Annotated in this window: 77 protein-coding genes and 2 pseudogenes; 34 read left to right on the top strand and 45 right to left on the bottom strand. The window is 72.1% G+C overall.

The features are described from left to right. Nucleotides 1–90: 90 nt before the first annotated feature. A complete protein-coding gene (locus ACFWBD_RS28435) occupies nucleotides 91–1,128 on the bottom strand; it encodes a sugar ABC transporter substrate-binding protein (RefSeq protein WP_385672596.1) in 1,038 nt (345 codons plus the stop codon). Between the two features lie 239 nt (nucleotides 1,129–1,367). Between ACFWBD_RS28435 and ACFWBD_RS28430 the strand changes: the two genes are divergently transcribed. Then, on the top strand, nucleotides 1,368–2,405 hold the full coding sequence (locus tag ACFWBD_RS28430; RefSeq protein WP_385672593.1) for a response regulator transcription factor: 1,038 nt from the start codon (nucleotides 1,368–1,370) through the stop codon (nucleotides 2,403–2,405). Between the two features lie 172 nt (nucleotides 2,406–2,577). Further along, nucleotides 2,578–3,351, top strand: a complete 774-nt coding sequence (locus ACFWBD_RS28425; RefSeq protein WP_385672591.1) for an SDR family NAD(P)-dependent oxidoreductase — start codon at nucleotides 2,578–2,580, stop codon at nucleotides 3,349–3,351. A 41-nt stretch (nucleotides 3,352–3,392) separates the two neighbouring features. On the opposite strand, the gene ACFWBD_RS28420 is transcribed toward ACFWBD_RS28425, so the two are convergent. Beyond that, entirely contained in the window at nucleotides 3,393–4,136 is a 744-nt protein-coding gene (locus ACFWBD_RS28420) for a GntR family transcriptional regulator (RefSeq protein ID WP_385672588.1), read from the bottom strand. A gap of 245 nt (nucleotides 4,137–4,381) precedes the next feature. Here ACFWBD_RS28420 and ACFWBD_RS28415 point away from each other — a divergent pair, with 245 nt between their 5' ends. After that, on the top strand, nucleotides 4,382–5,335 hold the full coding sequence (locus ACFWBD_RS28415) for an alpha/beta fold hydrolase (RefSeq protein WP_385672585.1): 954 nt from the start codon (nucleotides 4,382–4,384) through the stop codon (nucleotides 5,333–5,335). Here ACFWBD_RS28415 and ACFWBD_RS28410 read toward each other — a convergent pair. Genes ACFWBD_RS28410 through ACFWBD_RS28390 form a run of 5 tightly spaced genes read right to left on the bottom strand, consistent with a single transcriptional unit; the run spans nucleotide 5,294 to nucleotide 10,252 of the window. Further along, nucleotides 5,294–5,836: a carboxymuconolactone decarboxylase family protein gene (locus ACFWBD_RS28410; protein WP_385672582.1), complete on the bottom strand. Its 543-nt coding sequence runs from the start codon at nucleotides 5,834–5,836 to the stop codon at nucleotides 5,294–5,296. The genes ACFWBD_RS28415 and ACFWBD_RS28410 overlap by 42 nt on opposite strands. Before the next feature lie 28 nt (nucleotides 5,837–5,864). Continuing rightward, on the bottom strand, nucleotides 5,865–7,331 hold the full coding sequence (locus ACFWBD_RS28405; protein ID WP_385672580.1) for a carboxylesterase/lipase family protein: 1,467 nt from the start codon (nucleotides 7,329–7,331) through the stop codon (nucleotides 5,865–5,867). After that, the gene (locus ACFWBD_RS28400; protein ID WP_385672577.1) at nucleotides 7,328–8,548 is read right to left on the bottom strand and encodes an amidohydrolase family protein; all 1,221 of its coding nucleotides are present in this window, start codon (nucleotides 8,546–8,548) and stop codon (nucleotides 7,328–7,330) included. Before ACFWBD_RS28400 ends, ACFWBD_RS28405 begins: the two co-directional genes overlap by 4 nt. Then, on the bottom strand, nucleotides 8,545–9,363 hold the full coding sequence (locus ACFWBD_RS28395; RefSeq protein ID WP_385672574.1) for a fumarylacetoacetate hydrolase family protein: 819 nt from the start codon (nucleotides 9,361–9,363) through the stop codon (nucleotides 8,545–8,547). The genes ACFWBD_RS28400 and ACFWBD_RS28395 overlap by 4 nt, the downstream gene beginning before the upstream one ends. A 4-nt stretch (nucleotides 9,364–9,367) precedes the next feature. Then, nucleotides 9,368–10,252: a fumarylacetoacetate hydrolase family protein gene (locus tag ACFWBD_RS28390; protein ID WP_385672571.1), complete on the bottom strand. Its 885-nt coding sequence runs from the start codon at nucleotides 10,250–10,252 to the stop codon at nucleotides 9,368–9,370. Nucleotides 10,253–10,357: 105 nt separating this feature from the next. On the opposite strand from ACFWBD_RS28390, the gene ACFWBD_RS28385 reads away from it, so the two are divergent. Together ACFWBD_RS28385 and ACFWBD_RS28380 are read left to right on the top strand one after the other, a co-directional pair. Beyond that, nucleotides 10,358–11,098 carry an SDR family NAD(P)-dependent oxidoreductase gene (locus tag ACFWBD_RS28385; RefSeq protein ID WP_385672569.1) on the top strand — a complete coding sequence of 247 codons (741 nt, stop codon included), beginning with the start codon at nucleotides 10,358–10,360 and terminating at the stop codon, nucleotides 11,096–11,098. Nucleotides 11,099–11,240: 142 nt separating this feature from the next. Further along, a complete protein-coding gene (locus ACFWBD_RS28380; RefSeq protein ID WP_385672566.1) occupies nucleotides 11,241–12,029 on the top strand; it encodes an SDR family NAD(P)-dependent oxidoreductase in 789 nt (262 codons plus the stop codon). Nucleotides 12,030–12,125: 96 nt separating this feature from the next. On the opposite strand, the gene ACFWBD_RS28375 is transcribed toward ACFWBD_RS28380, so the two are convergent. The 9 genes from ACFWBD_RS28375 to ACFWBD_RS28335 all read right to left on the bottom strand — a co-directional run bounded on the left by ACFWBD_RS28375 (nucleotide 12,126) and on the right by ACFWBD_RS28335 (nucleotide 21,261). Further along, complete coding sequence (locus ACFWBD_RS28375) at nucleotides 12,126–14,105, bottom strand: hypothetical protein (RefSeq protein WP_385672563.1); 1,980 nt, start codon at nucleotides 14,103–14,105, stop codon at nucleotides 12,126–12,128. Between the two features lie 103 nt (nucleotides 14,106–14,208). Continuing rightward, a complete protein-coding gene (locus ACFWBD_RS28370; protein ID WP_385672559.1) occupies nucleotides 14,209–14,628 on the bottom strand; it encodes a VOC family protein in 420 nt (139 codons plus the stop codon). Then, complete coding sequence (locus ACFWBD_RS28365; protein WP_385672556.1) at nucleotides 14,625–15,431, bottom strand: ABC transporter ATP-binding protein; 807 nt, start codon at nucleotides 15,429–15,431, stop codon at nucleotides 14,625–14,627. The genes ACFWBD_RS28370 and ACFWBD_RS28365 overlap by 4 nt, the downstream gene beginning before the upstream one ends. Beyond that, nucleotides 15,428–16,243 carry an ABC transporter permease gene (locus tag ACFWBD_RS28360; RefSeq protein WP_385672553.1) on the bottom strand — a complete coding sequence of 272 codons (816 nt, stop codon included), beginning with the start codon at nucleotides 16,241–16,243 and terminating at the stop codon, nucleotides 15,428–15,430. Before ACFWBD_RS28360 ends, ACFWBD_RS28365 begins: the two co-directional genes overlap by 4 nt. Before the next feature lie 4 nt (nucleotides 16,244–16,247). Next, a complete protein-coding gene (locus ACFWBD_RS28355; protein WP_385672550.1) occupies nucleotides 16,248–17,015 on the bottom strand; it encodes an ABC transporter permease in 768 nt (255 codons plus the stop codon). Nucleotides 17,016–17,021: 6 nt separating this feature from the next. Further along, entirely contained in the window at nucleotides 17,022–18,029 is a 1,008-nt protein-coding gene (locus ACFWBD_RS28350) for an ABC transporter substrate-binding protein (RefSeq protein ID WP_385672547.1), read from the bottom strand. A gap of 33 nt (nucleotides 18,030–18,062) precedes the next feature. Beyond that, nucleotides 18,063–19,430, bottom strand: a complete 1,368-nt coding sequence (locus ACFWBD_RS28345) for an FAD-binding oxidoreductase (protein WP_385672544.1) — start codon at nucleotides 19,428–19,430, stop codon at nucleotides 18,063–18,065. Nucleotides 19,431–19,529: 99 nt separating this feature from the next. Beyond that, on the bottom strand, nucleotides 19,530–20,444 hold the full coding sequence (locus ACFWBD_RS28340; RefSeq protein ID WP_385672541.1) for an amidohydrolase family protein: 915 nt from the start codon (nucleotides 20,442–20,444) through the stop codon (nucleotides 19,530–19,532). Beyond that, complete coding sequence (locus tag ACFWBD_RS28335; protein WP_385672538.1) at nucleotides 20,437–21,261, bottom strand: SDR family NAD(P)-dependent oxidoreductase; 825 nt, start codon at nucleotides 21,259–21,261, stop codon at nucleotides 20,437–20,439. Before ACFWBD_RS28335 ends, ACFWBD_RS28340 begins: the two co-directional genes overlap by 8 nt. A 160-nt stretch (nucleotides 21,262–21,421) precedes the next feature. Between ACFWBD_RS28335 and ACFWBD_RS28330 the strand changes: the two genes are divergently transcribed. From ACFWBD_RS28330 to ACFWBD_RS28315, 4 genes and pseudogenes are all read left to right on the top strand, one after another. Next, nucleotides 21,422–22,759: a hypothetical protein gene (locus ACFWBD_RS28330; protein ID WP_385672535.1), complete on the top strand. Its 1,338-nt coding sequence runs from the start codon at nucleotides 21,422–21,424 to the stop codon at nucleotides 22,757–22,759. Beyond that, complete coding sequence (locus ACFWBD_RS28325) at nucleotides 22,756–23,322, top strand: carboxymuconolactone decarboxylase family protein (RefSeq protein ID WP_385672532.1); 567 nt, start codon at nucleotides 22,756–22,758, stop codon at nucleotides 23,320–23,322. Before ACFWBD_RS28330 ends, ACFWBD_RS28325 begins: the two co-directional genes overlap by 4 nt. Nucleotides 23,323–23,537: 215 nt before the next feature. After that, nucleotides 23,538–24,197, top strand: a complete 660-nt coding sequence (locus tag ACFWBD_RS28320; protein WP_385672529.1) for a YceI family protein — start codon at nucleotides 23,538–23,540, stop codon at nucleotides 24,195–24,197. Nucleotides 24,198–24,531: 334 nt separating this feature from the next. Next, nucleotides 24,532–24,845: pseudogene (locus ACFWBD_RS28315) on the top strand (SDR family NAD(P)-dependent oxidoreductase); the annotation flags it as partial. Here the strand turns inward: ACFWBD_RS28315 and ACFWBD_RS28310 are convergent. Together ACFWBD_RS28310 and ACFWBD_RS28305 are read right to left on the bottom strand one after the other, a co-directional pair. Next, the gene (locus ACFWBD_RS28310) at nucleotides 24,808–25,554 is read right to left on the bottom strand and encodes a DinB family protein (protein WP_385672525.1); all 747 of its coding nucleotides are present in this window, start codon (nucleotides 25,552–25,554) and stop codon (nucleotides 24,808–24,810) included. The pseudogene ACFWBD_RS28315 and the gene ACFWBD_RS28310 overlap by 38 nt on opposite strands. Nucleotides 25,555–26,247: 693 nt before the next feature. Continuing rightward, nucleotides 26,248–26,376, bottom strand: coding sequence for a hypothetical protein (locus ACFWBD_RS28305; protein WP_385672617.1), 129 nt, complete (start codon nucleotides 26,374–26,376; stop codon nucleotides 26,248–26,250). Nucleotides 26,377–26,421: 45 nt separating this feature from the next. On the opposite strand from ACFWBD_RS28305, the gene ACFWBD_RS28300 reads away from it, so the two are divergent. Next, nucleotides 26,422–26,916: a MarR family winged helix-turn-helix transcriptional regulator gene (locus ACFWBD_RS28300; protein WP_385672522.1), complete on the top strand. Its 495-nt coding sequence runs from the start codon at nucleotides 26,422–26,424 to the stop codon at nucleotides 26,914–26,916. 94 nt (nucleotides 26,917–27,010) lie between these two features. Here ACFWBD_RS28300 and ACFWBD_RS28295 read toward each other — a convergent pair whose 3' ends face one another. Both ACFWBD_RS28295 and ACFWBD_RS28290 read right to left on the bottom strand, forming a co-directional pair. Continuing rightward, a complete protein-coding gene (locus ACFWBD_RS28295; protein ID WP_385672519.1) occupies nucleotides 27,011–28,528 on the bottom strand; it encodes a glycoside hydrolase family 43 protein in 1,518 nt (505 codons plus the stop codon). A gap of 548 nt (nucleotides 28,529–29,076) precedes the next feature. Further along, a complete protein-coding gene (locus ACFWBD_RS28290; protein WP_385672516.1) occupies nucleotides 29,077–29,847 on the bottom strand; it encodes a response regulator in 771 nt (256 codons plus the stop codon). A gap of 109 nt (nucleotides 29,848–29,956) precedes the next feature. Here ACFWBD_RS28290 and ACFWBD_RS28285 point away from each other — a divergent pair, with 109 nt between their 5' ends. Then, the gene (locus ACFWBD_RS28285; RefSeq protein ID WP_385672513.1) at nucleotides 29,957–31,564 is read left to right on the top strand and encodes an ATP-binding protein; all 1,608 of its coding nucleotides are present in this window, start codon (nucleotides 29,957–29,959) and stop codon (nucleotides 31,562–31,564) included. Beyond that, nucleotides 31,561–32,766, top strand: coding sequence for a PP2C family protein-serine/threonine phosphatase (locus ACFWBD_RS28280; RefSeq protein WP_385672510.1), 1,206 nt, complete (start codon nucleotides 31,561–31,563; stop codon nucleotides 32,764–32,766). Before ACFWBD_RS28285 ends, ACFWBD_RS28280 begins: the two co-directional genes overlap by 4 nt. A 2-nt stretch (nucleotides 32,767–32,768) precedes the next feature. Here the strand turns inward: ACFWBD_RS28280 and ACFWBD_RS28275 are convergent, their stop codons facing one another. The 3 genes from ACFWBD_RS28275 to ACFWBD_RS28265 all read right to left on the bottom strand — a co-directional run bounded on the left by ACFWBD_RS28275 (nucleotide 32,769) and on the right by ACFWBD_RS28265 (nucleotide 35,795). After that, on the bottom strand, nucleotides 32,769–33,371 hold the full coding sequence (locus tag ACFWBD_RS28275) for a dihydrofolate reductase family protein (protein WP_385672507.1): 603 nt from the start codon (nucleotides 33,369–33,371) through the stop codon (nucleotides 32,769–32,771). Continuing rightward, a complete protein-coding gene (locus ACFWBD_RS28270) occupies nucleotides 33,368–34,357 on the bottom strand; it encodes a metalloregulator ArsR/SmtB family transcription factor (protein ID WP_385672614.1) in 990 nt (329 codons plus the stop codon). The genes ACFWBD_RS28275 and ACFWBD_RS28270 overlap by 4 nt, the downstream gene beginning before the upstream one ends. A gap of 625 nt (nucleotides 34,358–34,982) precedes the next feature. After that, a complete protein-coding gene (locus ACFWBD_RS28265) occupies nucleotides 34,983–35,795 on the bottom strand; it encodes a VOC family protein (RefSeq protein ID WP_385672504.1) in 813 nt (270 codons plus the stop codon). A gap of 214 nt (nucleotides 35,796–36,009) precedes the next feature. Between ACFWBD_RS28265 and ACFWBD_RS28260 the strand changes: the two genes are divergently transcribed. Beyond that, on the top strand, nucleotides 36,010–38,172 hold the full coding sequence (locus tag ACFWBD_RS28260; protein ID WP_385672500.1) for a SpoIIE family protein phosphatase: 2,163 nt from the start codon (nucleotides 36,010–36,012) through the stop codon (nucleotides 38,170–38,172). A 202-nt stretch (nucleotides 38,173–38,374) separates the two neighbouring features. Here the strand turns inward: ACFWBD_RS28260 and ACFWBD_RS28255 are convergent, their stop codons facing one another. Both ACFWBD_RS28255 and ACFWBD_RS28250 read right to left on the bottom strand, forming a co-directional pair. Further along, complete coding sequence (locus tag ACFWBD_RS28255; RefSeq protein WP_385672497.1) at nucleotides 38,375–39,559, bottom strand: type III polyketide synthase; 1,185 nt, start codon at nucleotides 39,557–39,559, stop codon at nucleotides 38,375–38,377. Between the two features lie 511 nt (nucleotides 39,560–40,070). After that, on the bottom strand, nucleotides 40,071–40,523 hold the full coding sequence (locus ACFWBD_RS28250) for an NUDIX hydrolase (RefSeq protein ID WP_385672494.1): 453 nt from the start codon (nucleotides 40,521–40,523) through the stop codon (nucleotides 40,071–40,073). A 756-nt stretch (nucleotides 40,524–41,279) separates the two neighbouring features. Between ACFWBD_RS28250 and ACFWBD_RS28245 the strand changes: the two genes are divergently transcribed. From ACFWBD_RS28245 to ACFWBD_RS28235, 3 genes are all read left to right on the top strand, one after another. Then, nucleotides 41,280–41,447: a hydrophobic protein gene (locus ACFWBD_RS28245; RefSeq protein ID WP_385672492.1), complete on the top strand. Its 168-nt coding sequence runs from the start codon at nucleotides 41,280–41,282 to the stop codon at nucleotides 41,445–41,447. A 93-nt stretch (nucleotides 41,448–41,540) separates the two neighbouring features. Further along, on the top strand, nucleotides 41,541–42,068 hold the full coding sequence (locus tag ACFWBD_RS28240; RefSeq protein ID WP_385672489.1) for a hypothetical protein: 528 nt from the start codon (nucleotides 41,541–41,543) through the stop codon (nucleotides 42,066–42,068). A gap of 240 nt (nucleotides 42,069–42,308) precedes the next feature. Then, a complete protein-coding gene (locus tag ACFWBD_RS28235) occupies nucleotides 42,309–42,584 on the top strand; it encodes a hypothetical protein (protein ID WP_385672486.1) in 276 nt (91 codons plus the stop codon). A 566-nt stretch (nucleotides 42,585–43,150) separates the two neighbouring features. On the opposite strand, the gene ACFWBD_RS28230 is transcribed toward ACFWBD_RS28235, so the two are convergent. Continuing rightward, nucleotides 43,151–43,627, bottom strand: coding sequence for a MarR family winged helix-turn-helix transcriptional regulator (locus tag ACFWBD_RS28230; protein ID WP_033532175.1), 477 nt, complete (start codon nucleotides 43,625–43,627; stop codon nucleotides 43,151–43,153). Nucleotides 43,628–43,714: 87 nt separating this feature from the next. Between ACFWBD_RS28230 and ACFWBD_RS28225 the strand changes: the two genes are divergently transcribed. Further along, the gene (locus ACFWBD_RS28225; protein WP_385672482.1) at nucleotides 43,715–44,605 is read left to right on the top strand and encodes an alpha/beta fold hydrolase; all 891 of its coding nucleotides are present in this window, start codon (nucleotides 43,715–43,717) and stop codon (nucleotides 44,603–44,605) included. A 492-nt stretch (nucleotides 44,606–45,097) separates the two neighbouring features. Then, a pseudogene (locus ACFWBD_RS28220) lies at nucleotides 45,098–46,394 on the top strand (MFS transporter); the annotation flags it as partial. A gap of 64 nt (nucleotides 46,395–46,458) precedes the next feature. Here the strand turns inward: ACFWBD_RS28220 and ACFWBD_RS28215 are convergent. The 4 genes from ACFWBD_RS28215 to lnt all read right to left on the bottom strand — a co-directional run bounded on the left by ACFWBD_RS28215 (nucleotide 46,459) and on the right by lnt (nucleotide 51,447). After that, complete coding sequence (locus ACFWBD_RS28215) at nucleotides 46,459–48,387, bottom strand: helix-turn-helix domain-containing protein (protein ID WP_385672479.1); 1,929 nt, start codon at nucleotides 48,385–48,387, stop codon at nucleotides 46,459–46,461. 85 nt (nucleotides 48,388–48,472) lie between these two features. Further along, complete coding sequence (locus ACFWBD_RS28210) at nucleotides 48,473–49,276, bottom strand: 3-hydroxybutyrate dehydrogenase (RefSeq protein WP_385672476.1); 804 nt, start codon at nucleotides 49,274–49,276, stop codon at nucleotides 48,473–48,475. Between the two features lie 54 nt (nucleotides 49,277–49,330). Further along, nucleotides 49,331–49,810 (bottom strand): NUDIX domain-containing protein, encoded by a 480-nt coding sequence (locus tag ACFWBD_RS28205; protein WP_385672473.1) that lies wholly within the window; start codon nucleotides 49,808–49,810, stop codon nucleotides 49,331–49,333. Nucleotides 49,811–49,836: 26 nt separating this feature from the next. Next, nucleotides 49,837–51,447 (bottom strand): apolipoprotein N-acyltransferase, encoded by a 1,611-nt coding sequence (lnt, locus tag ACFWBD_RS28200; protein ID WP_385672470.1) that lies wholly within the window; start codon nucleotides 51,445–51,447, stop codon nucleotides 49,837–49,839. Between the two features lie 218 nt (nucleotides 51,448–51,665). On the opposite strand from lnt, the gene ACFWBD_RS28195 reads away from it, so the two are divergent. Continuing rightward, complete coding sequence (locus ACFWBD_RS28195; protein ID WP_385672467.1) at nucleotides 51,666–52,748, top strand: O-antigen ligase family protein; 1,083 nt, start codon at nucleotides 51,666–51,668, stop codon at nucleotides 52,746–52,748. 26 nt (nucleotides 52,749–52,774) lie between these two features. Here the strand turns inward: ACFWBD_RS28195 and ACFWBD_RS28190 are convergent, their stop codons facing one another. Both ACFWBD_RS28190 and ACFWBD_RS28185 read right to left on the bottom strand, forming a co-directional pair. Further along, the gene (locus ACFWBD_RS28190) at nucleotides 52,775–53,350 is read right to left on the bottom strand and encodes a hypothetical protein (RefSeq protein WP_385672464.1); all 576 of its coding nucleotides are present in this window, start codon (nucleotides 53,348–53,350) and stop codon (nucleotides 52,775–52,777) included. A gap of 104 nt (nucleotides 53,351–53,454) precedes the next feature. Further along, complete coding sequence (locus ACFWBD_RS28185; RefSeq protein ID WP_385672461.1) at nucleotides 53,455–54,240, bottom strand: glutamate racemase; 786 nt, start codon at nucleotides 54,238–54,240, stop codon at nucleotides 53,455–53,457. Nucleotides 54,241–54,309: 69 nt separating this feature from the next. Between ACFWBD_RS28185 and ACFWBD_RS28180 the strand changes: the two genes are divergently transcribed. After that, nucleotides 54,310–55,473 carry a glycosyltransferase gene (locus tag ACFWBD_RS28180; protein ID WP_385672611.1) on the top strand — a complete coding sequence of 388 codons (1,164 nt, stop codon included), beginning with the start codon at nucleotides 54,310–54,312 and terminating at the stop codon, nucleotides 55,471–55,473. A gap of 49 nt (nucleotides 55,474–55,522) precedes the next feature. On the opposite strand, the gene ACFWBD_RS28175 is transcribed toward ACFWBD_RS28180, so the two are convergent. Continuing rightward, entirely contained in the window at nucleotides 55,523–56,830 is a 1,308-nt protein-coding gene (locus tag ACFWBD_RS28175; RefSeq protein ID WP_385672608.1) for a TerD family protein, read from the bottom strand. Nucleotides 56,831–57,128: 298 nt separating this feature from the next. On the opposite strand from ACFWBD_RS28175, the gene ACFWBD_RS28170 reads away from it, so the two are divergent. The 4 genes from ACFWBD_RS28170 (at nucleotide 57,129) to ACFWBD_RS28155 (ending at nucleotide 61,773) form a co-directional block, all read left to right on the top strand. Then, a complete protein-coding gene (locus tag ACFWBD_RS28170) occupies nucleotides 57,129–57,566 on the top strand; it encodes a DUF6643 family protein (RefSeq protein WP_385672457.1) in 438 nt (145 codons plus the stop codon). A 39-nt stretch (nucleotides 57,567–57,605) separates the two neighbouring features. After that, complete coding sequence (locus ACFWBD_RS28165) at nucleotides 57,606–58,430, top strand: MOSC domain-containing protein (protein ID WP_385672454.1); 825 nt, start codon at nucleotides 57,606–57,608, stop codon at nucleotides 58,428–58,430. Nucleotides 58,431–58,612: 182 nt separating this feature from the next. Continuing rightward, nucleotides 58,613–59,218, top strand: coding sequence for a hypothetical protein (locus ACFWBD_RS28160; RefSeq protein ID WP_385672451.1), 606 nt, complete (start codon nucleotides 58,613–58,615; stop codon nucleotides 59,216–59,218). A 107-nt stretch (nucleotides 59,219–59,325) separates the two neighbouring features. Continuing rightward, nucleotides 59,326–61,773: a right-handed parallel beta-helix repeat-containing protein gene (locus tag ACFWBD_RS28155; RefSeq protein ID WP_385672448.1), complete on the top strand. Its 2,448-nt coding sequence runs from the start codon at nucleotides 59,326–59,328 to the stop codon at nucleotides 61,771–61,773. A gap of 40 nt (nucleotides 61,774–61,813) precedes the next feature. Here the strand turns inward: ACFWBD_RS28155 and ACFWBD_RS28150 are convergent, their stop codons facing one another. Further along, nucleotides 61,814–64,084 (bottom strand): hypothetical protein, encoded by a 2,271-nt coding sequence (locus ACFWBD_RS28150; protein ID WP_385672605.1) that lies wholly within the window; start codon nucleotides 64,082–64,084, stop codon nucleotides 61,814–61,816. A gap of 400 nt (nucleotides 64,085–64,484) precedes the next feature. On the opposite strand from ACFWBD_RS28150, the gene ACFWBD_RS28145 reads away from it, so the two are divergent. Further along, nucleotides 64,485–65,315, top strand: a complete 831-nt coding sequence (locus tag ACFWBD_RS28145) for a DeoR/GlpR family DNA-binding transcription regulator (RefSeq protein WP_385672445.1) — start codon at nucleotides 64,485–64,487, stop codon at nucleotides 65,313–65,315. A 55-nt stretch (nucleotides 65,316–65,370) separates the two neighbouring features. Beyond that, a complete protein-coding gene (locus ACFWBD_RS28140; protein WP_385672442.1) occupies nucleotides 65,371–65,841 on the top strand; it encodes an SRPBCC family protein in 471 nt (156 codons plus the stop codon). A 37-nt stretch (nucleotides 65,842–65,878) separates the two neighbouring features. On the opposite strand, the gene ACFWBD_RS28135 is transcribed toward ACFWBD_RS28140, so the two are convergent. Next, nucleotides 65,879–67,003 carry a PLP-dependent cysteine synthase family protein gene (locus ACFWBD_RS28135; protein WP_385672439.1) on the bottom strand — a complete coding sequence of 375 codons (1,125 nt, stop codon included), beginning with the start codon at nucleotides 67,001–67,003 and terminating at the stop codon, nucleotides 65,879–65,881. Nucleotides 67,004–67,398: 395 nt separating this feature from the next. Between ACFWBD_RS28135 and ACFWBD_RS28130 the strand changes: the two genes are divergently transcribed. Continuing rightward, on the top strand, nucleotides 67,399–67,722 hold the full coding sequence (locus ACFWBD_RS28130) for a hypothetical protein (RefSeq protein WP_385672436.1): 324 nt from the start codon (nucleotides 67,399–67,401) through the stop codon (nucleotides 67,720–67,722). Between the two features lie 212 nt (nucleotides 67,723–67,934). Then, a complete protein-coding gene (locus tag ACFWBD_RS28125) occupies nucleotides 67,935–68,471 on the top strand; it encodes an ATP-binding protein (protein ID WP_385672433.1) in 537 nt (178 codons plus the stop codon). Nucleotides 68,472–68,573: 102 nt separating this feature from the next. On the opposite strand, the gene ACFWBD_RS28120 is transcribed toward ACFWBD_RS28125, so the two are convergent. The 3 genes from ACFWBD_RS28120 to ACFWBD_RS28110 are packed head-to-tail and all read right to left on the bottom strand — an operon-like array spanning nucleotide 68,574 to nucleotide 72,180. Further along, nucleotides 68,574–71,135: an ABC transporter permease gene (locus ACFWBD_RS28120; RefSeq protein WP_385672430.1), complete on the bottom strand. Its 2,562-nt coding sequence runs from the start codon at nucleotides 71,133–71,135 to the stop codon at nucleotides 68,574–68,576. Then, nucleotides 71,132–71,890 carry an ABC transporter ATP-binding protein gene (locus tag ACFWBD_RS28115; RefSeq protein ID WP_385672428.1) on the bottom strand — a complete coding sequence of 253 codons (759 nt, stop codon included), beginning with the start codon at nucleotides 71,888–71,890 and terminating at the stop codon, nucleotides 71,132–71,134. The genes ACFWBD_RS28120 and ACFWBD_RS28115 overlap by 4 nt, the downstream gene beginning before the upstream one ends. Continuing rightward, the gene (locus ACFWBD_RS28110) at nucleotides 71,887–72,180 is read right to left on the bottom strand and encodes an SHOCT domain-containing protein (protein WP_385672425.1); all 294 of its coding nucleotides are present in this window, start codon (nucleotides 72,178–72,180) and stop codon (nucleotides 71,887–71,889) included. The genes ACFWBD_RS28115 and ACFWBD_RS28110 overlap by 4 nt, the downstream gene beginning before the upstream one ends. 172 nt (nucleotides 72,181–72,352) lie before the next feature. Here ACFWBD_RS28110 and ACFWBD_RS28105 point away from each other — a divergent pair, with 172 nt between their 5' ends. From ACFWBD_RS28105 to ACFWBD_RS28095, 3 genes are read left to right on the top strand one after another with little or no spacing between them, the layout of a single operon-like run. Beyond that, the gene (locus tag ACFWBD_RS28105) at nucleotides 72,353–72,934 is read left to right on the top strand and encodes a TetR/AcrR family transcriptional regulator (protein WP_385672422.1); all 582 of its coding nucleotides are present in this window, start codon (nucleotides 72,353–72,355) and stop codon (nucleotides 72,932–72,934) included. Between the two features lie 8 nt (nucleotides 72,935–72,942). Continuing rightward, entirely contained in the window at nucleotides 72,943–73,527 is a 585-nt protein-coding gene (locus ACFWBD_RS28100; RefSeq protein ID WP_385672419.1) for a DUF4865 family protein, read from the top strand. After that, entirely contained in the window at nucleotides 73,524–74,432 is a 909-nt protein-coding gene (locus tag ACFWBD_RS28095; RefSeq protein ID WP_385672602.1) for a phosphotriesterase, read from the top strand. Before ACFWBD_RS28100 ends, ACFWBD_RS28095 begins: the two co-directional genes overlap by 4 nt. Before the next feature lie 24 nt (nucleotides 74,433–74,456). Here ACFWBD_RS28095 and ACFWBD_RS28090 read toward each other — a convergent pair whose 3' ends face one another. The 3 genes from ACFWBD_RS28090 to ACFWBD_RS28080 are packed head-to-tail and all read right to left on the bottom strand — an operon-like array spanning nucleotide 74,457 to nucleotide 76,325. Next, on the bottom strand, nucleotides 74,457–74,879 hold the full coding sequence (locus tag ACFWBD_RS28090) for a PPOX class F420-dependent oxidoreductase (protein WP_385672416.1): 423 nt from the start codon (nucleotides 74,877–74,879) through the stop codon (nucleotides 74,457–74,459). Nucleotides 74,880–74,915: 36 nt separating this feature from the next. Further along, nucleotides 74,916–75,800: an NAD(P)-dependent oxidoreductase gene (locus ACFWBD_RS28085; protein ID WP_385672413.1), complete on the bottom strand. Its 885-nt coding sequence runs from the start codon at nucleotides 75,798–75,800 to the stop codon at nucleotides 74,916–74,918. A 9-nt stretch (nucleotides 75,801–75,809) separates the two neighbouring features. Next, nucleotides 75,810–76,325 carry an SRPBCC domain-containing protein gene (locus ACFWBD_RS28080; RefSeq protein WP_385672410.1) on the bottom strand — a complete coding sequence of 172 codons (516 nt, stop codon included), beginning with the start codon at nucleotides 76,323–76,325 and terminating at the stop codon, nucleotides 75,810–75,812. Between the two features lie 140 nt (nucleotides 76,326–76,465). On the opposite strand from ACFWBD_RS28080, the gene ACFWBD_RS28075 reads away from it, so the two are divergent. Next, nucleotides 76,466–77,437 carry a LysR family transcriptional regulator gene (locus ACFWBD_RS28075; RefSeq protein ID WP_385672407.1) on the top strand — a complete coding sequence of 324 codons (972 nt, stop codon included), beginning with the start codon at nucleotides 76,466–76,468 and terminating at the stop codon, nucleotides 77,435–77,437. A gap of 131 nt (nucleotides 77,438–77,568) precedes the next feature. Here ACFWBD_RS28075 and ACFWBD_RS28070 read toward each other — a convergent pair whose 3' ends face one another. Together ACFWBD_RS28070 and ACFWBD_RS28065 are read right to left on the bottom strand one after the other, a co-directional pair. Further along, nucleotides 77,569–78,813, bottom strand: a complete 1,245-nt coding sequence (locus tag ACFWBD_RS28070) for an ROK family protein (protein WP_385672404.1) — start codon at nucleotides 78,811–78,813, stop codon at nucleotides 77,569–77,571. A 27-nt stretch (nucleotides 78,814–78,840) separates the two neighbouring features. Continuing rightward, nucleotides 78,841–79,503, bottom strand: coding sequence for an alpha-ketoglutarate-dependent dioxygenase AlkB family protein (locus ACFWBD_RS28065; protein ID WP_385672401.1), 663 nt, complete (start codon nucleotides 79,501–79,503; stop codon nucleotides 78,841–78,843). Between the two features lie 77 nt (nucleotides 79,504–79,580). On the opposite strand from ACFWBD_RS28065, the gene ACFWBD_RS28060 reads away from it, so the two are divergent. Beyond that, entirely contained in the window at nucleotides 79,581–80,720 is a 1,140-nt protein-coding gene (locus ACFWBD_RS28060; protein WP_385672599.1) for a methyltransferase, read from the top strand. On the opposite strand, the gene ACFWBD_RS28055 is transcribed toward ACFWBD_RS28060, so the two are convergent. Together ACFWBD_RS28055 and ACFWBD_RS28050 are read right to left on the bottom strand one after the other, a co-directional pair. Further along, nucleotides 80,707–81,549 carry a ketose-bisphosphate aldolase gene (locus ACFWBD_RS28055; protein WP_385672398.1) on the bottom strand — a complete coding sequence of 281 codons (843 nt, stop codon included), beginning with the start codon at nucleotides 81,547–81,549 and terminating at the stop codon, nucleotides 80,707–80,709. The two genes, ACFWBD_RS28060 and ACFWBD_RS28055, sit on opposite strands and share 14 nt — an antisense overlap. 26 nt (nucleotides 81,550–81,575) lie before the next feature. Continuing rightward, nucleotides 81,576–82,457, bottom strand: coding sequence for an SIS domain-containing protein (locus ACFWBD_RS28050; protein ID WP_385672395.1), 882 nt, complete (start codon nucleotides 82,455–82,457; stop codon nucleotides 81,576–81,578). 94 nt (nucleotides 82,458–82,551) lie between these two features. On the opposite strand from ACFWBD_RS28050, the gene ACFWBD_RS28045 reads away from it, so the two are divergent. Further along, complete coding sequence (locus tag ACFWBD_RS28045) at nucleotides 82,552–83,331, top strand: DeoR/GlpR family DNA-binding transcription regulator (protein WP_385672392.1); 780 nt, start codon at nucleotides 82,552–82,554, stop codon at nucleotides 83,329–83,331. Nucleotides 83,332–83,518 lie beyond the last annotated feature (187 nt).

Below are 83,518 nucleotides of genomic sequence, written 5' to 3'. Positions count from 1 at the left end.
TCAACACCCGGCAGCAGCGGCGCTATCCGTTCCCACGCCACATCCGTCAGCTCACCACGACCCACCACAAGATCAATTATCAGACAGAACCTAGGAGTTCTGGGCGAGCAGGTCGTCGATGCGCGCGGTGTCGCCGGGTCCGACGAGCGTGATGGGCACCTGGACGCTGGGGTCCGCCTTCCCCGCGGCGACCGCGAGGGGCACGTCGACGACGGCGTTCGCGATGTCCCGCGGCGCGAGGGCGGCCGACGCCCGGTAGAAGGTGCCCTGCTTGATCGCCAGGAGGGAGGGGGCCGCGCCGTCCTGGCCGCCGACGAATGTCCTGGCGTCGGTGGTCTTGCGGCCCGTCTGCTGGAGCGCCTTGAAACCGCCGTACGCGGCGGCGTCCGTGACCCCGAGGATGATGTTGAGGTCGGGGTGCTTCGCCAGCAGCGCCCGGGACTTGGACAGCCCGGTGTCGGGGTCGATGGCCTGCTCCTGGGCGACCACGTCGACGCCGGGCGCGGCCTTGGTGAAGGCGTCGATCATGCCCTTGGTGCGCTCGCGGCCCAGTTGGATCGTGTTGTCCGTGAGGAACGCGATCTTGCCCTTGCCGCCGAGCCGCTCGTCGGCCCACCTGGCCGCCGCCTCCCCGAGGAGGGTGCCGCCTTCGAGGAAGCTGAACTGGATGTCCGCGCTCTGGTGTTCCAGCGATCCGCCGTACGTCACCCAGATCAGCCCCGCGTCCATGGCGGCCTCGGCGATCGACTCGGCGGCCTCGAAGACCATCGGGAACGACACGATGGCCGGGACCTTCTGGGCGACCCAGGTGTTCAGGTTGGTGGCCTGGGTGTCGGCACTGCTCGCGTCACTCGTGGTCAGCAGGGAGACGTCGTGTTTCCTGGCGGCGGCGGAGGACAGGTTGACCAGCGTCGAGTAGAGCGGGAGCTGGGTGAAGGGGTAGTCCAGGCCGATCCTGGTGAGGGTCCGCGCTCCCGTCGCCGAGGCGCCCGCGGCCTGCGCGGAGCTCGCGCCGTCGTCCGGTGCCGCACAGCCGGCGGCGCCCAGCAGGGTGGCGGCGAGGGTTCCCCCGGACAGGGCGAGGAACTGCCGGCGTGAGGCCTGGGAAGGAGACGGGAATCTGTTCATGCGGCGCTCTCCGAGGAATGTGGCCCGGTCCTGCTGACATCGGGCGTCCGGCTGTGCCGAACAGGAAAGACCCGGGCGCCCCGGCCCGCCATCCGTACAAATACCGACCGTTCGACGGGCCGCGTGGTGGCAGCCGACAGCCGGTCACGAAATCGGTGGACGTCTTGTCCGGCCGCCGGAAGACCCATATCGTTAGGGACCAAACGACATTCCCGGTCGTGGGTTCCCGGAGGCCCCGCATGATCAGCCACCAGCAGCTCGCGGCGGCCACCCGCATCGGCATGCTCACCCGCGAACGCGACACCGCCTCGGCCTGCACCCAGGCCCTGCACGAACTCGGCCACGCCCTCCCGCTGGACGCGGCGACCCTGCTGGCCATCGACCCGATCACCGGCGCCCATGTGCAGATCGCGGGCATCGGCTACCCGGCCGGGACGTCCGAGTCGCTGGCCGCCGAGTTCGCCTCGACCCCCTGGTACGCCAACGTGGTCCGGCAGACCCTGCCCCAGTCCATCACCGAGGACGTCGAGGACATGTCGTCCGGCGGGCAGCGCTTCCGCAACGGCTGGTTCTACGCCGAGCGGGTCCGCCCCGCCGGCTTCCGGGACGCGCTGACCGGCGCCCTGCGCCACCAGGGGCGCCTGGTCGGTCTGGTCAACCTGTCCGCCGAGGGGCCGGGCACCTACGACACGGAGGCGCGCCGGCTGCTGGCCTCTATCCTGCCCGCCCTCGGCGCCCTCGCCGACCCGACGTCGCACAGCGGTGACGTCCACGACCTGCCGGCCGGAGCGGGCGCGAACCTGGTCACGGCCGACGGCGTCATCGACCTCCCGGGCCGCGAGGCCGCCCGGGTGCTGGCGGACCCCGCGTTCCGCCGCCTGGTCGGGGAGTTCACCGCTTCGGGAGGTCTGCGGCTGCGGGCGCTGTGGCCGGTGGGGCGCGACTGGCACCGCGTCGTGCTGCGCCGGTGCACGACGGGGTCGCCGATCGCCCGGCAGTCGGTTCTGGTGACCGGTACGCCCACCGAGCTGCCGTACGGTCTGAGTCCGCGCGAACTGGAGGTGCTCACCCGCGCCGCCCGCGGCCAGACCAACCAGGCCATCACACAGGCCCTGTTCCTGTCCCCGCGGACCGTGCACAGCCATGTCGAGCACCTGCTCCGCAAGACCGGCAGCGCCTCCCGCGCCGAGGCCACGGCGCTCGCCCTGCGGGACGGCCTGCTGAGGCCCACGACCGAGGACCTGGAGCACTTCGTCGAGCGGCTCCCGGCCGCCTGAGGGCCGGTCTTTCGCACACAGCGGGTGCGCGACACACCCGTACTGTCGACAGAAATGCCTTTTGTGCGCCCCCAACCCCTTGACCAGGTCCTAGTGTCGACACTAGGAAGGAGGGGTGCGCCGCGTCGCGGTCGCGTACGACTGCCGAGCCCGCCTCGCGAAAGGGGTCCATGTGACCGCCAGACTCTCCGGGAAAGTCGCCCTCGTCACCGGCGCGGGCGCCGGGATCGGCCAGGGCTGCGCACTGCTCTTCGCCGAACAGGGCGCGACCGTCGTCGGCTGCGACATCGACCCGGCCGCGGCCGAACGGACCCGCGAGGCGGCCGCCGACCGGGGGCTGGCCTTCGAGGTCCTCGCCCCGCTCGACATGACCGTTCCCGCCGACGCCCGTCGCTTCGCCGACGAGGCGGGCGAGCGCCACGGCCGGATCGACGTCCTGGTGACGGCGGGGGCCATCGCCCCGCACATGGCCACGGCCGCCGAGATGGACTTCGCCGCACAGTGGTCGCCGACCCTGCGCGGCGAGGTGGACGTGGTCTTCCTGCCCGTACAGGCCGTGTGGCCGCACATGGTGGCCGCGGGGGGCGGCTCGATCGTCAACTTCGCCTCGGTGAACGCCTTCCGGGGCAGCGGGACCTTCGGGATGGTCGCGCACTGCGCGGGCAAGTCGGCCGTGCTCGGCCTGACCCGTCAACTCGCCGTCGAGGGCGGCCCCTCGGGCATCCGCGCCAACACCATCTCGCCCGGCATGGTACGGACGCCCGCGACCGAGTCCGCCGGGGCCCACGACGGCGCGGCCCGGGAGGCGCTGCTGGCCCGGATCCCGCTGGGCCGGGTCGGAACGCCCGAGGACATCGCCTGGTGCGCGGTGTACCTCGCGTCGGCGGAGTCGGCCTGGGTGACCGGCGGCGACTTCCCCGTCGACGGCGGAGTACTGGCCAAGTGAACCGTTCCCGGCGGGTGTTGCAGCAGGCGTTGCAGCGGGCGTTACGAGGCGGCGCGGCGACCGCGTGCGGGCTTGCGTCCGCGTGTCGCGTCGTCCTGCTCCAACTGCTCCTCCACGGCCCGCTGCGCGCGTACGGTCGCCCCCGCGATCAGGGCGGAGGCCAGCTCGCCGTCCCGCTCCTCGCAGGCCTGGAGCAGCCGCTCCTGGTCGTCGACGCTGTGCGCGAGCCGGCCGGCCCGGGTCAGGCTCAGGTGCCGCAGCATCAGCGTGCGCAGGGCCAGCGAGTCCAGGATCTGCTTCAGCGTGGGGTTGCCGACTATCTCGGTCATCCGCTCCTGGAGCAGCACGTGGTTCCAGAAGTACCCGTCCACGTCACCGTCGTCGGCCAGCTTCCGCATCCGCTCGACCCGGGTGCGCAGCTCGGCCAGTTCCTCGTCGTCGGCCCGCGCCACCAGCAGGCCCGCGAGCATCGACAGGAGGTTCTTGCGCACCTGGTAGATGTCCCGGATGTCCTGCGAGGACGGCGCGGCCACCCTGGGACGGCGGCGCGCCTTCATCTCGACCAGGCCCTCCTGTTCGAGGAGCATCAGCGCCTCGCGGACCGGCGTACGGCTGGTCTCGAACCGGCGTGACAGATCGACGCTGTTGAGGTCCTGACCCGGCTCCAGCCGGCCTTCGATGATGCCCGCGCCGACCCATTCGGCGATCTGCGCGACCAGCGGTTCACGCCGGTCCCGCAGACGCAGGAGGCGCTCCAGCACGAGGTGCGTGTCCTGATCGGTCATGCGGCACTTCTCCCTGCCTGTCCGGGCTCACAGCCGACGCAACGGTGTCGACACTATCTCACCCCAGGAGGGTCTAAGCCGGAGATCCCCCGCTTGCTGTCGACAGACAGGGTCAATACCGCGGTTCGACCCAGAAGTGAACAGAAACGTCGGCAAAAAAGCCGCCAGGAAAGACACCAGAAAAGTTGACGAAATAGTCGGCGGAAAGTCGGCGCCGACCCGACTCACCGGAGAAACGAGGAGACATGAAGCGAGTCCGCACGAGTCCACCGGCCCTGACCAGACGTTCCGTGGTGGGCGGCGCGCTGGCGGCCGTCACGGCCACGGGCGTCACCCAGGGTACGGCCGAGGCCGGCGCCGCCTGGGCCGGGGAGCCGTGGGAGCCGGTGCCGGTTCCCGGCCACGTGCCGGTGACCGAGTACCAGGTGCCGGTGTCCGGGGGCGGCAGCCTGTGGTGCTGGGACACCGGGGGCGACGGGGAACCCGTGGTGCTGCTGCACCCCGGCTCGGGCAGCGGCGAGAGCTGGCCGTACCAGCAGCCGGCGCTGACCGCGGCGGGTTTCCGCGTCGTCGGGTACTCACGGCGGGGCGCGTACGGGTCGGTGGCCGGCGCCAAGGCCGACGCAGACACCGCCTCCGGCGATCTGGACACGCTCGCCGATCTGTTGGGTCTGGGCCGCTTCCATCTCTCCGGTTCGGCGGCCGGCGGCCCCGTGGCGATCGACTACGCCCTGTCGTACGGGGACCGGCTGCGCAGCCTCACCGTCTCCGGGAGCGTCATGGGCGTCCAGGACGCGGAGTACGCGGCGCTTACCGCCGCGCTCCAGCCCGACCCGTTCGGCGACATGCCCGTCGACTTCAAGGAGCTCGGCCCCTCGTACCGGGGCGGCGACCGGGACGGCGTCGCGGCCTGGCTGGAGATCCACGCACGCGCCAGGACCTCCGACGCCTTCGCGCAGTCCCTCACCCACACGATCACCTGGTCGGCGCTGGAGACCCTCACCCTGCCCGTGCAACTCGTCACCGGGGACGCGGACCTGTACAGCCCGCCGTCCCTCATGCGCCTCAACGCCGGTCATCTGCGGGACGTCGAGACGCATGTCGTCCGCGAGGCGGGCCACAACCCGCACTGGGAGCAGCCGGCCGCGTGGAACCGGCTACTGGTCGACTTCCTCCGACGGCACCGCGGTCGCCGCTAGGGGCCGCTCCTGGACGTCGAGCGCGACCAGGAAGCGGGACACCATGTTGTACGCGGCCACGGTCGCCGTCAGTTCGACCAGTTCGGCGTCGGTGAAGTGGTCGCGGAGGGCGTCGAACGACTCGGCGGGAACCTGGACGTCGCGGGTCATCGCATCGGTGTAAGCGATGACCCGCCGTCGGCGCTCGTCGAAGTCCGGTCTCTCGCGGCGCAGTTCGGCCAGGTCGGCGTCGCTCAGCCCGGCCCTGCGCGCCTCCGGCTCGTGTGCCGTCCACTCGTACCCGGCGCGGTTGAGCACGGCGATCCGCAGAATCACCAACTCCCGTATGTCGCACGGGAGTCGCAGACGTCCCCGGATCGCGCCGAGCAGGGTGTTCCAGCCGTCGGCGAGCTGCGGGCTGTGCAACAGCATCCGGTCGAGGGGACGCAGCGCGCCACCCCTTCGGGCGCGGACGCGATGGGCGATCTCACCGGTGCCGTCGGTGTCGGGCAGCCTGGCCACGCGGGGTCCTTTCGAGAGGGTGCGAGGGCTACAGAGGCCGAGGGCAGCGGGCCAACAGCCGCATGGCGTCCAGCCGTTCGACGGCGCCCGCCCGCACGGAGTCCCCGAAGACCATCGCCTCGGCGCCGGTGAAGACCGGCCACTCGGGCAGCGCTCCCCCGTTCGGGTCGCCCGTCACGACGAAGCGGGCCCAGGCGTCCGCCATGGTGTGCGCCAGCTCGCGGTCGGTCCGGGTCCACGGCCAGGCCCTGCAGTCCAAGGTGTCGAGGACGTAGGGGAGTTCGGCGGTGTGATGGACGCCGTACGCCGGCAGTCCGTCCCGCGGTGGCGCCAGGTCCAGGCCGTCCGGCAGCGGAGGCGTCCGGGTGAAGCGGTACATCCAGGTCGGCGCCGTCCTCCGGTGTGCCACGGCCCACCGCCACACCGGGTAGGTGAAGCGGCTCTCGCCGGTGAACAGCCGTGCGGTGCCCCGGGCTTCCGTCATGTCCCGTACGGGATACAGCTCGTCCGTGCCGGGCTCCACCGGGAGCCTGCGCAGGATGTCGGGGGTGGCGTACACCGAGCCCTCGTCGGCGTTGCTGCCGACCAGCAGCGGCACTCGGTGCTGCCGGCCGGCGTCGAAGACCTCGTCGCTCGGCCGGGTCAGGATCCGTCCGTCGACGACGGGGCCGAAGTGGCCCCGGAGCACGAGTTCCGCTCCGTCGAGCCGCCGCAGTCCTTCGATGTTCCGGTCGCCGAACGCCGCCGCCCAGCGCAGCCCCTGCTTCTGGGCGGCGGCCTGGTCCGCGAGCGGCCCCTCGGCGCGTCCGACACCGGAGGCGCTCTGCCCCACGGCCGCGTGGAACAGGGGCCGGGCTGGTTGCGAGGCCATGAGATGGCAGAGGTGGGCTGCTCCGGCCGAGTTCCCCGTGAGGGTCACCCGGTCAGGGTCGCCGCCGAAGCCCGCGATGTTCTCCCTGACCCAGGTCAGGGCGGCGACGATGTCCAGCAGTCCGTAGTTCCCGGACGCGCCCAGGTCGTCCTCGGCGGCCAGTTCGGGGTGGGCGAGGAAGCCGAGCGCGCCGAGCCGGTGGTTCAGGGTCACGACGACGAGACCCCGGCCGGCCATCGCGCGGCCGTCGTGGATCTCCTGGCCGCCGTGGCCGTAGCGGTTGCCGCCGCCGTGGATCCAGACCATGACCGGCAGTCCGGCGGCGCGTGCCGGGTCGGGTGTCCACACGTTGAGGTAGAGGCAGTCCTCGCTCATCACCAGCGCCCGCCGGTCGGCGAAGTTCGTGTGGTACATGATCGAGTCGCGGGGCGGCTGCGGCTGGAGGGGCGCGGGTCCGAAGGTGTAGGCCCGCCGTTCGCCGTCCCAGCGGGCGACGGGCCGGGGCGGCCGCCAGCGCAGACCGCCGACGGGGGGCTCGGCGAACGGGATGCCCCGGAACACCGCCACGCCGCCCTTGTCCCACTCCCCCACGAGCCGCCCGGCGGCCGTACGGGCCCCGATCACGCCGGGGCCTTGTGCAGCTTGCCGTCCTTCATGATCGCCCGTAGCCGGTCGCGGTCCTGGAGGATGCCGATCTCCGCCAGCGGATCACCGTCGACGAGGACGAGGTCGGCGAGGAACCCGGGTCGTATCAGGCCGAGTTCGTTCGCCATCCCCATGATCTGCCCGCCGTACCGGGTCGCCGCGCGCAACGTCTCGGCGGGGGTGAGGCCGAACCAGTCGACGAACAGTTCGAGGTCGCGGAGGTTGCGGCCGACCGGGTTCCACGCGAAGCCGTAGTCGCCGCCGGGGACGACGCGGATGCCGCGCCGGACCAGTTCCGGCACGACCTCGCGGACGGCCTCGGCGGTGGCCTCGACCTCCATGCCCGGCTCGGGTTCGCGGCCGGCCTCGTGCAGATTGGCGTGGATGATGCCCGGGGTCGGGGCGACGAAGACCCGGTCGCGGGCCGCTTCGAGGAGGTCGAGGGCCTCCTCGTCGGCGAAGGTGCAGTGGTAGACGGCGCGGATGCCGTGCCGTACGGCCATCTTGACCGACTCGGCGGCGTGCGCGTGCGCGGTGAGCCACACGCCGTGCTTCTCCGCGGCCCGCGCGGCGGCGGCGACCTCCTCCCCGGTGAACTGCACGATCCGGGACGTTCCCTGAACGACGGCGCTCTCCCCGGAGAGCGACAACTTCACGATGTCGAGGCCTAGTTCGGCCATGTCGGTGACGAACCGGGCCACCGAGTCCGGGTCGGAGGCCCGTCCCTCCACTCCCGGGAAGTCGTAGACGCCGGGTTCGACCATGCCCGCGCTGCCCTCCCAGGACGCGGCCTTCAGTCGCGGTCCGGGCATCCAGCCCTCGGCGAAGGCCTTGCGGGCGGCGATCTCCGTAGCCGGGAGCCGGTTGCCGCCGGAGTAGGCGCTGGTGATGCCGTGGTCGAGCAGCACCCGTCCGGCGTGCGCCACGAGCAGCGCCTTCTCCTCGGCGGGCTCGTCCCGGCGCGGGGAACGGTGCTCGACGGTGGAGCCGAAGCCCAGGTGGGCGTGGGCGTCGACCAGCCCGGGGAGCAGGGTGCCGCCCCCTCCGTCGATCACGCGGGCTGCCGCCCGCCGGTCGCGTGGGAGCCGGTCGGCGACCGCCGTGATGCGGTTGCCCTCGACGAGGACCTCGGCCGGGAACGGGTCCCGTCCGGTGCCGTCGAAGACCTGGACGTCGGTGAAGAGCGTGGGGTTCATGGCGTGGCCCTCCGGAAGCGGTGCCGCATCTCGCCGACTCCCGCGATACGGCTGACGAGTTCGTCGTCGGGTGTCAGGAAGCGCTGCGGTACGCGGCGGTTGCCGACGCCCGCCGGGGTGCCGGTGAAGATGAGGTCACCGGGCAGCAGGGTGCAGAACTCGCTCAGGTGCGCCACCAGTTGCGGGACCGGGAAGATCATGTTTGCCGTGCGGTCGTGCTGGACGGTCTCCCCGTTGAGTTCGCAGGTCAGTTCCAGGTCGTCGCGGTCGCCGATCGCGTCGAGGCTCACCAGCGCGGGGCCCACCGGCCCGAACCCCCGGTGCGACTTGGCGAGCGAGAACTGTGCTGGGCGGCCCGCGAGTTGGGCGATCCGCTCCGACAGGTCCTGGCCGACGGTGAGCGCCACGACCGGCTCCCAGCCCTTCTCGACCGGAACCCGGCGGGCCTCGCGGCCGATGACGGCGACCAGTTCCAGTTCCCAGTCGACATGGCCGGCCGGCAGGTCCACGGTCGTGCGCGGGCCGGTGAGGCAGGACGGGAACTTGGTGAAGACCAGCGGCGCCTCGGGCTCCTCGTATCCCGCCTCCGCGGTGTGCGGGCGGTAGTTGAGGGCGACGGCGAAGATCTGGCGGGGAGCGGGGACGGCGGCTTCCAGTTCGGCCGCTTCGTAGGGGCGCCCCCCTGTGGCGTCCCGGGACCAGTCGAGCAGGTCGTCCCAGCGCGCGAAGAGGTCATGGGCGTACTCGGCGGGGACGTCGACGGCTCCGCTGTCGGTCAACAGCACGGGCTGTCCGGCGAGTTGTGCGATTCTCATCGGTTCACACCCAGTGTTCGGCCGGCGGTTCCTCGGCGCCGTACGCGTCGGACCAGGTCACGACCCGGTTGCGCAGGACGCCCAGGCCCTCGATCTCCGCCTCGACGACGTCGCCGGGCCTGAGGTAGTTCGCGAAGGGGTCCTCGGTGCTCGCGGCGACACCCGCGACGGTGCCCGTGGTGAGGAGATCTCCCGCGCTGTAGACCTGCGGGGAGTGGTAGGCGACCAGTTGCGGGATGGACACCGACATCCGGGCGGTGCTGGACTTCTGGCGGACGTCTCCGTTGACCCGCAGTTCCATGTCGAGGTCGTGCGGGTCGTCGATCTCGTCCGCGGTCACGATGTACGGGCCGATCGGGCAGAAGGTCTCGATGGCCTTGGAGAAGGAGAAGACCCCCGACTCCATCTCCCTGCGCTGGATGTCACGGGCGGTGATGTCGTTGAAGACCAGATAGCCGGCGATGTGCTCGGCGGCCTGCTCGGCGGAGAAGAAGCGGCCCGGCTTCCCTATGACGACGGCGAGTTCGAGCTCGTAGTCGAGCTCCCGGGTGAGGTTCGCCGGGTACACGATCGGCTCTTCGGGTCCGATGATCGCGTCGACGTTCTGGAAGAACACGATGCCCTTGTTCACGGGGTGCGACCAGTCCACCCGGACCAGGTCCTCGTGGTGTTCGCGGAAGTTGCCGGCCGTGTGGAAGAACTTCCTGGGCTCGATCGGCGCCCGCAGCCGGACGTCGGCCAGGGCGAACGTCCGCCCCGTCTCGCCCACTTGACCCTCGCGCTCGAAGAACACCCGGGTGGAGGGCACGTCAAGGCCTACGACGGTATCGCCGTCGAGCCGCCCCACCAGAGCCTCCTGCGGCCCCGCGTCGAACGTCACCAGTTTCATCAGACCTCCCTAACTGTCGACACTCACCCTGCCCAGCGGGGCAATATCCGTCAAGAGTCGTGCGAAGTGTGGACACAAATCGTGGGCGTGGCTTACCGTCCGGGCATGCGGACAACGTGGGACTTCGCGGGTACCCGCGCCCTGGTCGCCGGTGGCGGCGGCATCGGCGCGGCGGTGGCCCGGGCGCTTGCCGAGGCGTACGCGGACGTGGTCGTGCTCGACGTGGACAAGGACCGGCTCGACGACACCGTCCGGGAGGGAGTGACCGGCGTCGTCGCCGACCTCGCCTCTCCCGCCGCCTGCCGTACGGCCGTCACGGAGGCGGTCCGGCTCCTGGGCGGACTCGACGTGTTCGTGCACGCCGTCGGCGTCAACGACCGCAGACCCGTGCTGGAGACCCCCGACGAGGTGTGGGAGCGGCTGCTCGCCGTCAACCTCTCCAGCGCGTTCTGGCTGGGCCGGGCCGCGGGGGCCGTGATGGTGCCGAAGGGCTACGGGCGCGTCGTGTACCTGTCCTCCGTCTCCGGGCTGCTCGCCCACCGGGACCACGCGCCGTACGCGGCGACCAAGGGCGGGGTGAACCAGCTGATGCGGGTGATGGCGCGCGAGTGGGCGGCCGACGGGGTCACCGTCAACGCGGTCGCACCCGGCTACACCGAGACCGACCTGACGCGCGGCTACCTGGCGAAGCCGGGCATGCGCGCGTCGATGGAGTCGCTGGTGCCCGCCGGACGCCTCGGCCGGCCCGAGGACCTGACCGGGCCCGTCCTCTTCCTCGCGTCCGCCGAATCCGCGTTCGTCACCGGGCAGGTGCTGTACGCGGACGGCGGCCGGACCCTCGTATGACCCCCGGCCCGAGCCACGACCCCAGCCCCGCCTCCAGCCCCGCACCGATCCCGATCCCGATCCCGATCCCGATCCCGATCCCGATCCCGATCCCGATCCCGATCCCGATCGCAGCGAACGGGCCTTCACGAACGGAGACCGTATGACTCTGACACCCGTCCTCGGGCGTTTCACCGGCAAGACCGTCCTCGTCACCGGCGCGGGCACCGGGTTCGGCGCCGAGATCGCCGTACGGGCCGCGCGCGAGGGTGCCGACGTCGCCGTGCACTACCGAAGCTCGCGGGCCGGCGCGGAGGCGACGGCCGAGCGGATCACGGCACTCGGCCGCAAGGCCCTCCTCGTCCAGGCGGACATCGCCGGACACGACCGGATCGAGCGCCTCGCCGACGAGGTGTGGGCGCACTTCGGCCGGCTCGACGTGGCGGTCAACAACGTGGGGGACGTGGCGCGCGAGCAGATGTCGTGGCGGGACCTCACCGAGGAGTCCGTCGACCACGTCCTCGCCGTGGACGTCAAGGGCACCCTGTTGTGCACGCACGAGTTCGGGGCGCGGATGCTGGAACAGGACGGCGGGGGCGCCATCGTCAACATCGGTTCGACGGTGGTGGTCCGGGGCAGCGCGCGGGCGCCGCAGTACGCGGCGGCCAAGTACGGCATCATCGGGCTGACCAAGTCCTATGCGCACGCCTTCGCGCCGAAGGTGCGGGTGAACGTGTTCGCGCCCGGGTTCATCGAGACGACTGCCACGCTGGGGCGGCAGGACTGGCGGAGCGGACGTGGGGACGCGCTGCGCGCGGCCACTCCGATGGGACGGATCCCGGGGCCGGAGGAGCTGGCGGGGGCGGCCCTCTTCCTCGCGACCGAGGACGCGCAGCACATCACGGGCGGCTTCCTGGTCGCGGACGGCGGCTTCAACATGATCGGCGCGTGACGCCCGGCACCCGCACCCGCCCCACCGCCGCCGCCGCACACACTCCGGCCCCCGGGAACCGGTTCGCATCCACCCGGGGGCCGGTTCATGCGCCGGTCACGCCACCGTCAGCGTCAGTGCTCCCGTGTACGAGCCGCCCGCCCTGAGCTCGGTGGCCGTGCCGTCGACCGTCAGGGTCACCGTCCTGCCGGACGGCGCCGTGACGGCGGCGTCGGACGCGAGGGTCAGGGCGCTCAGGTACGAGGTCCCGGTGACCGTCCACGTGGAGCCGCTGCCCAGCGTCACGAGGACGCCGTTGTTGACGACCGCGCTCGGGGTGTTGGTGACCTCGCTGATCTCCCGGTACTCGGCCGCGGTGATGGTGGAGACGGCGTGCTCGGCCGTGCTCGCGGACAGGGTGCCCTCCACCGCGGACCGGGTGAACGTGAGGTTCAGGTTCTGGCCCTGGAGGCTCCCGGTGCCGCCGCCCCGCACCGAGTTGTAGAAGTCTCCCGTCAGCTCGATGTCGGTGAAGGACGCCTTGGCGTCGGTGGACCGGGCGCTGGTGGTCACCCAGCTCGACGACCTGGCCGGCGACCCGGTGGGCTCGGTGTAGGTGCCGGTCGTCTCGGTCTTCCACGGTTTGCCCGACACCGACACGCTGCTCGGCCGGTCGGTGTCCATCAGCTGGAAGATCACGCCGTTGCCCGCGTGGATCCCGGCGCCCTCGGAGCCGTCCACGGTGACGCTGCCCGCGACGGCCTTGCACATGAACGCGGTCTCGCCGGTGTTCACCTGGGTGCCGCCGTCGATCGTGACGGACCCGGCCGCGTACCAGAGCACCATGAAGCGGCCCGCGCCGACGACGCTCGACCTCACCGGAAGCCTGTTCAGCTCGGTTGCCGTGAGGCCCAGTTCCAGTGACTCGTTGAGGGCGGCGACCGCCTCCTTGGTGCTGTCGCCGTAGTGGGCCGTGGCGCCCCAGTGGATGAGGGCGTAGTCGCCCACGTCGAAGGTGCAGCCGAGGAAGTGCTCGGTGACGTTGCCGATGGCGTACGAGCCGTAGCCCTGGCCCCCGGTGTTGGCGATCGTGCTGTTGATGGCGGTGAGGGTGCAGTAGCTGCCGCCGTCGACGGACAGGGCACCCCATTTCTCCGAGGAGATCGTGGAGTTGATGTACGAGGCCCGCGTGCCGGCGCCGAGCAGGTTGGTGGTGCGTACGTTGCCGGACAGGCCGAGCATCCACGGCACGGTGATCATGTAGCGGGTGTCGCCGGTTCCCGCCGTGGGGTACTCGTCGGGGACGGTGCCGTCGTCGCAGTGCAGGGTGGAGTTCTTGACGACGACGTTGGCGGTGGCGTCGGCGATGACCGCGGTGCGGACCACGCCCTCGTTCTTGATGGTGGCTCCGTCCAGCACCAGGGTGGTGCCGGCGCCGGTGCCGACGACGGAGGCTCCGTAGCCGATGAAGTCGCAGCGGCCGTTCCCGGAGAAGGCGATCCGGGGCCGGGTGAGGGTGTAGGCACCGCCGCCGGTGACGTACACGCCGTTGTAGGCCTCGCCGTCGGACAGCAGCCGGATGCCGCTCGCCGAGGTGTCGGTGACGGTGCCGCCCAGGACACCCGAGGGCACGGACCTGGCCTCGTCGACACCGTCGGCGTCCACGTACAGGGCGTGCCGGAAGGGGAAGGTGAGGTCGCTGTAGGCGATTTCGTCCGCCGCGGCGACGGCCAGGACGACCGTGCCGCGGTAGGTGCCCGCGGCGATCGCGACAGCCACGCCGCCGTAGCCGTCGGTGAGTTCGCCGAGGGCGCTGCCCGTCTCGACTCCGTTGACCGTCAGCGTGAGGCTGTAGCCGCCGGGGACGGCGATGACGCCGCCCTCGGCGATGGTGAGGACGTTGGCGGTGGTGGTCGCCGTCAGTTCCAGGGTCTCGCCGGCGGCCACCGTGATGCGCTTGCCCGCCTTGGCCGTCGCCGCGTGGGCGGCGGCCGGGGCGGTCAGGGTGGGGGCCATGGCGGCGGCCACGGCCACGAGGAGTGCGCGGGGGCGGGCCCGGTAGGTGATCTCGGGGCCTGTCGTGCTGGTCCGTGTCACAGTGGACTCCCTTGTTCTCAGTGGGTTTTGGGCAGGCCCGGCCGGCGGGGGGCGTCAGCCGGGTGCTGGGGTGAGGGTGTGGAGCGGCCGGCCACGGCCGGCGTCAGGCCATGCGGTCGATCAGCTCGATGAGATTCCCGTACGGGTCGGCCACGAACGCCATCCGGGCGCCGGGCCGCGGCGCGGGGCGCGGGCTCATCCGGATGCCCGCGCCCGCGGCGACGAGTCGCGCGAACTCCGCGTCGACCTCGTCGGGGGTGTCCACGGCGAGGCAGAGGTGGCCGTAGCCGAGCCGGCCCGCCGCCTGGATCGGACCGTCCGCCATCAGTCCGGGTTCGGCGCCGGAGCGGTGCAGCAACTCGATCCGGTAGTTGTTGGCATGACGGAGCATCACGCCCCGCAGTCCGGTGCCGGGCACGGAGAACGTGCGCTCCACGGTCAGACGCAGCGCAGCGCCGTACCAGGCGACACCGGCCTCCAGATCGGGGACGGAGATGCCGAGGTGGTCGAAGCGCGCGGTCACTGGCGGGCCGCCTGTGGGCCGATCGGGACCTTCTCACCCCGGATCAGCGCCAGCACCCGGGTGCGCAGCTCGGCGAACCGGGGATCTGCGCGGGTCGTCAGCTGGTCGCGGTCGGCGCCGAGCGGAACGGCGAGGGTGTCCAGGACGGCCGTCGGCCTTCCGCCGAGCACGATGACACGGTCACCGAGGTAGACGGCCTCGTCGATGTCGTGGGTGACCACGACCACGGTGATGCCCAGTTGCCTGCGAAGTCGCAGCGTCAGGTCCTCCAGGTCGAAGCGGGACTGCGCGTCGACCGATCCGAACGGCTCGTCCATGAGCAGCACCGGAGCGTCGTACGCCAGTCCCCTCGCGATGGCGACCCGCTGCTGCATCCCACCGGAGAGCTGCCAGGGGTACTTGTCGCCGACGTCGGGGAGGCCCACGGCGTCCAGGCACTCGAGGGCGCGCCGTCTGCGCACGGCCTTCTTCACGCCCCGCCCCTGGAGCGGGAAGGCGACGTTGTCCCATACGCGCAGCCACGGCAGCAGCGAACCCCGGTAGTCCTGGGAGACCACCGCGATGTCGGCGTGCGGCTCGGTCAACCGCTGCTGTCCGTACCGCACTTCACCGGAGGTGGGGCGGGCCAGCCCGGCCAGGCAGCGAAGGAGCGTGGTCTTGCCGGCGCCGGACGGGCCGACCACGCACACCGCCTCCTCCGGGTCCACCCGCAGGGACAGGCCTTCGAGGACCCGGTGCGACTGCGGCCCCGTACCGAAGCTCAGGCAGAGGTCCTCGACGTGCAGGCTCGATCCGCGTGTCATACGACGACTCCGTTGCTCTTGACGCTCTCGTTGGGGATCGGCCGCGGGGCACGGACCCGGGGCGCGCGCTCGTGGTACCAGCCCAGGAGGCGGTGCTCGACGAGCAGGAGCAGCACGCTCAGGACGTAGCCGAGGATCCCGATCAGAATGGTTCCGGCCCAGGTCTCGGCGACATGGAAGCTGGATCCGCTCTGCAGGATGAAGTTGCCCAGTCCGACGGGCGATCCGTAGATCTCGCTGACCACCATGAGGACGACGGCGACGGAGAGGGCGACCCGGATGCCCGCGAGGATCTGCGGCAGCGCCCCCGGCAGGACGACCCGGCGCAGTCTCAGCGTCCAGGGGATGCGGTAGCCGCGGGCGGTCTCGCGCACGGCCGGGCTGATGTCCCGTACCCCGCTGACCGTGTTGAGGAGGATCGGCCACACCGATCCCAGGAAGATGAGGAAGATCTTCGGTCCGGAGCCGATGCCCAGGGTGAGGATGATGACGGGCACGAAGCCCACGGTGGGGGTGGCGCGGGCGAAGTCGAGCAGCGGCCCGGTCGCGAGCCTCAGGACGCGAATCTCTCCGATGACGAGCCCGGCGCCCACCCCCGCCACGGTGGCGAGGGCCAGCCCGGCCATGATGTTGCGCAGACTGAACAGCAGGTCCTCGACGAGGGAGCCGTGCAGCAGCTCGCGCCACAGTGCGCCGAGGACCTCGGTCAGCGGGGGGAAGTAGAAGCTGGCGCTGTCCTCGGTCGACACCAGCAGGATCAGGAACACCAGGGCGGGCAGCCACAGTTGGCGCAGGATCGGTTTCCAGGGCACGCGGCTACTCCTCTCCCGCCCGGGCCGGCGGGCGCCAGCGCAACAGGCGGTGCTCGGCGAACTGCGCGAGCAGCGTGATCGTGTACCCGATGGCTCCGGCGGTGAGGATGTACGCGTAGGCCCGCGCGGACGCGCCCGCCTGCTGCGACTCCATGATCATGTGGCCGATGCCGGGGAGCGTGGTGAGCACCTCGACACCGATGGACACCAGGACCGAGGTCGTCGCCGCCAGTCGCAGACCCGTCATGATCGAGGGCGCCGCGGCCGGCAGGACGACCCGGCGCATGCGCAGCAGCCGCGGGATGCGGTAGCCGTGTGCCATCTCCCGTACGGCCTGGGACACGCCGCGCGCTCCGTACTGTGCCTGGAGCAGCACCGGGAAGACACAGGCGATGAAGACGACCGTCGCCTTCATGCCGGGGGTGGAGCCGAGGACCAGCAGGAACACCGGCAGCAGGGCGATCACCGGGAAGGAGCGCAGGACCTCCACGAGCAGTCGGGAGGACTCCTCGGCCGCCTCGTACACCCCGGTCACCAGGCCGACCGGGATGCCCACGGCGACCGCCGCGACGAGGCCCACGACCGCGCCGCGCAGGGTCTGGGCCACGGCCTGCCAGAAGGCGCCGTCGGCGAGGAGGTCCGCGAGCGCGACGGTCACGGCGCGCGGCCCCGGGAGCGCGGTCGCACTCACCACCCCGGTGGCGGCGATGAGCGCCCACAGCACCGACACGGCCGCGAAGGCGCCGAGTTGCAGCAGTCGGACCTTGACCATCGCCGCCTACTCCCCGGCCGTGGTCGGCGCCTGGTCCCAGTAGAGCGCCTCGTCCTTCGGCTCGTTGTCGAGCAGGTCGAACTCGTGCATCTTCGCGATGACCGTGCGCATGACCGTGCTGTCGAGGGCCTTGTCGTAGTGGTTGATGTCGTGCGCGTCGATGAAGGCGGCGGGCACCTGGGTGTACTTCTTGTCGATCGCCTTGACCGCCGCGGGGTGTGCGTTGGCGTAGGTGATGGCCTTGGCGACCGCGTCGATGAACTTCTTCGCCGTCTCGCCGTTGGACGACAGGTACTTCTGGCTGGAGAACAGCAGGCCCTGGACCATGCCCGGCACGTCGTTCATGCCGTTGCCTATGGAGCGCAGTCCGCTGTCGAGTCCGGCGAAGTAGAAGGGACCGAAGGAGAAGACGGCGTCGGTCTTGCCGGAGGTGGCGGCGTCGGTGAGCGAGGTGGTGGGCAGCGCGACGAACTTGACCTTCCCGGGGTCGCCGCCGGCCTTCTGCACCAGGTACTCGCAGATGAACTGGATGGTGCCGCCGAGGGCGGAGATGCCGACGGTCTTCCCCTCCAGGTCGGCGAAGGACCCGATCGGGCTGTCCTTCTTCACCAGCAGACCGTCGGTGGGGTCGGTCTGCGTCGTCGCCGACTGGAGTCCGGTCACGATCCTGATGGGCATGTCCTGGGCGGCGCCCTTGAGGAAGCCGGAGCTGTCCGTCATCGCGAACTGCGCCTCGCCGTTGAGGACGGACGGCGCGTTCTGCGAGGTGTCCTGGGCGCCGGCCTTGATGGTGACATCGAGTCCCGCGTCCTTGAAGTAGCCCTGCTGCTCGGCGATGTAGAGGGGTTCGAAGATCGCGCCGTTGGAGCGCAGGACGGTGATCTCCACCTTGCCGTCGGAGGTGGTGGCGGTGGCGGACTCGCCGCCGCAGCCGGTGGCGGTGAGGGATCCGGTGACGGCGAGGGCGGTCAGGACGATGAGGGTACGGCGCCGCGGATTTCTCGAAGTCTCCATGAAACGGCTCTCCTTGAGCTTCCTGAGTACGAACTAGTGCGTCCGCGCGTGTCCCGCTGCGGCGTAGGCGGTCGTGGATTCCTGGGGGGCCATATAGGCGTGGAAGAGACCTCGCGGGTCGTAGGCGGCCCGGATCTCCTCCAGCCGTGCGGAGTTGGCCGGGCTGAGTCCGTGGTCGAAGCGGTCGGCGAGGTTGTTGTCGGAGAACTGGAGGCCCTTCGACAGGTGCTGGAGGCCGGCGAGCCGACCGTGCGCCCAGCGCTCGTGGGCGAGGTCCTCGGCGGGGTCGGTCCAGCCGGCGTTGGGCGAGAGGTAGACCTTGGCCTGGCTGGACCAGCAGGCGTCGGCGCGCTCGGGATGACGGCTCCACAGCATCCACAGCACATGGCTGGTGGTGTCCGGGACGGAGTCGAACAGCGGCCGGGCGGCGTCGAGGACCTTCTCCACCGGTTCGTCGGTCCAGATCCCGTCGAGCGCCCAGCGCATACCGGCCGGGGTCATGTGGTCGGCGTGGTCGTAGAGCTCCGCCATGGTGGTCTCCCGGGCGACCACCGCGCGGATCGCCCGGTCACGGAAGGGGGCGTCCTCCAGCGGGGCGAGGAGATCGTCGTCCGTCTCGCAGAAGGCGGTGGCGGTGACGGAGGCCGTCTGCCGGTCGAGTCCGGGCGAGAAGCCGATCTTCGCCGAGAACTCGACGGCCGGCGAGAGGCGTTCGAGCATGTCGTACGACCAGGCCAGCACCTCGTCGCGCAGGTCGAGCGGGTAGCTGTGCACGGTCCGCAGAATGCGGCGCGGCAGGTCGTGCAGGGCGAGGTGGAAGCGGGTGACGACGCCGAAGAAGCCGGGGCCGCTGCCTCGGGCCGCCCACATGAGGTCGGGGTGGGTGGCGTCGGTGGCGTGTACGAGGGTGCCGTCGGCGAGGACCACGTCGATCGCCACGATGCTCAGACAGGCCGGGCCGAGGCGGCGCGAGTTCCAGCCGTAGCCGCCGCCCAGGACGAAACCGCCGATGCCGACGGTGGAGGCGTGTCCGGTGGGGAAGAACAGACCGTGTGGAGCGAGCTGTTCGAGGAGGGCGGGTCCCTTGGCCGAGGGCTGTACGGCGGCTGTCCGCGCCACGGGGTCGACCTCGATGTGCCGCAGGCGCGAGAGGTCGAGCAGCATGCCGCCGCCGCGCACCCCGTTGCCCACCCAGCTGTGCCCGCCGGAGCGGATGCCGATGGCCAGCCCTTCGCTGCGGGCGAGCCGTACGGCGGCCACGACGTCCTGCTCGCTGTCGGCGAGCACGATGACGTCCGGGTACCGGTCGGGCTTGCGTTCGTTCCAGACGGCGTCGAGGCGGGCGCGTTCGTATGCCTCGTCGCCTCGCCGGAGCACATTGTGCCGGGACAGCTGAACCATGACCGTTCTCCTCACGCGGGGCTCGCATCGGGACCCTACTGTCGACACTTTGCCCCTTCAAGAGATCTGACAGCGAAATACCTGCCATCTCTGCCGACACTAGTGAGCTCTTGGGAAGTCGAAGAGGTCGGCCGGGTTGTCCACCATCAGCCGCTGGAGGTGCGCGGGGTCGGGGGCGATGCTCTCGACCAGGTCGACGAGCAGGCCGTCGTCGGGGGCGTCCGAGGCGATGTTGACGTGCGGGTAGTCGGTCCCCCACACGACGCGCTCCGGGGCGTACGCCACCAGGGAGGCGGCCAGCGCGACCGCGTCGGCGTAGGGCGGTCCCTGCCGGGAGATCCGGTCGACACCGCTGACCTTGACCCACACCCGCCCGCTGTCGAGCAGCGCGCGCAGGCTGCGCAGGGCGGGCCCGTCGTGCCCATCGGCGAGGTCCACCCGGCCGATGTGGTCGATCACCGTCCTGCCGGGCAGGGCGCGGACGAGCCCTTCGAGGGCGGCGATCTCCTCGCCCCGGACATGGAGCTGGACCGCCCAGTCGAGTCCGTCGACGCGTTCGAGCACGGCGTCGATCTCGGCGCGGGTGGGCGGAGTGCGCAGATGGGGCAGGAAATTGAGCCGGAAGGCCCGCACACCGGCCCGGTGCAGTTCCTCGACCTCACCCCGTGCCGTCGCCTCGCCGATCAGGGCGACTCCGCGCAGCCGGCCGTCGCCGGATCTCAGCGCGTCCAGCAGGACGGAGTGGTCGTGGCCGTGACAGGACGACTGGACGATCACCGCCCGGGTGAGCCCCAAGTGGGTATGCAGTGAGCGGACTTGTTCCTTCGGGGCGTCCCGGGGCGTGAAGGTGCGGTCCGGCGCGTAGGGGAAGACGTCGGCGGGGCCGAGGACATGGCAGTGGGCGTCACAGCTGTCCGGCGGAAGCACCAGGGACGGGGTGCGCGGGGCGGGGTGCGGGGGCGGGCAACCGGGCGAGGGCACCCATCGCGTCGCCCGGACGGCGGGTTCAGTCACAGCGCGCCGTCATTCCGCCGTCGACGACGATCTCCGTGCCGGTGACGAAACGGGCCTCGTCGGAGGCGAGGAAGAGCGCCGCGTACGCCGTGTCGCGGCCGTCGCCCATGAAGCCGAGCGGAATCCGGGCCTGCCGCTGGGCCAGCAGTTTCGCCACGTCGCCGCCCGCGCGCTGCCCGGCCAGCCGGGCCTCCACCATCGGGGTGTGCAACTGCCCCGGCACGACGGTGTTCACCCGGATGCCGTCCGGCGCGTACTCCACGGCGCTGACCCGGGACAGCTGGATGACCGCGGCCTTGGCGGCCGCGTAGCCCACCTGCGGGGCGCCGGTCCAGCGCAGCCCGGAGGCCGAAGCGGTGTTGACGATGGCGCCTCCCCCGCCGCGCCGCATGATCGGCACGACGTGTTTGCAGGCCAGGAACGCGCTGGTGAGATTGGTGCGCAACTGGCTCTCCCAGTCCTCCAGACCGAGGTCGACCGCGCCTCCGGGCCGGGAGCCGCCGACATTGTTGACGAGGACGTCGATCCGCCCCGCGAGGCTCTCGCACCGGGCGAAGTAGTCCCGGACGGCGGCCGGTTCGGTGACGTCCAGCACCGCCGTGTGCGCGCTGCCGCCCTCGTCGCGGATCTGCCGCGCGGTGACCTCCAGGGCCTCCTCGTCCCGGTCGGCCAGGTGGACGGTAGCCCCCTCCCGGGCGAAGACCACTGCGGTGGCGCGGCCGTTGCCCCAGCCGGGGCCGACGCTTCCTGCGCCGCCGATGACGGCGATGCGGCCCGCCAGGCGGCCGAGCCGTCGGTCGGGCACGTCTTGGGTCACGGGGTCTCCCTCGGTCGGTGGGCGGGACTGTCGACAGTTCTAGCCATGTGTCGACAGAAAGTAAACATCCAGGGCTCCAGATGGCAGCGGAGGCAGACCTATTGCCAATAGTGTCGACACAGGGCTTGGATGGAGGGGAACAACCTCACCGAGGAGGCCCATGGACAAGCCGCCCGTGTTCACACCGGACGAGATCGCCCGATTCCGGGCCGAGTTGGCGGCGCGCCGCGCACCCGGCGCGTACGAGCCCGGACGCTGGTCGGTCAGTCCGCTCAACCGGCGCACCGAGGTGACCGGCACACTGCCGCCGGCGGTCAGGCTGCGGGACGCCACACTGCGCTCGGTCGAGACGCTGCCCGGCGTCGTGGCTCCTGCGAAGGCGAAGACGGCGTTCCTGCGGCGGCTCGTCGCCTGCGGGGTGCCGGAGGTCGTCACGGCGGGCCTCGGCGGGCGGGACGCCACCGCGCTGAAGGCCGAGGTGGGGCTGGTCAAGGGGGAGAACCCGGATTGCCGGGTGGTGTGCCCGCTGATGCGCTCGCGCGAGGACATCGACCGGGCGGCCGCGGCGGGGTACGACGCCGTCCAGGTCTGGGTGCAGGGCTTCGGCGAGACCTCACTGATCTACCAGGCCCCGGTGTACGGCCGGGCCTGGCGCGGCGAGCAGTGGCGCGGTCCCGACACCGCACGCGACCGGTCCGCCGTACTGGCCCGCGCGGCGCGGCTGGTCGCGTACGCGCGCGACCGCGGCCTCGCCGTGATCGTGCCGCTGCTGATGGTCTCGTACGCCACCGAGGAGACCCACGAGGAGTCCGTCGCCGTCCTCGCCGGGGCCGGGGCGGATGAACTCACCCTGTTCGACGGGCCGGGCGCGATGAGCCCCGAGGCGTTCGCGCATCTCGTCCGGCTCACGAAGGCCCACGCGCCCCAGGTGGAGGTCGGGCTGCACCCGCACAACACCTTCGGCCTCGCGGTGGGTTGCGCGGTGGCCGCGGTCCGGGCCGGCGCCACCGCCGTGGAGCTTTCGGTCAACGGCTACTGCGGCGGCCCCGGCAACGCCGACCTGGCGGCGACCGCGCTGGCGTTCGAGGCGCTGTACGGCGTCCGCACCGGCATCAGGACCGAGGCCCTGACCGAACTGGCGCGCGTCGGAGCGGACCTGACCAACTATCACCCGGCCTGGAACCATCCGGTGACCGGCACCCACGCCTTCTGCTGGGGCGGCATGGACCTGATCACCCAGGAGACGGAGATCGACCCGCTCCTCCACAACTGCCTCGAGCCGGCCGCCGTCGGCAACGCCCGCAAGATCCCCTTCACCCCGGACAGCGGGCCGTACACCCTGGCCGACAAGCTGACGGCCCTGGGCGTCGGCCCGACCCCGGCCCAGGTGGACGAAGTGCTCACCCGGGCCCGGGAACTGATGGCACGTGAGGGCCGGCTCCTGACGGACGGCGAGCTGGCCGGGCTGGCGGAGTCGGTCGCGGAGGAGGCGCGTTGAGCACCCGGCTGCGACCGCTCGCCCCGGCCGAACTCGACTCGGTGCAGCGCGCGTTGTACGCGGAGATCACCGGCGGACCGCGGGCGGCCGGGCCGCAGCACTTCGCGCTCACCGACGACGACGGTTGCCTGCGGGGACCGTTCAACGCGATGCTGCTGAGCCCTGGAGTGGGACGCGCGCTCCAGGACCTGGGAGCCGCGGTCCGCTATCGCTCCGGGCTCGGTCCACGACTGCGGGAGACCGCGATCCTCGTGGTCGCCCAGGCCTGGGACAGCGCCTCCGAACGTGACGCGCACGAACCGGTCGGCGCCGCCGCCGGACTGACGGACGACGAACTGCTGGCCCTGCGCGAGGGACGTGACCCCGGTCTGGTCGATCCCGTCGAGCGGGCCGCCTGGACCTTCACCCGCACGATCATCGACAGGTCCGGAGCACTCGACGAGCGCGCGTACGAGACGGCCCGCGCCGCCCTGGGCGAACGCGCCCTCTTCGAACTGTCCACGCTGGTGGGCTACTACAGCACCCTGGCCCTCCAGCTACGGCTCTTCGACGTCCCGGCCTGACGGCGGCTTCCCCGGATTTCATCGACCAGGTCCGAATACGGAACCGCCCGCCGAAGTCCGTGCATTTGCTTGGCCATGGAGTGACGAGCGTGTGTGGGTATTGCATCGGCCGGACATTCGGTGACGGCGTATCAGCCTTTCGGTACTGATTCGATCCACCGCCGCTCCCGAGGAGGGCTTGCGGCGATATCTGCCGTGCAGTAACTACGTGATCCATGAACCTGTTCACCCGCGGCGCATCCCCACGACGCCCGGCTCCCCCCACAGCTCCGCGACGCCCCGCCGACTCGTCCTCCCGTCCGGCCGCCGGCCTGCCGAATCCCGCCCTCGCGGCGCTGACCGGCGACTGGATGATCGACCCTGCGCACAGCCGTATCGGCTTCTCCGTCCGGCACGCCCTGGTGACCACCGTGCGCGGGGCTTTCACCGAGTACCAGAGCCGGCTCTACTTCGACGGCCGCAACCCGGCCCGTTCACGCGCCGAGATCCTGTTGTCCACCGCGAGCGTCGACACCGGCGTGGAGCAACGCGACGCGCATTTGACCGGCCGCGACTTCCTGGACGCCGCGACCTATCCGCGTATGCGTTTCGCCAGTACCGCAGTAGAACTCGCGGGCCCCGACGTCTACCGCATGACCGGCGACCTCACCATCAAGGAGACCACTCGTCCGGTGGCCCTTGAACTCACCTACATAGGACATGTCACCGACCCGTTCGGCTATGAACGGGCCGGTTTCGACGGCACCACCACCATCGACCGTTCCGCATGGGGCCTGACGTACAACGCGCGACTGGCCGAGGGCGGCGCCATGGTGAGTGAGAAGGTTCGTCTCCAGTTCGACATCGCCGCCATTCGCACCACCCCCGGGGGCTGACCCGCGCGCGGTGCGGTCGGCGCAGGGCCCCCTTGGCGGCGTCGGCGAAGAATCCACGGGCGAAGAAGGTGAACACCAGCACCAGCGGGACGACCGCCCGCAGCACGCCGGCCATGACCATGCTGTAGTCGGCGGAGTGTCCGGCGTACAGCTCCCCTGGCCGTGCGTCCGGCCGGCCCGGCAGGTTACCGGGGCAGGCGCGTGAGCGGTCCGCGTGCGGGCCGCCGACCTCGGTGTGTTCACCGCCCCCGGCGCGGGCGCCTGGCACCGCTCGACCGGCTCCAGCGGTCCTCGATGACCCTCCGCATGCGCTTCTGCGTGCGGGGTACATCCAGACGTCCTGTCCGTGCTCGCCTGGCTGCACCCGGCCGGTTTCGGCTCCTACGCGGCGCCAAGGCCGCCGCGTGGGCGCTGACCGACGCGACCCGGGAGGAGCCGGCACCCCGCGGCATCACCGTGTCCGCGCTGCGCGTCGGCACATGGACACCGACATGGCCGCCGCCGTTCCCGCCGAGCAGAAGACCCGACCCCGCCGATGTCGCCGCCCAGGCGCTCGCCGGCCTCGAGAAGGGCCTGCCCGAGATCCTCGCCGACGAGACCACCCGGTACGTCAAGCAGCAGCAGGCCGCGGCGCCGAGCGCGGCATAGGGCAGTCTCGGGCCCGCCACAGGTCGCGGAGCAAGGCGATCTCCGCCATGTGGTGGATGAATTCGAGGTTGGCCGACGCCAGCACGCCGAGGTACGGGTAGTCGGAGTCGTTGCTGTACGGGTACCGCGAGAACCCGACCGTGTCGAGCTGCTCGTCGGTGACGCCGGCGACGCCGTCCCGCCAGCGGTCGATCACGGCCCAGAACCGCTCCAGCGTCAGGGCGGCGGAGGGCGTGAAGTCGACCATCAGCTTCGGGTCCTGCCGCCGTTCACCGAAGGTCCACTCCCATGCGCCCGCGAACTCGAAGTGCAGGTGTCCCAGCCGCCACGCGATGGTCGTGATCGGCGTCGCGTCGGGCGCCGGGGCGCCGGTGTGGGCGAGGACCTGCTCGACCCGCTCGACGCTCACGCTCCAGTCCTCGGCGATCTTGGCGACGGTCATGCCGTCGGCTGCCTGCCGGGCCACCTCGCCGTACTCGTTCGCCGGGATGTCCGCGGCGCCCAGATCGAGCACCCACTCGCCCGGCCCGAACGCCCTGGGCGTCGCCGCTTCGCCCCGGCGCCGGAGCGACCAGCAGCCGGGCACCGGCTCCCACAGGAACTCCTCGTCGCCCAGCCCCGTCAGCCGTACCTGGGCCATCTCCCGTGCCTGGTCGAACTGGTCGAGCAGTGGACCCAGACGGTCGGGCCGCGCGCCCTCGGTCTCCATGCGTGGCTCCCCTCACGGTCGCGCCTCGTCACGCACTGCGCTCAGGCGGAAGTTAACGGCTCACCCCACGGGGCGCCACCGAATTCCCGGCCCCCCCCTAAGCCGCAGATGGTGCAGCGGGCTACACCAGGGTTCGAGGGGGGGCCGGTCCCTCGTGGCGGCGGGCGGGCGACGGGATCGTGGTCGTCGGAGATCGCAGGAGACCCACGCACCCCCGGCCCGAGGGAAACTCCCGTGAAGTCGCTGCTCGCACCGTGAAGTCGTTCGTCGCCGACCTGCTGCTCTGGTCGGGCTTCGCGGGCGGACCGCCGACAGGGAAGACAGTCATGAGCAACGCCAAGAACACGGCCTGCGGGCCGCCACCGAACTGTTCGGCGACAAGGACCCCTCCGCCGTGGACCGCTGGGTCGCCGCCGACCGCGCTCTGGTGACGGAGTTCGCGGAGAAGGTGCTCGTCTGCGCCGACCACTCGGTCCTGACCGACTACCAACATCCGGGTCGGCCCCGAGTTCGGCTACGACGCCCAGCCGCCCGCCGGCCGCCGCCTGGCCCGCCGGCTCGACCGGAACCCCCCGGACGGCAACCTGCTCGTCCTGGAGACCGGCGCCGGTTTCCAGACCCCGGCGAGGGGTCGAAGTCCTCGCGCAGACGGCCGCCCGCCTTGGCCCGGCCGATGAGCCGCACCATGCCCTGCTACGCCTCGTTGCGGCGCTCTTCCGTCGCCTTGGCGGTGGGGAAGGTCGTGGTCAGCACGAAACCGCCCGGGCGTCGGCGGGCCGCCGACCACGGTCTCGGCGCCTCCCGCGACCGCCGTACAGGCATGATCGGTACGGTGGTGGCCTCGACGGCGGAAGGGGCGGCGCGGACTTGGACGGGCAGACAGACATCAGGACGGCGAAGGAAGCCGCCGACCATGGACTCATCCTGGCGTTCGGACGGCTGCAGGGGGCGGCCAACCGACTGGAGTACATCCTCGGGCGGGCGCTCGAGGAGGAGTGCGGCATCAGCCATCTGACGTTCGAGGTGCTGCTGATCCTCGGGCGGGCCGGCGAGCCCGGGCTCTCGATGCGGACCATCGCCCAGGAGCAGGTCCTCACCACGGGCGGGGCGACCCGGCTGGTGGACCGCATGGTGGCCGCGGGGCTCGTGACGCGGGTGGAATCCCCCGCCGACCGGCGCGGGAAGCTGGTCCGGCTTACCCCGCTGGGCGAGGAGACGACGATCCGCGCGTCCGTGGTCCACGTGGAGAACATCGAGCGGTACTTCGTGCGGCCCCTGCCGGAGGCGGACCGTGAGCGGTTCGCGGAGGATCTCCGCATCCTCAGCCACACGGCGCGGGACCTCCTCCCCCGGCTGCCCTGACCCGCACCCCGGCACCCGTCGTGAGGTGACGACGGGTGCCCCGTCGACGCCGCTCGTGTCCCGCGACGCGGCGAGCAGCTGACGACGAGGCGGGTCAGCGATCGACCGGCTCGTACGCGAACCAGTCGAAGTGGACGGAGCCGCCGCCGGCGAACATGCCGATCACCCGACCGGTGAAGCCGCCGGCGACCTCCGTGGAGAGGTACCGACCGTCCAGCGAGGCCAGCTCGACGAAGGTGCCGTCCGGCTCCTCGATGCCGAGCGTGACGGTGTCCGGCCCGGTGCGGGCGTCGTGCACGGCGTGCACGGCGGCCACCTCGACACGGAGGACCACAGGTCCGGGCGGCGTCGACCGGGACGCGACCACCGTGCTCAGCGGCCCGATGCGGGCGCTCACTCGTACCTCACCGGACGAGGTCTCGATGTCGTAGTGATGCTGTTCGTCGAGGCGGACCGCGAGGCCACCGCGACCGTCCGCCGCGTCGACCAGGGCTCGCACCCGGCATGAACCGTGCTGCTGCCGCCGTCCGAGGAAGGTCGCATCGGTCTCGTCGAGCGATCCGCCGCGGGCCCGCAGCGTGAGCCAGCCGGGCCTTTCCTCGGTGGTGCACACCTCCGGCGGCCGGTGCCGCAACGAGACCCAGAACGGGGCGAGTTCACTGAGCTCGAAGTCGTCCCGGGCCGGCACGGCGGCCGTCGGCCGCAGCGGCCAGGGGGGTGCGGGCATCGAGGTCGACAGTTCGCCGACGACCGGCCAGCCGTCCACCCAGTCGACCGGCACCAGGAACGTCTCCCGGCCCAGCACATGCCACCCCGGGGTGCCGCCACCCGGCCGCACGCCGAGCAGCACCATCCACCACGAGTCGTCGGGTGCCTGCACCAGGTCCGCATGGCCGGTGTTCTGGACGGGGTGGTCGGTGCCCCGGTGGGTCAGGATCGGGTTGGCCGGGCACGGCTCGAACGGGCCTGTGGGTGTGCGGCCACGGGCGATCGAGACGCTGTGGCAGCGCTCGGTGCCGCCTTCGGCGATGAGCAGGTACCAGTAGTCGCCGATCCGGTAGAGATGCGGTGCTTCCGGAGCCTTGGCGCCGGGGCTGCCGGACCAGAGCCGGCGCTGCGGGCCGAGCGTCTCCCCGGTACGGGGATCGATGCGGACCTGTCCGACCCCGGCGGTGGTGCACCAGCAGTTTCCGTCCTCGTCCCAGGCGAGGTCCGGGTCGATGCCGTGCACTCCGGGCAGCCGGACGGGATCGGACCAGGGGCCGGCCGGGTCGGTGGCCGTGAACAGCAGATTGCCGTCCCCACTCACATTCGTGACGATCAGCCAGAAGCGGCCGTCGTGGTGGCGGAGGGTGGGGGCGTAGATGCCGCCCGAGGACGGGGTGTCGAGCGGCAGGCGCAGCTGGCTCGGCCGGTCGAGCGCGTTCCCCGTCTGCGTCCAGTGCACCAGGTCCCGGCTGTGGAAGACGGGCACCCCGGGGAAGTACTCGAAGCTGGAGCAGGCCAGGTAGTAGTCCTCGCCGACCCGGCAGACGGACGGATCGGAATGGAAGCCCGGGATCACCGGGTTGTCGACGGTCTCGGCCTTCTCGGGCTTGCTCGACACCCTCATCGAGTCCTCTCACTGGTGTGACGCGCCGGAGGCACCGGCGAGCTGGACGACCATGAACGAGTAGGCGCGGCACACTGCCTGCTGTCAATTTCTCCGCCGCGTGCCGAAAGTTTCCGTCGCCTCGAGGGCGTCGGCAGGTGGTCGAGCTGCTCGTCATCGGCGTCGGAACGGCCGTGGCGCCCCGCCCGGTTCCGCGCCGTCATGGCAGCCGGCCGGCGCCGGGAGCAGCGGTGTCGCGATACGGCTCAGACGTCCCGGTACAGGTCCCGGATCTCGGGGAACTGCTGGAAGCCGGCCGACCTGCAGGCGGCGACGGCGCCGACATTCGAGCTCGGGGTGATCCTGGAGCAGTGCGCCCACCGGCGCGTCCACGGACACCTTGCCCGCTGTCAGCACCCCCGCGCTCCGGCTAGGTCACGTCCTCGAGGAGCCGCCGCGCCGGCTCCTTCGGGTGCGGCCGCCCGGCGCGGTGGTGTGTGATCGGAGGCGTGGCGATGGTGCTGGGCAAGCCGGGAGTCGACGGTTTCCGGTCGGCCGGCGTTCGCGCTTCAGGGGCGGGGCCGGGCGGCGGTGTCGAGGTAGAAGGCGTCGATGCTCTGGACGGCCCGCTCGAACTCGTCCAGGTTGACGGGCTTGGTCACGTAGGCGTTGGCGTGGCTGCTGTACGCGTCGGTCACGTCACCGGGGGCGGTGGACGTCGTGAGGACGACCACGGGGATGGTCTGAAGGTCTTCATCGGCCTTCAGGACCTTCAGCAGCTCGCGGCCGTTCATGCGCGGCATGTTCAGGTCGAGGACGATGAGGTCGGGCCGCGGGTTGCCCGGGGTGCGCAGGTGTTCCAGCGCGGCGACTCCGTCGGTGACCTGGACCAGGTTGCGGGCTCCGCGCTCGGAGAGGGCTTCCTCGATGAGCATCGCGTCGGCGGCGTCGTCCTCGACGAGCAGGACGTCGAACGGGCGGGCGGGGGTGGTCATCATCGGATGCTCCGTGGGTGTCTCGTCAGAGTGGTGATATAGCCCCGGCCAGCGGCGCCGGGCGCCTTGACGGGTCATGCCGCAGGCGGCGCCGAGCTGCGGGTAGCCCGCTCCCGCGCGGGCGGCAGCCACGGCTGCTTCCCGCTGGAGCCGTTCAGCGGCCTGCTGGAGTTGATCCAGCACGTGGAGCAGGGCCAGAGCCTGTGCAGGGCCGTCAGGTGCCGGGTGCGGGGGGCCTTGCAGCAGCCGGTGGGCGAGGCGCTGGGCAAGGTTGCCGACCGCGGCGTCCGCGATGACGGCCGTCTCCTGCGGAGTTGTCCGCAGGCCGAAGTTCTTGCCTGGCATACCTGGCACTCTATGGTCCGGGGGCAGTTCGCGACAACAAGCGTTGTCGCCGTCTAGAGTGTGCCGACCGTTGCCTTCGGGCAAATGTTCGCAGCGAGGAGTCCACGCAATGACCGGCAGTGAGAGACCACCGCGTACGCGGTGGCTTTCCACGTGGACGACCCGGCGATGGCTTCGCGTGGGGGCGGCCGCGTCCTTGGCGGTTCTGGCTCTCCTCGGTGCCACCGGAGCATGGGTCCTGGCACGGACCGAGTCGATCAGCAGGAATCTCGTGGACGTGCGGTCTCCCGCGCTGACCACGTCGATCCGGCTGGAATCGGCCCTGCTCGACCAGGAGACCGGAATCCGCGGCTACGGGATCACCGGCACAGTGGAGTTCCTCACTCCCTATCAGGAGGGCCTCGCCGAGCAGAAGACCGGCGTCGCGCAACTCGCCGAGCTGCTGGCCGGTGACCGGGCCCGCCTGGCCGACCTGAAGGCCGTGCAGGATGCCGTGGCCACGTGGCAGGAGAGGATCGCGCGGCCGATCGCCGCCGCGCCGGCCGGCTCGCCCTCACCGCTGGCCGCCGAACGGGCGGCGGAGGGCAAGAAGGCCTTCGACGATGTACGTGCCGCCCTGAGCGGACAGCAGGATCGGCTGCGCGCGGACCGCGTCCGGGCGAGGGACGACCTGATGGCCACGATGGCCCTGCGCAACGTGGTGTTCGGCGCCGCCGCGATCCTCGTCCTCGTCCTCACCGCTTTCGTCTTCGAAGGACTGCGCCGCGGTATCACCCGGCCGCTGGACCGGCTCGGCGCGGACGCCCGCACCATCGCCGACGGCGACTTCGACCATCCCATCACCCCGACCGGCCCCGCCGACCTGCGGCGCCTCAGCGGTGAGATCGAGTTCATGCGCCGCCGTCTCGTACGCGAACTGGCCTTCAGCGAAGAGGCACGGCAGCGTCTCGACGCGCAGGCCGCGGACCTTCAGCGCTCCAACGCGGAGCTGGAGCAGTTCGCGTACGTGGCCTCCCACGACCTCCAGGAGCCGCTGCGCAAGGTCTCCAGCTTCACCCAGCTCCTCCAGCGGCGCTACGGAGGGCAACTCGACGCCCGGGCCGACCAGTACATCGACTTCGCGGTCGACGGGGCGAACCGCATGCAGGTCCTCATCAGCGACCTGCTCGACTTCTCCCGGGTCGGACGGATGCACAACACCCACCAGAGCGTCGACCTGGACACGGTGCTGGAGCGGACCCTGTCCGCGCTGAGCGTCGGCATCGAGGAAGCGGGAGCGACGGTCACCCACGATCCGCTGCCCACCCTGGTCGCCGACCCCACCCAGATGGGCATGCTCTGGCAGAACCTGATCGGCAACGCCGTCAAGTTCCGCAGGCCCGGCGAAGCGCCGCAGATCCATGTCACGTCGGCCCGGGAAGGCGAGCTGTGGCGGTTCACCGTCACCGACAACGGCATAGGCATCGCACCGGAATACGCCGACAAGGTCTTCGTGATCTTCCAACGGCTGCACACCAAGGACACCTACTCCGGCAGCGGCATCGGCCTCGCGATGTGCAAGAAGATCGTCGAATTCCACGGCGGCAGCATCAGCGTCGACACCGCCTACCAGGGCGGCACACGCATCGCCTTCACCCTCGCACCCGAGCCGCCGGTGAACCCCGGCCCGTCCACCCTCCCCGAAGCCGACCGCTCCGGCACCGAGCAGACACGATGACCGCAGCCATGACGGCCGGCCCCGACACGGCGTCCGACGAGCCGATGTACCGCATCCTTCTGATCGAGGACGACAAGGGCGACGCCCTGCTCGTCGAGGAGCTCCTGCACGACACGGGGCTGCGGTTCGAGCTGACGACCCGCACCACTCTGGCCGAGGCCCGCACCGAACTGACCGGCGCCCCGATCGACTGCGTCCTCCTCGACCTGCACCTGCCCGACGTGTCGGGCATCGACGCGGTCGCCGCCGTGCGGGGCCTGGCCCCGCACACCGCGGTCATCGTCCTGACCGGGCTGTCCGAGGCCCAGGCGGGCACCGACGCCATGGCCGCGGGAGCCCAGGACTACCTCGTCAAGGGCAAGGTCGAAGCGGACCTGCTGCTGCGGACGGTTCGCTACGCCGTCTACCGCAGCCAGACCGAGCGCGCGAGCGCCGAAGCCCAGGCCACCCGGTTGCGGACGGAGGAGAACGCCCGCCTGGAACGCGGCCTGCTGCCCCAGCCGATGCTCGACACGTCCACCGTGCGAGTGACCTCCCGCTATCTGCCCGGCGCCGCGATGGCCCTGCTGGGCGGGGACTTCCTCGACGTGGTGGAGGGAGACGACGGACTGCTGCACGCCGTGGTCGGCGACGTGAGCGGACACGGCCCCGACGCCGCCGCACTCGGCGTCTGTCTGCGCATCGCCTGGCGTTCCCTCGTACTCGGCGGGCACCGCGGCGAGGACCTGCTGCATCTGATGGAACGCATCCTGATCGCCGAACGCGGCAGCCAGCAGCTGTTCGCCACCTGCACCCTCCTCACCCTCGACCAGGACGCCGCCACCGCCACCCTCCACCTCGCCGGCCATCACGAGCCCCTCCTCACCACGGCCGAGGGAACCCGGGAAGTGGCCGCCGCACACGGCATCGCCCTGGGCATCGTCCCCGGACTGCGCAGCTGGCCCTCCACCGTCGTACCGCTCCCGGCCGCGGGGGCCCTGACCCTCTACACCGACGGCCTCACCGAGGGCCACAACGGGGCGACGAGCGAACGGCTGGGCGTCGAGGGACTGCTCGCGTTGATCGGAAACCTGCCGTCGGCGGACCCGGCCACCCATGTCGACCTCCTCATCAAGGAGACCCACGAGCTGAACGCCGGACGCCACTCCGACGACCTCGCCGTGCTCCGCCTCGACTGGGGCAACCGCCCGACCCACCCCTGAACTCAGCGGACCCGGTCGTAGACGAGGGCCAGAGTGCCGTGCTCGCCCGCGGTCTGGCTGACGAGCGTCCACCGCCCCGCGGGCAGGCCGTCGTCGAAGAGGCGCGGCCCGCCGCCGAGGAAGACCGGAAAGATCGTGAGCGCCAGCCGGTCGACCTGGCCGGCCACCAGCAACGCCTTGACGACGCTCGCGCTGGAGAGCACGAGAATGTCGCCGCCTTCGGTGGCCTTGAGGTCCGCGACGACCTCGGCGGTCGGCCTGTCGACGATCGTCGTGCGCTCCCACGGCGCCTCGTCGAGGGTGGAGGAGAGGACCACCTTGTCGGTGTCGACGAGCCACTTCGCGAAGCCCTCGTCGCGCGGATCGGCACCCTCCAGGCCGATGACGGTGGGCCAGAAACCGAGAAACCCCTCGGCGTTGACCCGCCCGAGCAGGGCCGTCGTCGCCGGCCCCCAGAGGCTGGTCAGGTGGTCGCGGGCGACATCGGTCACGGCGTACGGCATCACCCAGCCCATGTCCACGGGGTTGTCCGGCGCGGCATAGCGGCCGTCCAGGGAGAGGGCCATGTTGGTGACGACCCGACGGCCGGCGATCTGCTCTGTCATTTCGCGCTCCCTGTATCGGTGGTGCCCGTGGTGCCGGTGGTGCCGGTGGTGCCGGTGGTGTCGGCCGTGTCGGTGGTGTCGGCCGTGTCGGTGGTGTCGGCCGTGTCGGTGGTGTCGGTGGTATCTGCGCTGTCCGCGCGATCGGTGTCGGTGTCGGTGTCGGTGTCGTGCGAGTCCGCGGTGAAGGTCGCCGCGAGTTTGTCGAGGCTCTGGCCGAAACCGATCTCGACGCCTGCGACGAAGTCCGCGGACTCGACGGTGCTGTCGGTCATGCGCCAGTGGACGCCGAGGTCCGTGCCCGTGCCGGTGGGCCGCAGGTCCATGTCGACGTGGGCGGTGAAAGCGGGGCGGCCGTCGGGAAGCAGCGGGGAGAGGCGGTAGGCGAGGCGTTCGCCGGGGCGTACGTCGTCGACGACTCCCTCCGCGCGCCCGGCGACCGCGTCGGAGCCGTCGGTGTCCTCGGCATCGCGGTACACCTGGACGATCCGCCCACCGGGCCGTGCCTCGAAGACGAGTTCGCGGACGCGGAGGTCCTCGGGGGTCCACCAGTGCGCGAGCAGATCGGCCTCCGTCAGGTGGCGCCAGACGAGCTCGGGGCGCTCCGTCAGTGACCGGTGGAACCTGAAGGAGCGGCCGTCGGCCCACCCCGGCTCCTGCGCGGCGAGCCGCTCCGCGTGGAGGCTGAGCCCGTAGCGGTCGTGAGTCTCGTGCGGGCCGCCGGCCCGGTCCGCGGTGTCGGCGAGTCGGCCGAGCACGCCCGCCAGGTCCCGGAGGGGACCGGGCCGGAGGGCGTAGATACGGCGCTGACCGGTGCGCTGCGAGGTCACGACGCCGGCGCGCTCCAGGGTCTGGAGGTGCTTGGTCGTCTGCGGCTGACGAGCGTCCGCGAGCTGAGCGAGCACGCCGACCGGGCGGGGCCGCTCGGCCAGCAGGCCCACGAGCCGCCAGCGGACCGGGTCGGCCAGTGCGGCGAGGAGTGCGTCCATGGCCACGAGTATTCCTCATCACGAATATTCGCGTCAAGGAATATTACGGGGAAGCCATCCGGCCCGACGGCGACTCAGCCGGTGCCGTCCAGCAGCCGTCGCAAGCTCCGGCGAGGTCAGCGGATCCGGCAGCACGAAGCCTCCCGCCTCGCCGGAGGGCCGGGACAGCCGGTGCAGGACCGAGGGTTCGAACGGCCCGAGAGCTTCCACGGACCAGCGCGCTCCGCCAGGATCGGCCCCCGGAGATCCGCGACGCCCACCGACACCCACCGAGAGGTCCTTCCCATGGCTCCCGCACGCCGCAGTCCCGCCCTGTCCGGAAGCGGGACGACCACGGTTCGTCTCATCCCGGAGGCTCCCGAGTGGCTCCACGACTCCACATGACCCACGACCTTCTCCTCGCGCCCTGTCACGCGGCCTGGCCCGCCGGGGAACGTGGCGTGGGCGAGCACATCGCGCCCGCCTGCCCGGCCGGGCCGGAGAAGCTCACCGGGCAGTTCCCGGACGACCGGGCGACCGGGCGCTGTTCAGGAGATGCGGGACGGTACGGCGAAGGCTGGCACAAGGGCCGTTACGACTGCCGCTACCGACCCTGTGAGCGGGAGCCCCCTCTGAGCGGGAGCGCTCAGCTCGGGGAGGACGGGGTGAGCACCACGAAGTCGGCGCCGGACTGATCGAGGCAGACGGCGAGCCGCCCGACGCCCTCCGCGTCCGTCGGTCCCATCTGCACGCTGCCACCGTTCCCGGCGACCGCGGCGACCGCGGCGTCGCAGTCGGCGACGGCGAACACCGGGTGCCAGTACGCCCGGCCGCCCGCCAGGGCGAGGTCCTCCTCGTGGAGTTGCATCAGGCCGCCCTGCATACGTTCCTGGGGAAGCCCGGCCGGGGTGATGAGGGTGTACGCGCCCCCGCCGCCCGGCATTTCCATGTCGCTGTACCGCCAGCCGAAGACCGCGCCGTAGAACTCCCGCGCGGCCGCGGCGTCGCTCGTGTAGAGCTCGGTCCAGGACAGCGAACCCGGCACGTCGGCCAGCTCGAAGCCCGCGTTCTTCCCTGGCTGCCAGACCGCGAACTGGCCGCCCGACGGATCGGTGTACTGCGCCATCCGCCCCCACTCGCCGAGGTCTCTCGGGGGCACCCGGACCGCGCCGCCCGCGCCCTCCACCGCCTGGGTGGCGGCATCCGCGTCGCTGACGCAGTAGTAGATCATCCAGGCCGAGCGAGCGCCCTCCTCGGACAGCTTGCCCAGGCCGGCGACGGTCTTGCCGTCCTTCTGGAACATCCCGCCCTCCATGTCCCCGCCCCCGCCGTCGCCCCCGCCCATGGATTCGTAGTCCCAGCCGAGCACCGAGCCGTAGAACGCCGCGGCGGCCCGGACATCGGGCGCACCGAGGTCGAGCCAGCAGGGGGCGCCGGGAGAGAGGTCGGTCGTGATCACGGCTGTTCCCTTCGCAGGTCCTGGGTCAGTTCAGCCTGACACCGGCCACCGACAATCGCCCGTCGGGCGCAGGGTGGGGCCGCGCGATCAGCTGGTGTGGGCGAGGCGCCTCCCGGTGTTATTCAATGAGGTGTGCGGTCAGGGATCTCGGGGCCCGTCGCACGGGTCCGAGTAACGACCCCGGCGCTGCGCCGGGGATTGCCGAGAGAGCCGCATGGACTCCACGCCCTCGTCCTCGTCCTCATCGCCGTTCGACCTGGTCAGCAGCGCCTTGGGGCGCTACATCCCGCGCGGCGGATCGGCAACGGCCGCCGGTCCTTCCCCCGCGCAGGGCGACCGCACCACCCGCCGACGCGTACCCGACGAACCGGCGGCGGACCGTCACGACCAGATTCTCGGCGTGGTCAACCTGGACAGGGATCTGAGACTCACCCGCTGCAATCTGGACGCCGCCGTGTTCGCGGGTCTGGACGCCGTGGCCGGGAGTCCTTTCGCCGATCTCCTGCCCCCCGGGGACGTACCGACGGTCACCCGGCGGTTGCGGCAGGTCCTGGAGATCGGGGAGGCGCACGTCGCCCGGATCCAGCGGCTGCGGCGCGGCGACGGGTCGGAGCTGGTGGTCTCGATGAGCATCCTGCCCGCCGCGGCGCCTTCGGAGGGCTTGACCGTCTCCCTGATCGCCATGGCCAGGAGACTGCACCTGTACGCCGCCGAGACCGCGATCGGCACCTCGCTGGACATCGGCGAGACCGCGCAGTCGCTGGCGGAGTCCCTGCTGGCCTGGGGAGACGTGGCCGCCGTCGACCTCGACTTCGCCGTGTGGACGGGCGAGGGCGTCACCGAGCAGACGCAGGGGCGCATCCGGCTACGGCGGGCGGCCCTGGTGCCGGACCGGGTGTGGCCGGAGGGTTACCTGACTCCGGGCGACGATCTTCCGAGCGACGCGAGTCGCCTGCTGGCGCAGGCGGTACGGCGCGACGATGCCCCGCAGGCCATCGTCATACCGGACCGGGAGGCGGTCGAGCGGCTGCTCGGCAGTCCGCGAGTGATCCGTGCCCTGGTGCCCGGGGACCGGTCGGCGAGTGTGGCGTGCATACCGCTGGTCCTGGACGGCGCGCCGCCCGTCGTGCTGGGCGTGGCGGAGGTCTGGCGGCGGGCGGACTACCCGTTCCGCGACAGCGAGTTGTTCGACCTGCAGGAACTGGTGGCCAGGACCGCCCATCACGTCGACCTGGCCCGTCAGCACCAGCGCGAGCACACCCAGGTGCTGGCGCTGCAGCGCCGGCTGCTGCCCAGGACAGGCGGCCACACCCTGGAGATCGCCAGCGTCTACCAGCCCGCCACCCCCGACAGCGCGGGCGTCGGCGGCGACTGGGTGAACAGCTTTCCGCTGCCGGACGGCCGTACCGCACTGGTGGTCGGCGATGTCGTCGGGCACGGCCTGGGAGCGGCGGCGACCATGGGCCAGCTGAGCATGGAGGCGCGCGCGCTGCTGTCCGCGGGGCTGGCTCCCGACGAGGTGCTGGAGCACCTGGACGAGACCGTGACGCTGCTGGACGACGCGGAGTCCGGGCTGGCGGCCGGCTACAGCGCCCTCGGCTCCACCTGCTGCATCGCCCTCTACGACCCGGTCAGCCACCACGTGGCGCTCTCCAGCGCCGGCCACCTCCCTCCGGTCCTGGTGCTTCCGGACGGCCGGGCGGGCCCGCTCGCGGTCAGCCCTCACCCCGGCCTGGGCGCCGAGTTCGCGCTGCGGGAGCCGTTCGAGGTGTACACGTTCGGCGCGCCCCCGGGCTCCCTGCTCGCCCTCTACACCGACGGCCTGGTGGAGGATCCGGCCCTGTCGATCGACGAGGGGATCAGCAGGCTGGCTGATGCCTTGTCCACGGTGCACCCCTGGGACGCCCTGCAGCAGGCGGCACGGCACGTCGTCTCCGTGCTGGCGCCGGTGCGTCAGCGCGACGACGTGACCTTGCTGCTCGTGCGCATGATCGGCTACCGCAAGGGGGACACCGCGACCTGGCGGCTGCCCGCCCGCGACGACGCGCCCGCCCGTGCCCGCGCGCACGTCTCCGCGCTGCTGCGCCAATGGCAGACCAGGGGCGACACCCGGGACGACCTACCGCTGCTGGTCAGCGAACTGGTCACGAACGCGGTGCGCTTCGCCGCCGGACCCATCACAGTACGACTGATCAGGGCCGGTCACAGCCTGCTGTGCGAGGTGGGCGACACCGGCAACGGCAGGCCGCGTCTGAGCCGGGGCGGCCTCCTCGACGACGGCGGGCGCGGCCTGCACGTCGTGCACAGGCTCACCACCCGGTGGGGGGTGCGGTGGACGGACACCGGCAAGGTGGTCTGGGCGGAAGTCGCGAGGTGAAGCGGCTGCCGGACGGGGCGCGGCCGGCGTACGCGGGTGTGCCGAGGGCAGGGGGCGTGCGCGTCAGCCGCCGCCACCGATGCCACCGATGCCACCGACGGTGCGGAGGCGCGGACGGCGCGGACGGCGCCCCGAGCGGTACCGGGGGCGTGACCGGTGATGCGGGCGGCCCGTTTGCCCGTACGAGTGGCGCGGGCTCGTACTACAGCCACTCCCCTTCGAGGGCCGTGGCGGTGAGGCCCGGTGCCGCCGCGTACAGGACGGCGCGACTGCCCGGCTTCTGCCCGGCGTCGTGCGCGCGCCTCATGATGTCGAAGACGGCGGCGCCTCCGCGGTTGCCGCTGGTGTAGCTGTCCCGGCTGTAGTCCAGCAGCCCCGACGGCCACGCGTCGGGCATCGTCTGCTCCATGTACTCCAGCACCCGGGTCCCGCCGGGGTGCGCGAGCAGCACGTCGGGGTGCCAGGAGTCGGGGGCGTCCTGGTAACGGAGGCGCAGCCACTCCCACATCGCGGTGACCGTCTCCTGTACGGCGCGCGGCCCGCGCCGGTCCATCACGAAGTGGGTGCCGTCCGCCCGCGTCTCCAGGCGGTGCAGGTCCTGGGTGCCGGGCAGGGTGTGGTGCCAGGCGGCGTCCAGCCGCAGCACCGACTCGGGCCTCGGGCGGCCCGTGACCACCGCGGCGACCGCCGTGTCCGCGAACAGCAACCGGACGATCAGGGACTCGAGGGTGTCGTCCGCGGGCTGGTAGGTCGTGCTCAGCGCCTCCGCGATCACGACCAGGACCACCCGGTCGGGGTCCGCGGCCACGAGATCCGCCGCCAGGGCGAGGGAGCGGGTCCCCGCGACACAGGCCCACTGCGTGGCCGGCAGCAGCATCACGTCGTTGCGGAGCGGAAGCTTGTCGGCCAGGGCGATGTCCAGACCCGGCAACGCCGGGGTGGTGGAGTGACTGGTGATCAGGCAGTCGACGTCCGCGGCGTCCAGCCCGGCGATCTGAAGGGCCCCGCGCGCCGCACGCTCCCCGTAGGACTGCACGGCCTCCCAGGCGGGGGCGGTGCGTTCCTGGACGGTCTGCGGCGCGGGTATCGCCTCGAGGGCGGCGATCACACGGTCCACGTCCTGCGGGGTGAACCCGCCCCGTGCCAGCGCCTCTTGGGCGGGTCCGGTGCCGACGGCCCCCAGGCCGCCGCCGTTGCCGGGTGCGACGGCGGCCTCCAGCGGCACCATCCACCCGCGGGTCTCGATGCCCGTACCGGCCGCGATGCCGTCGATCCGCGGCGCCCACGCCGCCTGCGGGTGCCGGTCGCGCACCTCCGCCGCGATCTGGCTGGTCTCCACGGCGTGCTCACCGTGTATCACTGCGGGAGGACAGAGGTAAGCGGCCATGATGGGCACCTTTCCAGGGGAACTCGGAGGAACGTCACGAGGGCTGCGTCATGGGCCACTTAGGAACTTCGCGCCCATGCCGACGGGCTCCGCTCCGGGAGCCGCTGTCCCGACCGAGCATGGAGGCTAAAGGGACATTTACGCTGTGACCAAGACAACTTGGGCGGCCCTCAAAGGGCGTGATACGGCACACACCGCCGGAACAGGGGCCCTCGGACCGGTTCCCCGGATCGCGCCTGCCCCACCGTCAGCCAGGTTGCTCACCCGGTCCTGGCGCGCACCACCGGCGGGCTGGTGTCGGCGCCCGCCGTACCGGTCCGCGCAAAGGCCACCCGGCCGATGACGGGTCCGCCTCACCGCATCGGACACCCCTTGGGCATCCCGTCGAGAAAAGCGGGCAGCACGGAGGGCGACCATCGCCGGGCAGGGCAACCGAACCAGCTGAGCGTTTCTACGGTCCCTGACCAACTCAGAACGCCGGCACCGCTTCTGGCCGGCCGGGCGCCCTCCATCAGGGCGCGGTCGCACCCCGCACGAGTGGGTGACACACCGGCTGGGTGCCCTCAGGAAGGTCGTCCGGATGAACCCAGCGAGCCTCCAGGATCTCCCGTGGGTCGATACGCAACTCACCGCCGAGCAGGCGCGCTTCAAAGGCGACTTCCAGGCGGGTACGGTACCCGCTGTTCAGCAGCACCAGGCGACCCGCTTCCACGTCCAGGTTGGTTTCCTCTTTGATCTCCCGCACCACGGTCCGCCGAAAGTCCTCACCTTTGCGTGCGAAGCCGCTCGGCAGTCCCCACTGCCGCCCCGGGGGCCACATCCGATGTCGGAGCAGCAAGACCCGCCCCTGCTCGTCACGCACGACACCGGTCACGCCCACCACGAATTTCGCGTTCAGCAGCCACATCAACCGGCTCTGCACCGGACGCAAAGCACGCCACACACAGACAAGAAGTCGCCTCACGGAGCCTCCGGGAGAATGCGGGGAAATGGCCGCGATCGCTACACCGCAGCGGACACTACCCCGGCCCCTGGGGGCCTTGGTCGGCCAGGGCCGCTCGCACGGTGCCCAGGAGGGCCGGCCGCGATACGGCCGGGTCGCGCGTCGACACCATCACCCTGCTGACCTTCCGCACCGAGTGTCCCTGGCAGGGCAACAGGCGCCGGCAGTCTCCCGGATCGACGACAGCGTGCTCCCGCTCCTCGCCACACACCCTCGTGCGCCCTCACACCTGACAACTTCACGCTCGCCATCTGATGCTCACGAACCACTGCCCCCACAAGGCGACCCGCTCGACGCATCGCCTCCGTCACAGCCGGTGCACCACGTCGAGCAGGCCCTCTCTTCGATCCACACCGCCTCGCAGACACCGTCGGCGTCGAACCCGCCCGCCTCTCCCACCACACCCACGGCGACCGCCTCCAGCCCCTCACCGCCGACCGCCGACACCCCTCCGTCAGGAGCGGCTGCCGGTCGTACCGAAGACGAATACGGTGTCTGACGAGGCCTCGAGCCGTGGGCACTCGCGCACAGCACCCGACGTCGCTTCTGGGCCACAACCCGCCTGATTCGCCGACGCGTTGACAGGCGGGGCCAGCGGGCGTTGACTGACGGGCACGGTGTATGGCAACGGTCCCGGGCTTTCCGGACCGGCCCACCACTCTCAGTTCGCCGGGACCCCGCGGATCGCAGAGACCAATGCGAACCGGAGGTTCGCCCGTGCTCTTGTGGATCGTGCTTTTCGTGCTGGTCCTGGTCGTTTTCGGGCTCGGCTTCACCCTTCACATCCTCTGGTACGTCGCGGTGGCCCTGTTGATCCTCTGGGTGATCGGTTTCCTGATGCGGGGACGGTTGAGCGGACGAAGCACCGGTAGGAGTCATCGCTGAAGCGGACCGGGCGAAGCGGGGCCGACAGCCCCGCCATGCCGAAGAAGCCGCGCTGCAGGCCATAACCGAGCTGTGAGGCCAAGGAGGCAGGAGATGGCGCGTGGACACCTACGCACCAAGACATTACAGAGCGCGTTTGAGAAGTCGAAGGGCAAGCCACTGGAGATCGGCGGGAAGACGGTCCATCTCGCCTACGACGTTCCCCTGGAGTGGCCGTCCAAGCGGGCGACTCTGTCCTTCACGTCCTTCACCGACAGCCCTGTACAGGGAGTCTGCCTTGCGATGCCGGAGGGAGAACTGACGATCAACGGCCTCCGCACCCCGACTGCGTGTCTGTGGGCCGACGCGGCCCCGGCCGCGGTGGGGATCCAATTCCTGCGGTTTCCCAACTCGTCGGCTGCGCTGCGGGTGTGGAACTGCTGGCGCGGCACGACCGGCGACACGCTGGCCTGGACCGAGAATGCCGGCCTGGTCGTACAGGCCGCAGACGACGGGATGTACCGGTTCGCATGCAGTGACGGCGTCGGGCCGGCTGACTTCACCGACCTCACGTTCGACCTGAGGATCGAGACGGCGATTCAGGACACCAGGGACGTCACGGGCCTCGCTGGAAGGGAATGACCGTGGAAGAGAACAGGTGGGGATACCGGCAGAACGCCTCGTACCAGCCGGGAGTCGACCTGACCGGATTCGGGGTCGAGGCCACCGACGGAAGTATCGGAATGCGGGAAGCAGCCGTCTGTGCGACGCAGGGCGCGCTGACCTCGCACGGTATCTGCAACCTGCGGTCAGGACTATGCTGTTGAGTGAAACCCCAGACCCCGGTATCGACGCTGTGTCCAGCTCCCGGGGAGGCCCACTGTGTTCGTTCTGCTTCTCATCCTGATCGTGCCCCTGTTCGGCCTCGGTTTCCTTCACCCGTTCTGGTGGCTGGCCGCCGCGTTGCTCGTCTTCGCCGCTGTCCGCCACGGCCGCGATCGTGGCGGCGGCCTGGGGGGCGGCGGCAACGGGCCGGTGGAGTACCGGGACTACGAGGAGCGGCGGGATCGTCAGGAACGCTGGGACCGCCGCTACAGCCGCCGGAACCGGGCGCGTTGGGGGCGCGAGGACCGTCGGGATCGCGAACGCCGCAGGTGACCCGTGAAGTGGCCCGGCAACCAGGAGGGTTGCGGGGCCGCTTCCGCCGGACCGGACCCATTCAGCCAGTCGAGAGGTACGCCATGCAACGCACCCCCTGCCCAGGACGCTAACTGCGACGACGGTCCGGGCGATCGCCGACCGACCGGTATCCGGCTGGGGTCGGGCCCGAGAGGCGCTCGTCGCAATGGCGAGCGAGCATCGTTTCAACCGAGGGTGGTACTACAGGGGCGCCGAGATGGTGCGTCTCGCCTTGGCAGTCAGTGAGGCCGAGGGCACCGACCTGGTACCCGAAGCGTTCCTGCGGGAGCTGCCGGGCAGAGGGGACGCGGTCCGTGTGATCCTCCTGCGCGCTGGGCTGCTGGCCGAGGCGTCGGAGCCTCTGCGGTTCTACCCGGCCGATCAGCCCAGCACGCCTTACATCACCGTACCGGCACCCCGGCCGCCGCTCACGCCGCGCCAGTGCCGGGACTGCCATGCGTGGATCCCCGGTGGCTGGCGAGGGTTCCGCTGCAGCCCCTGCAAGCACTGGCGCGAGAAGTACGTCCGAAGCCGTCGGCTGACCGCTAGCGCAGTTCCTGTCCCGCCGCCCAGCCCGGAGCGTCGAGGTTGATGGGCGAGTCGCCAACGAATTGGGCGAGCTGCGTTTCCAGCTCGGCGAGTTCGGCGGCGCCCAGACGCACTTCCCAGCGGGCCCGCACCTCGTCGAAGATCGCCGTGCTCTCGGTGATCAGCCCGATCCCGTGATCGGTGATCCGGATGTTCTTGCGGCGGATGTCGGCGGGGTCGGTCTCGGTGGTGACGTACCCGCGTTCGACGAGCGCGGCGATCGTCTTCGCTGCGGCCTGCTTGGTGATGGCGAGTCTGCGGGCCAAGTCCGAGGCGCTGTCGGCGCCGGCTCGGATGGCCCGGATCGCGTACTCGTGCGACGGCCGGGCGTCGGGGTATCCCCGGGTCGCCAGCTCCCGGACCACTTCGTCCACCAGATTGCGATAGCTGCCCAGGAGCAGCAGGGCGAGATCGGCGCCGGATCGTGAGGACATGACCACAGTCTAGATCCCCCCTTGACATAGACAACCAAGTTGACCAACACTGGGGTCAACCTGGTTGTCTATCTTGGGAGTCATCGCATGACCAGCTCTTTCGTGACCGCCTCGCCCTCCGTGGCGGGCGTCACGCACCACACCGCCGAGGTCAACGGCACCACGTTGCACTACGTCTCGGCGGGCGACACCGGCTCCCCGATCCTGCTGGTGCACGGGTGGCCGGAGTCCTGGTGGGCCTTCCGCGACGTCATCCCGCTGCTCGCCGCCACCCACCGGGTGTTCGCCGTCGACCTGCGCGGCTTCGGCGACTCCGGCATCGCCGACGGCGACCACGACTTGGCCACCATGACGGAGGACCTGCACCGGCTGGTCGCCCACCTCGGCGTCGGGCCCGTGCACGTGACCTGCCAGGACATCAGCGGCGGGCCGGTCTTCGCGTTCGCGGCCACGCACCCCGGCGACGTCCTCAGCTTCACCGGCGTCGAGACCACCCTTCCGGGGTACGGCTGGGAGATGCTGGCCGACGTGAGGAACGGCGGCTCCTGGCACGTGGGATTCCTGGCCGCCCCGGGAATTCCGGAGCTGTTCCTGGCCGGCCGCGAGCGAGTGATGCTCGACTGGGCCGTCTCGGTGATGACGATGGTGCCGGGCGGGGTCACCGAGGCTGACCTCGACGAGTTCGCCCGCACCTACGCGCGGCCGGGCGGCTGGCGCGGCACCGAGGGGCTCTACCGTTCCTCCCTGACCGGCGGCGACCGGATGCGGGCACTGGCCGAGTCGCGGCCGCTGACCGTTCCCGTGCTCGCCGTCGACGGCATCAACGCCCCCTTCACCGAGCGGACGATGCGCCAGGTCGCCGGCGACGTCACCGCGGTCACGATCCCGGACGTCGGGCATTTCGTCGCGCAGGAGGCGCCCGCCGCCTTCGCCACCGCGGTCGGCGACTTCGTCGACCGCGTCGACCGGAGCCGCTGAACGGCCGAGTCCCTGCACCGCCACCCTCCGTGCCCTCTCCGGCCTGCCGCTGACGCGGCCTCGAGCCGGGGCAGCGCCGTTGCCTCCCGGATTCGTGCTGCCGAGGTGGGCAACTCCCGCGCCGACACCTTCTCCGTACCCAGGCGGCCCACGCCGTCCAGATCAACTGCCTAGCGTTGATTTTTCGCTGAAAGCTACGGACGGTCCGACGGCCAGGTGGGGCCGAAAGAACCTGGAACAACCGTCCCCGACCCACCCCGCCCTGGGGCCAGATCACGTTGCCCGAGTGGGGCCAGAACTACCTGCTCAAAACTCCCCCATGAGTCGCTCTGTGATCGGCGCAGGTGACCCATCTCGAAGGATCTGGCCTCCGTCTCAAGTGACCTGGTCTGATTCGCCTCTGGTCTCAGGCGATCGGGTTCAGCGGCAGAGCTCCATGATGGCGTCGTCGAAGTCGGGGAACTCTCGCGTGGCCTGCTCAATCACGACAGCCTGTACGGCTCGGCCGCCGCCCTCGTCTTCAACAAGCTGTTCTTTCCGGGCTCCGACCCGCTCGTCGGCACGCTCCTGTCGTTCCTGACCTACGCCGTCGGTTTCGCCGCGCGGCCGCTCGGCGCGCTGGTCTTCGGGCACTACGGGGACCGACTCGGGCGCAAGAAGGTGCTGGTGCTGAGTCTGCTGCTGATGGGCGGGGCGACCTTCGCGATCGGGCTGCTGCCGACGCATGCGACCGTCGGGAGCGCCGCCCCCGTCCTGTTGACCGTGCTGCGGCTGGTCCAGGGCTTCGCCCTCGGCGGTGAGTGGGGCGGAGCCGTTCTGCTGGTGTCCGAGCACGGGGACGCGCGACGACGCGGCTTCTGGGCCTCGTGGCCGCAGACGGGCGCGCCCGCGGGGCAGTTGCTCGCGACCGGTGTGCTGTCCCTGCTCACGGCCGTGCTCTCGGACGCCGCCTTCGCCTCCTGGGGCCGGCGGATCCCCTTCCTGGCTGGTGGTCGTCGGTCTGTGGATACGTCTGTCCGTCGATGAATCCCCGGTGTTCCAGCAGGCGTTGGCGCAGGCCGAGGCCCGCAAGGCGGTGCGGTCGGCGGAGGCGGAGACCGAGCCGCTGCCGCTGGTGTCGGTGCTGCGGCACCACTGGCGTGACGTGCTCGTCGCGATGGGCGCGCGGATGGCGGAGAACATCTCGTACTACGTCATCACCGCGTTCATCCTCGTGTACGCGACCACCTCGGCCGGCGTCTCCAAACAGACCGCGCTCAACGCCGTACTCATCGCCTCCGCCGTGCACTTCGCGGTGATCCCGGCCTGGGGTGCGCTGTCCGACCGGGTCGGGCGACGCCCGGTGTACCTGCTGGGCGCGGTCGGGATCGGGCTCTGGATGTTCCCGTTCTTCTCGCTCGTCGACACCGGCACCTTCGGCAGCCTCGTGCTCGCCGTGACGGTGGGTCTGGTGCTGCACGGGGCGATGTACGCGCCCCAGGCCGCCTTCTTCTCCGAGATGTTCGCGACCCGGATGCGCTACTCCGGCGCGTCCATCGGCGCCCAGTTCGCCTCGGTCGCGGCGGGTGCGCCGGCGCCGCTGATCGCCACCGCGTTGCTGGCCGAATACGGCAGCTCCACCCCGATCGCCCTCTACGTGATCGCCGCGGCCCTGTTGACGGTCGTCGCCGTGGGGGTCGCCGAGGAGACCCGCCACCGTGACCTGAGCGACGGTGACCTGGCCGGCGCCCACCCCGGCGTGGGCGCGGAGCACCCGCAGACCGAGGCCACGGCCGCGCGCACCGTCTGATCCCTGGCCTCGCGCCCGCCGCACAGCCGCCTCCGTACGCCGTCCGCGCGTGTACGGAGGTCGGTCAGTGCGGTGCCGGAGTCGCCAACCGGTGCAGTATCAGTGCCAGTTGGATCTCCAGTGCGCGGGCCGGACTCTGCCAGTCGTCGCCCAGGAGGCGGCCGACGCGTTCGAGTCGCTGGGCCACCGTGTTGACGTGGACGTGGAGTTCGTCCTTGGTGCGGGCCGGGCTCGCGCCCGAGGCGAAGTACGCGTCCAGGGTGCGCAGCAGGTCGGTGCCGCGTCGTTCGTCGTAGGCGACGACGCGGCCGATGGCGCGGTCCACGAAGCCCGCCACGTCCCGGTCGCCGGCGAGGAGCAGTCCCAGGAAGCCGAAGTCCTCGGCGGCCGCCCCTTCGCCGGAACGGCCCAGCAGCCGCAGGGCGTCGAGACAGCGGCGGCCCTCCGCGTACGCGGCGACCACCGTGTCCGGATCGGCGGCGAGGCCCCGCACCGGTGCGGACGCGCCGACGGTGACCGCTTCGTGGACGGCGGTGCCCAGGTGCAGCGCGGTACTGCGGGCCAACTCCGTCGCGGTGTCCCCGGGTTCGAGCGGCAACAGCAGGACGGTGCCGCCGTCGCGGGCGGCGGCCAGGCCGTGCCGGGTGGCGGCGAGGTGGGAGGCGGCGGACCACAGGCGACGGCGCGCGGCCGCCTCCTGGTCGGCGTCGGGTGCGGCGGCGTCGAGGCGGGCCGCGAGCACCACGTGGGTCGCGTCGAGGTCGGCGTGCAGTCGGGCGGCGCGCTCCCGCAGCAGGCGCGGGTCACGGTCGCGGGCCTCGATCAGGTCGTCGAGGAGTTCGCCGCGCACGCGCTGTTCGGCCTCGGCGGCGGACCGTCTGGCCAGCAGCAGCAGGGAGGTGACCATCGCGGCCCGCTCCAGGGTGCGCTGGTCGACGGGGTCGAGGCCCGGGTGGCCGCGGAGCACCAGGGCGCCGAGCAGTTCCCCGCCTGCCGAGACCGCCGCGATCCAGTCCTGCTGATGGCGTACGGCGTGACCCTCCGTGCGGGAGGCCTCCACCGCGGCGGCCGGTGCGGTCTCCAGGAACTCCACGGTGCCGTCGAGCACTTGGGAGACCGCGGCGGCCACGTCGTGGACCCCGCCGCCGCGCAGGACCAGTTCGGCCAGCCGGTCGTGCACGTCGGAGGCGCGCTCGATGACCGCGCTGCGGTCCTGGATGATCTCGTTGGCGCGCTCCAGACCGGCCAGGGCCGAGCGCGTCTCGGTGAGCAGGTTGGCGGTGTCGATGGCGGCCGCGGCGAGCGCGGCGAAGGACCCCAGCAGGGCGATCTGCTCCCGTTCGAAGACCCGGGCGCGTCGGTCCGCGGCGAACAGCACCCCGATGACATGGGGTCCCAGCGTCAGCGGCACCCCGAGGATCGCGACCAGTCCCTCGTCGCGTACGCCCGCGTCGATGGTCGTCGTGTGCCGGAAACGGTCGTCGCGGAAGTAGTCGTCGGTGACGTAGGGGCGGGCCGTCTGGGCGACCAGGCCGCCGAGCCCCTCCCCCATTCCGAGCCGCAGCTGCTGGAAGCGGGCGGCGACCGACCCCTCGGTGACCCGCATGTACGTGTCGCCCCTGGCCGGGTCGTGCAGGCTGAGGTAGGCGATGTCGGTGCCGAGCAGCGAGCGGGCCCGTTGCACGATCGCCTGGAGTACGGCGTCCACGTCGCGCGGGCCCGCGAGGTCGTGCGCCGTCTCGAAGAGGGCGGACAGCTCGGCCTCCCGTCGGCGTCGGCCCTCCAGTTCGGAGCGGACCCGCAGGGCGAGCAGCTTGGCGTGTTCGAGTGCCGCGATCCGCTCGCCGGACGCTCCCTCGGCGCGGGCGAGCAGCACGGGCCGGTCGTACGCCTCGGCGGCCGCGCCCCGGGCGAGCAGCTCGAGGAACGGCGCGTCGGCCTCGTACCTGGGACCGGGGGCTGCCATGGCGCCCTTCAGGTGATCGCGGGACATGCTCACAGGATTCCTCATCGCCGGGCCGCCCCGTCAGCCCTGTGGACAACTCCGCCGAGGCGGGACGGCAGGGTGCTCGGTGCGCTCAGTGCGCGGTCCAGCCACCGTCGAGGACCAGCGAGGTGCCCGTCATGAAGGACGCCTGCGGGCCGCAGAGGTATGCGACGGCCTCGGCGACCTCCTCCGGTTCGATGAGCCGTTTGACGGCGCTGTCCCGCAGCAGCACGTCGGCCAGTACCCGTTCTTCGGGCACGCCGTGCGTCCGCGCCTGGTCGGCGAGCTGCCGCTGCACGAGCGGGGTGCGCACATAGGCGGGATTGACGCAGTTGGAGGTCACACCGTGGGGCGCGCCTTCGAGGGCGGCGGTCTTGGAGAGGCCCTCGAGTCCGTGTTTGGCGGCGACGTACGCCGACTTGTAGGCGGAGGCGCGCAGTCCGTGCACGGAGGACACGTTGACGATACGGCCCCAGCCCTGCCCGTACATGTGGGGCAGGGCGCCGCGGATGAGCCGGAACGGCGCCTCCAGCATCACGGTGAGCACCGTGTGGAAGACGTCCGGCGGGAACTCCTCCAGCGGGGCCACCCGTTGCAGCCCGGCGTTGTTGACCAGGACGTCGGTCCCGGCGGCGGCGAGTTCGGCGGCGTCCAGGTCGGTGAGGTCCAGTACGTACGGTTCGACCGAACCGGGCAGACCGGCCGCGCTCCCGGCGAGCGTCTCCAGGCCTGCCGCGTCCCGGTCGACGGCGCGGACCTTGGCCCCGGTGGCCGCGAGCCGCAGCGCACAGGCCCGTCCGATGCCGCCGGCCGCGCCGGTGACGAGGGCGGTGCGACCGCCGAGGTCGAGCGAGGGGATGGCGAAACCGGGTGCGGCGACCTGGGGCGAAGTCATGCGACGAGCCTAGGCAGAGCCGGGCCCCCGCCCCATGTGGTCACCGCCCATGCTTCACGCGGAGGGCGTGGTCTCGAACCATGTGGGTTCGTCGGTGAGCGCCTGCTTGATGCGGAACAGCTGCCGGTCCTGCATCGGCGGCAGCGCGTCCAGCGCGAACCAGCCGACCTCGACGGACTCGTCGTCGTTGACCCGCGCCTCGCCGCCCACGGCCCGGCAGCGGAACGTGACGTCCATGAACTGACACTCGTCGCCGTTGGGGAACTCCATCCGGCTCCCGGCGCGGATCAGGACGACACGCTCGGGGACGCAGTGCACGCCCGCCTCCTCGTACACCTCACGCACCGCGCAGTCCGCGGGCTGCTCGCCCGGGTCCGGGATGCCGGAGATCACGCACCACTGGTGGTTGTCCGCGCGCTGGCCGAGCAGCACCCGCCCCTCGTCGTCGAAGACGACGGCGCTGACGCCGGGAAGCCAGAGCAGTTGGTGACCCGCGGTGGCCCGGATCTCGGTGATGAAGTCAGGAGTAGGCATGCGGCGACCCTATCCGGGCCGCCTGTTCAGCCGGTGGCGCTCCGTCGGGCCCGCACACCGGCGCCGATCGCCCATCCCAGGCCGCCCACGGCGACGAGCACCAGGGCGATCTCGGGCAGGATGCCGAGCTTCGTCGCCGGCGTCTCGGAGGAGCGCAGGGGCACCTTCTGCACCAGGGAGTCCGCGACGAACATGCCGGTCTTCTGGGTGATCTTCCCGTCCGGCATGATGATCGCGCTGACGCCGCTGGTCACGGGCACCGTGACGGTACGGCTGTGCTCGACGGCGCGGACCCGCGACATGGCCAGCTGCTGGTAGGTCATCTCGCTGCGGTCGAAGGTGGCGTTGTTGCTGGGCACGGAGATCAGCTGGGCGCCGTGGGTGACCGTGTCGCGCACGGCCCAGTCGAAGGCCGCCTCGTAGCAGGTGGCGAGGCCGACCTCGGTGCCGTCCATGTCGAACACGCCCGGCTTGCTGCCCCGGCTGAAGTCCTGGCCGACCATCGAGGTCCAGTTCTCGTTGATGGCGCCGATGAACGAGCGCAGCGGGAGGTACTCGCCGAACGGCTGGACCTGCCGCTTGTCGTACGTCTGGGTGGGTCCCTCGACCGGGTCCCACAGGATCTGCTCGTTGTAGAGCTTGCCGTCCCGCTCGACCACGCCACCGACCGAGATGGGGGCGTTGATCGCCTTGGCCGCCTTGTCGATGACGGCGGCGGCGTCGGCGTAGGCGAAGGGGTCGATGTCGGAGGAGTTCTCGGGCCACAGCACGAAGTCGGGCTGGGCGACCTTGCCCGCCTTGACCTCGGCGGCCAGGCGCTCCGTCTCACGCGCGTGGTAGTCGAGCACGGCGCGGCGCTGGGCGTTGAACTCCAGGCCTAGCCGGGGGACGTTGCCCTGGATGAGGGCGACCGTCGCGGTGCCGTCCTCCGCCTTGTCGCTGACCAGCGAGCGGGCGGCCACCGCGCCGACGACCGGGAGGGCCACGCTGAGCAGGGCCAGGGCGGCCGCCGACCGCCGGACCTCACCCGAACGCCGCCGCTCCAGGACGAGGCGCACGACCTCGTACAGGCCGAAGCCGCACAGGACGACGGCGAAGCCGAGCACGGGGGTGCCGCCGACCGCGGCGAGGGACAGGAAGACGCCGTCCGCCTGACCGAAGGCGATCTTGCCCCAGGGGAAGCCGCGGAAGGGCACACGCGCGCGTGCCGCCTCGCCGGCGATCCAGAGCGCCGCCGCCCACAGCGGCCAGGCCGGCAGCTTCGACACGGCCGCGACGCCCACGCCGACCAGCGCGACGAAGACCGCCTCGATGACCACCAGGGCGAGCCAGGGCCCGGGACCGACCTCGACGCCGGTCCACACCAGGAGCGGCAGCAGGAAACCCAGCCCGAACAGGTAGCCGAGACCGAGCGCGGCCTTCCAGCTGCGCCCGCGCAGCACCCAGCCGAGGACGGCGAAGGCCGGCAGCGCCAGCCACCACAGGGTGCGCGGCGGGAAACTGACGTAGAGCAGCACTCCGGAGAGCGCCGCTGCGGCGGCCGGGACGAGGCGCAGGAGCCGCGCGCCGCGCGAAGGCCGCGCGGCCTGGGGCTCCAGCTGGTCCGGCTGGCCCACGGAAGTTGCGGTGACGGTCACTCCGGGAGTGTACGGCGCGTGACCTTTTGGCCGACAGCGCAGTCCGAGGGGCCGCCTCCGCTTACCGCCCAACCCGGCGCAACTCATCCACAAACCGCACATCAGCCGTTACGGTGTGCCAGTGCCCCAGTCGCGCGCGGGCGACCGGGGTCCGTCACGGTTCAGGGCCGTCACGGTCGGGGGCGACCGGGTTCGGGGGACGGGTGGGTTCCACGGGGATGACGTCTGCGGCCGACGCGGACGCGGACGGGGAAAGACGAAACGTTTCCGACGCGGCGGGCGTGGTCGTGCTCGGGGCCTGCGCCATCTGGTCCCTGGTCACCGCCGCCGTGCACGGCGGACGCCCCGAGGGTGTCCTGCTCGCGGTGCTGGCGGTGGCCGCGGGCTATGCGGCGGGGCGGATCCTCGGAGTGCTGCTGCCGGTCGCCGCGCCCTGTGCCGGGGCGCTGGCCGGGCTCGCCCTGTCGGTGGTCCGGCCCCGGCTCGCTCCGGGCCCCGAGATCGTCGCGCCGCTGGGCCACGCCGGTGCCACCGCCGCGGTACTGACCCTGTCGGCCGGTGCCGCGTGCTGCGCCGCCTGGGCGACGGCCGTGCCGGTGCTACGGCTCGGGCTGTGGCTGCTCGCCGCAGGCATCACGGTCGCCGGGGCCCTCCTGGGTTCGACCACGGCCGTGGTGACGTCTTGCGCTGTGCTGCTGTGCTCCCTGGCCGCCGGCCGGCCGCGCCACCGGGGACCGGCTCTCGCGGCCCTGGCGGTGACCGCCGCCCTGGTGACGGGCCTGACCTGGGCGCTCGCCGGGAACGCGCTGTCCGGTGGCCGCGCCGGCGCGCTGACGGACCGGCTGACTCCGCACCGGGTCGATCTGTGGCGCGACGCCCTGGGCATGGCGCGCCGGGAGGCCGGCCTCGGCGTGGGTCCCGGGCGCTTCGGGGAGCTGAGCGGTACGGCGGCGCAGTCGGCGCTGTCCGACGGCAAACCGCACTCGGCGCCGCTGCAACTGGCGGCGGAGCAGGGTGTCGTCGGTGTGCTGTTGCTCGCCGCGGCCTTCTGCTGGGTGCTGTTCACCCTGTGGCGCGCGCCGCGCCCCACTCCGGTCGTCCTGACCGCGGGTGTCGCGCTCACGGCCGTGGCCGCCGTCGCCGCGATCGGCAACGCGCTGAGCTTCACCACGGTGTCGGTCGGCGCGGGGCTGCTGGCCGGCCTGGCCACGGCCCGACCGCTCGCCGAGGAGCCCACGGTGCCCGAGGCCCGGCCGGAGCTCTACCGGGACCTGCACCAGGGGGACCGCCCGGCCGCCTGACCCCGGGCGCGTACCCGGTACGGGCTTCAGGGCGTGGCGCCCGGGGTGCCCGGCCGCAGCCGGTCCCTGATGGCGCGCACCGCCGACTCCGCGTCGTCCACGGTGATCGTGAACGTGTGACCGTCCCAGAGCCGCAGCAGCACGCCCTCGCCACGGCGGACGACGACGGCCGTACCCTTCTCCGGCCGCCAGCGGTAGCCCCAGCCGCCCCAGTGGCGCGGGGTGACGAGCGGTACGAAGTCGGCCGCGGCGACATGGGCCAGCGGGATGCGACGGCGCGGCAGCCCGATGTGGCCGCAGCGCACTTCGAGCGATTCCTTGTCGAGCTTCAGGTCGACGTGGACGAAGGCGAGGGTGCCGAAGAGAACCAGCAGCCCGGCGGCGATACAGCCGACGACGGACATGGCGAGCGGAGCGGTGCCGGACGTCCACGCGGATTCGACGGCGAGCTCGATGCCCAGCGCCATGCAGGCGGCGCCGACGAGCGCCAGCACCCACTGGAACCGGTTGGTGGCGCGCCCGGTCCAGACGTCGGGATGCGGGGCATCGGCATGCGGGACGTCGGGAAGCGGGAGGCTCTCGTCGTGGGGGTGGTCCCTCATATTCATGAGGTTACTCAGGTTTCGCTGCGCCGGTAGCACGTTGCGCAGGGTGACTGCTCCGCCCGGGCGGCGAGCGGCCCCGAAGAGCCGGTCCCGCCCGTCGGTCACCGGGCGGGGCTGACGGCCTCCAGCAGTCGGCCTTCCGCGTAGGCCAGGGCGGGCGCCGGGAGATTGCCCGGACGGCCGCTGAGGAGAACCGTCACGGTGCCGAGCGCCGCCGCCTCGGGTGCGGGGCGCGCGCCGATGCGGCGCAGCGCCTGCGCGGCCACGGCGCCGGCCGAGCCGTGCAGGACGAGCGGCGGCCGCCCGGGGCGCTGCAGGGCGGCACGGATGCGGTCGGCGACCAGTTCGTAATGGGTACAGCCCAGGACGACGGTCGTTACTTCCTCCGGGGTGAGGGCGGCGGCCGCGGTGACCGCGGCGTCGATCGCCGGCTCGTCCGCGTGCTCGACCGCCTCCGCCAGTCCCCAGCACGGCACTTCGGCGACCGTGACGTCACCGGCGAAGTCCTGGATGAGGTTGCGCTGGTAGGGGCTGCCGGTGGTGGCGGGCGTGGCCCAGATCGCGACGGGGCCGCCGCCGGCCGCGGCCGGCTTGATCGCCGGGACGGTGCCGATCACCGGGATGCCGGGTTCCAGGAGGGACCGCAGGGCGGGCAGGGCGTGCACGGTCGCCGTGTTGCAGCCGACGATGAGGGCCTCGGGCCGGTGCGCGGCGGCGGCCGCGGCGACGGCCACGGCTCGCTCGGTGAGATCCTGCGGAGTGCGCGGTCCCCAGGGCATGCCGTCGGGGTCGAGGGAGAGCACGAGATCGGCGTCGGGTCGCAGGCGCCGTACCGCGACGGTCGCCGCCAGCAGGCCGATTCCGGAGTCCATGAGCGCGATCTTCACCCGGCCACCATAGACGATGTGCTCTTGCGGCCCGGTGGCGTGGGGCAGACTGCGCGCGTGAGCGCCATCGTGTGGATCGCCGCCGTGAGTCTGGCCTCCTGGCTGTGGCTGCTGCTCTGTCAGGGCTTCTTCTGGCGCACGGACATCGGGCTGCCGGCCCGGGAGGAGCCGCGGGAGTGGCCGTCCGTCTGCGTCGTCGTCCCCGCGCGCGACGAGGCGGCGGTACTGTCCGCGAGCCTGCCCTCCCTGCTCGCGCAGGACTACCCGGGGCGGGCGGAGATCTTCCTCGTCGACGACGGCAGCTCCGACGGCACGGGAGAACTGGCGGGCGCGCTCGCCCGCAGGCACGGCGGGCTCCCGCTGACCGTGGACTCGCCGGGCGAACCTCCCGCGGGCTGGACCGGAAAGCTGTGGGCGGTGCGTCACGGCATCGGGCTGGCACGTGCGCGTGAGCCCGAGTACCTCCTTCTTACGGACGCCGACATCGCGCACGGGCCCGACAGTCTGCGGGAGCTGGTGGCGGCGGCGCGCACCGGCGGGTTCGACGCCGTCTCCCTGATGGCACGGCTGCGGGTGGAGAGCCGGTGGGAGCGGCTGGTGGTGCCCGCCTTCGTCTACTTCTTCGCGCAGCTCTACCCCTTCCGGCGGATCGGCCGGCGCGGGGCGCGGACGGCGGCCGCGGCGGGCGGTTGCGTCCTGCTGCGCACCGACGCGGCCGAACGGGCGCGGATCCCGGACGCCATCCGGCATGCCGTCATCGACGACGTGGCGCTCGCGCGGGCCGTGAAGGGTGCGGGCGGCCACATCTGGCTGGGTTTGGCCGACCGTGTGGACAGCGTGCGCCCGTACCCGAGGCTGCACGACCTGTGGCGGATGGTCTCGCGCAGCGCCTACGCGCAGCTGCGGCACAGTCCGCTCCTGCTGACCGGCACGGTGCTCGGCCTCGCGCTGGTGTATCTGGTGCCTCCGCTCGCCCTGCTCGGCGGGCTCGCCGCCGGCAGTACGGCCACCTCGGTGTTCGGCGGTCTGGCCTGGCTGGTGATGACGGGGACGTACGTCCCGATACTGCGCTATTACCGTCAGCCGCTGCTGCTCGCTCCCCTGCTGCCGTTCACCGCGTTCCTCTATCTGCTGATGACGGTCGACTCCGCGGTCCAGCACTACCGGGGGCGCGGCGCGGCCTGGAAGGGCCGCACCTACGCCCGTCCGGACGCCGTCGCCGACGAGGGCTGAGCCGTCGTACAGGGCACCCTGTGTACAGGGGCCCCGACCGCACGGGCCGCTATTTGCGGCCCGGCGTCCAGTTCATGCCCCACCCATAGGTGTGGTCGACGGTCCGCTGCGGGCTCACCCCGCGCTCGGGCACCAGGTAGCGGGCCTCGCGCTGGACGACGAGGTCGCCCCCGTTGTTGGTGATCAGCGCGAGCGCGCACACGGTCGAGGGGACGGTGCACTCGTCCAGGGAGAAGTCGATCGCGGCGCCGAACTGAGGTTGCAGCGTGACCGTGGCGTGCAGGTCGGCGAAGGAACGGGCGCCCTCGTAGATGGTCACGAAGACGAGGATGCGCCGGACGTCGTTCTTGTGGTCGAGGTTCACGGTGAGGTTCTCACCGCTCGTCACGGCACCGGTACGGTCGTCGCCGTCGAGGTGGATGTACGGCGGTTGGTGCAGGGCCCCGAAGGCGTTGCCGAGGGCCTGGACCACGCCCTTGCGGCCGTCGGCGAGCTCGAACAGGGCGCACAGGTCGAGGTCGAGGTCGTTGTGCATGGCGACCGCGCGGCCGCGCTTGCTGCCCCACCCGGAGAACTGCTTGCGCACCTCCCAGTTCAGGTTCACGCGCAGGGTGCCCGAGGTGCCGCCCTGCTTGCTCAGGGACACCGACGGGGCGGCCTTGGTCAGCGTCACCTTGGTCAGCCGGACGGGTGCGACGGGCGGTGCCGGCGGCGGAGGCGGCGGGGCCTGGTGGACGGGCGGGGGCACCGTGGCCGGAAAGGCGGGCATGGTCGGCTGCCGGGACGGCGGAGGCGGCGGAGCCTGATGGGCCGACGGGGCCGGGGCAGCCGCCTGCTGCGGCTCGTCCACGGCGATCCCGAAGTCGGTGGCCAGGCCTTCGAGACCGCTGCCGTAGCCCTGCCCGACGGCCCGGAACTTCCAGGCGCCCTGGCGGCGGTAGAACTCCCCCAGCACGAAGGCCGTCTCCACCGTCGCGCCGGCGCTGTCGAACCGCGCCACGACGGTGCCCTGCGCCGCGTCCCGTACCTCGATGTAGAGGTCCGGCACCCGGCCGAACGAGCCGCCGTCCGACGAGGCCGCCAGGACGATGGTCTCGATCGCGGGCTCCACGCGCGCGAGGTCGACGAGAAGGCTGTCGGTCACCCGGCCCCCCGCTTCGCGCTTGCCCTCGTGGCGGACGGCTCCGGAGGAGTGGGCCGGCTGGTTGTAGAAGACGAAGTCCGCGTCGGAACGGACCTTTCCGCCCACCAGCAGCAGTGCCGACGCGTCCGCGTCCGGAACACCCGTTCCCGAGCGCCAGCCCAGTTCGACCCGCAGCGCCGTGGTCGGCACCGGAGCATTGGACCCCTTCGACATTGACATGTACGCCCCCATCGCGTGTCAGTGCACCGGGCCGCGCGCCTCGGCACCCTCGGGTTGTCTTTCCGGCCAACCTATTCCGCGGGACGGCGAACTCCCATCGGGAGCGCAGGATCAGCCCTGACCGACCGGCGGTAACCCGCTCGGAACTCGGCCTTTACACGATCGGAAGGACTCCCGCCGTCCTTTTTTCCCAAGTTCGCTCACATTGGGGGTCCAAGGTCACTGCGGACACGGAAATCAACCCTCTTATCGGTCTCCCCAACCAGCACATCGTGGGCTTAACTTATGTGCCATGACCTCCCCCCGCTCCACCTATGGCGGCGGCTACTACGCCTCCTTCCCGGACACTCCGATCTACGACTCACTCGTGGCCGAGCGGGGCACCCCGCAGATCGCCCCGATCCGGGTCCCCGCCGCGTACGACATGGGCGGCAGCAACCTGCCCGCGCTGCCGTCGGCGCTGCCCGCTCTCCCGGCGGGCCCCTCGCAGTCCTACGGCTCGCAGTCCTACGGCTACCCGCAGGCGCAGCAGCCCGCGCCGTTGCAGCAGGCTCCGGCGGCGTACATCCCGCCGCAGCCCGCGCCGCGCGGCTACCCCGGACCCCAGGCGCAGCAGCAGCCGCGTCCGGCGGGCCCCGGCACGGGCTACGACGCCATGCGCCCGGCCGCTCCCCGGCCCGCCGCTCCCCAGTACCAGGACCCGTACAACCAGCAGTACCGGGGTTACTGAGCCCAGGGGGTTGTCGGTGCCACCTGGCAGGATGACCCCATGGGGCATGTGGAGCTGCTGTCGTTGCACGTACATCCGGTCAAGGCGTTCCGGGGCCAGACACCGCGGGAGGCCGTCGTGGAGCCCTGGGGGCTGGCCGGAGACCGACGGTGGGCGCTGATCGACGACGGGGGAAAGGTCGTCACACAACGCCAGCAGCCGCGCCTCGCGCTCGCCGCCGCCGAGCTGCTGCCCGGCGGCGGTGTCCGACTGTCCGCGCCCGGTCTGGAGCCGCTGACCGTGCCGGTGCCCGAACCGGTGGGCACGGTGTCGATGGAGATCTTCCGTGACAAGGTGGAGGGGGTCCTCGCCGACGACACCGCGCACGCCTGGTGCAGCGCCCACCTCGGCGCCGACGTGCGGCTGGTGCACATGGACGACCCCGCGACCCGCCGGCCCGTCGACCCCGGGTACGCGCGGCCCGGCGAGACCGTCTCCTTCGCCGACGGATATCCGCTGCTGGCCACCACGACCGCTTCCCTCGACGCCCTCAACTCGCTGCTCGCCCGGGGCGAGCACGCCGGGGAGGGGCCGCTGCCGATGAACCGCTTCCGGCCGAACCTGGTCCTGGCGGGCACCGAACCGTGGGCGGAGGACGGCTGGTCGCGGCTCGCCGTCGGCGAGGTCGAGTTCCGGATCGCGAAGCCGTGCGGCCGATGCGTCGTGACCACCACCGACCAGGGCACCGGGACACGCGGCAAGGAACCCCTCTACACCCTGGGCCGGCATCGACGCCTCGGCGGCAAGCTGGTCTTCGGACAGAACCTGGTGCCTCTCGGTCACGGCACGATCAGAGTCGGTGATCCTGTGCGCGTCATCGCATAGTTCCGGCCCAGGTCGGAACCCGGGCGGTCCGTGGGAACCCCCGCCCGGCTCCAAAGCGTTGGGATGGGGTGAGAAGTTCATGAGAGGTCCCGGGCTCTGGTGATTTCGCTCTCTCTTTCCCCGGGCTCGCGCGTGAACGGCTCCAACGGGGGTTATCACGGAGCGGGAAGGGGGTGCGGGCGGTGCGAGCGATCGGCGGAATCTGGCGCTGGCGACACAACCCACTGCGCCGTAGGACGGATCTGGTCGAGGCGTGGGTGGCCTTGTCGGCTTTGCTGCTGATCCTCCTCGTCGCGCCCGTGGTGGGTTCCCTCGCCGGCGCCGTGACGCAGGATGTCCTCCAGCGGTCGGTCCACGAGCAGCGGCAGTCCCGCCACGAGGTCACGGCCACCGTGGTGCGGAAAGCCGACGGTTCGCCGCTGGAGGTGGACCCGGAGACGGCCACCGGCCGGGAGGCCCGCACCCGGGTCGTCGCGGACTGGACGGCACCGGACGGCACGGCACAGCACGGCATGGTCCTGGCGGGTCTCAAGACCCCGCACAGCGGCGACCACTTCGAGATATGGACGGACGGGCACGGTGCTCTGGTGGCCCGTCCGCTGGACTCCGCCACGGCGACGACGCACGCCGTGCTGGCCGGCTTCGGCGCGGCCCTGCTCACCGCGGGCGCCGTCGAGGGCGGTCGGAGGCTGATCGTCTGGCGCATGGTCCGTCGCCGCCACGCCCGCTGGGACCAGGCATGGGACCGGGCGGGCCCGGACTGGGGCCGCACCGGCACCGGCAGTTGACGGCCTTCCGTCTCTGGTCAACCCACCACCCGCGCGCACGCTACGGTGGTCCGGCCGAACCATTCGGCATCAACCCGCGTACCACGAGGTGGGGGCACAGCAACGCCATGGCACAGGGCACGGTCCAGGTGACGCACACCGGCACATCGAGGTGGCGGCGCCGCACGGGTGAGTACGCGTCGCTCGCCGCCGCCCTGGAGGCCGCGGCCGAGGGCGACGTCCTCACCATCGCTCCCGGAACCTACCGGGAGAACCTGGTCGTGGAGCGGTCGGTGACGCTGCGCGGTCCCGAGGGCTCCCCCGGTTCCGTGCGCCTCGCGCCCGTGGACGGGGTGCCGTTGACCGTGCGCGCCTCGGCGGTGGTACAGGACCTGCACGTGGAGGGCCAGGACGCGGCCGCGCCCGCGGTGCTCGTCGAGGACGGCACCCCGGAGCTGCTGGACCTGCGGATCGTCACGCGGTCCGCGGCGGGCATCGAGGTGCGGGGCAGTGCCCGCCCGACGGTCCGGCGGTGCACCGTCGACAACCCGGCGGGCATCGGCATCGCCGTGGTCGACGGCGGCGGCGGTGTCTTCGAGGAGTGCGAGGTCGTCTCGGCGGGGCAGGCCGGCGTCTCGGTGCGCGGCGGCGCCCACCCCCGGCTGGAGCGCTGCCGGGTGCACCACACGTCGGGCGCGGGTCTGAGCGCTACCGGCGACAACTCCTCCCTGGAAGCGGTGGGCTGCGAGGTCTACGAGGTCAGGGGCAGCGGTGTCCAGATCACCGCCCGGGCCACCGCTCACCTCACCGACTGCGATGTGCACCGCACGACCTCCGACGGCGTCACGCTCGACACGGACGCCGTGCTCACCCTGGCCGACTGCCGTATCCACGACATCCCGGAGAACGCGGTCGATCTGCGCTCCCGTTCCGTACTGACGCTGACCCGCACGACGGTGCGTCAGTTCGGTCGCAATGGGCTGTCGGTCTGGGACCCGGGCACCCGCGTGGACGCCAACCAGTGCGAGATCTTCGACAGCACCGGCGACTACCCGGCCGTCTGGGTCAGCGACGGCGCCACCGCGGTCCTCGACTCCTGCCGGGTGCACGACGTGCCCGACGCCCTGTTCGTCCTCGACCGGGGCTCCCGCGCGGACGTCGTGGACAGCGACCTGTCCCAGGTGCGCAACACGGCCGTGTCGGTGAGCGACGGCGCGACGGCCCAGCTCGACGACTGCCGGATCCGGGACGCGGCGACCGGCGCGTGGTTCCGCGACCACGGCAGCGGCGGCACCCTCAACAACTGCACCGTGGACAGCACGCAGACCGGCGTGATCGTCACCAAGGGCGCCGACCCCACCGTCGAGCGCTGCACCGTCGACTCCCCCGCCGAGGCCGGGTTCTACGTGTCGGCCGGCGGCCGCGGCACCTTCCTGAACTGCCGGGTGACGAACAGCGGCGGCTATGGCTTCCACGTGATAGACGGCAGTCGTACGACGCTGCGCAAATGCCGTACGGAGCGCTGCGCGCGCGGCGGGTACGAGTTCGCCGACGCCGGGGCGGACGGGGGATCGGGCTCCGGTCCCGTGGTCGAGGACTGCACCAGCGACGAGAGCGCGGGCGTGCGGACACCCGGGGCCGCGGCGGCGCCGGAGACGGTGGTGCAGACGACCGCGCAGTCGCCGGGCCTGCTGGGCGTGGTCCCCGAGCAGCGGGTCACCGCGCCGGAGCCGCAGCGGGCCGCCGGTGAACCGGAGCCGTCGGTGCGGAGCTCGAAGGACGTGCTCGGCGAGCTGGACACGCTGGTGGGCCTGGAGAGCGTCAAGCGCGAGGTGCGGGCCCTCATCGACATGATCGAGGTGGGCCGGCGCCGTCAGCAGGCCGGACTCAAGGCCGCGTCCGTCAAGCGCCATCTGGTCTTCACCGGCTCCCCCGGCACCGGCAAGACGACGGTCGCCCGCCTCTACGGCGAGATCCTCGCCGCCCTGGCCGTGCTGGAGAAGGGGCATCTCGTCGAGGTGTCCCGCGTCGACCTGGTCGGCGAACACATCGGCTCGACGGCGATCCGCACCCAGGAGGCCTTCCAACGGGCGCACGGCGGTGTGCTGTTCATCGACGAGGCGTACGCGCTGTCGCCGGAGGACGCCGGCCGCGACTTCGGCAAGGAGGCCATCGACACCCTGGTGAAGCTGATGGAGGACCAGCGGGACTCGGTGGTGGTGATCGTGGCGGGTTACACGGCGGAGATGGAGCGCTTCCTCTCGGTCAACCCCGGTGTGGCGTCCCGTTTCTCACGGACCATCACCTTCGGTGACTACGGCCCCGACGAGCTGTTGCGGATCGTGGAGCAGCAGGCCGAGGAGCACGAGTACCGGCTCGCTCCGGGTACCGCGGACGCCCTGCGGAAGTACTTCACGGAGCTCCCCAAGGGACCCGCCTTCGGCAACGGGCGTACCGCGCGCCAGACGTTCGAGGCGATGGTGGAGCGGCACGCCGGCCGGGTCGCCCAGGTGGCCGAGCCGAACAAGGACGACCTGACGCTGCTGTACGCGGAGGACCTGCCCGAGCTGCCCTGATCGGATCCGCTCGGATCCGCTCGGATCCGCTCAGGTGCGCTCAGGTGCGCTGCACGGGCAGCTCCGGTCGCAGCCGTCCCAGCAGCATCTCGCGCTCCTGCGCGAACGCCGGGTCGGCCTGGTAGTCGGAGTGGCCCAGGATGGGCGCGGGCAGCGGGTGTTCCTCGTCGCGGCCGTACGCCAGAGGGTCCGCGAGGGGCTCGCGGTCCACCTGGGGGCCACAGTCGTCGCCGGCCAGCCGGACCGGGCCGCCGATGGGGTCGGTGAGCCGGTAGAGGTTGCGCCAGCAGGCGATGTCCTCGTGCAGGGCGGCGAGCGCGGCCGGACCGAAGTGGGCCGGGAACCAGCGGCCGTAGAGGCGCTCGATCGGGGAGCCGTAGGTGAGCAGGGCGACCCGTTTGCGGTCGGAGGGTTTCAGCTGCCAGGCCGCCGCGGCCGCGAGGACGCTGCCCTGGGAGTGACCGGAGATCACCAGACGTCCGCCGGTGGCGCGCGTCCAACTCGCCATCCGCCAGGTCAGGTCGGGGACCGCGCGCTCGGCGTAGCAGGGCGGGGCGAAGGGGTGCGCGGCGCGCGGCCAGAAGGTGCCGACGTCCCAGAGGATGCCGATCGTGCGCCGCGCGGAGGCGTCCTTGTAGGCGCGCCGGCCCCAGGTGACGAAGAGTACGAAGCCGAGGCCGATGAGCCAGGAGCCCATCGCCTGTGCGGTCTGGGCGGCGCCCTGGACGAAGGGCTGGGCGCCGTCCCCTGCGCGGACCGGGGTCTTCCCGGTGGCGAAGGCGCCGACCAGCGCGCCCGCGCCCAGGAGCAGGGTCGCGGTGGAGACCACGGCGACGAGGAGCGGGCCGCGGTCGGTGAGGGTGGCCATCGCGCGGGCACGGGCGATGCGACGGGTGCGGGCCGGGTCCCCGGGTCCGACCCCGTACTCGCGGCCCACCGCGTCCTGCTCGGCCCGGGTGAGCAGCCAGGTCTGCCGGCCGAGCAGTCCGCACAGCGCCAGCAGGACGACGAGCAGCACGGGGATCGCGGACGCCTGCCAGGTCAAGAGCACGGGCGGCCCGTCGAGGAAGGTCCCGGTGCCGTCCAGCCAGTCCGACACACGCTGCGACACGCCACCGGACATCACCCCGCCGAGCGCGCAGGCCAGCATCGCGACAGCGGGCCCACCGAGCCCGCGCAGGGCGCAGCGCTCCTGCTGGACGAGCTGGACCCGCTCGACGGCAGTGGCCCCGTTCGCGTCCGCGGACGTGGAGCGCTCGCGAGGGCAGTGGTGCAGAAGGCGGGCGACGGCCGCGAGGGCGATCACCAGGACGCCCTGGGCGACGGCGAGGCCGCCGAACGTCGCGTCGCCGGGGAGCCGGCCCTCGGAGTGCCAGCCGGGGCGCTCCCACCCGGCGTACACGAGGGTGAGGGCGAGCAGGACGAGGGCGGCCGACGGCAGCCGGTGGACGAGGTGCGCGTCGACGCGGCGGTCGAGGCGGTGCTCGCTGCGGCCCCGGCGGCACACCACCCACACCGTGGCCAGCGCGCCCGCCACCAGGGACGCCTCCAGCAACCGGCCGAGCCCGTCGAGGAGGGCGGGGCCGCCGGGTCGGCGGTCCTGGCGTACGGCCGCCGTACCGACCGCCGCGGCCACCGTCAGCAGTCCCGCCGCGGTGTGCGCCGCGCGGAGGCGGGCCACCAGCCGGCGCCCGTACCAGAAGCCGGGCCGGCCGAGCGCGGTGTGATCGGGGCCGTTCTCGGGTTCGGGCGCGCGGTCGAGGGGTTGCTGGGACTCGTACGCCCGCCAGGTGCGGTGGGACAGGTACCAGAGGAGGCCGACGAGGGCGGTGGGGACCAGGGCGGCGAGGGCGAGCCGTCGGCCGGGCAGGCTCCACCAGCCGCCGTCGGAGAGCGCCGGCGAGAGGAAGCCCAGCCAGGAGTGACGCTCGGCGCACGCGGTCGTGCCCGCGCACTGCCAGGCGGTCAGGTCGAGGGCGACCTCGCAGGCCGCGGCGACGAGCAGCACCGTCAGGCTCAGCGCCGCGAGCCGCACGAGCAGTCCGTACAGACGCACGGCGCGGACGCCCTCCCGTGCGGCGGGCCGCATCCAGTGGGCGAGGTTGACGACCATGAACGGCAGCAGCAGGAGCCACAGGGCACGGGTGCCGTTGCCCGAGGTGAGGTTGGACCACACATAGGCCTCGGGAACCGGGGCGTCGCGGCCGCGGTCGTCGGCGGGGCCGGTGTCCGCGGTGACGTCGTCGGCGCGCCGGAAGACGGCCGCCGTGTCGTCACCGGTGATCCGCACCGTGCGCGGGTCGCTGAGCATCTTCTCGGGCGTGGCGCCACCCACGCCGTGGACCAGGAGTTCCAGGGCCGTTCTGGCCGCTGAGGTTCTGTCCCCTGAGGTTCTGTCCCCTGAGGTTCTGTCCGCTGAGGCACGTTCCACTGTTCGCACTTCCCCCGTGACACGCCTTCGACATGCGTCCGTGCGGACATAAGGATCGCCACTTCAAAGGCTTGATACACCTCCCGTCACGGAACCTCCCCGGACCGGGTGGGGAACACCCATGCCTCGTACGAGTGGCATGCACGCGTCGGGGTGGTGGACCGTCTGTGAGCGGGCCGTGCGAGGATGGGACGCCCCGCACCGGAATCGGCGAGAATGGCCTCGTCGGAGCAGGTGAGCGGGCCTGTCGGACGGGCTGAGGGAAAGGACCGGAGCGTACGTGAGTGAGAATCAGAACCTCCTCGCGGAGCAGCGCCGCGCCCTGATCCTGGACGAGGTACGCCGCCGGGGCGGCGTACGGGTCAACGAGCTGACCCGCAAGCTCGGCGTGTCGGACATGACGGTGCGCCGCGACCTCGACGCGCTGGCACGACAGGGTGTCCTGGAGAAGGTGCACGGCGGCGCGGTGCCGGTCGTGGAGGCGAGCACCCACGAGCCGGGCTTCGAGGCGAAGTCGGGCCTGGAGCTGACCGCCAAGGAGGACATCGCGAAGGCCGCGGCGGAACTCGTCGCCCCGGGCAGCGCGATCGCGCTGTCGGGCGGTACGACGACGTACGCGCTGGCGCATCACCTGGTGGACGTGCCGGATCTGACCGTGGTGACCAACTCGGTGCGCGTGGCCGACGTCTTCCACGTGGCGCAGCGCACCTCGGGTCCCCGGCAGGGCGCGGCCACGGTCGTGCTGACCGGCGGGGTGCGCACACCGTCCGACTCTCTGGTGGGTCCGGTCGCCGACCAGGCCATCGCGGCGCTCCACTTCGACGTGCTGTTCCTCGGTGTGCACGGGATATCGGCCGAGGCCGGTCTGTCGACGCCGAACCTCGCGGAGGCCGAGACCAACCGGCGTCTGGTGCAGTCGGCGCGCCGGGTGGTGGTGGTCGCCGACCACACCAAGTGGGGTGTGGTGGGCCTGAGTTCGTTCGCGGCGCTGGAGCAGGTCGACACTCTGGTGACGGACGCGGGGCTGCCGGAGGCGGCGCGCGTGGAGGTCTCCGAGCAGCTGCGGCGGCTGGTGGTGGCCGGCGAGCCCGGTGAGGGTACAGACATCTGAAGGGCCTGCGGCTAGGGTGACGCACCCGTTTCCTCGCCATGAGGAGGTCGCGCGCATGGCTCACCGGTTGCGTCCCGAAGGGCTCGCCTTCGTCGAGACCGCTCCTGTACGGCTGGTTTTCGCCCGGGAGGTGTCCGCTCCCCCCGAGCGGGTCTTCCGCGCGCTCGCCGAGGACGTGTCGGGCTGGGCGGAGTGGTTCCCTGCCGTGACGTCCGTCCAGCCCCTGGACGACGGCGCGGGGCGCGACGTACGGCTCAGGGGCGGCACGCGTTTCCGGGAGACGGTCCTCCTGGCGAAGGATCCGGAGGTGTACGCCTACCGCGTGGACGTGACCAACGCGCCGGGCGTGCGGGCGCTGGTCGAGGAGTGGCGGCTGTCGCCGGCCGGGGCGGGGACGCGGGTGCAGTGGACGTTCGCCGCCGACGGGAACGGCGCGTTCCGTGCGGTTCTGCGGCTGGCCCGGGCGGGTCTGGGGCGGTCGTTCCGGGGCGCGGTGACGAAGCTGGACCGCCGGCTCACCCCGTAGAGGGCCCCGGCCCGCCCCCTCGGGCAGCGCGTGGAAGTCAGGCCGGCCACGCGCCCGTGGCCAGCAGCGACTCGATCACGGCGGTGTACGGCGCGATGTCCAGACCCTGCTCGGCGAGCCAGGCGTCGGAGTAGTACTTGTCGAGGTAACGGTCGCCCGGGTCGCACAGCAGGGTGACCACGCTGCCGCGCTGTCCGTCGGCCACCATCTCGGCGACGATCTTCAGCGCGCTCCACAGTCCGGTGCCCGTCGAGCCGCCCGCCTTGCGGCCGATGGCCCGTTCCAGGGCGCGTACGGCGGCGACGCTGGCCGCGTCCGGGACCTTCATCATCCGGTCGACGGCGCCGGGCACGAAGCTGGGCTCCATGCGCGGCCGCCCGATGCCCTCGATGCGTGAGCCGCAGTCGCAGGTGACGTCCGGATCGCCGGTGGTCCAGCCCTCGAAGAAGCACGAGTTCTCCGGGTCGGCGACGCAGATGCGGGTGTTTCGCCGCGTGTAGTGGACGTACCGGGCGAGGGTCGCGGAGGTGCCGCCGGTGCCGGCCGTGGCCACGATCCAGGCGGGCTCCGGGAACCGCTCCCACTCCAGTTGGCGGAAGATGGATTCGGCGATGTTGTTGTTCCCGCGCCAGTCCGTGGCCCGTTCGGCGTAGGTGAACTGGTCCATGTAGTGACCGTCGCTGTCCGCCGCGAGGCGGGCGGACTCCTCGTACATCGTGCGGGAGTCGTCGACGAAGTGGCACCGGCCGCCGTGGAACTCGATCAGGCGGATCTTCTCGGCGCTCGTCGTGCGCGGCATGACCGCGATGAAGGGCACGCCGATCAGCTTGGCGAAGTACGCCTCGGAGACGGCCGTCGAACCGCTGGACGCCTCGATCACCGGGCGGTCCGGCCGGATCCAGCCATTGCACAGGCCGTAGAGGAAGAGCGAGCGGGCGAGTCGGTGCTTGAGGCTGCCGGTGGGGTGGGTCGACTCGTCCTTGAGATACAGGTCGATGCCCCACTTCTCGGGGAGCGGGAAGCGCAGCAGATGGGTGTCGGCCGAGCGGTTGGCGTCGGCCTGGACCTTGCGGACGGCTTCTTTCAGCCAGTCGCGGTAGGCGGTGTCGCTGCGGTCGACGTCGAGGGTGGCGCCGGTTCTGCCGGTCTGGGGGGTGGTCACGGCGGGCTCCTTCAGGCTTCGCGCCGACGGTGGTCCGCGCGGCCGACGCACCGATCATAAGCACCAGCCGCACGCTTCTCACCTGCATAAACACACCTTTGAGAGCCTCAAAGGCGGCCCTGGGGGCGGCTTTGGGCGCGCGGGGGCGCATTCCCGCGAATGCTCCGGACGGGTAGCGCCGAGGCGTCGTGCGCACTGGTGCTCGACGCCGGGCGCGGGCAGACTGCACCGGGTCGGGCGATGGTCCGGGCGGGGTGATGACGCCGGCCCGGACGCGGGTCCCGGACGGGGGCGCACACTGGATCGAGGACGAGTTCGATCAGGACGCGGGCTGGATCACGACCCACGCGGGTGCACGGTTCGGCTCGCCCAGGCACACAAGGGGGCGGGGAGTCATGGCGGAGCCGGAGTTCACGGCCACGGGCGTGCGCATCGGCAAGCGGCTGCGTTCGCTCACCCGAGCCGGCCAGGTCCGGATCAGCGACGGCAGGCTGGAACTGCTGACCAGCTACGGCAGCGAGATCGACAGCGCGCCCGTGCAGGCGGTCCGTGCCTCCAGGCCGTGGTTCGCGCCGGAGGACCGCGCGCTGGCCGACCTCAACGGCAAGCGGTATCAGCTGACCCTCGGCGACCACGACCCGGCGCCGGGCGAACCGGGGCCGCCCGCGGCGCGCCGCTTCATCGAGGCCGTGCGCAGGGCGGCGGGGCGCGGCGGCTGAGCCTGCGCCGATGAGCCGGACGGGTGGCCGGGCCGACGCGAGTTGCGGCATTGCGGCCCCTGCGCCACTCTGGTCTCACGTCACTCTGGGTTTACCGGCGATAACGCTGCGAACCAGCCCGCCGGCCACGACAGCAGGCGGCCGCCTTGCGCAGACGCTCTGCTCGATCCGAATCCCGTGTTCTTCCGGACCTAAGTCGGGGAGTCGCAGCCGTGATCACCAACCCGAACAGGCACTGCACGGTCGAGCTTCAGGCCCTGCCGTCGCGGATCGGTCAGGTCCGCAGAATCGTATCGGCGCAGTTGCGCTACTGGCATATGGATCCGCTCATAGACCGCGCCGCACTCGGTGTGACGGAGCTGTTGACCAACGTCCACCTGCACGCGCAGCCCGACAAGCTGTGCGTCGTGGAGATGGAGCTGCTGCTCGACCGGCTCACCGTCTCCGTGCGCGACCACGACCCGCGCCTGCCGGTCGTGGGGGTGGTCGACGAACAGGCGCTCGCCACCTGTGGGCGCGGTCTGGCCATGGTGGCGGCGGTGAGCGAGAGCTGGGGCGCCCGGCCGGAAGGCGAGTCCGGCAAGGTCGTGTGGTTCACGCTGCCGGCCCCCGTGGCCACGCGCGAGCTGTCGGCGCGTCCGCCGCGTCGTACGCCCCGGGAGCAGGCCCCGCCGCGGTTCACGGAGGTCGTCTCGGTCGACGATCTGCGGCCCGCACATGCCCCCGCCCGGTCGGCCGTCGTCGGCTGACCGGGCGGTGACGCCACCCTCGGGGCGCACCTGTCCCTCGGGGCGTACGTCTCCTTGGGCCACGGCGCATCGCACCTGGGGTGTACGCCGTCCGGACGTACGTCACTCCGTGGCGATGGCCCGCAGCACGTCCAGGCGTGCCGCGCGCCGGGCCGGGCGCAGCCCGGCGAGGGCTCCGGCGGCGACGCCCACCAGGGCCACCACGGCGAGTCGCGCGGGCGACAGCGCGAAGGCGAAGGCGCTGTCGCTCGCCCCGTCGGAGGCCCGGACCAGCACCCAGCCGAGGAAGGCGCCGAGGGCCAGGCCGCCCGCCGTGCCGAACGCTGCTACCAGGACCGACTCCCAGCGGACCATGGCCCGCAGCTGGGACCGGGTCTGGCCGACCGCCCGGAGCAGGCCGAGTTCGCGGGTGCGCTCGTGGATCGCCAGGGTCAGCGTGTTGGCGATGCCCAGCAGGGCGATGAGGACCGCGAGGGCGAGCAGGGCGTAGACCAGGGTGAGCATCATGTCGATGCCGCCGGCCGAGGACTGCGCGTACTCGTCGCGGGTCTGCACCTCGGGGTTGCCGTAGAGCGCCGCGACCTTCTCCACGGCGGCCTTGCCCTCGGTTGTGCTCACGCCGTCCGCGAAGGAGACCGCGAGCAGCGTGTCGGCGTCCTGGGTGCGGTGCGGGGCCCAGGCCGCGCGGGTGATGACGTAGTCGCCGGCCAGTTCGGAACGGCCGTAGAGCGCGCGTACGGTGAACGTCTTCTCGTCGCCGTCGGCGAAGGCGAGCCGGGCGGTGTCACCGGTGGTCAGGTGCCGGCGGTCCGCCTCCTGCCGGGTGATCGCGATGCCGTCGGGCCCGAGGGCGCCCAGGTCGCCCCGGACGGTGCCGAGGTCGAAGGTACGGCGCAGTGCGACCGGGTCGGTGACGGTCAACGCCCGCCCCTTCCCGTCGACTTCCGCGACTCCGCGGCCGAGTCCGACGGCCGTGTCCACCTCGGCGAGCCTGCCGAGGGCCGGGGCGAGGTTCGGGCTGAGTCCGCTGCCGCCCGCGCCGAAGGAGGGGGTGCTGACGGCCACGTCGCCCGCGAAGGAGCGGGAGACGGTCTGGTCCATGGTCGCCTTGAGGGAGGCCCCGAACACGGTGAAGAGGGAGACCACGGCGACGCCGGTCATCAGGGCGCCGGCGGTGGCCGCCGTCCGCTTCGGACTGCGCAGGGCGTTGCGGCGGGCGAGGCCACCGGTGACGCCCCGCAGCCCGTGCAGCGGGCTGCCGAGAACGCGTACGGCCGTGCCGGCGGCGACCGGGCCGAGAACGACGAAGGCGATCAGGGCCAGGACGGCTCCGCCTCCGGACAGCCACACGGACGGAGCGACCAGGACTCCGGTGAGGGCCGCCGCGACGGCGAGGACGAGCAGGCCCGTGCCGGCGACGGCGCGCGGGCGGGAGGCGTCGGCGGAGTCCACGGCCGTCTCGCGCAGCGCTGCCAGCGGGGCGGTGCGGCCGGCGCGCACGGCGGGCAGCAGCGCCGACCCCAGACAGACCAGGACGCCGACCACGAGGGGGAGGGCCAGCGACACGGCGCTGATCACCAGGTCGCCCTCGGGGAAGGGGAATCCGATGGCGGGGAACAGCGCCTGGAGACCGGCGGCGATACCGATGCCGCCCGCGAGTCCGGCGGCCGAGGCGGTGACGGCGACCGCGGCGGCCTCGACGAGCGTGGCCTCGGTGACCTGCCGGCGGGAGGCGCCCAGGGCGCGCAGCAGTGCGTTCTCACGGGCGCGTTGGGCCACGACGATCGCGAAGGTGTTGTGGATGGAGAAGGTCGCGACCAGCAGGGCCACACCGGAGAACACCAGGAGGAACGTCGTGAAGATCGTCAGGAACTGGCTTGCGATCATGTCGGTGTTCTCCTGCGCCGACGCCTGACCGGTGATGGCCTCGACGCCCCTGGGCAGCACGGGAGTCAGCCGGTCGACGAGCTCCGACTGGCTCACTCCCGGGTCGGCGCGCACGACGATGCCCGTCGCCCGGCCGGGCGTGGCGGTGAGGTGTTTCTCGGCGTCGGCGCGGGTCATGCCGGTGAAGGTCACCTGGGCCATGCCGTCCTCGCCGCCGAAGGTCGCGAGTCCGACGATCGTCACGCGCACGGGGTCGGGGGTGCGCAGCGTGGTGGTGTCGCCGATCTCCAGGCCGCCTTTCCCGGCGGTGGCCCGGTTGACGACGACCTCGCCGGACCGGGCCGGTGCGCGGCCCTGCGCGAGCCGGTAGGGGTTGAGCTTCGCGTCGGTGATCCAGTTGCCGGCGAGGGTGGGCGGGCCCTGGCCGCCGATCGGTTTGCCGTCGCTCCCGACGAGTTGCCCCGCGCCCTGGATGTCGGGGGCGACGGCCGCGACGCCGGGGACGGCCGCGACGGTGTCGACGAGGTCCGTGGGGACGGGCTGTCGCACGCCCTGGCTCTCGCCGGGGGTGGTGATGGCGTCGGCGCCGCGCACGACGGCGTCGGTGCCCGCGGTCGCGTTGCCGAACATCGAGTCGAAGCCGGCCCGCAGGGTGTCCCCCATGACCAGCGTTCCGGCCAGGAAGGCCACGCCGAGGAAGACGGCGAGAAAGGTCCCGGCGAAGCGGCGCCGGTGGGCGCGCAGCGACGAGAGGCTGAGCCGCAGGGACGCGTTCACGACGGCACCTCGAAGGCCTTCATGCGGTCCAGGACGCGATCGGCGGTCGGGGACTCCATCCGGTCCACGAGCCGTCCGTCGGCGAGGAAGACGGCCTCGTCGGCGTGGGCGGCGGCGACCGGATCGTGGGTGACCATGACGACCGTGCGGCCGGTCCGGCGTACGGTGCGGGCGAGGAGCCCGAGCACCTCTCCCCCGGTGCGGGAGTCGAGGTTGCCGGTGGGCTCGTCGGCGAAGACGACGTCCGGCCGGCCGGCGAACGCCCGTGCCACGGCGACGCGTTGCTGCTGGCCGCCGGAGAGCTCGGAGGGCCGGTGGTGGAGCCGGTCGCGCAGCCCGACGACGTCCACGAGGGAATCGATCCACTCCGACTCGCCCCGCTCGCCCGCCAGGTCCAGCGGCAGCCGGATGTTCTCCTCGACGGTCAGGGTCGGCACCAGGTTGAACGCCTGGAAGACGAAACCGACCCGGTCGCGGCGCAGGAGGGTGAGGTGACGGTCGTCGAGGGTGCGCAGTTCGGTGTCGCCTATGTACGCGGTGCCCGAGGTGAGGGTGTCCAGCCCGGCGGCGCAGTGCATCAGCGTGGATTTTCCCGAGCCCGACGGGCCCATGACCGCGGTGAACCGTCCGGCCGGAAAGGCCACGTTCACCCCGTCCAGGGCTCGTACGGCGGTGTCGCCGACGCCGTACACCTTCACGGCGTCGACGACCCGCGCGGCGTCGCGGGGGGCCGTGGTGGCGGTCGCGGTGCTCATGCCGCACCGCCCTTGCCCGTGCGGCCGAACTGCTCGTCCAGGACGGACAGCCGGCGCCAGTACTCGTCCTCGTCGATCTCACCGGAGGCGAAGCGACGGCCGAGGACGGCCAGGGGCGAGTCGCCGGTGGGCCGGGGGTCGCCGACCGGGCTCCACGGACCGCGGCGGCCCCGCCATCCCGTGCGGCGCAGGAGCGTGACGACGCCTACGACGACGGCCGCCCAGATCAGCGGGAAGAACAGGATCCACGGGCCGGGTCCGCCGCCGTCCCAGTTTGCCGAAGTGTTCATCTCGGGTCATCTCCTCAGTGGGTCTGCGTGATGCCTCGAGAGTCCCGCCGGGCGGGGGTCCGGGTCGTCGTACGGCCAGCGGCAGTGTGCGTACCCCTCCGGGAGTACGCGCGCGTGTCCCGGCTGCTCCTCGAGGGTGCCCGCCGAGCACTCGACTTCTGTAACTACTGGTATGTACAGTCGGTTCGTGAGCACTTCGGAGCGACTGATCGAGTCCACCCGGGAGCTGCTCTGGGAGCGCGGTTACGTGGGGACCAGCCCCAAGGCGATCCTGGAGCGCGCGGGCGCCGGGCAGGGCAGCATGTACCACCACTTCAAGGGCAAGCCCGACCTCGCCCTGGCGGCGATCCGGCGCACGGCCGACGAGATGCGGGCCACCGCCGAGGGAGTACTCGACGGGCCGGGCACGCCTTACGAGCGCATCGCGGCGTACCTCACGCGCGAGCGGGACGTGCTGCGCGGCTGCCCCATCGGGCGGCTGACGATGGATCCGGAGGTGATCGCGAGCGACGAGCTGCGCGCACCCGTGGACGACACGATCGACCGGATCCGTGAACGGATCGCGCACCTCGTCGAAGAAGGCAAGGAACAGGGGCAGTTCGGGCCCGAGCTGGACGGCGAGGCGATCGCCGCCACCGTCCTCGCGACCGTCCAGGGCGGTTACGTCCTGGCCCGCGCGTCCGGTTCACCGACCGCCTTCGACGCGGGTGTCCGCGGGCTGCTCTCGCTGCTCGTACCTCGTCCGGCCGGCTAGGAGGCCCCATGCACGCCATGCAGTACGAACTCACGCTGCCCGCCGACTACGACATGGGCGTCATCCACGCGCGTGTGTCCCGTGTCGGGCATCTGCTCGACGACTGGGAGGGCCTCGGCCTCAAGGCCTACCTGCTGCGCGAGCGCGGGGTGCACGGCTCGCCGGTCAACCAGTACGCGCCGTTCTACCTCTGGAACACCGTGGAGGGCATGAACACCTTCCTCTGGGGAGGCGGCTTCCAGGGGCTGAGCGACGACTTCGGGCGTCCGACGGTCCGTCAGTGGACCGGTCTGGCGTACGAGGAGGGCGTCGCCGCCGGTTGCCCCGCCCTGTTCGCCGTACGGCGGCGCGAGCCGGTCCCGGACGGGGTGGTGCTGTCCGAGATGGCGCGGGACGTGGCGGACGAGGTGGGGCGGCTGGCGCGGGAGGAGGGCGCGGTGCTCGCGGCGGCGGCGGTCGACACGAACCGCTGGGAGAGAGTGCACTTCTCGCTCTGGGCGCACGACACGCCGAAGGCCGACGGCGACCTGTTCCAGGTGCTGCACCTGTCGGCGCCGGGGCGGACCGCCCTGCCCGGGGGCCGGCAGTGGTGAGGGCCGTCCGGACCGTGCTCGGGGACCTGCCGGCCGAGTGGCTCGGCGTGTGCGACGCGCACGACCATCTGTTCTTCGGCAGCCCCCGGCTGCCCGGTCAGGAGCTGAACAGCCGCTCCGCGGCGGGTGCCGAGCTCGCCGCGTTCCGCGCGCAGGGCGGTGACGCCGTCGTGCAGTGGACGCCTTACGGTCTCGGGCGGCGCGCGGCGGATCTGCCGCCGCTGTCCCGGGACGCCGGGGTGCATGTGGTGGCCGCGACGGGGCTGCACCAGGACGTCCACTACGACGAGGCGACGCTCGACGGTCTGCGGCACCGGCTCGCCGAGGTGTTCGTGGCCGAACTGACCGAGGGCATCGGGACGTCGGGGGTCCGCGCCGGGCTCGTCAAGGTCGCGGGCGGGTTCCACGCCCTCGACGCGCACACCCGCTGGACCATGACCGCCGCGGCCGAGGCGCATCACGCGACGGACGCGCCGATCGCCGTCCGCCTGGAACTGGGTACCGGCGCGCTCGACGTGCTCGACCTGCTGTGCGGGAAGTTGGCCGTGCCCCCGCACCGGGTGATCCTCGGGCATCTCAACCGCGCGCCCGACGGGGTGGCACACCGGCAGGCCGCCGAGGCGGGCTGCCGGCTCGCCTTCGACGGCCCCTCACGCGCCCACCACGCCACCGACTGGCGGATGCCGGACGCCGTACGGGCCCTGGCCGACGCCGGTTTCGGCGACCGGCTGCTGCTCGGCGGCGACACCACGACGGCCTCGGCCCGTTCCGTCGACGGCGGTCCCGGGATGCCGTATCTGCTGCGCCGGGTCCGGCCACGGCTGGCGCTCTCCGTGGGTGAGGAGCTCGTGGCGCGGATCCTGGCGGAGAACCCGGGGCGGGCCTTCGGCGTCGAGTGGCGCTGAACGCCGGGCCCGGCCGCGGGACGCTCAGGTGGACGCCTGGTCGCTGTCCTTCAGGGCGCCCCAGCCGTGCCAACGGTCGATCTCGATCCAGGCGCTGACGCGGGAGCGGACCCGGTCGGGGTACGGCTTGCCCGTGTAGTGGGTGGAGATGCGGTCGATGTCGGCCAGGCCCTCGTCCTCGTGCAGCTCGGCCACCCGCCCGATCAGGGTGACGTGCGTGTACCAGTCGTCGGTGTCGAGGACGGTGAGGGTCAGCCGAGGGTCGCGGCGCAGGTGCGCGAGGCGGACCCGGCCCTCGTCCAGGCTGATCAGGACGCGCCCGTCCTCCCAGACGTACCACGTGGGGGTGGAGACGGGGGATCCGTCGGAACGCAGGGTCGCCATCACACAGGGGTTGGGGCGGCCCAGCAGCTTGACGGCCTCGGGCGGAAGCGGGGGCTCGGACACGGGATCTCCTCGCGGTTCAGGCGTTCTCGTCGAAGCTCAGGCGTTCTCGTCGAAGCTGGCGAAGTAGGCGGCGGCCATGTCCTCGTCACCATGCCCCTGAGCGGCGGCCCGCTCCAGACGCTCGGCACTCGCCTCCGCCACGTCCAGCCGGATGCCGTTCTCACGGCCGGCCTCGACGATCAGACGCGCGTCCTTCGCGGCCGTCGTCACCGCGAACTGCGCGGGTGAGAGCCGGTCCTCGAGGATCAGGCCGGTCTTCGCCCTCAGGTACCCCATGTCGAGCGGGCCACCCGCGATCAGCTCGAAGAACGCGTTCGGGTCGACCTCCAGGGACTGCGACAGGGCGAGGACCTCGCCGGCCGCGGCGGTGGCCGCGATGACCCAGCTGTTGGCCACCAGCTTCAGGCGCGTCGCGCTGCCCTCGCCGCCGTCCTCACCCGTCCACACCGTCCGCGCGCCCACCGCGTCGAAGACCGGCGCCACCGCGGCGCGGTGCTCGCTCGGGCCCGCCGCCAGCACGGTCAGCTGACCGGCCTCGGCGGGTTGCCGGGTGCCCAGGACGGGCGCGTCGAAGAAGACGAGGTCGTGTGCGAGCGCAAAGGCTGCCAGGTCGCCGATGGCCCCGGTCCCGGCGGTCGTCGACTGCACCCACGCCGCTCCGGCGCGCAGGCCGGGAGCGGCCTCGCGCATGACGTCCAGGGCGGCGGGGCCGTCGTAGAGCATGGTGAGGACGACGTCCGCGCCCTCGACCGCCTCGGCGGGGGTGTCGACGACGTGGACGCCGTCGGCGGTGAGCGGCTCGGCCTTGGCGCGGGTGCGGTTCCAGGCGCGCACGGTGTGGCCTGCCCGGGCCAGGTTGCGGGCCATCGCGGCGCCCATGATGCCGGTGCCGAGGACGCCCACGGTCAGTTCGTCTGTCATGGCCTCAACCTACTTCGACGCCGCGCCGACCAGGCCGTCCAGCCACGCCTGGTGGCCGTTGAGCATCGGGTTCGGCCGCTCGCCCGCAAGGGCGGCCGCGGGCTGCCCGATCTGGGTCTCCTGGGTCAGGATGCGGACCCGGCCGCCGGGCAGGTCCTCCACCAGCCAGGCGTGCAGCACGTCGAGCCGCTCCTCGGGCGTGCCGTCCTGCCCGGCCGTCCAGGACAGGCGGCCGGGGACGCCGTCGGCGGGGGCCCGGAACTCGACGACCAGCGCGTCCAGGGGCGGGAAGCCGAAGGTGCCGAAGCCGAAGGCGAGGCCGTCCTTCAGCTCGGGACCGCCGCCCCGCGGGAAGGAGATGTCGGCGACGTTGTCGTAGTAGCCCTCCCACTCGGAGGTGTCGACCAGGAAGTGCCAGACCTTCGCGGCCGTGAGGCCCTGCACGATCACCTCGTTGGAGACGAAGTTGTCGCCGGTGCCGGGGAGGTACTTCTCGGGCCAGGTGATCGCGTTCTGCGTGGTCATGGGTGGGTCCTTCCGGAGAGTGCGGGTGCCGCCGCTCGGCGACCTCTTCGACGGTAGGACCGCCTCTCATCGGGAAACCAATAGAGAGGTCGATGGCCGCCATCGGGATGCCGATGTGTACGGCGGCTACGCTGGTCGGTATGGAGAACCGGACGCTCGACCTCGGCGAGTTCGTCGGCGGGGGCGGCGGGGCCGCCGCCGGCAGGCGGCTGCCGACGCACGCCGACCTGAACCTGCTGCGCACTTTTCTGGCCGTGTACCGCTCCGGCTCGTTCACGGCGGCGGCCCCGCAGCTGGGGCTCTCGCAGCCCACCGTGACCGCCCAGATCCGCACCCTGGAGCAGCAGACCGGGCGTGAACTCTTCACCCGGCTGCCCAGGGGGGTGGAACCCACACCGCCGGCACACGAGCTCGCCGGGCAGGTCGCCGCGCCGCTGGACGCGCTGGCCGCGCTCGACGGCGGCGGTCCGCAGTCCGGGCGGATCACACCGGTGCATCTGGCGGGGCCGTCGGAGCTGCTGTGCGTGCGGGTGCTGCCCGCGCTGGCCCCGCTGGTCGCCGACGGGCTTCGGCTGCGGGTCACGCAGGGGCTGACCGAACCGCTGCTGGAGGAGCTGCGGGCCGGCCGGCACGATCTGGTGATCGCCACCCGGCGGCCGCGCGGTCGTGCGCTGGAGTCGGTGCCGCTGGCCGACGAGGAGTACGTCCTGGTCGCCGCCCCCACCTGGGCCCGGCGCGTCGAGGAGTACCCCGGGGACGGCGGTCTGTGCGCCGCGCTACGGGACGTGCCGCTGGTGACGTACGCCGAGGACCTGCCCATCGCCCGCCGCTACTGGCGCAACGTCTTCGGCAAGCAGCTCACCGCCCGCGCCGCGGTCACGGTACCCAATCTGTACGCGGTCCTGTCGGCGGTCAACGCGGGCGCCGGCTACAGCGTGCTGCCGCACTCCCTGTGCCAGGAGTACCTGGACGCGGGCCGCCTGGCCCGGCTCCACGCCCCCGAGGAACCCCCGCTCAACACGCTCTTCCTCGTCCAGCGTCCCGGCAGCGAGTCCGACCCCGATGTGCGCCGGGTCCGCGACCGGCTGCGGGCGGCGGCACAGAGCTGGTAGCAACCGGCTCACGGGCCTTGTCCGTTGTACCCGCGGCGGCCAGGATGTGAGTCTCCTCCAGGGGGTGACCATCCGGATCCGGTACGCGGCGGAACAGGCACTCACCCTGCTGGACCGACCTGGACCGTGGGTCACACGGGGCCCAGCGCCCGCAGCGGATCGTCCAGCACCGGCTGCCAGGCCAACTCGGCCGCGCCGACCAGGCTGTTGTGATCGAGGGAGCAGGCGAGGATGGGGACGCCACCGCTGCGGCCCCACAGACTCCGGTCGGCGACGACGGCGCGAAGCCGGTCGGGGTCGGCGTCGAGAAGGGTGCGGTGCAGACCGCCGAGGATGATGCGGTCGGGGTTGAGGATGTTCACCAGGCCCGCCAGACCCAGACCGAGCCGGTCGATCAGGGCTTCGGCGGCCATACGGACCACCGGATCGCCGTACTCCTCGGCGATCAGCTCGTTGGCCTGCTGGAGCAGGGAGCCCTCGGGGCCGGGTTCACGGCCCGCGGTGGTGAGGAGGGCGAGCGGATCGGCCTCGACGTCGAGGCAGCCCCGGCTGCCGCAGTAGCAGGGGCGTCCCTCGGGGTTGACGGTGAGATGGCCGACCTCCAGGGCGAGGCCCGAACTGCCCGTGTGGAGACGGCCGTCCAGCACGAGCGCGCCGCCGACGCCCCGGTGGCCGGTGGCCACGCACAGCAGGTCGCGGGCGCCGCGTCCGGCGCCGTGGCGGTGTTCCGCGAGGGCGGCCAGATTGACGTCGTTGCCCACGAACCCGGGGCCGGTGAGCCCGGCCGCGCGGATCCGTTCGGCGAAGATCTCCCGCACGGGCGCGCCCGCCGGCCACGCCAGGTGCAGCGGGTTCAGCGCCAGCCCCTCGGGTTCGGTGACCGCGGACGGTACGGCGAGTCCGGCGCCCACACAGGGCCGGCCCGTCCGGCGCAGCAGGTCGGCGCCGGCGTCGACCGCGGCGCCGAGCACCTTGGCGGGGTCGGCGTCGACGGTCTCGCAGCTGGGTGTGGTGGCGACGATCCGCCCGCCGAGACCGACCAGTGCGGCCCGGAACCCGTCGGCGTGGACCTGCGCGGCGAGGGCGACCGGGCCTTCCTCCGCGACCTCGAGCCGGTGCGAGGGGCGGCCCTGCGAACCGGCGGCGGCGCCCGGCCGCGCGTCGACCCTGATCAGGCCCAGCGCCTCCAGCTCCGCGGCGACCGCGCCGGCCGTCGCGCGGGTGACGCCGAGTTCGGCGGTGAGTACCGCACGGGTGGGCGCCCGCCCGGTGTGCACGAGCTCCAACGCGGGCCCGAGCGCACCGCGCCCCCGGTCCAACCGCGCTCTCGAGGTGGTCCCATCCCCCGCCGGCCGGGGGTCCGCCTTGCCGCTCATGAGGGCGAGTCTCCCATGATCCGTTCCTCAGGTGGCGTCCGGGAAGCCGCTCACCCGCAGCGTGATGTTCAGCCGTCCCGTCAGGCCGAGGCCGGCCGGCGCGGTGCCCGGCAGGATCCGCGGCACCCCGTGGTACGCGAGCCGCGACGGCCCCCCGAACACGAACAGGTCGCCGCTGCGCAGCTCGACGTCGGTGTAGGGCCGGGTCCGGGTCCGCGGGTTGCCGAAGCGGAAGACACAGGTGTCGCCGAGGCTGAGGGAGACCACGGGCGCCTCGGACCTCTCGTCGGCGTCACGGTGCATGCCCATGCGGGCGTCGCCGTCGTAGAAGTTGATCAGTGCGATGTCGTACGCGGCTCCCCGGGCCTCGTCCTGTCCCAGCGCGTCGGCCACCGCGCGCCGGCCCAGCTCGCCCAGCCAGGCGGGGAAGGGCTTGACGGGCGCGCCGTCACCGTCGCTGACCGTGCGGGCATAGGCGTACGGGTACCAGTGCCAGCCCAGGCAGACCTGGCGGGCGGTCATCGTGCCGCCGCCGGGCGTACGGACCGTACGCAGGCCGGCGGGCGGACGGGCCCAGTCCCGGCAGGCCCGGAGCAGCTCACGCTGGTGTGCCGGGTCCGCCCAGTCGGGCAGGTGCACCGCGCCCGGCGCGACCTGCGCACGTTCCCGCGGAAACAGCTCGGAGTCCATGGGCCCATCCTCCGCCATGGGTCGACACCGGTCCTGAGCTGCTGCTCGGTTAGCCTTGAGGCACGATGAACGACCGTATGACGACGCCGTGGGGCGAGGTCGCGCTGGCCCGCCACCCCGAGGATCCGCGCGAGACGCTGCGCGCCTGGGACGCATCCGACGCGTACCTGCTCAGACACCTCGCGGAGCGGGACGTCCCGCTGACCGGCACGGTGGTGGTGCTGGGCGACCGCTGGGGCGCGCTGGTCACGGCGCTCGCCGCGCACCGCCCGACGCAGATCACCGACTCCTGGCTCGGGCAGGAGGCGACCCGGGCGAACCTGGCGCGGGCCGGTGTGGAGACCGGCGCCGTCCGGCTGCTCACCACCCAGGACCCGGTGCCGGAGCGGATCGACGTGCTCCTGGTCCGGGTGCCCAAGAGCCTGGCGCTGCTGGAGGACCAGCTGCTGCGGCTGGCGCCCGCCGTGCACGCGGGCACGGTCGTCGTCGGCGCCGGCATGGTGAAGGAGATCCACACCTCGACGCTGAGGCTGTTCGAGCGCATCCTGGGGCCGACCCGGACCTCGCTCGCCGAGCAGAAGGCCCGGCTCGTCTTCTGCACACCGGCTCCGTCGCTGCGACACCCCGCCAACCCGTGGCCGTACGCCTACGACCTTCCCGACGACGTCGGTGGCGCCCTCGCCGGCCGTCCGGTCGTCAACCACGCGGGCGTGTTCTGCGCCGAACGGCTCGACATCGGCACCCGGTTTCTTCTGAAGCACCTGCCGAGGACCAGCGGCGCCCGCCGGGTCGTCGACCTGGGCTGCGGCAACGGGATCGTCGGTACGGCGGTGGCGCTGGCCAACCCGGAGGCCGAGGTGCTGTTCACGGACGAGTCGTTCCAGGCGGTGGCGTCGGCGGAGGCCACGTACAAGGCGAACGGGGTGCCGGGGCACGCCGAGTTCCGGGTCGGGGACGGGCTGGCGGGGGTGGCGGACGGCAGTGTGGACGTCGTGCTGAACAACCCGCCGTTCCACTCCCACCAGGCGACGACGGACGCCACGGCCTGGCGGATGTTCACCGGGGCCCGGCGCGCGCTGCGGCCGGGCGGCGAGCTGTGGGTGGTGGGCAACCGGCACCTGGGCTACCACCTGAAGCTGAAGCGACTGTTCGGCAACAGTGAACTGGTCTCCGGTGACCGGAAGTTCGTGGTGCTGAGGTCGGTCAGGCGAGGGTGAGCCCCACACCGGTGACGATCCGCTGGACGGTGCGTGCCATGGCCTCCCGGCCCGCGCCCAGATAGGTGCGGGCGTCGACCGCGTCCGGATGCGTTCCCAGGTGTTCGCGGATCGCGCCGGTCATCGCCTGGTTGAGTGCGGTGCCGATGTTGACCTTGGCGATGCCGCCCGTGACGGCGGCCGTCAGCTCGCGGTCCGGGACTCCGGAGGAGCCGTGCAGGACGAGGGGCACGTCGAGGGCCGCGCGGAGCCGCGCGAGCAGGCCGTGGTCGAGGGCTGCGGTGCGGGTGGTCATCGCGTGGACGCTGCCGATGGCGACGGCCAGGGCGTCCACGCCGGAGTCTGCCACGAACGCGCGGGCCTCGTCCGGGTCGGTGCGGGCCCCCGGCGTATGCGCGCCCTTGCCGCCTATCTCCCCCAGCTCGGCCTCGATCCACAGCCCTTGGGCATGCGCCAGCTCGACGGCGGAACGGGTCGCGGCGAGGTTCTCCTCGTACGGCAGGCGGGAGGCGTCGTACATGACCGAACTGAAGCCCGCGTCGGCCGCCCGGCGCAGCAGCGGGTCGCTCCGGACGTGGTCGAGGTGCAACGCGACCGGTACGGCGGCCCGTTCGGCCGCGACGGCGGCGGCGCGCGCGAGCGGGAGCAGCTGCCCCTGGCGGTAGGCGACGGCGTTCTCGCTGACCTGGAGGACGACGGGCGCGCCGGCCCGCTCGGCGCCGGCGATGACCGCCTCGACGTGTTCCAGCGTGATGATGTTGAAGGCGGCGACGGCGGTACGGGCCGCGTGCGCCCGGGTGACCAGTTCGCCGGTGGTGGTGAGCGGCACGGCAACTCCTCTTCGCGAGTCGGGGCTCAGGGGGTGAGGATCACCGAGCGGGTGAGGTGGCGCGGGCGGTCCGGATCGAGGCCGCGGGCGGCGGCGACGGCCACGGCGAGGCGCTGGGCGCGGACCAGCTCGGCGAGCGGGTCCAGCTCGCCCGGCACCCACAGCGCGCCGGTGGAACCCACCTGCCGGGCCAGCCCGTCGGGTGCCTCACCGAACATCCAGGTCGCCGTGGAGCCGGTGGCGATGCTGATGGGGCCGTGCCGGTACTCCATCGCGGGATAGGCCTCGGTCCAGGACAGCGACGCCTCGCGCATCTTCAGCGCGGCCTCGCTCGCCAGTCCGACGGTCCAGCCGCGTCCGAGGAAGGTGAACTGCCCGCAGTCCACGAGGCCTCGGGGAAGCGGCTCGGCGAGCGCGGTGCGGGCGTCGGTGACCACGCTGTCGCCGTGCAGGCCCAGATGGGCGCGGAGCAGGGTGAGCGCGGTGGTCGCGAACCGGGTCTGCACGACGGAGCGTTCGTCGGCGTAGTCCAGGGCCACGACGTGGTCGGCCGACTCCGTGACCGGGGTGTTCGGGTCGGCGGTGATCGCGGTCGTGCGGGTGTGTCCGCGCAGCCGGCCGAGCAGGTCGAGGACCTCGCTGGTGGTGCCGGATCGGGTCAGGGCGACGACCCGGTCGTAGGAGCGGGCGTGGGGGAACTCCGAGGCGGCGAAGGCGTCGGTCTCGCCGTGTCCCGCGCCCTCGCGCAGCGCGGCCGCGGCCTGGGCCATGAAGTACGAGGTGCCGCAGCCGACGATCGCGACCCGCTCCCCGGACGTAGGCAACTCACCGGCGTATCGGGAGACTTCGGCCGCGGCGCGGGTCCAGCACGCGGGCTGGTCGGTCAGTTCGTCCTCGACGTGGGTCATGCCCCACCTCTTCCCGACGGTGACTGTTCATGAGTGTTCATGCAAGATAGAGCCATCATTCGAGCAACTTCAAGCATGCGAACGGAGAACGTCGATGTCGCGTGACGCCCGCTGGAAGGCGCTGCTGGAGCTCCTCGTCGAGCGTGGCCGGCTGGACGTCGAGGACGCGGCGGCCGAGCTCGCCGTGTCGGCGGCGACGATCCGCCGTGACTTCGACCAGCTCGCCGAGCAGCAGATGCTGCTGCGCACCCGGGGCGGGGCGGTGGTGCACGGGGTGTCGTACGAACTGCCGTTGCGGTACAAGACGGCCCGGCAGGCCTCCGAGAAGCAGCGGATCGCGAGGGCGGTGGCCGATCTGGTCGCGCCTGGCGAGACGGTCGGACTGACCGGCGGCACGACGACCACGGAGGTGGCGCGCGCGCTGGCCGTGCGGGGCGATCTGACGTCCGGCTCGCCCGCGCTGACCGTGGTCACGAACGCGCTGAACATCGCGGCGGAGCTGGCGGTGCGCCCCCAGTTCAAGATCGTGGTGACCGGCGGGGTGGCACGGGCGCAGTCGTACGAGCTGGTCGGGCCGCTCGCGGACGGGGTGCTGGGTCAGATCACCCTCGACGTGGCGGTGCTCGGTGTCGTGTCCTTCGATGTGACGCACGGCGCCGCCGCGCACGACGAGGCCGAGGCGGCGGTCGACCGGCTGCTGTGCGAGCGCGCCGAGCGGGTGGTGGTGGCGGCCGACTCCAGCAAGCTGGGGCGGCGGGCGTTCGCCCGGATCTGCGCGGCCGACGCGGTGGACACACTGGTCACGGACACGGCGGCCGACGCGGCGGCGGTGGAACGGTTCGAGGAGGCGGGCATCAAGGTCCTCCTCGCCTGAGCCCGCAAGCCACCCGCTACCTGAACCGGCCCCCGGTGTGGGCGAGTTCGATGTCGTGGTCGTCCACGTCACCGTCGCCGAGGCCGACCCCGGTCGCGCGGGGCGGGTAGCCGGTCGCGATGACCGTGTACCGGCCGACGTCCAGGTCGGAGAAGGCGTACGCCCCGTCGCTGCCGGTCGCCACGAC

This window comes from Streptomyces sp. NPDC060002 (genome assembly GCF_042737245.1).
Classification (GTDB): domain Bacteria; phylum Actinomycetota; class Actinomycetes; order Streptomycetales; family Streptomycetaceae; genus Streptomyces.
The sequence above is the reverse complement of the archived record's forward strand: the minus strand, read 5'-3'. Positions and strand labels throughout refer to the sequence as shown.

Coding starts and splice junctions, on each gene's coding strand:
- ACFWBD_RS28140 (WP_385672442.1), top strand. CDS start 65,371: ATGGCTCACCGGTTGCGTCCCGAAGGGCTCGCCTTCGTCGAGACCGCT.
- ACFWBD_RS28390 (WP_385672571.1), bottom strand. CDS start 10,252: ATGAAACTGGTGACGTTCGACGCGGGGCCGCAGGAGGCTCTGGTGGGG.
- ACFWBD_RS28210 (WP_385672476.1), bottom strand. CDS start 49,276: ATGACTTCGCCCCAGGTCGCCGCACCCGGTTTCGCCATCCCCTCGCTC.
- ACFWBD_RS28240 (WP_385672489.1), top strand. CDS start 41,541: ATGGCGCGTGGACACCTACGCACCAAGACATTACAGAGCGCGTTTGAG.
- ACFWBD_RS28345 (WP_385672544.1), bottom strand. CDS start 19,430: ATGGTTCAGCTGTCCCGGCACAATGTGCTCCGGCGAGGCGACGAGGCA.
- ACFWBD_RS28070 (WP_385672404.1), bottom strand. CDS start 78,813: ATGAGCGGCAAGGCGGACCCCCGGCCGGCGGGGGATGGGACCACCTCG.
- ACFWBD_RS28085 (WP_385672413.1), bottom strand. CDS start 75,800: ATGACAGACGAACTGACCGTGGGCGTCCTCGGCACCGGCATCATGGGC.
- ACFWBD_RS28190 (WP_385672464.1), bottom strand. CDS start 53,350: ATGAGGGACCACCCCCACGACGAGAGCCTCCCGCTTCCCGACGTCCCG.
- ACFWBD_RS28170 (WP_385672457.1), top strand. CDS start 57,129: ATGACCTCCCCCCGCTCCACCTATGGCGGCGGCTACTACGCCTCCTTC.
- ACFWBD_RS28255 (WP_385672497.1), bottom strand. CDS start 39,559: ATGGCCGCTTACCTCTGTCCTCCCGCAGTGATACACGGTGAGCACGCC.
- ACFWBD_RS28270 (WP_385672614.1), bottom strand. CDS start 34,357: ATGGACGCACTCCTCGCCGCACTGGCCGACCCGGTCCGCTGGCGGCTC.
- ACFWBD_RS28065 (WP_385672401.1), bottom strand. CDS start 79,503: ATGGACTCCGAGCTGTTTCCGCGGGAACGTGCGCAGGTCGCGCCGGGC.
- ACFWBD_RS28110 (WP_385672425.1), bottom strand. CDS start 72,180: ATGAACACTTCGGCAAACTGGGACGGCGGCGGACCCGGCCCGTGGATC.
- ACFWBD_RS28400 (WP_385672577.1), bottom strand. CDS start 8,548: ATGAACCCCACGCTCTTCACCGACGTCCAGGTCTTCGACGGCACCGGA.
- ACFWBD_RS28285 (WP_385672513.1), top strand. CDS start 29,957: ATGACCGGCAGTGAGAGACCACCGCGTACGCGGTGGCTTTCCACGTGG.
- ACFWBD_RS28420 (WP_385672588.1), bottom strand. CDS start 4,136: ATGACCGATCAGGACACGCACCTCGTGCTGGAGCGCCTCCTGCGTCTG.
- ACFWBD_RS28330 (WP_385672535.1), top strand. CDS start 21,422: ATGGACAAGCCGCCCGTGTTCACACCGGACGAGATCGCCCGATTCCGG.
- ACFWBD_RS28100 (WP_385672419.1), top strand. CDS start 72,943: ATGCACGCCATGCAGTACGAACTCACGCTGCCCGCCGACTACGACATG.
- ACFWBD_RS28115 (WP_385672428.1), bottom strand. CDS start 71,890: ATGAGCACCGCGACCGCCACCACGGCCCCCCGCGACGCCGCGCGGGTC.
- ACFWBD_RS28310 (WP_385672525.1), bottom strand. CDS start 25,554: ATGGAGACCGAGGGCGCGCGGCCCGACCGTCTGGGTCCACTGCTCGAC.
- ACFWBD_RS28050 (WP_385672395.1), bottom strand. CDS start 82,457: ATGACCCACGTCGAGGACGAACTGACCGACCAGCCCGCGTGCTGGACC.
- ACFWBD_RS28380 (WP_385672566.1), top strand. CDS start 11,241: ATGACTCTGACACCCGTCCTCGGGCGTTTCACCGGCAAGACCGTCCTC.
- ACFWBD_RS28150 (WP_385672605.1), bottom strand. CDS start 64,084: ATGCTCAGCGACCCGCGCACGGTGCGGATCACCGGTGACGACACGGCG.
- ACFWBD_RS28305 (WP_385672617.1), bottom strand. CDS start 26,376: ATGCCTGTACGGCGGTCGCGGGAGGCGCCGAGACCGTGGTCGGCGGCC.
- ACFWBD_RS28290 (WP_385672516.1), bottom strand. CDS start 29,847: ATGCCAGGCAAGAACTTCGGCCTGCGGACAACTCCGCAGGAGACGGCC.
- ACFWBD_RS28215 (WP_385672479.1), bottom strand. CDS start 48,387: ATGTCCCGCGATCACCTGAAGGGCGCCATGGCAGCCCCCGGTCCCAGG.
- ACFWBD_RS28230 (WP_033532175.1), bottom strand. CDS start 43,627: ATGTCCTCACGATCCGGCGCCGATCTCGCCCTGCTGCTCCTGGGCAGC.
- ACFWBD_RS28350 (WP_385672547.1), bottom strand. CDS start 18,029: ATGGAGACTTCGAGAAATCCGCGGCGCCGTACCCTCATCGTCCTGACC.
- ACFWBD_RS28385 (WP_385672569.1), top strand. CDS start 10,358: ATGCGGACAACGTGGGACTTCGCGGGTACCCGCGCCCTGGTCGCCGGT.
- ACFWBD_RS28105 (WP_385672422.1), top strand. CDS start 72,353: ATGTACAGTCGGTTCGTGAGCACTTCGGAGCGACTGATCGAGTCCACC.
- ACFWBD_RS28225 (WP_385672482.1), top strand. CDS start 43,715: ATGACCAGCTCTTTCGTGACCGCCTCGCCCTCCGTGGCGGGCGTCACG.
- ACFWBD_RS28275 (WP_385672507.1), bottom strand. CDS start 33,371: ATGACAGAGCAGATCGCCGGCCGTCGGGTCGTCACCAACATGGCCCTC.
- ACFWBD_RS28320 (WP_385672529.1), top strand. CDS start 23,538: ATGAACCTGTTCACCCGCGGCGCATCCCCACGACGCCCGGCTCCCCCC.
- ACFWBD_RS28060 (WP_385672599.1), top strand. CDS start 79,581: ATGACGACGCCGTGGGGCGAGGTCGCGCTGGCCCGCCACCCCGAGGAT.
- ACFWBD_RS28155 (WP_385672448.1), top strand. CDS start 59,326: ATGGCACAGGGCACGGTCCAGGTGACGCACACCGGCACATCGAGGTGG.
- ACFWBD_RS28415 (WP_385672585.1), top strand. CDS start 4,382: ATGAAGCGAGTCCGCACGAGTCCACCGGCCCTGACCAGACGTTCCGTG.
- ACFWBD_RS28365 (WP_385672556.1), bottom strand. CDS start 15,431: ATGACACGCGGATCGAGCCTGCACGTCGAGGACCTCTGCCTGAGCTTC.
- ACFWBD_RS28205 (WP_385672473.1), bottom strand. CDS start 49,810: ATGCCTACTCCTGACTTCATCACCGAGATCCGGGCCACCGCGGGTCAC.
- ACFWBD_RS28355 (WP_385672550.1), bottom strand. CDS start 17,015: ATGGTCAAGGTCCGACTGCTGCAACTCGGCGCCTTCGCGGCCGTGTCG.
- ACFWBD_RS28435 (WP_385672596.1), bottom strand. CDS start 1,128: ATGAACAGATTCCCGTCTCCTTCCCAGGCCTCACGCCGGCAGTTCCTC.
- ACFWBD_RS28080 (WP_385672410.1), bottom strand. CDS start 76,325: ATGACCACGCAGAACGCGATCACCTGGCCCGAGAAGTACCTCCCCGGC.
- ACFWBD_RS28395 (WP_385672574.1), bottom strand. CDS start 9,363: ATGAGAATCGCACAACTCGCCGGACAGCCCGTGCTGTTGACCGACAGC.
- ACFWBD_RS28280 (WP_385672510.1), top strand. CDS start 31,561: ATGACCGCAGCCATGACGGCCGGCCCCGACACGGCGTCCGACGAGCCG.
- ACFWBD_RS28430 (WP_385672593.1), top strand. CDS start 1,368: ATGATCAGCCACCAGCAGCTCGCGGCGGCCACCCGCATCGGCATGCTC.
- ACFWBD_RS28175 (WP_385672608.1), bottom strand. CDS start 56,830: ATGTCGAAGGGGTCCAATGCTCCGGTGCCGACCACGGCGCTGCGGGTC.
- ACFWBD_RS28130 (WP_385672436.1), top strand. CDS start 67,399: ATGGCGGAGCCGGAGTTCACGGCCACGGGCGTGCGCATCGGCAAGCGG.
- ACFWBD_RS28045 (WP_385672392.1), top strand. CDS start 82,552: ATGTCGCGTGACGCCCGCTGGAAGGCGCTGCTGGAGCTCCTCGTCGAG.
- ACFWBD_RS28075 (WP_385672407.1), top strand. CDS start 76,466: ATGGAGAACCGGACGCTCGACCTCGGCGAGTTCGTCGGCGGGGGCGGC.
- ACFWBD_RS28295 (WP_385672519.1), bottom strand. CDS start 28,528: ATGAGGGTGTCGAGCAAGCCCGAGAAGGCCGAGACCGTCGACAACCCG.
- ACFWBD_RS28165 (WP_385672454.1), top strand. CDS start 57,606: ATGGGGCATGTGGAGCTGCTGTCGTTGCACGTACATCCGGTCAAGGCG.
- ACFWBD_RS28260 (WP_385672500.1), top strand. CDS start 36,010: ATGGACTCCACGCCCTCGTCCTCGTCCTCATCGCCGTTCGACCTGGTC.
- ACFWBD_RS28195 (WP_385672467.1), top strand. CDS start 51,666: ATGACGTCTGCGGCCGACGCGGACGCGGACGGGGAAAGACGAAACGTT.